This is a genomic window from Tabrizicola flagellatus, assembly GCF_008271465.1.
GTDB classification, from domain to species: domain Bacteria; phylum Pseudomonadota; class Alphaproteobacteria; order Rhodobacterales; family Rhodobacteraceae; genus Tabrizicola; species Tabrizicola flagellata.
In genome coordinates this window covers 56,143-164,503 of record NZ_VMDU01000001.1, presented here as the reverse complement: position 1 = coordinate 164,503, position 108,361 = coordinate 56,143, and the positions used below count along the sequence as shown (strand labels likewise).

Sequence of the window (108,361 nt, the reverse complement as noted above, 5' to 3'; positions counted from 1 at the left end):
GTTCGGCCTCGTGCAGAAGCGTGGCCCAGAGCCACAGGAAGGCCAGGCCGACGATCAGCCTGACCGCGTTAAGGGCCGGACCGGGGCCGATCATCCCCGCGACCAGCCCCTGCAACAGGATCAGCGGGCCAACGCAGGCCAGCGCCCAGAACAGCGCCACCCGCGCGCCATACCAGGAGCCCTGCCCGCCCATCGCGCGCGCGGCCAGATGGCCGAGTGCCGCGAGCCCGTAAAGGAAAGGGATCGCCGCCAGAAGGCCATAGGCCGTGGGCAGGATGCGCGGCCAGGCCGAGGGCTCGCCGGCCAGAAAGGCCGCGCGCGCGGCGCCGGGCCACTGGCCGATGAAGGCAAGGATCAGGAACACGAGGAGAAGCGACAGCGCGAACGGCTCTGACTGGCCCCGCGCCAGAAGCTGGCGCAGGACCTGGCGCGGGCGGGCCCAGGTGGCCACCAGATCGGTCGTGACCGCCATCCGCCGCCCTACCCCCTGGACCCGTGCCGCGCGAGCCAGCGTTCCAGCCGGGCTCGGATGTCCTCGGCGATGGTCTCGTCGGCCACCTCGTCGATCGCCTCGGCGAGGAAGGCCAGCACCAGCAGCGCCTGCGCCGTCCGCCGCGGCACGCCGCGCGACTGCAGGTAGAAGAGCGCGGTCTCGTCGATCGCGCCGCTGGTCGAGCCGTGGCTGCACTTCACGTCGTCGGCGTAGATTTCCAGCTCGGGCTTGGCGAGGAACTGGCTGTCCTCGTCCAGAAGGAGGCTCTGGCTGATCTGGTAGCCGTCGGTCTTCTGCGCGCCCGGCTTGACCAGGATCTTGCCCTGGAAGACGCCGACGGCCCCGTTCATCAGCACCTTCTTGAACACCTGCCGGCTTTCGCAAGCCTCGGCGGCATGGGTGATGAACACGGTGTCGTCGTGGTGGAAATCGCCATCCCCGACCGCCGCCCCGGCGACATGGGCGCGCGCCTCGGCGCCGGCGAGCTCCACCACCGCCTCGTTCCGCGTCAGCCGGCCGTTCGCCGTCAGCGTGAAGGACCGGAACTCCGCCCCCGCGCCCAGCCGGGCGAAGATGTGGGTCACCGCGCGGCGTTCGTGGTCGCGGCCCTGAAGGCGGATGTGGTGGAACCGGGCGCCCTCGGCGACCTCGACCTCCAGCACCTTGGAAAACCGCGCCGCCGCCGGGCCGTTTTCCAGAAGCGTCAGCTCGGCGCCCGGGTCGAGCTTCACGCAATGGTGCAGGATCGCGTCCGAAGTCTCTGCTTCATGGACATAAACCAGCGAAACAGGCTTGGCCGCCCGTCCGGTGACATGGATCAGCACCCCGTCGCTCGCGAACCCCGTGTTCAGCGCCGCGAAGGGGCGGGCGACCGGGGTCTGGCCCCGCGCCTCGAGCACGCCGTAAAGGCCCTGCGCCCAGTGGATGTCGCGCCTTCCCGCCTCGGCCAGCCGCTCGATGGTGACGCCGGCGAGCGCCGGGTCGTCCGAGGCCGCCGCATCGAACACGCCATCGACGAAGACCAGCCTCACCCGGTCGATCCCGTCGAAGGGCGCCGCCTCGTCCGAGGCATCGAAGCGCCGCGCCACCGGGGCCTCGGGCGCGTTCAGGCTGGCGGGGTCGGTATAGCGCCAGTATTCGTCGCGCCGCCCGGGCAAGCCCATCGCGGAAAGCCGCGCCAGCGCCTCGGAGCGCGCGGCGGCAAGCCAGCCCTTGCCCTCGACCGCCGGCAGGGCCGCCAGCCGCGCGGCCAGGGCATCTTCCTTCGCCTTCGGCAGCGCCATCAGCCCACCTCGTTCAGGATGTCGGCATAGCCGTTCTGTTCGACCTCGAGCGCCAGGTCCGGTCCTCCGGTCCTGACGATGCGACCGCCCGCCATGATGTGCACGACATCGGGTTTGATATGGTCCAGAAGCCGCTGGTAATGCGTGATGACGAGGAAGGACCGTTTGCCGTCGCGCAGCGCGTTCACCCCGTCCGAGACCAGCTTCATCGCATCCACGTCGAGGCCAGAGTCGGTTTCGTCCAGGATGCACATGCGGGGTTCCAGCATGGCCATCTGCAGGATCTCGTTGCGCTTCTTCTCGCCACCGGAAAAGCCCACGTTGACCGGGCGCTTCAGCATCTCGGCGTCGATCTTCAGGGTCTTGGCCTTCTCGCGCACGATCTTCAGGAAATCACCCGCGCTCAGTTCCTCTTCCCCGCGCGCCTTCCTCTGCGCGTTCACTGCCGTGCGCAGGAAGGTCATGTTGCCGACGCCGGGAATTTCCACCGGATACTGGAAGGCCAGGAACAGGCCCGCCGCGGCGCGCTCCTCGGGCTCCATCTCCAAGAGTTCCTGCCCGTCGAGCGTGGCCGAGCCCTCGGTCACCTCATAGCCGTCGCGGCCCGACAGGACATAGGACAGGGTGGACTTGCCCGAGCCGTTCGGCCCCATGATCGCGTGCACCTCTCCCGGGCCAATCTTCAGATCGACCCCGCGCAGGATCACCTTGTCCTCTTCCTCAAGTTTGACGTGCAGGTTCTTGATTTCAAGCATCTTTCTATCCTTCTGCCTCAGCGCGGATCGGTGAACCAGCCGATGGCCTCTGTGACCATCTCGGACGGGATCGCGCCGGGGGTGACGGTGAAGCGGGCCATGCGGCCCACCAGTTCCTCCAGCCGCGCCAGCCGTTCCACGCCGTGGTAGTAGCGGCGGCGCGCATAGTCGTCGAAAAGCACGCTGACGGGCCGGGTCGTGCGCAGCATCACCGCCACGAGGCAGGCGCAGCGGAAACGGCCGTCGATCAGCACGAGGTCGGGCTGCACGAAATCCGGCCGGTCCCAGACCGACAGCGCATAGCCATGAAACTTGCGGTGCTCGCGCGATTTCAGCGGCGCGCCCCAGTCCCCGGTCGGGCCGATGTCGGCCCAATGCACCTGCACCCGGTCCGAGATCGGCGCGACATGCCCGGCCAGCCGCGCCGCCCAGTCGCGGTCGCTTTCCACCGAAAAGACCCGGGCGCCAAGCTCGGCCGCAAGCACGGTGGACCCGCCGCTGCCGTATTCCAGGATCGTCCCGGCACCGGCATAGGCGCGGGCGAGGAATTCGGCCTCGGCATCGTCGAAGGTCAGCTCGAAACCCGGTGCGCCCTCGTCCCCATCGGCATCCTGCATGCGCGCGTCCCCCGCAAGGATCGTCCCGTCCCCGGCCCGGCAGACCTGCGGCGGGCGGCCCTCGCTCCGGCCGATATGTGGTGCAGCCCGTTCCATGCGCCGGTCAGCCGACCGAGCCTTCCAGGCTGATCGCGACCAGGCTCTGCGCCTCCATCGCGAATTCCATCGGCAGGGCTTGCAGGACCTCCTTGCAGAAGCCGTTCACCACCAGCGCCACGGCCTCTTCCTCGTCCATCCCGCGCGAGCGGCAGTAGAACAGCTGGTCGTCATCCACCTTCGAGGTGGTCGCCTCATGCTCGACGCGCGAGGAATTGTTGCGCACTTCGATGTAAGGCACGGTATGCGCCCCGCATTTGTCGCCGATCAGGAGACTGTCGCACTGGGTATAGTTGCGGCTGTCCCTGGCCTTGGGGTGCATGCTGACCAGCCCCCGATAGGTGTTCTGCGCCCGACCCGCCGAGATGCCCTTGGACACGATCCGCGACTTCGTCCGCTTGCCGAGGTGGACCATCTTGGTCCCGGTATCGGCCTGCTGGGCGTTGTTGGCGATGGCGATGGAGTAGAATTCGCCCTGGCTGTCATCCCCGCGCAGGATGCAGGAGGGGTATTTCCAGGTGATCGCCGATCCGGTCTCGACCTGAGTCCACATCACCTTGGCCCGGTCGCCCCGGCAATCGGCGCGCTTGGTGACGAAGTTGTAGATACCCCCCACCCCGTTCTCGTCGCCCGGATACCAGTTCTGGACGGTGGAATATTTCACCTCGGCATCCTTCAGGATGACGATTTCCACCACGGCGGCATGCAGCTGGTTGGTGTCGCGCTTGGGCGCGGTGCAGCCTTCGAGGTAGCTGACGTAGGAGCCCTCGTCCGCCACGATCAGGGTGCGCTCGAACTGGCCGGTGTTTTCCGCGTTGATGCGGAAATAGGTGGACAGTTCCATCGGGCAGCGGACGCCCTTCGGGATATAGACGAAGGAGCCATCGGAGAAGACAGCGCTGTTCAGCGTGGCGAAGAAGTTGTCGGTGGGCGGGACCACGCTGCCGAGATACTGCTTCACCAGCTCCGGGTGTTCGCGCACGGCTTCCGAGATCGAGCAGAAGATCACCCCGGCCTTGGCCAGTTCCGCCTTGAAGGTGGTGCCGACCGACACCGAGTCGAAGACGGCATCGACAGCCACCTTGCGGGGTTCCGCCTCGCCTTCGACTCCGGCCAGAAGCATCTGTTCCTTCAGCGGAATCCCCAGCTTGGCATAGGTCGCCAGCAGCTTCGGATCGACCTCGTCCAGCGACTTCGGCTTCTGCGCCATGCTCTTCGGCTTGGCGTAGTAGTACTGGTCCTGGTAGTCGATTTCCGGGTAGTTCAGCATCGCCCAGCGGGGCTCTTCCATCCGGACCCAGCGCCGGTAGGCGGCAAGCCGCCAGTCCAGAAGCCAGTCCGGCTCGCCGTTCTTTTCGCTGATGAGCCGCACGATGTCCTCGTTCAGCCCCTTCGGCGCATATTCCGTCTCGATCTCGGTTTCCCAGCCGTACTTGTACTTGCCGGCCATCGCCTGGACGGTCTCGATCGTCTCGCGGTCCACGCCTTCGCGGATCTCGACGGCTTCGGAAGTGTCCAGTGCGGCGGTCATCGGCATCATCCCCTCAGGCGGCCCGCGCGCGGGCCTTGGCATAGGCCTTGGTCCAGGCATCGCCGAACCGCAGCACCTCGTCTTGTGTCACCCCCGGGCCGATCGAGACCCGGATCGCCTGGCCCGCAAGGGCCGCATCAAAGCCCATCGCGGTCAGGACGCGGCTGGCGCGCACCTTGCCGCTGGAACAGGCCGAGCCCGCGGAAACCGCGAATCCGGCCAGGTCCATCGCCATCACCTGCGTCTCGCCCTTCCAGCCCGGAGCGATCAGGCAGAGGGTGTTCGGCAGGCGGGGCACACCATTCCCGACAGAAATAGTCTCATTTGCCGCGGCCGACAACTGCGATTCTAGAATATTTCTAAGTTCGGCGACCTCGTCCCAGACCCCGCCGGCAAGGTCCCGCGCAGCAGCTTCGGCGGCGGCGGCGAAACCGGCGATGCCGATCAGGTTCTCGGTCCCGGCGCGGCGGCCCATCTCCTGCCCGCCGCCTTTCAACTGGGCGGGCACCTCGATGCCCTGCCGGACGACCAGCGCGCCGATGCCCTTCGGCCCGCCGAGCTTGTGCGCCGAGATCAGCCCCATGTCGCAACCCAGCCAGTTGAAGGCCAGCGGCAGCTTGCCGAAGGCTTGCGTCAGGTCGCTGACCGCCAGACCCTGCGGCAGGTCCTGAAGCACCCCGGTCTCGCTGTTGGCCAGTTGCAGCGCCGTCCGCGCCGGGTCGGCCACCGTCACCCTGCCCTGCCCGTCCACCGGCAGGCTGGCGTCGCACCAGGCGGCGACCGCATCATGTTCCACCTGCGCGCAGACCAGCCCCCGGCCCGCACAGGCCAGCGCCGCCGCCTCGGTCGCCCCGCTCGTGAAGACGATGTCCGCCCCGTCCGCCCCGAGCGCCGCCGCGATCCTTGCGCGGCTCTTCTCCATCAGCGCCTTGGCCGCCCGGCCTTCGGCATGGACCGACGAGGGGTTCCCCACCAGGTCCATCGCCGCGATCATCGCTGCCTTCGCCTCGGGCCGCAGGGGGGCGGTGGCGTTCCAGTCGAGGTAGACCCGCGTCATTCCTCGTCCACCACGCGGAACAGCGAGGGGACGGCGGGACAGGGTGTCAGATCGTTCTGCACCACATCCGAAAGCCGGACCTGGTGCAGGAAGACATAGACATTGGCCGACAGGCTTTCCCACAGCCGATTGGTCAGCGACTGCGCCCGGGTGCCGGACAGGGCCCCGCTGGCCCCGGCGCCGGTATGCATGGCATCGACGGTTTCCTCCACCGCCTGCATCACCTCGGAAATGCGGATCTCGTTGGGGCTGCGCGCCAGCTTGTAGCCGCCGCCGGGCCCGCGCACCGCCTCGACCAGGCCCGCGCGGCGCAGCTTGACGAAGAGCTGCTCGAGATAGGGCAGGCTGATGTCCTGCCGCCGGGAAATCGCTGCCAGCGAGACCAGATCGTCGCCCTGCGCCAGCGCCAGGTCGGCCAGCGCCACCATCGCATAGCGCCCCTTGGTCGAAAGCTTCATCCCGTGCCTCCCGTTCCGCCCCGGGGAACCGCAACCGCATTGACGCCGCGCCTGACGCGCATTACCTCAGTCAGGCCCCGAAAAGCCGGGCCGCGGCACTTGGTGACCGGGGCCCGCTTTAGAACGGTTCTAGTTTAGCCGAGCGAAAGCGTCAAGAAATCGCGCGCTCCCGCATGAGAAGAGTGCAATGCCCGAAGTGATCTTTGCCGGCCCCGACGGACGTCTGGAAGGCCGCTACCATCCGCAGAAGGACCGCGACGCGCCGATCGCCATCGTGCTGCATCCGCATCCCGCCTATGGCGGAACGATGAACAACAAGGTCGTCTACAACCTGCACTACGCATTCTACAACCTGGGCTTCACCGTCCTGCGGTTCAACTTCCGGGGCGTGGGGCGCAGCCAGGGCGAGTACGACCAGGGCATCGGCGAGCTTTCCGATGCGGCATCGGCGCTCGACTACCTTCAGGCCATGAACCAGAACTCCAAGCAGTGCTGGGTGGCCGGGTTTTCCTTCGGCGCCTGGATCGGCATGCAGCTTCTGATGCGTCGCCCCGAAATCACCGGCTTCGTCTCGGTCGCGCCGCCCGCGAATCTCTACGACTTCTCCTTCCTCGCCCCCTGCCCGTCTTCGGGGCTCATCATCAACGGCACCGCCGACAAGGTGGCCCCTCCCAAGGACATCCGGACGCTGGTATCCAAGCTGCACGAGCAGAAGGGCATCACCATCACCCATGCCGAGATCGAGGGCGCGGATCACTTCTTCAAGGACGAAGAGGCGCACATGAAGCCGATGATCCAGACGGTCTCCGACTATGTCCGCCGGAGGATGACGGAGGCGACCCGCTGATGGCCAGCTTGCAGGAAATGGCCGACCAGCTGGCCGACGACGTGCTGGCCGCCGAGCAGGAGCTTGGCGACGACCGCTTCTACGAGAAGGTGGCCAAGGTGCTGATGGCGGCCTCGCCCACCTTCCAGGAGGCCTACATGACCGCGGTCCGCGTGCGGCTGGCCGAACGCCGGGGCCGCGAGTTCCTGGAGAAGGCGCTGGCCGCCAAGCGCGGCGAGATCGAGGAGGCCCCCGAGGCTCCGGTCGATTTCGGCGGCATGGGCCATTGAGCGACCGGCTGGAGCGCCAGTTCGCCTTTCTCAATGAGGCCGACCGGCTGAAGCACGTCATGCGCGCGACGACGCTTGTCGATGGCTCGCGGCCGGAGAATTCGGGCGAACATTCCTGGCACCTGGCGCTTTACGCGCTGGTGCTGGCCGACCAGGCCGGGCCGGGCGTGAACATCGACCGGGTCATCCGCATGCTGCTGATCCACGACCTGGTGGAAATCGACGTGGGCGACGTGCCGATCCATGCGCAGAACGGCCAGGCCCATGCCAGCGTCGAGACCCAGGCCGCCGAGGCCAGGGCCGCCGACCGGATCTTCGGCCTCCTGCCCGATGACCTGCGGCACGACCTGCGCGCGCTCTGGGAAGAGTTCGAGGCCGCCGATACCCCCGACGCCCGCTTTGCCAAGAGCCTCGACCGGGTGCAGCCGGTGATGGCGAACCTGATGTCGGGGGGTGGCACATGGGCGACCTACAATGTCACCTTCGACCAGCTTGAGACCCGCGTCGGAAGCAAGATCGCCAAGGGCGCGCCGGCGCTCTGGGAGTGGGTCAGGGAAAAGGCCCGGCCCTGGTTCGGCTGACCCCCTCGTGCGCCTTCGGCGTCTCGTCGGGGGGCACCCCAGCGAGGAGTGACGAAGTCATCGACGAGCGGCCTGCCCCATTTCGGTATACAATCGCATACCGCCCTTCCCAAGCCCGCGCTTTTCCGCTATGACCCCGGCAACCGAATCCACAGGAGGCCGCGCATGTCGAAGATCAAGGTAGAGAACCCCGTCGTCGAGCTCGACGGCGACGAGATGACCCGGATCATCTGGGACTTCATCAAGAAGAAGCTGATCCTGCCCTATCTCGACATCGATCTGAAATACTACGACCTCGGGATCGAGGAGCGCGACCGCACCGACGACCAGGTCACCATCGACGCGGCCAACGCCATCAAGCAGTACGGCGTCGGCGTGAAATGCGCGACCATCACCCCCGACGAGGCCCGGGTCGAGGAATTCGGCCTGAAGCAGATGTGGAAGTCCCCCAACGGCACGATCCGCAACATCCTGGGCGGCGTGATCTTCCGCGAGCCGATCATCTGCAAGAACGTCCCGCGCCTTGTCCCGCACTGGACGCAGCCCATCGTCGTCGGCCGCCACGCCTTCGGCGACCAGTACCGCGCGACCGACTTCAAGTTCCCGGGCAAGGGGAAGCTGACGATGAAGTATGTCGGCGACGACGGCACCGTGATCGAGAAGGAGGTCTATTCGGCCCCCTCGGCCGGGGTCTACATGGGGATGTACAACCTCGACGACTCGATCACCGACTTCGCCCGGGCCTCGCTGAACTATGGCCTGGTGCGCAACGTGCCGGTGTATCTCTCCACGAAGAACACCATCCTCAAAGCCTATGACGGCCGCTTCAAGGACATCTTCCAGAAGGTCTTCGACGAGGAATTCGCCGAGGAGTTCAAGAAGCGGGGCCTGCATTACGAACACCGGCTGATCGACGACATGGTGGCCTCGGCGCTGAAATGGTCGGGCGGCTATGTCTGGGCCTGCAAGAACTATGACGGCGACGTGCAATCCGACATCGTGGCGCAGGGCTTCGGCTCGCTCGGCCTGATGACCTCGGTCCTGATGACGCCCGATGGCAAGATCGTCGAGGCCGAAGCCGCCCACGGCACCGTGACCCGCCACTACCGCGAGCACCAGAAGGGCAAGCAGACCTCCACCAACTCCATCGCCTCGATCTACGCCTGGACCGGCGGCCTGAAGCACCGCGCGAAGCTCGACAACAACGAGGCGCTGATGCGCTTTGCCACGACGCTGGAGAAGGTGACGGTCCAGACCGTCGAGGACGGCTTCATGACCAAGGACCTGGCGCTTCTCGTGGGGCCGGACCAGAAGTGGCTGACCACCATGGGCTATCTGGAGAAGGTGGACGAATACCTGAACAAGGCGCTGAAGGGTTAAGCCTTCTTCGCTGGCTTGAGACGGGCGCGGGACTGGGTTCCGCGCTCTTCTATTTCATAGACCTCTGGCCGCTTCTTGAACCAGTCGCTCCAGGACGCCGACTTGCCGATCCCCGCAGCAGCTTTCGAAATCCCCATCGTCTTGGCACGTTGCTGACCCAGCGCTGAGAAGGAGAGCCAGCCGTCAGAATCCCCTTCGGACTTCAGGAACTGGCACATCCGATCATCGAAAGGCGGAGCCTTCGCGACATCGGCAGGATTGACCTTCACCGGGATCTTCACGAACTCTCGGCACGCCTTGCGGAATTCTTCAGGTGCCTTCTCCTCGCCAATCCCGGTGACGGCAAACCCCAACTCGGCAAGACGGAGCGCAACCAGCGTCATGTCCCTGTCCGAGGTCGCAAGGACGATCTTGTCCACTTGTCGGGTCAGGGCCAGTTCCAGTGCGTCCAGCGACAGGGCGATGTCGGCCGCATCCTTTCGCGCCGGGACATGCACTACCCGGAATCCCGGGGCCGAGGTCCAGCCATCCAGCCGCGTGACTGCGCCGTAGACCCGTTTGATACCCAGCACACCGGACTTTATGGCCGTCGTAATCAGGAACCCCGCATGCTCGACAGAGAGGTTCTCGCCATCCACAAGAAGCGCAACGCGCCGTTCGTCCATAATACCCTCGAACCAAAGCGATCATCGTCAGGGTGCCATAGCGGCGGCGCCGAGCGAAGCAGAAAGGATGATACTCTACAACTGCCACAGAAAGGTCAGTATTATTGACTTTGTAAAGGTCATGATATATGACCTATGTGACCCGCAGGATCCCCGCCATGCCCGACCGTCCCGACCAGATCGCCGACCGCCCCCGCCACAGCGCGGTGGATGACGCGCAAGGGATCGCCTTCGGCGTCACCATGGCCGCCCTCGGGATGCACATCCTGACCCACATGGGTTTTGTCACCGGGCAGACCACCGGCCTTGCGGTGCTGATCGCCCACTGGACCGGCCTGCCCTTCACCGCCGTCTATTTCGGCGTCACCCTGCCCTTCCTCGGCCTTGCGTGGAAACGCATGGGCGCGGCCTTCGCGCTGAAGACGCTGGTCACGACCGCCGCCCTTTCGGCCCTGGTCGCGGTCCTCCCGAACTGGGTCGAGCTGGGGCGGATCGAGCCCGCCGTGGCCGCCGTTCTCTTCGGCCTCCTGTTCGGCATCGCGGCGCTGGCGGCCATCCGGCACGGCGGCAGCTTCGGCGGGCTTTCCGTCCTGTGGATCGAGCTTCAGGACCGCGCCGGCTTTCCCGCCGGCCATGCGCAGCTTCTGTCCGACATGGTGATCTTCGGGCTGGCCGCGCTGGTGATGCCGTTCGATACCCTGGCCTACAGCTTTCTCGGCGCCGCGGTCTTTTCGCTGTTCCTCGCCGTGAACCACCGCCGCGACCGCTATATCGCCGCCTGACGGGCTCTGGCCAGCCGGCGCAAAACCCTGTAAGGCCGCCGCAACCCTACAGGACGGACCCCATGGAACTGCGCAACATCGCGATCATCGCCCACGTCGACCACGGCAAGACCACGCTGGTGGACGAGCTTCTGAAACAGTCCGGCGCCTTCCGCGCCAACGAGGCGGTTTCCGAACGCGCCATGGATTCCAACGACATCGAACGCGAGCGCGGGATCACCATCCTGGCCAAGGCGACCTCGGTCGAATGGCAGGGCACGCGGATCAACATCGTCGATACCCCCGGCCACGCCGATTTCGGCGGCGAGGTAGAGCGGATCCTCAGCATGGTGGACGGCGTGTGCCTGCTGGTCGATGCCGCCGAAGGCCCGATGCCGCAGACCAAGTTCGTGCTGACCAAGGCCCTCGCCCTGGGTCTGCGCCCGATCGTGGTGCTGAACAAGGTGGACAAGCCCGATGCCGAACCCGACCGCGCGCTGAACGAGGTGTTCGACCTCTTCGCCAACCTCGGCGCGACGGACGAGCAGCTGGATTTCCCGCATGTCTATGCCTCGGGCCGCTCGGGCTGGGCCGACATGGAGCTGGACGGCCCGCGCAAGGACCTTTCGGCGCTCTTCGACCTGATCGTGCGCCATGTCCCCGCACCGAAGCAGCTGGCCCGGCAGGACGAACCCTTCTCGATGCTGGCGACCACGCTGTCCGCCGACCCTTACCTCGGCCGCATCCTGACCGGCCGGGTGGAATCGGGCCGGATCACCACCGGCACCACGCTCAAGGCCCTGTCGCGCACCGGCGAGCGGCTGGAGCAGTTCCGCGTGACCAAGATCCTCGCCTTCCGCGGCCTGTCGCAGCAGCCCATCGACGAGGCGGTGGCGGGCGACATCGTGACGCTTGCCGGGATGACCAGGGCCACCGTCGCCGACACGCTCTGCGCGCTGGAGGTGGACACCGCGCTCCCCGCCCAGCCCATCGACCCGCCGACGATCACCGTGACCTTCGGCATCAACGACTCGCCCCTGGCGGGCCGCGACGGAACCAAGGTGCAAAGCCGCGTCATCCGCGACCGGCTGATGAAGGAAGCCGAACAGAACGTCGCGATCAAGGTCGCAGACACGCCCGGCGGCGAGGCCTTCGAGGTCTCGGGCCGGGGCGAATTGCAGATGGGCGTGCTGATCGAGAACATGCGGCGCGAAGGGTTCGAGCTGTCGATCTCGCGCCCGCGCGTGATCATGCGCGACATCGACGGCGTCCGGCATGAGCCGATCGAGGAAGTCATCATCGACGTGGACGACGAATACACCGGCGCCGTGATCGACAAGCTGACGGGCGAGCGCAAGGGCGACCTGGTCGAGATGAAACCCGCCGGAACCGGCAAGACCCGGATCGTGGCGCATGTGCCCTCGCGCGGGCTGATCGGCTATCAGGGCCAGTTCCTCACCGACACCCGCGGCACGGGCGTCTTGAACCGCATCTTCCACGGCTGGGCGCCGCACAAGGGCCCGATCCAGGGCCGCCGGCAGGGGGTGCTGATCTCGACCGAAAGCGGCGTCTCGGTCGCCTATGCGCTTTGGAACCTGGAAGAGCGCGGCCGCATGTTCATCGGCCCGCAGGAACAGGTCTATGTCGGCATGATCATCGGCGAGCACAGCCGCGACAACGACCTGGAAGTGAACCCGCTGAAGGGCAAGAAGCTGACCAACATCCGCGCCTCCGGCTCGGACGAGGCGGTGCGGCTGACCCCGCATGTGAAGATGAGCCTCGAGGAGGCCATCGCCTATATCGACGACGACGAACTGGTCGAGGTCACGCCCAAGATCATCCGCCTGCGCAAGCGCGAGCTTGACCCGAACGAACGCAAGCGGGCTGCGCGGAAAGAATGACCATCGGGTCGCAAGCCCAAGAATTTTCGACGAAAATTCTTGGGCCGGCGGATCCGGGCACTCAGTCGATCAACGGCAGGAGCGCATCGAGCGACTTCTTCGCGTCGCCGTAGAACATCCGCGTGTTCTCCTTGTAGAACAGCGGGTTCTCGATGCCGGAATAGCCCGTCCCCTGCCCGCGCTTGGACACGAAGACCTGCTTGGCCTTCCAGACCTCCAGCACCGGCATGCCGGCGATGGGGCTGTTCGGATCCTCCTGCGCGGCGGGGTTCACGATGTCGTTCGACCCGATGACGATGGCCACGTCGGTTTCGGGGAAGTCCTCGTTGATCTCGTCCATCTCCAGAACGATGTCGTAAGGCACCTTCGCCTCGGCCAGGAGCACGTTCATGTGCCCCGGCAGACGCCCCGCGACCGGGTGGATGGCGAAGCGGACGTTCTTGCCCTTGGCGCGCAGCTTGCGGGTCAGTTCCGAGACCGACTGCTGCGCCTGCGCCACCGCCATGCCGTAGCCCGGCACGATGATGATCGAGTCGGCATCGTTCAGCGCCGCGGCCACGCCCTCGGCGTCGATGGCGATCTGTTCCCCCGTGACCTCCATCGCCGGGCCGGTGGTGTTGCCGAAGCCGCCAAGGATCACGCTGATGAACGACCGGTTCATCGCCTTGCACATGATGTAGGACAGGATCGCCCCCGAAGAGCCCACCAGCGCGCCGACGACGATCAGCAGGTCGTTCGACAGCGAAAAGCCGATCGCCGCCGCCGCCCAGCCCGAATAGCTGTTCAGCATCGAGACGACGACCGGCATGTCCGCCCCGCCGATCCCCATGATCAGGTGGTAGCCGATGAAGAAGGCCGCCAGCGTCATCACGATCAGCGCCAGCGTCGAGCCGGATTGCAGATAGACGACCAGCAGGACCAGCGACAAGAGCGCCGCGCCCGCGTTCAGCAGGTGCCCGCCCGGCAGCTTCACCGCCTTGCTATCCACCTTGCCCGCCAGCTTGCCGAAGGCAATGACCGATCCGGTGAAGGTGACGGCGCCGATGAAGACGCCGAGGAAGGTCTCGATCCTGAGGATCGTCACCTCGGCCCCGGTCTTGTGCGCGATCGTCCCGGCAAAGCCGGTCAGCGCAGCGCGGGCGGCCTCGTCCATGGCCCCGATGCGGATCAGCTCGATATGGGTGTTGAAGCCGATGAACACCGCCGCAAGGCCCACGAGACTGTGCATCGCGGCGACAAGCTGCGGCATCTCGGTCATCTGCACGCGCTGCGCCACGACCCAGCCGATGGCGCCACCGCCCAGGATCAGGACGACCGACAGCCACCAGAGGCCCGCGCCGGGGCCGTAGAGCGTGGCCGCAACCGCCAGCGCCATGCCGAAGATGCCGTACCAGACCGCGCGCTTGGCGCTTTCCTGACCCGAAAGCCCGCCCAGCGAGAGGATGAAGAGGACAGCGGCGACGACATAGGCCGCAGTGGTGAATCCGTAAGCCATGTCTGCCCCCTTACGATTTCTGGAACATGGCGAGCATGCGCCGGGTGACCATGAAGCCACCGAAGATGTTGATCCCGGCCATGAAGACCGACAGCGCGGCGAGAAGGATCACGAGGAAGGACCCCGACCCGATCTGCATCAGCGCGCCCAGGATGATGATCGACGAAATCGCATTCGTCACCGCCATCAGCGGCGTGTGAAGCGAATGCGAGACGTTCCAGATCACCTGGAAGCCCACGAAGACCGCCAGAACGAAGACGATGAAATGGCTCATGAAGCTGGCCGGAGCATAGAGCCCCGCCAAGAGCATCAGTCCGCCGCCGAGGACCAGCATCCCCACCTGGCTGCGGGTCTGCGCCCTGAAGGCGGCGACCTCCTGCGCGCGGCGTTCCTCGGGCGTGAGTTCCTTCGGCTTTTCCTTGGGCTTGGCCGCGGCAATTGCCTGCACCTTGGGCGGCGGCGGCGGATAGGTCACCGCCCCCATGTGCGCCGCCGTGGCGCCCCGGATCACGTCATCCTCCATGTTGTGCAGGATGACCCCGTCCTTCTTGGGCGTCAGGTCGGCCAGCATGTGGCGGATGTTGGTGGCATAAAGCGTCGAGGCCTGCGTCGCCATCCGGCTGGGGAAGTCGGTGTAGCCGATGATGGTGACGCCGTTGTCGGTGACGATCTTCTGGTCCGGCACCGTCAGGTCGCAGTTGCCGCCGCGTTCGGCCGCGAGGTCCACGATCACGGACCCGGGCTTCATCATCTTCACCATGTCCTCGGTCCACAGCTTCGGCGCGGGCCGGCCGGGGATCAGGGCGGTGGTGATGACGATGTCCATCTCGGGCGCCAGCTCACGGAACTTGGCCAGCTGCTTTTCGCGGAACTCGGGGCTGGAGGGGGCCGCATAGCCACCCGTGGCCGCCCCGTCCTGGGTCGGCTCGAATTCCAGGAACACGAAGTTCGCGCCCATCGATTCGATCTGCTCGGCCACTTCGGGGCGCACGTCGAAGGCATGGACGATCGCGCCGAGGCTGACCGAGGTCCCGATCGCCGCCAGACCCGCCACGCCCGCACCCACGACCAGCACCTTGGCCGGGGGCACCTTGCCCGCCGCCGTCACCTGCCCGGTGAAGAAGCGGCCGAAGTTGTTCCCGGCCTCGATCACCGCGCGGTAGCCGGCGATATTGGCCATCGAGGACAGCGCGTCCATCTTCTGCGCGCGGCTGATCCGCGGCACCATGTCCATCGCCACGATGGTCAGGTTCTTCTTCGCCGCCGCCTCCAAGAGCTCGGGGTTCTGCGCGGGCCAGAAGAAGCTGATCAGCGTCTGCCCGTCCTGCAGCGAGGCCAGTTCCTTCGCATCCGGCCCGCGCACCTTCACGATCACGTCGGCCGCCTTGATCACCGAGGCCGCATCCGGCAGCACCTCGACGCCGGCCGCCGCATAGGCCGCGTCCGAGAAACCGGCCCTGGCGCCCGCGCCCGCCTGGATGCAGGCGGTGTGACCCAGCTTGGCCAGCTGCGTGGCCGACTCCGGCGTCATCGCCACCCGGTTCTCGCCCGGGAACACCTCTGTCAAAGCGCCTATCTTCACCCTCGTCCCCCGTTCTGGCTTGCGCGGTCAGAATCTGACCCGACGCACATAACATTGCGCAACATTATTTCAAACCCCACTTTTCCGCCCGAACCAGCGACCTGTCCGCGCAGCCCAGCGGTCGAACTCCGGCCCGAATCCGGCGGCCAGCCGGGCCTCCTCGTCGCGGATGAAGCGGGTCTGGATCAGCCAGACGAACACCGCGACCAGCGGCAGCGCCAGCACCGCGTCCAGCCACAGGATCGCGCCCAGAAGGATCAGCGCGTCGGCCAGGTAGATCGGATTGCGCGATACGGAAAAGACCCCTCCGGTCACCAGGGCCGAGGGGTTGCGGCGCGGGATCACCGTGGTCCGGGCCAGCGCCATCTGCAGGACCGCCGCCGCCATGAGAAGCAGGCCGAGGCCGACCAGCGCCGGCCCCAGCACGCGGCCCGCAGCACCGAAAGACAGGGGCAAGACGCGCGCAATGGCCCAGGCCGCCGCGATGTGCAGCGCGAGCCAGCTGGGCGGAATGTCGATGGCCTGCAGGATCGGACGCAAGGAGACCTCCCTTGCGCCCGAGATAGACCAGAGCCGCGCGCGGGGTGCAAGCCTAACGGGCGTAGGTCACGGTCAGCTCTGCCCGCTCCAGCGCCATGGCATTGGCGAGGAAACCCACCATCGCGCCCGAGGTCTCGCCGTCCACCGACAGCGCGGCCTCGGGCATGGCGTAAAGCGTGAAGACATAGCGGTGCGCGCCCGCGCCTTCCGGCGGGCAGGCTCCGCCATAGCCCGGCGTGCCGAAATCGGTGCGGCCCTCGACCGCACCCGCAGGCAGACCCGCGGGGCTCGCGCCGGCGGCAAGGCCGGTCGCCTCGGCCGGGATGTTGGCCACCGTCCAGTGCCACCAGCCCGATCCGGTCGGCGCGTCCGGGTCGAACAGCGTCAGGACATAGCTCTTCGTGTCCTCCGGCGCGCCCGACCAGGCCAGGGCGGGCGAAAGGTTGGCGCCCGAACAGCCGAAGCCGTTCAGCACCTGCGCTTCGGGCAGGCTGCCGCCCTCGGCGAAATCGGGCGAGGTCAGCACCAGTTCGGCATGGGCAGGGGCGGCCATCAGGGCCAGGATCAGGGTCAGGCGAGGGGTCATGTCGGTTCTCCTTTCAGGTTCCGACAGCCTGCCCCGCCTTCGCACCCGCGTCCGTGCCGGGCCGATCAGAGTCGGTGCCGATCCGCTCATCCCCCCGGATCGCGCGTGGCGCCAGGCCGAACCGCGCGCGGAACCGCACCGCGAAGCGCGAGGCCGAGGCATAGCCGACCTCGGCGGCGATCACGCCCACCGGCAGGTCGGTCGCCTGCAACAGCCCCAGCGCCCGGTTCATCCGCAAGCCGGTCAGGATCGCGGCCAGACCCGTCCCCTCCTCGGCCAGCCGGCGGCGGAGCGTCGCCGGGCTCATCCCCAGCGACCGGGCGACCTCGGCCGCCGTCCAGTCCCGCGCCAGCGCCCCGGCGACCAGACGGCCCACCCGCGCGGCTACCGTCTCGGCGGCCAGGGGCGGCAGCCGCAGCCCCAGCGTGTCCAGCCACAACAGCACCTCGGCAACCGCGTGATCGCGGATCGCCTCGGGCACCGCCGGACGCCGCGCCAGGTCGAGCGCGCGGTCGAAGGCCGCCAGGGCGCGCGGATCGCGGGTCTGCCAGCGCACGCCCTCGCCGCGCGGGACCGCAACGCCCGGCCCGACCAGCAGCCCCGTCGCCCGATAGGGTCCATCCGGTGCGGGGTGGTTCTCGACATCCAGCGCCAGCCCCGCCGGGATCAGCACCAGCGCGCCCGCCTCGGCCTCGACCGCGATCCCGCCGCGGATCACCTTGCGGCCTCGGTCCACGCGCAGGATCATCGCCTCTTCGCCGACGACCGCGCGGAACAGCGCCCGCACCGCCTGGCGCAGGCGCACGATCCCCGGCGCGCGCGGGTCGGGCCGCGGCCCGGCATCTTCCTCCATGATCGACGCGATGTTCATGGCCGGACTCTCCTGCCGGGCGGGTCCGAGTGCAACCCCGATCATTTCAAGCTTGAAATTTTTCCGCCTCTGCGCCAATACGGGGCATATCTCCCGAAGGAACCCGCCATGCCCATCGACTTCGCCGCGACCAAGGCCCGTTTCCACCTGCCCGAGGGCGTCGTCTATCTGGACGGCAACTCGCTGGGCCCGATGGTCCGCGACGTGCCCGGGCGGATGGAGCAGGTGCTGCGCGAGGAATGGGCCGAGATGCTGATCCGCGGCTGGAACAGGGCGGGCTGGATGGCGCAGCCTTCGCGTGTCGGCGACCGGATCGCCCGGCTGATCGGCGCGGCCCCCGGCACCGTGGTGATGGGCGACACGCTGTCGATCAAGGTCTATCAGGCGCTCGCCTCTGCGCTGGATATGAACCCCAAGCGGCGGGTGATCCTGTCCGACACCGGCAACTTCCCCTCCGACCTCTACATGGCCGAGGGGCTGTGCCGCACGCTCGGCGGGCAATACCGGCTGAAGTCCGTCGCGCCCGAAGAGGTGCTGGCCGCCATCGACGAGACCGTTGCCGTCACGATGATCACCGAGGTCGATTACCGCACCGGCCGACGGCACGACATGGCCGAGATCACCCGCCGCGCGCACGAGATGGGGGCGCTGACCGTCTGGGACCTGGCCCACAGCGCCGGCGCGATCCCGGTGGACCTGACCGCCGCGAAGGCCGATTTCGCGGTGGGCTGCACCTACAAGTACCTGAACTCCGGCCCCGGCGGCCCGGCCTTCATCTACGTCGCGCCCCGCCACGCGGATACCGCCCGGCCCGCGCTGTCCGGCTGGCTCGGCCACGAGGCACCCTTCGCCTTCGACCTGTCCTACCGCCCCGGCGCGGGGATCGAGCGGATGCGCGTCGGCACCCCGCCCGTCCTGCAACTCGCCGCGCTCGAGGCCGCGCTGGATGTCTGGGAGGGCATCGACCTGCGCGAGGTCCATTCGCAATCGCTGCGCCTGCAGGACCAGTTCATCAAGGGGGTGGAGGCGCGCGCGCCCATGCTGCAACTGGCCACGCCCCGATCACATCTGATGCGGGGATCGCAGGTCAGCTTCCGTCATCCCGAAGGCTATGCCATCATGCAGGCGCTGATTGCCGAGGGCGTGATCGGCGACTTCCGCGCCCCCGACATCCTGCGCTTCGGCTTCACGCCGCTCTACATCGACGAGGACGACGTGGCCCGCGCGGTCTCGGTGCTGGCGCGGATCATGGACTACGGCACCTGGGACAAACCCGAATTCAAGACCCGCGCCCGGGTCACCTGAAGGAAGAATGCGATGCGCCTGCCCCTCGCCCTTGCCCTGACGATGATTGCAGGCCTCGCGGGGGCGGAGCCCGTCTCGCTGAAGCGCGGACTCAACGGCGACCTCTGGAACAACTGGGGCTCGATCGCCGAGCTTCGGGCCGATCCCGAGGCGCTGGCGGTCTTTCCCGACTGGCGGCGCAACGTCACCCCGGAGATGCTCGCGGCGCTTTCCGAACAGGGGTTCGATTTCATCCGCATGCCCACCGACCCCGGACCCGCCCTGGCTGCCGGTCCGGGGGCGGAACAGGACCGGCTGATCGACGGCATGATCGCGGCGGTGCAGATGGGGCTGGATGCCGACCTGAAGGTGATCCTCGATCTCCACCCCCTGCAACGGGGCGATGAGGTCGGCGGCATGAACAGCATCTTGCGCAGCCATTTCCCGGACTACGTCGCGCTGGTGGGCCGCATCGCCGCGCGGCTCTCCGATCTGCCGCAGGACCGCGTGGCACTGGAACTTCTGAACGAACCGACGCTGGATTGTGCGGCGGTCTATTCCAATGCCCCTGCGCTCTGGCCCGCAATGCAGGCGAGGCTTCACGCCGCTGCCCGCGCCGCGGCGCCTGACCTCACCATCATCCTGACCGGCGCCTGCTGGGGCCAGGCCAATGCGCTGGCCAGCCTCGACCCCGGTCTGATCGCCGACGACAATGTCCTGTGGACCTTCCACAGCTATACCCCCTTCGCCTACAGCCACCAGGGCGCGGTCTGGACCGGGCCGCCGGTGCGCTATCTCCGCGACCTGCCCTATCCGCCCTCGCTGATGACGCCCGAGATCGCCCGACGGGTGATCGAGGAGTCCGCCGCCCGCATGGCCGAGGCCGAGGGCCAGGCCGACCTTCAGGCCATCACGCAGGAGGTCGAGGCTTATGCCCGGACCGCCGACAGCGACGCGATCCATGAAATCTCGGTTGCCGCCGACTGGGCCGATCGCCATGGCATCCCGCGCGACCGCATTTTCATGGGCGAGTTCGGCGCGCTGCACACCGCGGGCGGCGTGACCCAGCCGATGGACTGGTATCACGCCTTCCTTGCCGACAAGCGCCGCGCCGCAGAGGCCGCGGGCATGAGCTGGGCCGTGCTCAGCTGGGCCGGCGACATGGGCGTGGCCGACCCCGCCGATCCCGAGCGTCGGATGTCCCCCGCCACCTGCCGCGCCCTGGGCCTGCCATGCGGCAACTGATCCTTCCCCCCGTCTGCCGCCCCGCCGGCTGGATCGCGCTCTGGCGCCGGATGGGAACGCTGTCGATCCTGAACAGAAAGCGCGCTCTCCAGGCCTGAAAATTCTTTTCACAGCGGAGACCGAGATGACCACCTGCCCCTTCAACCCCGCCGAGGATGGCGCCCAGATGGCCTTCGACGGCCGCATGTCCTATGGCGACTACCTGCAGATCGACCGCATCCTTTCTGCGCAGCATCCGCTGTCGGACGCGCATGACGAGATGCTGTTCATCATCCAGCATCAGACCTCGGAACTCTGGATGCGCCTCGCCCTGCACGAGCTGGACGCCGCGCGGGCCATGATCGCGGCGGATCGCGTTCAGGAAGCCTTCAAGATGCTGGCCCGCGTGGCGCGGATCTTCGAGCAGCTGAACTCCGCCTGGGACGTGCTGCGCACCATGACGCCCTCGGATTACACCACCTTCCGCGCAAGCCTCGGCCAGTCCTCGGGCTTCCAGTCCTGGCAGTACCGGCTGATCGAATATGCGGTGGGCAACCGCAACCTCGCCATGCTGCGCCCCCATGCCCACCGCCCCGACCTGACCGCCCGGCTCGAGGCCGAGCTTGCCCGCCCGACGCTTTACGACGAGGCGCTGCGCCATCTCGCCCGCGCGGGCCACCCTGTCCCGGCCGAGGTGCTGACCCGCGACCTGCGCCAGCCCTGGACCCCGCACGCGGGCGTCGAGGCAGTGTGGGAGGCGGTCTACCGCGATCCGGCCCGGCACTGGCAGGCCTACGAGCTGGCCGAGAAGCTGGTCGATTTCGAGGACTACTTCCGCCGTTGGCGCTTCAACCATCTGACCACGGTCGAGCGGGTCATCGGCATCAAGCGCGGCACCGGTGGCACCTCGGGGGTGGCCTACCTGCGGCGGATGCTGGCGGTGCAGCTTTTCCCCGAGCTCTGGTCGCTGCGAACCGCCTTGTGAGCCGGGCCGCGGAAGGCGCGTCCGAATCTGCGGCGACTCGGCAACTATGCGGGAAAAATCAGCAATTTTCACGCCGCCGTGATCGGATTACGGCATGGGCCCGGTTTGACCTGTGAAAAACGCTCGTCTAGCGTTGACGCCACGACGCCGGCGACATCTGGTCGGCGGGAAATTGCCTATGGATCGGTTCATGCCCATGACTTCGCGCCTTGCCCTTCGCCGTGCTGCCCTGGCCCCCGCCGTCCTGTCCCTTCTGGTCATGGCTGCCTGCGTCGACCCTGCCGCGGGTCCGACCGCCGGCACCCAGCCGTTGCCCAAGGCGGACGAGAATGTCTATGTCGCCACCATGGACTCTGGCATCGAGATCCCCGCGCTTCCCGTCGAGAAGATCCCCGAGACGCATCGTCGCCAGGTCGTCGCCTACAAGACGGACCAGGCGCCCGGCACGATCATCATCAACCCCAAGACGAAGCTGCTCTATTACGTCCTCGGCAACGGCAAGGCGATCCGCTACGGGATCGCGGTCGGCAAGGCCGGCTTCGAATGGTCGGGCGAGGCGATCGTCGCCGACAAGAAGCCCTGGCCGCGCTGGATCCCGCCGAAGGAGATGATCGCCCGCCGGCCCGAACTGGCCAAGTTCGACGAGGTCGGCCAGCCCGGCGGCCCCACCAACCCGCTCGGCGCGCGCGCGATCTACCTGACCTCGGGCGGGCGCGACTACGGCTACCGCATCCATGGCACACCGGAATGGCAGTCGATCGGGCGCAACGCCTCGTCGGGCTGCATCCGCATGATCAACCAGGATGTGCTCGACCTCTACGCCCGCGTGAAGGGGGGCGAGAAGGTGATCGTGCTGACGGCGAACGGAGAGATGCCGAAGGGTCTCTACATTCCCAAGCCGCCGGCCCCGAAGGTTGCCGCGAAACCCGCGGTGGCGAAGAAACCCGCTGCACCCGCCATTCCTGCCGGCGCGATCCCTGCGCTGACGGTCCTGCCGCCGCCCAGCATCGCCGGCGGAGCCGCCGCGACCCCGGCGGCGACACCCCCTGCGGCGCCCCCCGCCACCCCGGCGGCGACCTGCCCGCGCCCGCTGGTCAATGGCCTCTGCCCGCCGGCGACGGACGGCAACTGACACTCAGGGCGGATCGGGATGACAAGGGGGGCGCCTCGCGCCCCCCTTTTCTCATTTCAGCCAGCGGTCGTAGTCGCTGACCAGAAGGTGCCAGGGCGCCTCGTCCTCCTCGATCTCGGCAAAGCGACCGATCGGCTCGCGGAAGATGTTGTCGGTCAGGTCGTCGTTCACGGTCGAGACCTCGCCGATCAGCACGTCGCCCCCCTCGCCCCAGAAGGCGTGCCAGTCGCCCGGCATCAGCGTCACGCTTTCGCCGGGCGCGAACTTCAGCTTTTCGCCAGGCTTGTAGACCCGCTCGATCCCGTCGCAGCGGACCACGCCCCCCCGGTCCCAGGCAAAGTTGCCCTGGTCGTCGCTGCCGTAGAGCTCGACCACCAGCGTCGCCCCGCCGCGGTTGATGATGTCCTCGGCCTTGATGACATGGGTGTGCATCGGCGACAGCTGGTCCTGCCGGCTGATCAGCAGTTTCTCGGCATAGCACATGCCCCCGCCGCGCTTCAGGTCGGCCAGGCGGCCGTTGCGCAGCGTGAACAGGAACAGGCCCATCTCGTCGAACCGGCCCTGACCGTAATCGGTGATGTCCCAGCCGCAGCGGGCCTCGATGATCGCCCCCGCGTCCTTGCGCGCCTTGAACTCCTCGGGAGACCAGTTGGCGAAGGGTGGCAGCACAAAGCCATGGCGGCGGATCAGATCGTCCGCCGCGCGCATGATGTCGTTGATGCGAGACCGTTTCATCGTTCGTCCTCCCGATTTCGGGCGACTATAACGATTGCGGACCCCGGCTCAACGCCTGTTCGTCACTTGCGTCCGAAGATCGACCCCAGGATTCCCCGCACAAGGGCCTGACCGGACTTGGTGCCCAGCTGACGCGCAAAACTCTTGGCAAAGGCCTCGCCCACCGAATCCGACCGGCTGGAGGTTTTCGTCGACCGCGGCTTGGGATCGGCATAGCCCTGCCCGTCATAGCGCCGGGCGCGCTCGAACTCGCGCCTTTCCTCGGCCTGACGCGCCTCCAGCTCGGCCGCCTCGCGCGCCGCGGACTCGGCCCGGGCGCGCAGCTTCTCGAAGGCGCTTTCCCGGTCGAGCGGCTGGTCATACTTGCCCCGGACCGGCGAGGCCGCCATCACCGCCGCGCGGGCCGCGTCGTCGATCGGCCCCAGCTGGCTGGACGGCGGGCGGATCAGGGTGCGCTCGGCGATGCCGGGAATGCCCTTGGCCTCCAGCAGGGAGGTCACCGCCTCGCCGGTGCCGACATCGCGGATCGCCTCGTCGATCTTGAAGCGCGGGTTCGGCCGGTAGGTCTCGGCCGCCTTGGCCAGATCCTTCTGGTCCTTGGCGGTGAAGGCGCGCAGCGCGTGCTGCACCCGGTTGCCCAGCTGGCCGAGGATGTTGTCCGGCACGTCCGCCGGATTCTGGGTGATGAAATAGACCCCGACGCCCTTCGACCGGATCAGCCGGGCGACCTGTTCCACCTTTGAAATCAGCGCCTTGGGGGCGTCGGTGAACAGAAGATGCGCCTCGTCGAAGAAGAACACCAGCTTCGGCTTGTCCGGGTCGCCCACCTCGGGCAGGGCCTCGAACAGTTCGGACAGCAGCCACAACAGGAAGGTCGCGTAGAGCCTGGGCGAATGCATCAGCCGGTCGGCCGCCAGGATGCTGATCCGCCCCGCCCCCGAGGCGTCCACCGTCATCAGGTCGGCGAGGTCCAGCGCCGGCTCGCCGAACAGCCCCGCGCCGCCCTCGTTCTCGAGCACCAGCAGCCGCCGCTGGATCGCCCCGACAGAGTCCTTCGAGACCAGACCATAGCGCGCCGAGATCGCCTGCGCGTTCTCGGCCACGAAGGTCAGAAGCGCCTGCAGATCCTTCAGATCCAGAAGCGGCAGTTCCTCTTCGTCCGAAAGCCGGAAGGCAACGTTCAACACGCCTTCCTGCGGTTCGGTCAGCTCCAGCAGGCGCGACAGCAAGAGCGGCCCCATCTCGGCCACGGTCGCGCGCACCGGATGGCCCTTTTCGCCGAACAGATCCCAGAAGATCACCGGAAAGCTGCGGTAGTGCAGATCCAGACCGATCTGCGCCGCGCGCTTCATGAAGGGCTCATGCAGCTTGCCCTCGGCAGAACCCGAAGCCGCGAGTCCGGCCAGATCGCCCTTCACATCCGCCATGAAGACCGGAACACCCGCCGCCGAAAAGCCCTCGGCCAGGACCTGGAGCGTGACGGTCTTGCCGGTCCCGGTGGCGCCCGCGATCAGCCCGTGACGGTTGCCGTATTTCAGCAGCAGGCGCTGCGGCAGGCTGTAGTTCTCGCCGCCGCCGCCCAGGAAGATGCTGTCCATTCCGCTCGCCTGATCCGTCACCATCGCCTCTTGCAACCTCTGGTTGAACCGCCCACCTGACCGGGCCCACCTCGCCCGTCGGGCCAAACATACATTGTTAACTTCATTCTGCCAGACTCAACTCGCCGGACCTGGGGCACTGTCCCGGTCCGGCGGTGACTTCCTCCCTGTCGACTGGCCGCGCCCTTGAAAAGGCGCGGTTTTTTTTCTGGCCTGTTCCGCAAAAGAACCCGTTGACGGGCCGGATTTTCCGCCGTAGCGTCCCTATCCATGAAGTCGGCCAGTCCGACAGGGAGCAAAAACAGATACGAAAAGGGCCGGTCTTTCCGGCCCTTTTCCATTTTCTCTGCCGGATCGCGCAGAACCCCGCCGGGGCATGCTTTTCGCACCTGACTCGGCTTGGCCGCCATGTTAGAGACCGCGCTGAAAATCGATCGACCAAAGGAAATGTCGAAGATGGCAAAGACCACGAGCATTGCGTTCGCCCTCATGCTTGCCCTCGCGGCGGCCCCGCTTTCCGCGCAGACCACCGAAGCCCCGGCGGCAGGCGAAGGCACCGTTGCGGCGGACGCCCCGACCGCCGACAACCTGTCCCTCGGCCAGGAAGTGGGCGCTGCCGACGGACCGGGCAGCACCTATTCCGCGGCCACCTTCGAGGCCTGGGAACAGCGTTGCGTCCGCAGCGAAACCGGCAAGGACCCCTGCCAGCTGTACCTTCTCCTGAAGGACAAGGACGGCAACTCGGTGGCCGAGTTCACGATGTTCAACCTGCCGAAGGGCTCGGAGGGCCCGGCCGTCGCCGGTGCGACCTTCATCGCGCCGCTGGAAACGCTGCTGACCGCCGGCATGTTGCTGCAGATCGACGCAGGCAAGCCCAAGGCCTATCCCTTCACCTTCTGCACCCAGATCGGCTGCGTCGCCCGGATCGGCTTTACCGCCGAAGAGGTCGCCCAGATGAAGAAGGGCGCGAATGCCAAGATCACCATCGTCCCCTTCGTCGCTCCGGACGAGAAGGTGGAACTGACCATCTCGCTCAAGGGCTTCACCGCCGGCTATGACGCTGTCGCCGCCGCCAACGATGCCGCGGACGAGGCCGCGAAGGCAGCGGGCGCGGCGGCTCCGGCTCCGGCTCCCAGCCCCTGAGACCCGGAGGCAAGCAATCGGCGGCGGCCGGCCCTCGGGCCGGCCGTTGTCATTCCGCCCGGCGGAAGGCCAGAACCGCGTTGAGGCCGCCGAAGGCAAAGGCGTTGGACAGGATCGCCTGCACCCTCACCTGGCGCGCCCTGCCGGCAATGATGTCCAGCGGACATTCCGGGTCGGGCCCGAGGAACCCGAGCGTCGGCGGCAGTCGGTCCTCGATCAGGGCCTGGACGCAGGCGATCGCCTCCAGGGCCCCGGTCGCGCCGATCGCGTGGCCATGCATCGCCTTGGTCGAGGAGACCGGCGGCGCCTGCCGTCCGAACACCTCGAGGATCGCCGCACTCTCCGCGCGGTCATTGGCCAGCGTGCCGGTGCCATGCGCGTTGATGTAGCCGATGTCCCGCGGCTCGAGCCCCGCATCCGCCAGCGCCGCCCGCATCGCGCGGACGGCCCCATCGCCGCCAGGCGCCACGATGTCGGCCGCGTCCGCCGTCATCCCGAACCCCGCCAGTTCCGCCAGGACCCGCGCCCCGCGTGCCCGCGCGTGGTCCTCGGCCTCCAGCACCAGCACCCCGGCCCCGTCGCCGATGACCAGCCCTTTGCGCCCCCTGCTGAACGGGCGGCAGGCGTCCGGCGCCAGGACCCGCAGGCCTTCCCAGGCCTTGACCCCGCCAAAACACAGCATTGCCTCACTTCCGCCGGCCAGCATCACCTCCGCCGCGCCGGCGCGGATCAGTTGCATGGCCAGCCCCAGCGCGTGATTGGCGCTGGCGCAGGCCGAGGACACCGCAAGCACCGGCCCGGTCAGCCCGTGGCGGATCGACAGGTGCGAGGCGGGCGCGTTGTGCATCAGCCGCGGCACCACCAGCGGCGAAACTCGGGTCTTCCCCTCGGCATGGACGGCGCGATAGCTGTCCTCCCAGGTCCGTATGCCACCCCCGGCCGTGCCGAGGATCACCCCGCCGCGCGGCCCCAGATCGCCGGTCAACCCCGCCATCGCCACCGCCTCGGCGCCTGCGGCCAGCGCAAATTGAGTGACCGGGTCGAGCAGCGGCAGGTCCTTCGCCGGGAAACGGTCCTCGGGCCGCCAGTCGCGGACCTCGGCCCCGATGCGCATGGTCAGCCGCTCGGCCTCGCGGAACGTCAGCGGCTCGATCCCGCAACGCGCCTCGCGGAAGGCGGCAAAGGTGCCCGGAACGTCATGGGCCAGCGCGTTCACCGTGCCAAGGCCGGTGACGACGACGCGCCTCATCCCGCCTTCCGGGCGATCAGCTCCTCGACGCCCCGGACGATGCGGTCCACGGTCGAGAAGTCGAAATCCGGCTGGTCGGGTTCGTTCGCGTTGAAGGGCACGCTGATGTCAAAGCGTTCCTCCAGCGCGAAGATCGCCTCGGCCTTGCCCAGGCTGTCCAGCCCCAGCGCCTCGATGCCCGCATCCGGCGCGATCTCGGAAACGGGCAGCAGCAGTTGCCGCGCCAGGATCTCGATCACCGCCGCCTCGATCTCCGCCCGTGTCATGGCTGCTCCGCCCCCGTGTCGCCGGGGCCGCCCCGCTCCAGCGCCGCCACGCGCGCGGCAAGGCGCGGCAGCCGGCGCAGGGCCTTCTGGATCTCGACATGGGTTTCCATCTTCACCGCCGGATAGCCCAAGAGCACCCGGCCTGCCGGCGCATTGGTGAAGATCTTGGTGGCGCCGCCGCAGATCACGTCGTCGCCGACGAAGATGTTGTCGTTGACGCCGCACTGCCCGCCCATCACCACCCGGTCGCCGATCCGGGCCGACCCTGCGATGCCGACTTGCCCGCACAGAAGGCAGTCGCGGCCCACCTGCACGTTGTGGCCGATGTGGACGAGGTTATCCAGCTTGGTGCCCGACCCGACCTGCGTATCGCGGATCGTGCCCCGGTCGATGCAGACATTGGCGCCGATCTCGACATCGTCGCCGATGGTGACGGCGCCCAGCGAATGGATGCGCGTCCAGCTCTGCTCGCGGATTTCGGCGCGGCTGCCCAGCGTCTCGCGGATCTCTTCGACGCCGGATTTCTCGGGCGTGACGAAGCTGAACCCGTCCGCGCCGATCACCGCGCCGGGCTGGCAGATGAAGCGGTCGCCGATGCTGACCCGTGCGCCGATCCGCGCACCCTGCAGGATCAGCGCATCGGCCCCGATCCGCGCGCCCTCGGCGATGGAGACATGGCTCGCGATGCGCGCGCGCGGCCCGATCGCCACGCCCGCGCCGATCACCACGAAGGGGCCGATCGCGGCGCCCTCGCCCAGTTCTGCCGTCGGATCGACCAGCGCCATCGGATGCACCCCCGGCGCAATCGCCGGACCGGGGTCCATCAGCCGGGTCAGGCCCGCCATGGCCAGCCGTCCGCGCGGCGCGAAGATCGCGGCCTTCAGCCCCATGGCCCGCCAGTCCGCGCCCGGCCAGACCACTGCCGCCTGCGCCCGGCCCTTGGCGATACCCTCGCCGTAGCGCGGGTCCATCGCGAGCGCGAGCTGGTCCGGCCCCGCCGCCGCTGGCTCGGCCGCGCCGCGCACGGTCAGGTCAAGCGCGCCCTCCGCCTCGGCGCCAAGCGCGGCTGCGATGTCACGGATCGTGTGGCCCATGGTTCCCCCGGCTTTTCAGCGCAAGGTCTATCCCTGAACGCCGGCCAGTTCCACCCCGGCCGCCCGCAACGCCTCCCACAGCGCCGCATCCCGCCCATAGACATCCCGGCGATAGGTCATCCTGCCCTTCGCGTCGGGATAGGCGGTGAAATAGACCAGATGAACCGGAAGGTGCTGCTTCAGCTTGACCACCGTCTCGTTGCCGGTCTTGAGCGCCGCCTCGAACTCTGCCTCGGCATCGTCGGTCTGCCACGACAGAAGCTCGTGTGCCAGGTCGAAGGGATCGGCCACCCGGATGCAGCCGTGGCTGTAGGCGCGGACCTCGTGGTCGAAGAGCGACTTCGACGGCGTGTCGTGCAGGTAGATGTTGTAGGGGTTGGGGAACATGAACTTCACCTTCCCCAGGGCGTTCCCGTCCGAGGGCGGCTGGCGCAGGCCGAAGGGAAAGGTCTTGCCGGAATAGGCGGCAAAGTTCACCGACCCGCGCGGCACGACGCGGCCGCGGCCGTCGATCACCTGCAGGTGGCTGACGGCGTTCGGGTTGCGCTGCAACAGCGGCAGGTATTCCTTCACGATGATCGACCGCGGCACCCCCCAGGACGGGTTGATGACCATGTGCTCCATCTCGTCCGAGAACTCGGGGCTGCGCTGGTCGGGGACGTTCTTGCCGATCACGACGCGGGTCTCGAAGATGGTCTTGCCGCCGTCGATGATCCTGGCGCGGAAGTCGGGCAGGTTCACCCAGACGTGCTTGGTGTCGCGATCGATATGCATCCACCGCTCGCGCTCCATCGCGACGATCACCGATTTCAGCCGTGCTTCGGGCGGTTGATTTATCTCCTCCAGCGTGGCGGCATTGGCCACCCCGTCCGGCGTAAGGCCATGGGCCATCTGGAAGGCGCTGACCGCCGCCTGCAGGCTGCGGTCGTAACTTGCGACCGAAGTCGGGGCGAGAAAGCCCATCCGCACCAGCCGGTCGCGCAGCGCGACCACGCCCGGCCCGCTGTCCCCCGGCCCCAGAAGCTTGCCCGGCACCGTCTCGCCCCAGCCGCCCGCGGCGATCTGCGCCTCCAGCCCCAGCTTGGCCTTCATCAGTTGCAGATAGACCGGCGATTTCGGCTCCAGCCACTTCAGGACAGCCTCGGGGTTGCCGTTGGCGATCCGCGTCAGCAGGATCTTGGGATCGATCCGGTCGATTTCGCGCAGGATGCCGGCGTCCACCTGTTTCGGGTCCAGCGCTCCGGAGGTCAGGTCGCGCGCCCAGGCCAGGTAGGCCTGCGTCATCTCCACCTCGATCCGGCCGCGATCGCCTTCCGTCTCGGCCGCGCGCAGGCGGGCCATGAGGGCGGCCGCGTCGTAACGGGAAACTGGCAGGCCGTGATCCTGCGCAGCCTGGATAGCCGTCAGGAAGGCCGCTCTCCGGCCAGCGTCGGCCGGACCGGTCCACAGCGTCCGGTAGCCGGTTTCCCGATACCATTCGGCCACAACCTCGTCGGACGAGGCGGTGGCGGCCAGCGACTGCGTGAAGGCGGCGGTCTGGGCGGCGCCGACCGGGGAGAGGCTCTGGGAAAGGACAAGGGCAAGAGGCACAAGCCAGAAGCGGCGGGCGGGCCTGTGCAGGGAAAGGAAGGGCATTCTATCCTCGTTCTCAAAGACTTGAGCCTTGCGCCCATGTTCCCCGGAACCGCAGGGCTTGTCCATTCACAAAGCGCGCGCCGGCCCGTCTGGCCGCAGGATTGTGTCGCACGCGGCTCCAGTCCGCAGCGAAAGCGATGCAGTTCCATCACACCGGCCATATTTTGCACACGTTAAGCAGAAATTTGCCGATTGAGGTTGTGCTTGCCCCCATCGGAACAATCGGCACTTGGGCTTCGATTCGACTTGTGCGATAACGTCGCTGCACTTGGGGAAGAAGTGGCACGAGAGCTGCGTAACGGCAGTCGAAGACAGTACGGGGACAGACGTTAGAATGACGGACATCAAGCTCAACAGCGTCTCTCGGCGCGGCCTTCTTGGTGCGTTCGCGGCGACGGCTCTGGTGGCGGCGCCGACCTATACCAATGCCTTCGGCCTTCTCAAGGGCGCCGGCGACATCCGCAGGATCCGCATGTACTCGGGCCGCACCGGCGAAAGCATCGACACGATCTACTGGATCGAGGGCGAGTACATCCCCGAGGTCGTCAAGGAAATCAATCACTTCATGCGCGACTGGCGGACCGACGAGGTCGTCAAGATCGACATGCGCACCATCGACATCATGGCCGCCTCGCACCGGCTGATGGACGTGTCGGAACCCTACATGCTGCTGTCGGGCTATCGTTCGCCCAAGACGAACGCGATGCTGCGCTCGCGTTCGCGCGGCGTGGCGAAGAACTCGCTGCACATGGTAGGCAAGGCGGCCGACCTGCGGCTGCAATCGCGCTCGGTGGCGCAAATGGCCAGGGCGGCCGCTGCCTGCGCCTCGGGCGGGGTCGGAAAGTATTCGCGCTCGAACTTCGTCCACATGGATTGCGGCCCGGTCCGCAGCTGGGGCGGCTGACATCCGCCGATACCGCGAAGCAGGCGCCTTCGGGCGCCTTTCCCGTTTGCATTTTCTCGAACTGCCCGTCGGCGGTCTGCGACCGCTGCTCGCCCCCGCGACGAGCAGCCAAAGACGCACGAGAAGCGCGCTCGGGCCATGCCTGCTACGCCGCCCCCGCCCCTTCCGCGATCTCGCGGCCGCGGTAGCCCATCGCCACCACGAACTTCTCGGAACTGTCGGACCGGCTGGCCGGAGGCTTGACGTTCGCCACCTTGCGGAAGTTGCGCTTCAGCATCGCCTGCATCTCGTTCTCGGCCCCGCCCGCAAGCACCTTGGCGACGAAGGTCCCGCCGTCTTCCAGCACGTCGAAGGCGAAGGCCAGCGCCGCCTCGACCAGAGCCACGATCCGCAAATGGTCCGTGGCCTTGTGCCCGCTGGCCGCTGCGGCCATGTCCGACATCACCACATCGGCGCGACCGCCAAGCCAGCCCTTCACCTTTTCGTCCGCGCCGTCGGCCAGGAAATCCAGCTGATGGATCTCGGCGCCCGAGATCGGCTCGACCTCCTGAAGATCCACTCCCAGCACCGTGCCCCGCGGCTTCCTCGGGTTCTGGCCGAGGGCATTCACCCGCGCCACCGCCACCTGGCACCAGCCGCCGGGCGCGCAGCCCAGGTCCACCACCCGCGCCCCGGGCTTCAGGAATCCGTACTTGTCGTCCAGCTCGATGATCTTGTAGGCGGCCCGGCCCCGGTAGCCCTCGCGCTTGGCGCGCTGGACGTAGGGGTCGTTCAGCTGCCGCTCCAGCCACAGGGTCGAGGACAGCTTGCGTCCCTTGGCGGTCTTGACCCGCACCCGCAGCTCACGCTGGCCGCGACCGGAGGTCGGCTTTCCCGAGGTCGGTTTCTCGCTCATGTGTAGGGCCCGTCCTCCAAGACACCGTCCGCGCTCATCTGCGCGTAGAGAAGCCCCTCCCTAAGCCCCCGGTCTGCCACCGACAAGCGGTCGGTGGGCCAGATCCGCATCAGCGCCTGCAGGATCGCCGCGCCCGACATGATCAGCGCGTGGCGGTCGCGCCCGATGCGGGGATCCGTCCGCCGCCCCTCCGGCCCCAGCGCCAGGTATTCCCGGATGACGAGGTCGATCTGGTCCGAGGTCATCTGCAACCCGTCCACCTTGGTCCGGTCATAGCGCTTGAGGTTCAGGAAACTTGCCGCGACCGTGGTCACGGTGCCCGAGGTGCCGATGATCTGGAACCCCTCGCGCGGGTTCTCGGAGTTGTAGGGGCTGAAGCTGGCCAGGTTCTCCTCGAAGAACCAGCTCATCAGCGCGAAGCGCGCGGCATCGTCGTCGACATCGCCGAACTGGTCCTTCAGCGTTGCCACCCCGAGCGGCACGCTGATCCAGTCCACCACCCGCGCCACTGCCCCTTCTCCTTGCGCGTTGAAGCCCATGTGCAGCCGCATGATCGCCCGCGGACGGTCGGCGGGCGGCACCGAGCTCAGGTCGATCCACACCAGTTCCGTGGACCCCCCGCCGATGTCCACGACCAGCAACTGTTCGGTCGAGGGGTTGACCAGCGGCGCGCAGGAAATCACCGCCAGCCGCGCCTCTTCCTCCGGCGCGATGATTTCCAGCGCGAGGCCCGTCTCGCGCCGCACCTGGCGGATGAAGTCGCGGGCGTTGCGGGCCCGGCGGCAGGCCTCGGTCGCCACCAGCCGCATGCGGCGCACGCCATGCTTCTCGATCTTCTTCTCGCAGATCCGCAAGGCCTGGATCGTCCGCCCCATCGAGGCACGCGACAGCCGGCCGGACGCCTCCAGCCCGACGCCAAGCTGCACCGACTTCGAGAAGCTGTCCACGACCGCGAACTGACTGCCCTGGGGCTGGGCAATCAGCATCCGGCAACTGTTTGTCCCGAGGTCCAGCGCCGCGTAGAGCGGCGCGGCCCCGGGCCGGTATAGGGCTGACGGCTCGTCAGCGCGGGAAACGACCGTCGGCGTCTCGACCTGCGCTTCAGTCGCGTCCGCCCTACGGGGACGCTCGGGCGTCATGACCGCCCTCCATCTGTGGTTGGCCTGAAGGTAGTCGCCTTCCCCCACCCTTGCAAGCATGCATCGCACCTGCGTCATTGTGGCAGTTCTGCCAGACCTTCGGCCCGACATCTGGCCGAAGACCGCGTCGAAGTTGACGCAGGTGATGCCCCGGCCGCACCCTGAAGGAAAAAGTCGAGGCAGACATGACCCATCGATCCAGCTGTATCCTTGCAGTTGCCCTTGCCTGCTGCTCTGGTGGCAGCTTGCAGGCTGAAGCTCCTTCTGCGCTGGCGCCCGACGCATCGTCGGGGCTGACGGGCTGGAGCGGAACGAAGTTCAGTTTCCTGGTTGCCGCACCGCGCGGCGGGAACGCCTGGCGGGAAGAGTCTAGCGGCCTCGAACTCGTGCCCGACGGCTGGCGCAACCTGACCCCGGTATTCAGCATCGGCCATGACTGGCAGAGCGGCCGCCTGACCTATGGGGCGCACCTGTCCTACGCGCCGACGGCGCACCTCGCCTATCCGCAGGATGCGGACTTCATCAACTGCGCCGACTGCACGACGGAAGTCGGCGATGTTGTCACGCTGTCCGCACGGCTTGGCCTCGATGCCGGAAAGTTCCTCCTTTTCGCCGACGCCGGCCGGGCCCGCGGAACGGTGGTTGCCACGAACCTTTTCGGCCTGCTCACCTATGCGGATACAAGCCTGTCCGGCTGGACCATCGGCATCGGGGCGGAAAGGCAGCTCGGCGATGGCGTGAGCCTGACCGTCCGCTACGATCACGTCGACCTCGGAACCCTTCCGCTTCCGGACTACCTTCCCACCGGCAGCACGAAGGTGGAGCTCGACAGGATGCAGGCCGGGCTATCCGTCCGCTGGTGACTGTCCGGCCAGCCGCCTCATCGTGATTTCCCGCTGAATGGGCCGCGCGGCGCCCGTCCTGCGCCCGTCCTGCGCCCGTCACGCGCGGTTCCCGGGCGCTTCCGTGGCACGGCCTGTTGGACAAGCCCTACTCCAGGGAATACCTTCGCCTGGCCGGGTCGCATCCCGCCTCCGCCATGTCGAAAACCGACACCGGCTGTCGGGGAACGGCAAGTATCAACAGGGTCAACACCGCGGGAGGAATCATCGCATCATGGCCGAAGTCACCATCGTCTACTGGCGCGATATCCCGGCCCAGGTCATCGTCGGCAAGGGCCGGCGCGGGTCGAAGGTGCAGCTGTCGGAGCGCTTCGAACAGGCCATCGACCGCTGCGCCATGAAGGTCGGTGCACGCGACACCGACAGCTACCTCGCCGAATGGCGCAAGGCCGTCGTCGCCGACCTCGAGGGCGAGCCCGAAGCGATCGCCGCCGACTATGCCGCCAGGCTTGAAGCCGAATACGACACCGCCCGCATCAAGACCCTGATCGACGCCGAAGGCTGGGCCAAGGCCTGAAGCAGATGACCCTGCCCCCGACCATCAAGGAGACCGTCATGGCCCTGTTCAATTTCCGCCGCAAGGAAGATGCTGCCGCCCCCGCCGGCAACGCGCTCGAAGCCTTCCTCAAGGGCTACTCCATCGAGGTCATGCCCCGCACCGCCGAGAAGGTGGAAAGCTTCCGCGACATCCTGCCCACCGGCACGCGGGTCTACATCGCCCATATCGAGACGCCGATCGAGGACATGGTCGCCACCGCCGCACGCCTCAAGCGCGAGGGCTACGAGCCGATGCCGCATTTCCCCGCGCGCATCATCAAGGACAAGGCGACGCTGTTCGACTGGGTCGCCCGCTACAAGGATGCGGGCGTCAAGCAGGGCCTGATCCTCGCCGGCAACCCGGCGGCCCAGGTCGGCGACTTCAGCAATTCGATGGAACTCCTTGACTCCGGGGCCTTTACCGGGTTCGAGCGTCTCCATGTCGCAGGCCATCCCGAGGGGAACAAGGACATCGATCCCGACGGCTCGGACCGCATGGTCATGGAAGCTGCCCGCTGGAAGTCCGCCTTCGCGGAACGCACCGATGCCAAGATGGCGATGGTCACCCAGTTCTGCTTCGAGGCGCAACCCGTGATCGACTGGGTCAACCGTATGCAGGCCGAGGGCATCAAGCTGCCGGTCCACATCGGCATCGCCGGTCCCGCCAAGCTGCAAACGCTCATCAAGTTCGCCATCGCCTGCGGCGTCGGCCCAAGCTTGCGCGTGTTGCAGAAACGCGCGATGGATGTGACCAAGCTGCTCCTGCCCTACGAGCCGACCGAGATCCTGAACGACCTCGCCGCCCACAAGGCCGCGAACCCGGATTTCGGGATCGAGCAGGTCCACTTCTTCCCCCTCGGCGGCATCAAGACCAATGCCACCTGGGTCACCGAACACGGCGGCGCCTCGGGCGTGCCCGCCTCCGCCACCGCTTGATACAAAGGCTCAAGAATGACCCGCACCATCGTTGAATCCAAAACGAAAACCGTCGTCATCGGTTTCGATGAACCCTTCTGCGTGATCGGCGAACGCATCAACCCCACGGGCCGCAAGAAGCTGGCCGCCGAGCTTGAGGCCGGCAATTTCGAGACCGTCATCAAGGACGCCCTCGAACAGGTCGCCTGCGGCGCGACCGTCCTCGACATCAACTCGGGCGCCGTCTTCACCAACAAGATGGCCGAGGATCCGCGCTACGCCGACAACAACTTCGTCGAACCGCCGCTGATGAAGCAGCTGATCGAGGTGGTCCAGGGCGTCACCGACGTGCCGCTCTGCATCGACAGCTCGGTCCCCGGCGCGCTCGAGGCGGGTCTCATGGCCTGCGAAGGCCGCCCGCTCCTGAACTCGGTCACGGGCGAGGAGGAACGCCTCGAACTCGTCCTGCCGCTCGTCAAGAAATACAACGTCCCCGTCGTCGCCATCTCGAACGACGACACCGGCATCTCGCCCGACCCCGATGTCCGCTTCGCCGTGGCGAAGAAGATCGTCCAGCGCGCCGCCGACCACGGCATCCCCGCGCATGACATCGTGGTCGATCCGCTGGTGATGCCGGTGGGCGCGATGGCCAGCGCGGGCCAGCAGGTCTTCACCCTCGTCCGCCGCCTGCGCGAGGAACTGGGCGTCAACACCACCTGCGGCGCCTCGAACATCTCCTTCGGCCTGCCGCACCGCCACGGCATCAACGGCGCCTTCCTGCCCATGGCGATCGGCGCGGGCATGACCTCGGCGATCATGAACCCCGTCCGCCAGCAGGAGATGGAGGCGATCCGCGCCGCCAACTTCCTGATGAACCACGACCCGAACGGAGGCGAATGGATCCGCTTCGCCAAGGTGCTGGAAGCCGTCGAGGGCGGCATGACCTTCGCCGAGGCCTCCGCCGCCGCCTCCCAGGCCGCCGGGGGGCGCCGCGGCGGACGTCGCGGCCGCGCGTAAGGCAAGGGGACTGCCCGCCCCACCGGGCAGTGCTCCGGCCCTTTCATCTGTCCGCAAATATCCCCGCCGGAGGCACGCCCGAGCGGTCTTGCGTCCCCGACGCAAGACCGCGAGACAAAGCGGCTTCGCGCGGCACTTGCTCCTTCTGACTGCCGCCCCGACCGGCGCCGGCCTTCACCTTTGCGGCACCGCGCGTCCGCCCCGGTTGCGCCCGGCAGCAGGGCTTGGCACCCTCGACCCATGCCGGCCCGCCTCGCCCTCGTCCTCTCCCTCCTCCTCGCCCCCGCCGCCCAGGCGCAGGGCCTGACCTTTCCCTTGGATGCAACCGGCAGGGCGGCGCTCGAAACCGGCCTCGACATGGCCGCCGCGGCGCTGGCCAATGCCCTCGTCCTGTCGCGCGACGCGGCGTGGCAGGCAGGCACCATCCCCATGCCGCCCCACATCCGCCAGGCGCTCCTCGCCTGGTATCCGGCCGACCTCCTCGACAGCATCGAATACCGCGTCGGCATCGCCGAGGATTCGACCCTGCAATCCCTCGCCATCCGCTATGGCGAGGCCAATGCCGTGACCCTGATCGACACCATCGTCTTCGCCGACCCGAAGGAAGCCGAGACCGACATCGCCCTCTGGGCGCACGAGGTGAAGCACGTCGAACAGGTGCGCCGCTGGGGCCTGATAGGCTTTGCTCAGGCCTATGTCCGCGACCATGAGGCAGTCGAGGCCGAGGCCTATGCGATCGGCGCCGAGGTCAAGGCGCGGCTCGGCGGCAACTGATCGGCCGGCGCAACGGTTAACGCCGGGTGAACACCCACGCGCAACCCATTGAAATCGTTTTCCCCACACTCCTGTCCACCGTGGACAGCTAGCCCGCCACCGCCCGCAGGCTTGCCGCCCGAGCCTCCGGAACCCGGTCCACTTCGACGCAGGTGAAGACGTGGAGCGTATCAAGCTCCCGGTCCGCGACCGCGTGATCCGAGACCCAGCCCCCCATCCCAAGATATGTCCGCAAGAGGGGCGGCAGCCCCGCCAGCGCCGCCCTCCGCTCGCCGACCGGCCCGGCCTCGGCCAGCGCCACCACCTCGGCCGCCTTCCGCCCCGGCCGATGCTCCGCCGGCCCCACGAACTCGGCCGCCAGCAGCGCCAGCCCCGCGCGGTGCCGCGTCCAGTCCGCCCCCCGGAACGAGGTGCACCCGACCAGCAGCCCCGCCTGCCCCTCGTCCACGATCCGCGTCATCGCCCCCCAGGCCAGCCGCAGCACGTCGGGATGCACGCCCCCCGGCCTGACGCAGAACCGCCCCATCTCGGCGATCGGCCGCGCATAGCCCGACAGCGGCCCCACATCGTAGAACCGCGCCGTATAGCCCTGCGCCAGCCCCGCCCCCCAGCCGAACAGCATCACCCGGAAATAGGCGAGCATCCCGCCCTCGCCTTCGACGACGACATGCGCCGACAGCGCATCCTGCGCGTCCTCCTCCCGGCCCGAGACGCGCGGAAAGGCGGCGGACCGGAAGGCCATGACCCGCGCCATGTCGGCCCGCCCCCCGGCCAGCCGCGCGATCAACTTGCCTTTCCGGATCGGCTCCATGACTTTTCTCCCGGCCCCTGGCGGACTACATGGATCGGACAAAGGAGACCCGCATGGACAAGATCGTCAAGACCGACGCCGAATGGCAGGCCCAGCTTTCCGACCTCGCCTACAGGGTGACGCGCAAGCATGCCACCGAACGCGCCTTCACCCATGACGATTTCCCGAAGACCCCCGGCACCTTCCGCTGCGTCTGCTGCGGCGCGCCGCTGTTCGACCAGGCGACCAAGTTCGACAGCGGCACCGGCTGGCCCAGCTTCTACGCCCCCATCGACCCCGAGATGGTGGGCGAACAGGAAGACCGCAGCTGGTTCATGCGCCGGACCGAGGTGCACTGCAACCGCTGCGACGCGCATCTCGGCCACGTCTTCCCGGACGGCCCCGCCCCCACGGGCCTGCGCTACTGCATCAACGGCGTGGCGCTGACCTTCGACCCGGCGGACTGAGTACCGCGACCGCCGCCCTACCGGGTCAGCACGTCGCTCGCCTGGATCCGGCCGAAGCTGCCCAGAAGCTGCTGGATGAAGGACAGGCCCTTCACGTTCGGCTGGGTCACGCGGCGCGACAGTTCCACGACGCGGCCGTCCTCCAGCCCGTAGCGGGCAATGTTCTCCACTACCCCCTTGTCCGAGAAGGTCACCGCCACCACCTGGCGGTCGATCTCCTGCGGCTCGCGCGGGCCGACCGTCTTGAAGCGGCTCTGCACATAGAACCAGCCGACATCGTTCAGCAGGCCCGAGGTCGAGGGGCGGCCGATCTTCTGGCCCAGGGTCTCGCGCGTGTCCTTGCCGATCTCGACCTGCGCAAGATCCTCCTCGGAGGGCACATAGCCGTGATTGCGATATACCGGCGAGCAGGCCGCCACCACCGCGGAGAGCACCAGCACCAGCCCCTGCCTGCGCACAAGCTGGCAGGCCGCAAGGACCGACCGCGCCAACCGGAAATCTGCCATCCCTGCCCTCATGCCCATTGCGACGCCGGCGCCCGACGCGGGTTCTTCAAAACCCTTGGCCTTCGGGATAACAGACTAAGTGCCCCGAGTTCAAGAATGGAACGCCGCACCCGTGAAGGTGCCGCCCAGCCGGAAAGGCCCCGCGATGTCCGATCCCGCCCCCACCTCCCCCGTCCGGTTCCGTACCGGCGGCCTCAGCCCGCGCAAGCCGACCCGGTTCCGCTTTCTGCCCGATGCCCCGGCCCGGGCGGCGCTGGCCGCGGATCTCGACCTGCTGGCGCTGCACGCGCTGGAACTCGTGGGCGAGATCCGCCCCGCGGGCCGCGACGAACTGGTGCTCGAGGCGCGCCTGACTGCCCGCGCCGAGCAGGCCTGCGTCGTGACGCTGGCCCCGGTCCCCTCCGTCATCGACGAACCCGTCCGCCGCCGCTATGTGGCGGGCCTTTCGACGCCCGAGGGCGACGAGGTCGAGATGCCCGAGGACGACACGACCGAGCCGATGCCCGAAGTGATCGACCTTGCCGAGATCGCAGCCGAGGCGCTGGCCCTCGCCCTGCCGCTCTATCCCCGGGCGCCGGGCGCCGAATTCGGCCAGACGCTCCACGCCGCAGACGGCGTGACGCCCCTGTCGGATGCGGACCTGAGGCCCTTCGCGGGCCTTCAGGACCTGGCCGCGAAGCTTGCGGCGAGGGACCGGACGGGGGGCGACCCGGGGCCGGAGGAAGGTTGAGCCGCCCCCCGCGCAACCGTTGCCGCGGGGCTGCGAAAAGGGGCTTGCGCCGCCCCGAAATCCGAGTATGTTCCGCGCCTCGTTCAAGCTGCGCAGCAGCATCTGCTTCCTGTTGCCGAATCCGGCCGGATGGTGCTGATGCGCAAAGGAAATCCGGGGCGCATGTCCCCACTACCCGAGGTTGAGACATGGCTGTTCCGCAGAACCGCACCACCCGTTCCCGCCGCAACATGCGCCGTGCGCATGACGCCCTGGTTGCCGCCAACCCGAACGAATGCCCGAATTGCGGCGAGCTGAAGCGTCCGCACCATGTGTGCAGCGCCTGCGGCCACTACGATTCGCGCGAAGTCGTCTCGATGGCGCGGGAAGTCGATCTGGACGAAGACGCGGCGTAAGCCGCGCATCGCGCGCCTGACCCGATGGCACTCGGACCCGAGTCTGCGTCTGCCCCGGCCACCGAGCGCGTCGTCATTTCAGTTGACGCCATGGGTGGCGATCGCGGGCCGGCAGCCGTCGTTGCCGGCCTTGCCGATTCCGTCAGAAGCTTTCCCCGCCTCGACGCGATCCTCCACGGCGACGAGACGACGCTGCGCCCGCTCGTGGCCAGGCATCCCGGCCTTGCCGGCCGGGTGACCATCCGCCATGCCGAGCGCGTGGTGAAGATGGAGGACAAGCCCGCCCAGGTCATGCGCCACGGCCAGGGCACCTCGATGTTCGCCACCATCGACGCGGTGAAGGACGGCGAGGCGGCGGCGGCGGTCTCCTGCGGCAACACCGGCGCGCTGATGGCGGTGTCGATGCTGCGGCTGCGCAAGCTGCCCGGCCTGAACCGCCCGGCCATCGCCAGCCTCTTTCCTACCCCCACCCCCGGCAAGATGAACGTGATGCTGGACATGGGGGCGGATGTGAAGGCCGATCCGGCGGACCTGCTGCAATACGCCTTCATGGGCGCCTCCTATGCCCGCAACGGCCTTGCCATCGTCAAGCCGCGGGTGGGCCTCCTGAATGTCGGGACCGAGGATCACAAGGGCCGCGCCGAGCTGCACGAGGCGCATGCGCTGCTCGCCCGCAGCGCCGAGGCCGGCAGTTTCAGCTACATCGGTTTCGTCGAGGGCACCGACATCCTGTCCGACCGGGTGGACGTGATCGTCACCGACGGCTTCACCGGCAACGTGGCGCTGAAGGCGATCGAGGGCACGGCGCGGCTGGTGGGCGACCTCCTGCGCCAGACGCTGACCTCGACCCTGATGGCCAAGCTGGGCGCGGTGCTCGCCTCGGGCGCCTTCCGGCGGCTCCAGATGCGCATCGACCCGCGCCGGGTGAACGGGGGCGTCTTCCTCGGCCTGAACGGCACCGTGGTCAAGTCGCACGGCTCCGCCGATGCCACCGGCATCGCCGCCGCCATCGGATTGGCCTACCAGCTGGCACAGGTGCGTTTCCTCGAACGGCTCGCCGCGCGGGTTGCATCCGCCGAAGCCGCGGGGCAGGATGCCGCGCGCAAGGAGGCCGACCGCGACGCCGCGGGGCCAGCGACCGGAGGCAATCCGACCGAATGACGATACGCGCCGCAGTCAGGGGCGTCGGGCATTACCTGCCCGAACGTGTCGTCCCCAACGCCGAATTCGAAGCCATCGTCGATACCTCGGACGAATGGATCCGCACCCGCTCCGGGATCGAACGGCGGCATTTCGCGGCCGACGGCCAGATGACCAGCGACCTCGCAACCCGCGCCGCGACCGCCGCGCTGGCCGATGCCGGCATCAGTGCCGACCGGGTGGACGCGATCATCGTCGCCACCTCGACCCCCGACCTCACCTTCCCCTCGGTCGCCACCATGGTGCAGGCGGCGCTGGGGATCACCCGCGGCTTCGCCTTCGACATCCAGGCCGTCTGCGCCGGGTTCGTCTATGCCATGGCCAATGCCAATGCGCTGATCCTCTCGGGCCAGGCCTCCTGCGTTCTCGTCATCGGGGCCGAGACCTTCTCGCGCCTGATGAACTGGCAGGACCGCAGCACCTGCGTCCTGTTCGGCGACGGGGCGGGCGCGGTCGTGGTCGAGGCCAGCGAGGGCACCGGCACAACCGCCGACCGCGGCGTGCTGGCCACCGACCTGCACTCGGACGGGCGCTACAGGGACATCCTCTATGTCGATGGCGGCACCTCGACCGGCACCACCGGGCACCTGGTGATGGAAGGCAAGGAAGTCTTCCGCCATGCCATTGAAAAGCTGGCGGAAACCGCCCATGCCGCGCTGGACAGGGCCGGGCTGACCAGCGCCGATGTGGACTGGATCGTGCCGCACCAGGCCAATATCCGCATCATCGAGGGCACGGCCAAGCGCATGCAGGTGCCGATGGACCGGGTCGTCGTCACCGTGCAGGACCACGGCAACACCTCGGCCGCCTCGATCCCGCTGGCGCTGTCGGTCGGCAAGGCACGCGGCCAGATCAAGCCCGGCGACCTGCTGGTGATGGAGGCGATCGGCGGCGGTCTCGCCTGGGGCTCGGTGGTGCTGCGCTGGTAGGCGCCTTTAAGCACGCGGCACAAGTGGTTGATATTGACTCGGAAATCCATCCGCCGCATCCTCATGCGACAAAGACGTGGGGGGATGAGATGAGCGAGAAGACACTGACCCGGATGGACCTCAGCGAAGCCGTCTTTCGCGAAGTCGGTCTCAGCCGCAACGAATCCGCACAGCTGGTCGAATCCGTGCTGCAGCACATGTCCGACGCGCTGGCCAAGGGCGAGACGGTGAAGATCTCGTCCTTCGGCACCTTCTCGGTCCGCTCCAAGACCGCGCGGATCGGCCGCAACCCGAAAACCGGCGAGGAGGTCCCGATCTCGCCCCGCCGCGTCCTGACCTTCCGCCCCTCGCACCTCATGAAGGACCGCGTGGCGGCCGGAAAGAAGCGCTGAAAGGGGCCTGAGGCTTGGACAAGTCGCCCGAGGCCTTCCGCACCATCAGCGAGGTGGCCGAACAGCTCGACACGCCCGCGCATGTGCTGCGCTTCTGGGAAAGCCGCTTTCCGCAGATCAAGCCGGTCAAGCGCGCGGGCGGGCGGCGCTACTACCGGCCCTCGGACGTGGCTCTGCTCACCGGGATCAAGCGGCTTCTGCACGACGAGGGTCTGACGATTCGCGGCGTGCAGAAGATCCTGCGCGACCATGGCGTGCGCCAGGTCGCCGGGCTGACCGACGACAGCGTGACGCTGGACGATCTGGCGGTGATTCCGGCTCCGCCCGCGCCCGCACCGGTGACGGCCCCGGTTCCCGAGTCAGGTTTCATCCACATCGACGACAGCACGGAGGCGTCGGCAGGGACGGCCGAGCCTCCCCGTTCGGCAGCGGCCCGGCCGGCCACCTCTGCGCAGACCGGCCTGCCGCTCTTCGACGCGCCGCCCGCCTTCGGCACGGCCACGGCAGCCCCCCCCGCACCCGCCGCACCGCGCAAGCCCACCCGGCGCGACGACGTGACATTCGCCAGCCTGATCAGGGCCTTGCCGCCCGGCGCCCTGCGCCCCCGCACGCCCGAGATCGCCGGCATCGCCCAGCGGCTGCGCGCCTTGCGCGACCGGCTCGCCGTCCGTGCCGAAGGTGGCAACGACTGAGCCCCTCATGCGCTTTCCCGCTTGCACCGGCCCGGAATACCGGTATGTATCCCCCCGTGTCGGGCCGTAGCGCAGCCTGGTTAGCGCGTCCGTCTGGGGGGCGGGAGGTCGAGAGTTCGAATCTCTCCGGCCCGACCATCGAAAACCCGCCCGCCTGCCTTCCGGCAGCGCGGGCGGTTTCACATCCGGCCTGCGGGAGGGCGACATGACATCCGGTGTGCTTCCCGCCCAGACCTTGCGCCGGCTGATCGCCGAAGGCGCGCTGTCCGCCGCCCCTGCGATCCGCGACGACCAGATCCAGCCCGCCAGCCTCGACCTGCGGCTTGGCCCGGTGGCCTACCGGGTGCGGGCCTCGTTCCTCGCCGGCCACGGCCGCCGGGTGCAGGACCGGCTGGAGGAATTCACCATGCACCGGGTGAACCTCGCCGATGGCGCGGTGCTGGAAAAGAACTGCGTCTATGTCATCCCGCTCACCGAGCGTCTGGCCCTGCCCCCCGGCGTGACCGCCGTCGCCAATGCGAAAAGCTCTTCGGGCCGTCTCGACCTCCTGACCCGCACGATCACCGATGGCGGCAGCGAATTCGACCGCATCCCCGAGGGCTACACTGGCCCCCTCTATGCCGAGGTCTGCCCGCGCAGCTTTTCGGTCCTGGTGCGCGAGGGCCAGCGGCTGAACCAGATCCGCTTCCGCCAGGGTCAGGCGGTGCTGTCGGACGCGGACCTTGCCGCGCTCCACGCCGCCGACCCGCTGGTGACGGGCGAGGCGGTGATTTCCGAGGGCCTCGGCTTTTCCGTCGATCTGAAGCCCGCGCAGGGCACGCTGGTCGGCTACCGCGCCAAGCCGCATACCGGGGTCGTCGATCTCGACCGCATCGGCCATTACCCGGCGCAGGACTTCTGGGAAGAGCTGCACACGACCGACGGCCGCATCATCCTCGACCCCGGCGCCTTCTACATCCTCGTCAGCCGCGAGGCGGTGACGATTCCGCCCGACTACGCCGCCGAGATGGCGCCCTACCTCGCCATGGTCGGCGAATTCCGGGTGCATTATGCGGGCTTCTTCGACCCCGGCTTCGGCCATGCCGCCGCGGGCGGCGCAGGCTCGCGCGGGGTGCTGGAGGTGCGCTGCCACGAGGCGCCCTTCGTCCTGGAACACGGGCAGGTGGTGGGCCGGCTGGTCTATGAACGCATGGCCGAACGGCCCGAGACGCTTTATGGTGCGGGGATCGCCTCGAACTACCAGGGCCAGGGCCTGAAACTCGCCAAGCAATTCCGGTCGGGTTGACCGGGCCGGACGCGCAGCGCCGCTAGCGCCACAACCGGCGCGCGATGTTCTGGAACTTCCGCGCCCGTGCCGCAAGATCGCGCGCCTGTTTCGCCTGCTGCCGCTCTTCCGGGGTCATCTCGGCCTCGGGCTTGCCCTTGCGCGCGGCGTAATCGACGCCGGCGTCCACCGCGCTGCGGAAAAGCATCCGGGTCAGTGTATTCCATAGCCCGTTCAGGTCCATCCTGACCTCCGTTCAGTCCTCGAACAGCTCGCTCTGGCCGGTCGTGGCCTCGTCCTCGTCGTCAGATGCCAAAGCCTGCCCGGGCGCGGGGCGGTTGTCCAGCAGGCCAGCCGCCCGCAATTCCTTCAGCCCCGGCAGGTCGCGGGCGGATTCGAGGCCGAAATGGTCGAGGAAGGTTTCCGTCACCACGAAGGTCACCGGCCGCCCCGGCGTCATCCGGCGGCGGCCGAGGCGGATCCAGTCCAGCTCCAGAAGCTGGTCAATCGTGCCCCGGCTCACGGCAACGCCACGGATTTCCTCGATTTCGGCGCGTGTCACCGGCTGGTGGTAGGCGATGATCGCCAGCGTCTCGATCGCCGCGCGCGACAGTTTCCGCGTCTCGACCGTCTCGCGCCGCATCAGGAATCCCAGGTCCGGCGCCGTGCGGAAGGCCCAGGCATCGCCCACCCGCACCAGATGCACCCCCCGCCCCTCGTAGCGTTTGCGCAGATGCACCAGCGCCTCGGCCGGGTCCGAGCCATGCGGCATCCGCGCCACCAGTTCGGCCACCGAAACCGGCTCGGCGCTGGCGAAGAGGATGGCCTCGACCATCCGCTCCTGCTCGCCCATGGGGGGCGCGTCGAACAGGCTGCCTTCGTCCTCGTGCTCCTCGCGCATCATCCGTCCTTCAACCGCAACTCGATGGGCGCGAAGGTCTCGCCCTGGCGCAGGCTGATCTGCCCTCGCTTGGCCAGTTCCAGCACCGCCGCGAAATGCGCCGCCAGCGCCGAGCGGCGGGCCATGGGGCTCACATCCCAGCCCTCGGGCAGGAAGCTGACCAGCGTCGCCCAGTCCCCGGCATAGCCGATCAGCCCGCGCATCCGCTCCAGCGCCTGTTCCATCGTGAACACATGTTCGCGATCCATGACGAAGGGGCGGAACTCGTCCTTCGTGCGGATCCGCGCATAGGCGCGCATCAGATCCAGCAGCGAGGCGGTCCAGACCACCTTGCGATGATGCGTCATGTCCTCGGGCACGCCGCGGGCGAAGAAGTCGCGCCCCAGCTGGTCGCGCCCCATCAGCCGAGCCGCCGCGTCGCGCATCGCCTGCAACCGTTCCAGCTGGAAGGCGAGATGCGCCGCCAGGTCCTCGGCGCTCGGCCCCTCGTCGCCCGGTTCCGGCGGCAACAGGAGGCGCGATTTCAGGAAGGCCAGCCAGGCCGCCATCACCAGGTAATCCGCCGCCAGTTCGATCCGCAGGGACCGCGCGCGTTCGACAAAGCCCAGATACTGCTCGGCCAGCTTCAGGACCGAGATCCTGCGCAGATCCACCTTCTGCGTGCGGCTCAGCGTCAGGAGAAGGTCGAGCGGACCCTCGAAGCCATCGACATCGACGATCAGCGCCTCGGCCGCCAGCCGGTCCTCGGGCGAGATGCGCTCGGGCTGATCCCAGTCTTCCGCCTCAGCCATGCGCCAGCTCGGCCAGAGCCGCCTTCACATCCACCTGCCCCTCCCGTCGCGCCGCAATCGCCGCCTCGGCCCGGGCGCGGGTCTCGGAGCCCATGGTTCCGGCCGCGCCCGCAACCTCCTCCATCTCGGCGAGGTCGCCCTTGCAGTGCAGCGCGATGTCCACCCCCGCCGCGATGGTCCGCGCCGTGCGCTCGGCGAGCGTTCCCGACAGGGCCTGCATGTTCAGGTCGTCCGACATCAAGAGGCCCCGGAACCCGATTTCCTCGCGGATCAGCCGGATCACATCGGGCGATTGCGTCGCCGGGCGGTCGGGGTCGATCGCGGCAAAGACCAGATGCGCGGTCATCGCCATCGGCAGGTCGGCCAGCGCCCGGAACGGCGCGAAATCCACGGCTTGCAACTCCTCCCGCGACACGGTGACCGTGGGCAGGTCTTGATGCGTGTCCACATGGCTAAGGCCATGGCCCGGCATGTGCTTCATCACCGGCAGCACGCCGCCCGCCATCAGCCCCTCGGCCACCGCCCGCCCGATCTGCGCCACCGTCTCCGGGTCGCGGCCATAGCAGCGGTTCAGAAGGAAGGGATGCGTCGCGGGTCGCGCCACGTCCAGCGTCGGGATGCAGTCGGCGTCGATCCCCACCGCCGCCAGTTCCGCCGCGATCACCATGGCGCGCAGCCGCATCTGCCGCTCGGCCGCCGCGACCGACCCGGCGGCATCGACCGTGTCGAGCGGCGGCGTCCATTCCCGCCAGTGCGGCGCGCGCAGGCGCTGGACCCGGCCACCCTCCTGATCGACCAGAACAGGGGCCTCGCGCCCCACCGCCGCGCGCAGGTCGGCCGTCAGGCGACGCAGCTGGGCCGGGTCCTCGACATTGCGGGCAAAGAGGATGAAGCCGAACGGATCGGCCTCGCGGAAGAAGGCGCGCTCCTCGGGCAGAAGCACCGGCCCGGCACAGCCGAAGATCGCGGCGCACGTTCCCACCGTCATTTGTGCGGGACCGGAATACAGGTCGCGCCTTCCGTGACGAAGGCCGAGCAGAAGCGGCGCGCATCGTCCTCGCCGTCGAAACCGTGCCCGCGCAGCCGGTAGAAGGTCCGACCGCCGCTCTCGGCCGGCTGGACGACCATCCCCTTGCCCGCCATCAGTTCCCCGAACCGCACCTGCAACTGTGCCCAGGCCGCGCGCGCCTCGTCGGCGGTGTCATAGGTCCCGAACTGCACCAGCCGCGTGCCGGGCGCGATCGTCGCCGGATCGACCTCGTTCGCCGCGGGCAGCGCAGCCGGGGCCGCCGGGGCCGGAGCCCGGCTGCCTGGCCGGGCCTTGGGCCGGATCGACGCGAGAATGGCCCCCTCGGGCACGGGCTCGGTCTCCTCCAGGTCCGGGATCGGCGTGTCCGCGGGCTCGAACAGCGCAGCATCGGGGATCTCGCCCAGAGCCTCGGCCAGGGCGGCGTCGATGGCGATCTCGGTCGGGTCTGCGCTCTCGGTCGGGGGCGCCGCGGCAAGGGCCAGGTCCCGGTCGGCGGGCAGGGCCCCGGTCGGGGCCGAGGCCTCGGTCAGCCCCGGTTGCAGCATCCCGGCAAGGCCGGCGGCATCCTCGGGCTGAAGCTCCATCGGGCGCGGCGCCAGCACCAGCCTTTCGGGCGGGGGCGAGGCGGCCCCGGTCTCGGCCAGTTCGTTCACCGCAAGCCCCTGGTGATCGGCGATGGCTCCGCCGGGATCGGCCGGGGCGATGCGCATCGGCCCCTCCATCGCCTGGATCACCGGAACGCCGTTCACGTCTCGCACCGCCAGCCTGTAGCCCCAGACGCCAAGACCGATCACCAGCGCCAGCGAGGTGACGGCGCCAGCGATGTTCAGGACGCGCTGCACCCGCGCCGCGCGGTTGACATCACGGACGCCATGCAGCGCCCGGGCCCCATCAAGAGGAAAGCCGCCGCCGAAGTCATGATCCGCGTCCGCCATCTGCTGCCCCTGCCTGCGGGACGGTTGGTCCGTCCCTGCACTCGCGCCTATCGCCGACCGGGGCGCCTGTCGTCAGCGCATTTCCTCGACCGGAGTGACGCCAAGGATACCAAGGCCTGCGCAAATAACAACGCCCACGGCCCGGGCAAGGGCGATTTTCGCCGCAGAAATTGCGGTATCCTCCTGGATGAACCGCAAGCTGTCGTCGTCGTTGCCCTTGTTCCACAGCCCGTGGAAGTCCGAGGCGAGTTCGTAAAGGTAGAAGGCCACCCGGTGCGGCTCGTGCGCCTTGGCAGCGATTTCCACCAGCCGCGGCCATTCGCCCAGCTTGCGGATCACCGCCAGTTCCGCCTCGTGGCCGAGATGCGCCAGATGCGCCGACGAAAGCGAGGCATCGCTCACATCCAGCCCCGCGTCGCGTGCCTTGCGCAGGATCGAGTTCACCCGGGCATTGGCATACTGGACGTAGAAGACCGGGTTGTCCTTCGACTGTTCGGTCACCTTGTCGAAGTCGAAGTCCAGCGGCACGTCGTTCTTGCGGGTCAGCATGACGAAGCGGACGACATCCGGCCCCACCTCGTCGATCAGGTCGCGCAGCGTGACGAAGGTCCCGGCGCGCTTCGACATCTTGACGACCTGGCCGCCCTTCAGAAGCTTGACCAGCTGGATCAGCTTGATGTCCAGGTTGACCTTGTTCTCCGACAGGGCGCTGACCACGGCCTTCAGCCGCTTGACATAGCCCGAATGGTCCGCGCCGAAGATGTTGATCAGCTCGTCGAAGCCGCGGGTCACCTTGTCGTAGTGATAGGCGATGTCCGGGGCGAAATAGGTCCAGCTGCCGTCCGACTTCTTCACCGGGCGGTCCAAATCGTCGCCGAAGGCGGTCGAGCGGAACAGGGTCTGCTCGCGCGGCTCCCAGTCCTCGGGCGTCTTGCCCTTGGGCGGCTCCAGCACGCCCTCGTAGATCAGACCGAGGCCCCGCAGCCGTTCGATCGCCGCCTCGATCCTGCCCGTGCCATATAGCGCCTTTTCCGACGAATAGACATCCATCGTCACGCCCAGCGCCTTCAGGTCGTCGCGGATCGTGGCCATCATCATGTCGGTGGCAAAGGTCCGGACATCGGCCAGCCATTCGCCCTCCGGCCGGCCAAGCAGGCTGTCGCCGTACTTGTCCTTCAGTGCCTGGCCCACCGGAATCAGGTAGTCGCCGGGATATAGGCCCTCGGCGATCTCGGGCGACAGCCCATGCGCCTCGCGGTAGCGTTCATAGGCCGACCGGGCCAGCACATCGACCTGCCCGCCCCCGTCGTTGATGTAATACTCGCGCGTGACCGCATGGCCCGCGAAGTCCAGCAGCGAGGCCAGCGCATCGCCCACCACCGCGCCGCGCGCATGGGCCACATGCATCGGCCCGGTGGGGTTGGCGCTGACGAACTCGACGTTGACCTTGCGGCCCCCGCCCATGGCCGACCGCCCGAAATCCGTCCCCTTGACCAGCACCTCGCGCACCAGCCCCTGCCAGGCCGCCGGATGAAGCCGCAGGTTCAGGAAGCCCGGACCCGCCACATCGGCGCCCGCGACGCGCGGGTCCTCCATCAGCCTCACCGCCAGTTCATCGGCAATCGCGCGCGGCTGCATCCCGGCGGGCTTGGCCAGCACCATCGCCGCATTGGTCGCCATCTCGCCATGCCCCGCATCCCGCGGCGGCTCCACCGCGACCTGCGACAGGTCCAGCCCCGAGGGCAGCACGCCCGACGCCATCAGCGCCTGCAACTCGGCCACCACAAGTTCACGGATATCGGCGAACAGGTTCATTTGATCACATCCTCTGATCCGCAAGGCCATGCCAGAGGCCCGATCAGAGGTCAAGGATCGGCAGCCTCACTCCCGCCGCCAGTCCTCCAGCGCCGCGTTCTCCTCTGCCATGGCCGCCGTCGCCGATGCATAGGGCGAGACAACCGCCCGGTTGCGGAAGTAATGCGTCTCCCGCGCGCCGAAGTAGAAGGCGACGATCGCCCCCAGAAGCCACCACAGGGGCTCGGGCACCGCGTTCAGCCCCACCATCCGATAGGCAAAGGCCTGCGGATCCACCATGGCATAGACGAACAGCCCGATGGTCCCGAAGGCCAGGAACGGCCGCGGCAGCCGGTTCAACCCGTTCACCATCCGGTCGAACCACGACAGCGCGGGATGCTGGTATTCCTCCCCCAGCTGCCGCAGCGCCGCCATCTGCGCCTCGGCCGAATATTCCATCCGCTTGGTGGCCGAGGGCACGAAGACTTCGGCCACCCCCTTCGCGGCCTCGCCCAGCGCCGTGACCGCCCCGGGCGCGCCAACCAGCTTCCCGATCACCCCCATGCTGCCACCCGTGCCCGGTGCTGCGCCTCGGTCAGGTGGTATCTCGGGCTGATGAATTCCTCCGCCCGCGTGATCCAGCCGCCCTTGCCTCCATCCTTGCGGCGGGCGAACTTGCGGCTCGCCGGGCGCTTGTCGGCCAGCGCATAATAGTAGTTGCGCCGCGCGATCCCGTAGGCATCGGCCAGATGCGCCGGCGCGGCCTCATACGCCATCTGCGCCGCGCGGATCGTCTGCGGCCCGATCGCCCCGTCCGGGTCGCAGGGAAAGCCCATGTCGGTCAGAAGCCGCTGCAGGATCTTCACCGCATTGCCGCCCGCGTTGACATACATGTCGAAGACGCTCGCCTGAAGCGGCTCCGGCAAGGCCGCGATCCCGGGGCGCTTGTAATAATGCTCCAGATAGATCTCGACCGCCTCGGCGCGCGTCAGCGCCCTCACGTCGGCCAGGTCGATCCGCGTGTCGCGGTTCACGTCGATCCCCAGCCGCCGCAGCGTCCCGATGGTCACTCCGTGATTGGTCGCGCCTCCCGGATCGTCCGGGTCGTTCACGAACCCGCCCTCGCGGGCGACGATCTCTTCGGCAATCTGTCGGACATCCGGCATGGGCACCCCCCTTCACACGGGGGGGAAGCCTGCCGCAGCGGCGTTAACGCCGCCCTGCCCGACCGCGCGCCGCGCAAGCGCAAGAATTTTCGCCGAAAATTCTTGCGTTCCGGGTCGCTCAGCTTCCGGGCTTGGCCTTGGGATCGACATAGACGCCCTGCTCCTTCAGCGCGTCCACCACTTCCTTCGGCATGTAGGTCTCGTCATGCTTGGCCAGCACCTCGGTCGCCACGAAGGTGTCGCCCTCCATCCGCCCCAGCGCCACCATGCCCTGACCTTCGCCGAACAGGTCAGGCAGGATGCCGGTATAGCGCACCGGCACCGTCGCGTTGGTATCGGTCACGGCGAAGGAGACCTCCGTCCCCTGGCCGCGCCGAATCGACCCCTCGACCACCAGCCCACCGATGCGGAAGGTCTCACCCGGGCCGGGCGGCGCCTCCAGAACCTGCGAGGGTGATCGGAAGTAGTTGATCCCGTCGCGCATGGCATAGCCGACCAGCCCCGTCGCGCCGATCAGCGCCACCGCTGCAAGCGCGACGATCTGGATGCGCCGCTGCTTCTTCAGCCCCTTCAGGCCCCGGATTTCCGTCTTCCCGTTCATCGCATCCGCCCCTGCCGCCGGCCAGATCATGCTCTGCCCAAGGTGGGGATACCTTGACCCGCGTCAAGCCCCGCTCCTCGGTGCCTTCGGCCCTCGTCGCAGACCCGCGAGGAGAAGTCGAAGACGCACGACGAGCCGCTTACGGGAAAACGGGCGCCAGCATCAAGCCTTCCGTCTCCGGCAACCCCAGCATCAGGTTCGCGTTCTGGATCGCCTGGCCCGAGGACCCCTTGGTCAGGTTGTCCAGGACCGAGACCACCACTGCCCGCCCCGGGATGCGATCGCCGATCACCCCCAGGTGGCAAAAGTTCGACCCCGCGATGTCGCGGGTCGAGGGCAGCGACCCGAAGGGCAGGACCTTCAGGAAAGGCTCGGTTTCATACGCCTTTTCAAGCACCTGATGCACGATCTTCGCGTCGCCCTTGACATAGACCGTGGCGAGGATCCCCCGGTTCATCGGCAGAAGGTGCGGCGTGAACTGCACCCGGACCGGACGTCCGGCGACCTTCGAGAATTCCTGGTCGAACTCGCCCAGATGCCGGTGCTTGCCGCCCGCCGAATAGGTATGGGTGCCGCCGGACAATTCCGCGTGAAGCAGGTTCTCCTTCAGGCTGCGCCCGGCCCCCGAGACTCCGGCCTTCAGGTCGATCAGGATATCGTCCAGGTCGATGCAGCCCGCCGCGATCAATGGCCGCAGCGCGAATTGTCCCGTGGCCGCGTTGCAGCCCGTGCCCGCCACCAGCCGCGCGGACCTGATCTCGTCGCGGTAGAACTCGGTCAGGCCATAGACCGCTTCCTTCTGGATCTCCACCGCCGCATGCGGCTGGCCATACCACTTCTCGTATTCCGCTGGATCGCGCAGCCGGAAGTCCGCCGACAGGTCCACGATCCGCAGGGTCTTCGGCAGTTTCGCGATCACTTCCTGCGTCGTCGCATGCGGCAGCGCGCAGAAGCACAGGTCCACCCCGGAAAAGTCGATCTCGTCGATCTTCGTGAGCTTCGGCAGGTCCAGGTGCCGCAGGAAGGGGAAGACCTCCGCCATGCTCATCCCCGCCTTGCGGTCGGCCGACAGCGCGACGATGCGCATGGCGGGATGCGTCGCGATCAGGCGCACCAGTTCCGCACCCGTATAGCCCGAGGCCCCGAGGATGGCGATGCGATGGGTCATGGCGCGGCTCCCGCAGAAGAAACGCGCCTTCTTTGCGCCCCTTGCGCCCCCAATGCAAGACCGCCGAATGTCACCGGCACAATTCCGGCCAATGGCTTGCCCTTTCCGGAAATACTCCCGCCGGAGGCATGCAACGGCGGAGACAAGAAAAGGCCGATCCCTGTCGCGCCCCCCTTGCAGCCAGCGCCTCCCCTCCCCCTTCGTGGGGAGGGGCCGGGGGTGGGGGGCCGCCGCCGAACATCCTTTCCAGACGGTTTACGTCCACGGCCATCCTTATGATTCCGAATTGAAATCGGAAAATGTCCACCGTGGACAGATCACGGCACCGGGGTCCACATCACGTCGTCGATCCGGGGGGCGCCCGTGGCCAGCATCACCACCCGGTCGAACCCCATCGCGATGCCCGCCGCCGGGGGCATCCCCTCCAGCGCCGCCAGGAAATCCTCGTCCAGGGGATAGCTTTCCCCGTAGACCCGAGCCTTCTCGGCCATCTCGGCCTCGAACCGCCGCCGCTGCTCGCCCGCGTCGGTCAGCTCGCCGAACCCGTTCGCCAGCTCCACCCCGCAGGCATAGACCTCGAACCGCTCCGCCACCCGCGCATCCCCCGGCACCTTCCTTGCCAGGGCAGCCTCTGCCGAGGGATACCGGTCCAGGATCGTCACCCGCCCCTGCCCCAGTTTCGATTCCACCTTCTCCGACAGGACCCGGCTCAGCATGTCCGACCAGGTGTCGTCCGAGGCCCGCCGCAGCCCGATCCGGTCCAGTTCGCGGCCGAGGGTCTCGGCATCCGTCGCCCCGTCCGCCCGGATCGAGGCCATCAGGTCCACCCCGGCATGGACCAGGAAGGCCTCGGCCACCGACAGCCGCTCCGGTTCGACGAACGGATCGCAGACCCGATCCCGGAACCGCAGCACCCCGGCTCCCGCCTCGCGCGCGGCCAGCCGCAGGAAGGCCATCACGTCCGCCATCAGGACCTCGTAGCCCTCGCCCACCCGGTACCACTCCAGCATCGTGAACTCCGGGCTGTGCAGCGCCCCCCGCTCGCGGTTCCGCCAGACGTGGGAGAAGGCATGGATCCGGGTCTCGCCCGCCGCGAGCAGCTTCTTCATCGCGAACTCGGGCGAGGTGTGAAGATACATCGTCCGCCCCGCCCCGTCGGTCCCGATGGCCTGGGTCGAGAAGCCGTGCAGGTGCGCCTCGTTTCCCGGGGAGATCGCCAGCGCGGCCGGGTCCACCTCGGTGAACCCTTCCCCCGCCAGCCAGCCCCGGATCGCGGCCTGGATCCGGTTGCGGGTCATCAGGACCGGCCGGCGGTCGGCGTGGCGCGAGGGGTTCCACCATGGGGTGGACGGGGAGGATGCGGGATTCATCTGGAAATTCCGGTTCGGATCGGTTAGGGGCGCGGGCAGATGCCGGTCGCTCGAGGACCGGTCCCCCGATATAACAAGGACCCGACCTTTGAAAGTCATCGCCTCCTCGCTCCGCAAGGGCAACGTCGTCGAGATGGACGGCAAGCTCTACGTCGTGCTCACCGCCTCGAACTTCCACCCCGGCAAGGGCACCCCCACGACCAGCGTCGACATGCGCCGGATCTCGGACGGCGTGAAGGTCTCGGAACGCTGGCGGACGACGGAGATGGTCGAGAAGGCCACCGTGGACGAACGGGAGTACGACTACCTCTACGAGGACAGCGAAGGCTTCCATTTCATGGAGCCCAACACCTACGAACAGGTCGTGGTGACCGAGGACGTGATGGGCGGAAACAAGCCCTACCTGCAGGAAGGCATGCGCTGCTACCTGAAGACCTTCGAGGGCGTGCCGATCGCCATCGAGGTGCCGCAGAAGATCACCGTCGAGATCACCGAGACCGAGCCGGTGGTTAAGGGGCAGACCGCCTCGTCCAGCTACAAGCCCGCGATGACCTCGAACGGGCTTCGGGTGATGGTTCCCCCCCATATCGACGTCGGCACCCGCATCGTGATCAACACCGACGACGACTCCTACGTCGAACGCGCAAAGGACTGATCTGTCCACAGTGGAAAATCTGCGGTTTCGATGCATTATCAACATCTTGGCCGTGGACGTTAGAGAAACGCAAAGCTTGGGAAAGGCATGTCGCGGGGCATGCCTTTTCGCTTTTCCGGGGGCCGCAAGCGGCTATTCTGGCAGCCGAAGGAGAGGTTCGGGATGCCCAGCGACAGCCATGACGCCTACAGACCGGCCGAGATCGCGGCGCTGATCGAGACGGCAGGCGTGGCCAAGGCCGCGCTGCCCCTGCACCGGATGGCCACGCTTGCGCTTCTGGCCGGGGCCTTCATCGGCTTTGGCGCGGCCTTCTGGTGCGTGGCCATGGCGGGCGCCGACCCCGGCTTCGGGCCGCACCGGGTGCTGGGCGGCGCGGTCTTCGCGCTGGGGCTGATCCTGGTCGTCGTGGGCGGGGCGGAACTCTTCACCGGCAATGCGCTGATGGTCATGGCGGCGGTGGACCGCCGGATCACCCCCGGAGCCCTGATGCGCAACTGGGGCATTGTCTATGTCGGCAACCTGCTGGGCGCTGCGGGGCTGGCGCTGGCCTTCGGCCTCTCGGGCCTACTGGACGGCCCGATGGGCGCCACGGCGGCCAAGGCGGCGACGGCGAAGGCCGCCCTGCCCCCGCTGGAAGCCTTTGTCCGCGGCGCGCTGTGCAATGCGCTGGTCTGCCTCGCGGTCTGGCTGAGCTTTGCGGCGCGCTCGGCCACGGACAAGATCCTGGGCGTCCTCTGGCCGGTCACCGCCTTCGTGGCGCTGGGGCTGGAACATTCGGTGGCGAACATGTTCCTGTTTCCGGCGGGCGTCTGGGCGGGATCCGAGGCCGCGCCGGCCGGGATGCTGGGAAACCTTCTGTGGGTCAGCCTGGGCAATGTGGTCGGCGGCGCGGGCGGCGTGGCGCTGGCCTACCGCTTTGCCTACGGCGCAATGCGGGCGTGAGGGCGGTGGGCGGATCGCCCACCCTGCTACTCCCGCGCGAGGCAACAGAGGCTGCCAGGGATGGGCGCGCCGGAAGGTGCGCTGTAGCGCACCCTACGATCTCACGGCGCGAGTTCCCCGGCCTCGATGCGGAACGGCAGGATGTTGCCGGGCGGCGGCAGGGGGCAGATCGCGAAATCGGTGAAGGCGCAGGGCGGCGATATGGCACGGTTGAAGTCGAGGGTGATCTCGGTCCCGGATGGATCCTCGCCGAAGAGGAAGCGGCAGGCCGGGTAGGTCTCGCCCGCCGTCGCGTCCCGGAAGACGAACATCGGCTTGCCCATCTTCCAGTGCGTCGGCGTCAGGGTGATGGTCTGCCCAAGGTGCCGGAAGGTCGCCCGATGCGTGATGGTCACGGCGGCGGTCGAGCCGTCCTTCATCGCCACCTCGGCGGCTTGCGGGGCGAGGCTTTCCCACCCGGCCCGGATCGTCCAGGCCGGATCCTCGGGGTAGTGGCGCAGGGCGACCTGCGGCGCCAGCGTCAGATCGCGCACCCGCAGCGCCGGAACGCCATCAACCGTGTGGATTTCCAGCAGGAAGGGATCCACGCGCAGCTGCGGAAAGGCATCGGGGACCGGCAGGAAGGGCCGCGGCGCCTCTCCCGGCCGGGCGAAGCTGGCGCCCGCCTCGGTCAGCTCCAGCGTGCCGAGGAGGTCGGGGCCGGAGGGAAGCCGCAGTCCCTGCGCCGCCCCGACCGGGTGGCGGCCGGGGGCGAGCTCGATCCGGGCGACCAGGTTCAGCCAGCCGTCCGGCGCGGCCAGGGCGGCAAGCCGCTCCGCCCGCCAGGCGGCCAGCGGCAGCATCAGGCCGCCTCGAAGGTGATCTTGCGACGCAGGAACTGGGTGGCCTTGTTCGAGACATAGGCCGGATCGCCGGTGGTCAGGAACCTGGACCGGGTGCCGGTGCCGAGGAACTGCGGGCGGCGGGTCAGGTAGTCGGCGAGGCTTTCTGCCACCAGATTCGCCTGGGAATAGACCTTGACCCCCGGTCCGAGCGCATCCTGGAAGGCCTTTTCCATCAGGGGATAGTGCGTGCAGCCCAGGATCGCCGCCTCGGGTGCGGGCATCCGGCGTTTCAGCGCCTCGACATGGCTGCGCACCAGGGCCTCGGCCAGGATCTCGTCGCCCTGCTCGATCGCGTCCACCACACCGCCGCAGGGCTGGGCCTCGACATCGACGCCGATGGCGCGGAAGGCAAGCTCGCGCTGGAAGGCGCGGCTGGCCACCGTGGCAGGGGTGGCGAAGAGGGCCACATGCTTCACCGCGACCTCGCGCGGGGGCGAGTTGTCGCCCCACTGCCGTTCGGTCAACGCCTCGATCAGCGGCACGAAGACGCCGAGGACGCGCTTTTCGGGGGGCACCCAGGTTTCCTGCATCCGTTTCAGCGCGGCGGCGGAAGCGGTGTTGCAGGCAAGGATCACCAGGTCGCAGCCCTCGGCCCAGAGCCGTTCGGTCGCGGCACAGGTCAGGTTGAAGATGTCATCGGCGGTGCGCACACCATAGGGGGCGTGGGCATTGTCGCCGAAATAGACAAAGGGAACCTCGGGAAGCCGCTTTGTCAAAGCATCGAGGACAGTCAACCCGCCGAGGCCCGAATCGAATACGCCAACTGCCATGCCTGCCGCTTTCCACTGCGCGCGATTGTGCCGCGCCTGCCCTTTCCGCGATCATAAGATGGACCGTGGCGGTGCGAAAGGTCAAAGCAAAGCCGTCAAGATGGGGACATGCGGGGTTTACATCCACGCGCGATTCCCTATCTGCCACGGGTCGTGCTAGGGTTCCGAGTGGATTTTGGAGAATGGTCATGGATTGGGACAAGCTGAGGATCTTTCACGCGGTCGCGGAGAAGGGCAGCCTGACCCATGCCGGCGACGTCTTGCACCTGTCGCAATCCGCCGTGAGCCGCCAGATCCGCGCGCTGGAGGAGAGCCTGTCGGTGACGCTGTTCCACCGCCACGCGCGGGGGCTGATCCTGACTGAACAGGGCGAACTCCTGTTCGACGCGACGCAGCAGATGGTGCGGCGGCTGGACGCGACGGCGGCGCGGATCCGCGACAGCGAGGACGAGGTCTTCGGCGAGTTGCGGGTGACGACGACCACGGGGTTCGGGACGTTGTGGCTGGCGCCGCGGCTGGCGCGGCTTTACGAGAAATACCCGGCGCTGAAGATCGACCTGATGCTGGAAGAGCGCGTCCTCGACCTGCCGATGCGCGAGGCCGACGTGGCGATCCGGATGAAGGAGCCGAGCCAGGCCGACCTGATCCGCAAGCGGCTGATGCAGATCCGGATGCAGCTCTTCGCCACGCCGGAATACCTTGCCGCGCATGGCACGCCCGAGTCGATGGACGATTTCTCGAGCCACCGGCTGATCTGCCAGCACGCCGGCACGCCGCAGGTGGCCGCAGGTGCGCTGCTGGTGGCCGACCTGATGACGCATGACATCCCCTCGACCCTGACGGTGAACAACTATTTCGGGGTGTTGCAGGCGGTCCTGAACCATCTTGGGATCGGGGTCCTGCCCGATTACCTGACCGAGGATTTCCCGAACCTCGTCCGCGTCCTGCCGGACGTGCAAAGTGCCGAGGTGCCGGTGTTCCTGGCCTATCCCGAGGAACTGCGCCATTCCAAGCGCGTGGCGGCCTTCCGCGACTTCGTGACCGAAGAGATCGTGGCCTTCCGCCGCCGCCAGGCCGAGGATGCCGCCGCCTGATTGCTGCCATGCAGCATCTGCATAGCGGCCTTGCCCAAACGTCGGGCATTCCGGACTTGTTTGCGCAAGCATGCGGCACTATTTGAACTCTCGAAGCGGCGATGAGCATGCTCTCGTCCCTTCGTACCTCCCTGTTGGACTAGGCCGGGCGTAATGCCCGGCTTTTTTTTCGCCTCGGTCGTCACGGGGCGGTTTGCCCTTCCCCGGGCGATCGCATATGAGGCGGCGAGGTTGCCGAATTGCCTGTCCAAGGGGATGCCATGCAAGAGCCCGCCATCACGCCGGAACTGGTCGCTGCCCACGGGATCAAACCCGACGAATGGGAGCGTCTTCTCGGCATCATGGGGCGGGAGCCGACCTTCACCGAGCTTGGCATCTTCTCGGCGATGTGGAACGAGCATTGTTCCTACAAGTCGTCGAAGATCCATCTGAAGAAGCTGCCGACCACCGGCCCTCAGGTGATCTGCGGACCGGGCGAAAATGCGGGCGTGGTGGATATCGGCGACGGGCAGGCGGTGATCTTCAAGATGGAGAGCCACAACCACCCCTCCTACATCGAGCCGCACCAGGGCGCGGCGACCGGCGTGGGCGGCATCCTGCGCGATGTCTTCACCATGGGCGCGCGGCCCATCGCGGCGATGAACGCGCTGTCCTTCGGCCTGCCGAGCCACCCCAAGACCGCGCATCTGGTCAAGGGCGTGGTGGAAGGGATCGGCGCCTATGGCAATGCCTTCGGCGTGCCCACCGTGGGCGGCGAGGTGCGGTTCCATCGCGCCTACAACGGCAACTGCCTGGTGAACGCCTTTGCCGCGGGCCTCGCGGATGCGGACAAGATCTTCTACTCGGCCGCCTCGGGCGTGGGCATGCCGGTCGTCTATCTGGGCGCCAAGACCGGCCGCGACGGCGTGGGCGGGGCGACGATGGCCTCGGCCGAGTTCGACGACACGATCGAGGAGAAGCGCCCCACGGTGCAGGTGGGCGACCCGTTCACCGAAAAGCGGCTGCTGGAGGCGTGCCTTGAACTTATGGCCTCCGGCGCCGTCATTTCCATCCAGGACATGGGCGCCGCCGGGCTGACCTGTTCGGCGGTCGAGATGGGCGACAAGGGGGGCCTCGGCATCAAGCTGCAACTCGACGACGTGCCGCAGCGCGAGACGGGGATGACCGCCTACGAGATGATGCTGTCGGAGTCTCAGGAGCGGATGCTCATGGTGCTGAAGCCCGAGAAGGAGGCCGAGGCGCGGGCGATCTTCGAGAAGTGGGATCTGGACTTCGCCATCGTGGGCGAGACCATCCCCGAGGACCGCTTCCTGATCCTGCATGGCAACGAGGTGAAGGCCGACATTCCGCTGTCGAAGCTGTCGTCCAGTGCGCCGGAATACGACCGGCCCTGGCTCCCGACGCCCGCCGCCGCGCCGCTGGGCGAGGTGCCGCAGATCGGTGCCATCGCGGGCCTCAAGGCGCTGATCGGCAGCCCGACCTATGCGCACAAGGCCTGGGTTTACGAGCAGTATGACAGCCAGGTCGGCGCCGACACGCTGGTCACGCCGGGCCTGCCGGCGGGCGTGGTGCGGGTGCACGGGACCGGCAAGGCGCTGGCTTTCACCAGCGACGTGACGCCGCGCTACGTCAAGGCGAACCCGGTCCAGGGCGGCCGGCAGGCCGTGGCCGAGGCCTACCGCAACCTGACCGCGGTGGGCGCGCGGCCCCTGGCCACCACCGACAACCTCAACTTCGGCAACCCGGAAAAGCCCGAGATCATGGGCCAGTTCGTCGGCGCCCTGCAGGGCATCGGCGAGGCCTGCCGGGCGCTCGACATGCCGATCGTGTCGGGCAACGTGTCGCTCTACAACGAGACCGACGGTCAGCCGATCCTGCCCACGCCGACCATCGGCGCGGTGGGGCTGTTGCAATCCATGGACGAGCTGATCGCGGGCCGCCCGGAAGAGGGCGATCTGGCGGTCCTGGTGGGCGAGACCAAGGGGCACATGGGACAGTCGGCGCTTCTGGCCGAGGCCTTCGGGATCGAGGCGGGCGATGCGCCCCCCGTAGATCTGGAGGCAGAGCGGCGGCATGGCGAGTTCATCCGCGCGCACCGCCGCCTGATCCGTGCCTGCACCGACCTGGGCGACGGGGGGCTGGCGCTGGCCGCCTTCGAGATGGCCGAAGGCGCTGGCCTGGGCGTGACGCTGGAGGCGGGGGACACCCCTGCCCTCTTCGGCGAGGATCAGGCGCGCTATCTGGTCGCGGCCCCGGCCGAGGATGCCGAGGCGCTCGTCGCGGCGGGCAAGGCGGCGGGCGTGCCGGTCGCGGTGGTGGGGCGCTTCGGCGGTGAGGCGGTCGATTTCGGCGGCGACAGCGCGCCGCTGGCGGACCTCTCGCGGCTTTACCGCACGGCCTTTGCCGCGACGGTCGGGCTGTGACGCTGCGCCCGGCGACGCCGGCGGATTTCCCGCTTGTGCGGTCTCTGGCGCAGCGGCCCGACTATGCGCCCTTCATCACCGACGAGGACGAGGCGGCGCTTGCCGCCTACCTGGCCGCGCCCGACTGCCGGTTCCTGATCTGGGAGCCGGAGGGCCAGCCCGCCGGCTTTGCCATCTTCTGCGAGATCGGCAACCCCTCGGGCCGGGTGGAACTGATGCGGCTGGCGCTGGTCGAGGCCGGGCGGGGACTGGGCGGCCGGTTCCTGCGCGTGCTTCTGGACCACGCATTCGGCACGCTTGACGCCGCCCGGGTCTGGCTGGATTGCAGCGCCGAGAACCTTCGCGGCCAGAAGGTCTATGAACGTGCGGGCTTTACCCTGGAAGGCCGCTTCCGCGCGCACCACCGGGTTCCGGTGACCGGGCGGATCATCGACATCCTCTATTACGGCATGCTGCGGTCGGAATGGCAGGCCCTTGAACCGCCGGCGCGGCGGGCCTAGGTTCCAAGGCAAAGGAGACGCCCGATGCCCATCGAAGCCCGCGACATCGAAGCCCTGATCCGGGAGGCCTTCCCGAACGCGAAGATCAGCGTGCAGGGCGATGACGGCGCGCATTTCGCGGCCGAAGTGATCGACGAGTCGTTCCGCGGCATGAACCGGGTCCAGCAGCAGCGCGCGGTCTATGCGGCGCTGAAGGGCAAGATGGACGGGCCGAACGGCGCGCTGCACGCGCTGGCCCTGACGACAAAGGCGCCGGATTGAGATGGTGACAGGCAGCGGCCTTGGCGGTCTGCTTCCGGTCGCGATGACGCTGGTCGGCGTCGTCACGATGCTGCGGGCGCGGTCCCGGCGGAGGACGGGCGAGAGGCCTTTGGACGAAGGCTCCGAGCGCAGGCAGGCGGAAGCCGCCGAGATGGAACGGCGCATGGCCTCTTATCTGGCCGCGCGCGATGCAGGGCGGCACGATGCCGCCGGGGATGACGCATAGGAGAACGGGCGATGAGCGCGGAGGCAACGATCAGGGACCTGATCGAGAAGAACGACGTGGTGCTGTTCATGAAGGGCACCAAGATGATGCCGCAATGCGGGTTCTCGTCCCGCGTCGCGGGGGTCCTGAACTTCATCGGCGTGGACTACCAGGACGTGAACGTGCTGGCGGACCCGGAAATCCGGCAGGGGATCAAGGATTTCAGCGACTGGCCGACGATCCCGCAGCTTTACGTCAAGGGCGAATTCGTCGGCGGCTGCGACATCGTCACCGAGATGACGCTGTCGGGCGAGCTGGACCAGCTTCTGGAAGCCAAGGGTGTGGCCTTCGACAAGGCGGCCGCCGACAAGATCCGTGAAGCCAACGCCTGACGGGCAACCCTACCCTGCGTTGCAGGTCAGGATCGGCGTCTCGCCCTCGGGCGTCTTCCAGTAGAGCGTGGCCTCCTGCCCCTTGGTCCACCAGACATAGTTGGACCCGTCCGAGGGCCAGCCGTAGCGCGCGCCCGAGGCCGCCTCTTCGCCGAGCAGCGTGATCTGCCGGCCGTCCACCATCAGCACCACGAGGCTGCCCTCGGGCGTGTTGACATAGGTCGCGGGCACCTGCACCCCTCGGTCGCACTGGTAGGTTGCGGCTTCGAACTGCGGCGCGGCCGTGGCGGCCGCGGGCATAAGCGACAGAAGCAGGACGGTCCGTTTCATCCGCGCACCTGTTCCTCGATCCGGGCCGCCATGGCCTCGGCCCGGGCGGCGATCTCGGCCAGGGTGTCCGAGACCTGCTTCGGCACCACCGCCACATCGCGCGTGGCCACGGGCCGCGCCTCCAGTTCGGCGACACGGGCGCGCAGGGCGCGAAGCTCGTCCTCGACGGCCGCAGTCTTGTCGGCCAGCATCAGCCCCGCCATCAGCAGCATCTTCGCCTCGGGCAGGCGGCCCAGCTGCGAGACGATCGGTTGCGCCTCGGCGTCCAGCATAGCCGCGGCCGCGCGCAGGAAATGCTCCTCCCCCGGCTGGCAGGCGACCTGGAACGAGCGCCCGCCGATGATGACTTCCAGATCAGGCATGGCTGGCCTCCGTCAGATGGGGTTCGAGCGCGGCAAGGATTTCGTCCATTTCGGCGATCTCGGTCAAGCGCAGGGCGCGGAGCGCCTCCAGCTCGGCCAGCATCGCCTTGTTGATCTGGCCGGGGTCGGCCACGCCAGAGGCCTGTGCGGTGCGCAGCGCCTCGAGCTGTTCGCGCAGCGACGCATTGACCCGGCGCATACGCTGCAATTCCAGACCCTGCACGTCCAGTTCCTGCGTCAGACGGTCGATCTTGTCCTGAAGGTCACCCTTCGCCTCACGCGCCGAGGCGGCACGCAGGCGGGCCTGCAACTGGGCGTTCAGCGCCTTCTCCTCTTCGAGCTGGGCGCGCAGCTGTGCCTCGGTCGCGCCAGCCGCCGCGGCAGGGCCGGACGGCGCGGCGCGTGACAGTGACGGCAGACGGTCCAGACCCTTGCCGATCCGCTCCAGCGCCGCGGCGATCCGCTTTTCCAGTTCGGTGATTTCCTGCATCCCTACCCCCTGCACCCGGGCGCGAAGCGGCGCCCGCACCCCCGGATGACCCTGTCCCGAATCGCCCGGCCGATACTTCCGGCGATCTTAGCGCGAAACCCGGGAAAGGCGACCGGCCTTTCTTCCCAAGGCCTTGGGCTCCAAGCTTGATCTTGCCGGTTGCGCTGGTTAGGACGGCGCGAAATCCCCGCGACCCGTTCAGCCTGAAGGAATCCTGCCCGTGGACATCCAGACTCTCCGCCAGAAGCACCCCGACCACTGGATGCGCGCCACCGCGATCCGCGCCCTGGCGCTGGATGCCGTGGCCGCGGCGAACTCGGGCCATTCGGGGATGCCGATGGGCATGGCCGACGTGGCGACGGTCCTGTTCGAGAAGCATCTGAAGTTCGACCCCAAGGTCCCGCGCTGGCCGGACCGCGACCGGTTCATCCTGTCGGCGGGGCATGGTTCGATGCTGATCTACGCGCTGCTCTACCTCACCGGCTACGAGGACATGACGCTGGACCAGATCAAGGCGTTCCGCCAGTGGGGCGCGATCACGGCGGGGCACCCGGAATACGGCCATGTCGCGGGGGTGGAGACGACGACGGGGCCGCTGGGTCAGGGCATCTCGAACGCCGTCGGCTTCGCGATGGCGGAAGAGAACCTCCGCGCGCGCTGGGGGGCGAAGATCCAGGACCACTACACCTGGGTCATCGCCGGTGACGGCTGCCTGATGGAGGGTGTCAGCCAGGAAGCCATCGGCCTTGCGGGCAAGCAGCAGTTGTCGCGGCTGATCGTGCTGTGGGACAACAACGGCATCACCATCGACGGCAAGGTGTCGATCGCCGACATCACCGACCAGAAGGCGCGCTTCGCGGCGAGCGGCTGGGACGTGTTCGAATGCGACGGGCATGATCCGGTGGATATCGACCGTGCGCTGACGGCGGCCAAGGCCAGCCCCCGCCCCGCGATGGTCGCCTGCAAGACGCATATCGCCCTCGGCCATGCGGCGCAGGACACCTCGAAGGGCCACGGCGCCTTGACCGACAAGGCGCAGTTGCAGGCGGCCAAGGACGCCTATGGCTGGCCGGGCGGGCCGTTCGAGGTTCCCGCCGAGATCAAGGCCTGGTGGGAATCGCTTGGCGCCCGTGGCGCCAAGGCGCGCGCCGAGTGGGAGGCGCGGCTGGCGGCCCTGTCGCCCGCGAAACAGGCCGAGTTCGCCCGCATCTTCGCGCGGGAGGCGCCGGCCAAGCTGGCCTCGGTCATTCGCGGCGTGAAGAAGCAGGCGGTGGCCGATGCGCCGAAGCTGGCGACCCGCGCGGCCTCGGAAAAGGTGCTGGCGGCGGTGAACCCGGTCGTGACCGAAACCATCGGCGGCTCGGCCGACCTGACGGGATCGAACAACACCAAGACGCCGGACCTGGGCGTCTTCACCCCCGAGGACCGCAAGGGGCGTTACGTCTATTACGGCATCCGCGAACACGGCATGGCGGCAGCGATGAACGGCCTTGCGCTGCATGGTGGTGTGCGCCCCTATGGCGGCACGTTCATGTGCTTCACCGACTATGCGCGCCCGTCGATGCGGCTTTCCGCGCTGATGGGGGTGCCGGTGGTCTATGTCATGACGCATGACTCGATCGGCCTCGGCGAGGACGGCCCGACTCACCAGCCGGTCGAGCATCTGGCGATCAGCCGCGCCACGCCCAACACGCTGGTCATCCGCCCCGCCGACCTGGTCGAGGTGGCCGAGGCCTGGGAGATCGCCCTGACCGAGAAGACCCGGCCCACGGTCCTGGCGCTGAGCCGCCAGAACCTGCCGGCTGTGCGCAAGACGCACACCAACGCCAACATGGTGGCGAAGGGCGCCTATGTGCTGGCCGAGGCCACGGGCAAGCGCCAGGCGATCCTGATCGCCACGGGGTCGGAGGTGGAAATCGCGCTGAAGGCCCGCGCCGCTCTCGAGGCCGAGGGGATCGGCACGCGCGTCGTCTCGATGCCCTCGATGGAGCTTTTCGCCGAACAGGACGAGGCCTGGCGCCGCAAGATCCTGCCGCCCGGCCCGGTGCGCGTGGCCATCGAGGCCGGCGTCCGGCAAGGCTGGGACCGCTGGCTTCTGGGCGAGCGGGGCCGCGAGGCCAAGGCCGGCTTCGTCGGCATGTCCTCCTTCGGCGCCTCGGCCCCGATGGAGCGGCTTTATGCCGAGTTCGGCATCACCGCCGAGGCGACCGTGGCCAGGGTCAAGGCGCTGCTCTGAGCCTTTGGTTCAGGATCGGCGATTAAGCGGCGGCTTATGGCCGCCGCTGTTTTTTTGGCTGACCTTGGGGGTCCTGCTGGCTAGGGTCCGACCCGCAGGGAGGGTCGCCGGATGCGATTGCTGAAAACCGTTCATGGGTGGCTCGGGGTGCTCGTTCTGCCCTGGGTCATCGTCATCGGCCTTACCGGCCTGTTCCTGAACCACGAAAGGCTGGTCATGGGCTGGCTGGAGGGCGAGGGCTACGACGAGGCCCAGTTCGACAACTGGCCCGGGGCTCGGGCGCTGACGATCGGCGAGGCGCAGGCCCTGGCCGAGGCGGTCGTTCCGGGCACGGACCTGACGCTCAACCAGGACAGGACCTATCACGGGCGCGAGGTGGCGACCTTCGTGGCGGGCGAAACCCGGGTGATCGTGGCGCTGGGGACCGGGCATTACTGGGTCAAGACCGACTTCTCGCGCACGACCCATGCCCCGGACGGAACGGTGCTGGAAACCAAGACCTACTGGGAAGGCATCTTCAAGCGCCTGCATGTGCGGGGCTGGCTGACCTCGACCTTCGGCACCTGGCTGGCCGACATCACCGCGGCGGCGATGGTGGTCTTCGGGCTTACCGGAATCGTGCTGTTCATCCTGCCTCGCATCCGGCGCTGGCGGAACCGGCGGCAGATGCAGAAGGGACCGGCGCCGGTCAGTGCGCCGCGGCCTTCCGCCCGGTAAGTGCCGCCCAGAGCGGCCCGATCACCCGGGTTGCCACCGGGATCAGGATCACGCCGAGGACCAGACCGAACACCCCGTCGAGGGCCGCGGTGACGACCCATTGCACAAAGCCCTGCGCGGCCGGCACGGCATGGGCGGCGGCCTCGGCGATGTGGTGGATGGTCTCGTAGGGCCAGGGCCAGAGATGGGTGACCTCCAGCCCGTGGATCACGATGTTGCCGCCGACCCAGAGCATCGCGGCAGTGCCCACGGTGGACAGGAAGGCCATCAGCTTCGGCATCCCCAGCACCAGCCCCCGCCCCAGCGCCCTGCCCGCCCCGGTGCGGCCCGTGGCGGCCATGTGCAGGCCCACGTCGTCCATCTTCACGATCAGCGCCACCGCGCCATAGACCGCGACCGTGATCAGCGTGCCGACCACCGCCAGCGTCACCGCCTGAAGCCAGAAGCTTGGACTCTCGATCGTGGCAAGCGCGATGGTCATGATCTCGGCCGACAGGATGAAGTCGGTCTTGATCGCGCCGGCGACCTTTTCCTCTTCCAGATGGCCGGGGTCCTGCGTGTCGTAATCGGCCTCGACCTCGTGATCCGCATGGGGGGCAAGGGCATGGAATACCTTCTCGGCACCTTCGAAGCACAGATAGGCGCCCCCCAGCATGAGGAGCGGCGTGATCACCCATGGCGCGAAATGATCCAGCGCCAGAAGGCCGGGCAGCAGGACCACCAGCTTGTTGCGCAAGGATCCGAGCGCGATGCGCCAGATGATCGGGAGTTCCCGGTCGGCGGAAAAGCCGTGGACGTATTTCGGCGTCACCGCGGCGTCGTCGATCACCACGCCCGCGGCCTTGGTCCCCGCCTTGGCGGCCGCGGCGGCGATGTCGTCCACCGAGGCCGCCGCCACCTTGGCGATGGCCGCCACGTCGTCAAGAAGTGCGAGAAGTCCGCTCATGCCCTGCCCCGGATTGCGCTCAACCGATGATGTAGCGGGAAACGCGGGATTCGGCAAAGCGGTGCAGAGAGTTAGCGCAAACAGGCCAAGATTGCGCTAACATCATGAAAAGATGTCGTTTTCTGCCTTGCATACCATAGTGGACCGGCTAGGGCAGGACCAGCGCATCCAGAGGGGAATTTTCGCATGACCGTGACTGTCGGCATCAACGGCTTCGGCCGCATCGGGCGCTGCACGCTGGCCCATATCGCGGAATCGAACCGCAACGACGTGCAGGTGGTGGCGATCAACGCGACCGGGCCGGTGGAGACGAACGCGCATCTTCTGCGCTACGACAGCGTGCATGGCCGCTTTCCCGGCGTCGTGAAGGTGACGGAGGACGGAATTGACCTCGGTCGCGGCCCCATCCGCATGATGTCCACCTACAACCCCGAGGAGCTGGACTGGCAGGGCGTGGACGTGGTGCTGGAATGCACCGGCAAGTTCAACGACCGCGACAAGGCGGCGGTGCATCTGGGGCGCGGGGCGAAGCGGGTCCTGGTCTCGGCCCCGGCCAGGCGGGCGGACCTGACGGTGGTCTATGGCGTGAACCACCGGAGCCTCCTGCCCGAACATCTGGTCGTCTCGAACGCCTCCTGCACCACGAACTGCCTGGCGCCGCTGGCCAAGGTGCTGAACGACGCCATCGGGATCGAGTCGGGCATCATGACCACGATCCACAGCTACACGGGCGACCAGCCGACGCTGGACCGGCGACACAAGGACCTCTACCGCGCACGGTCGGCGGCAATGGCGATGATCCCGACCTCGACCGGGGCGGGCAAGGCCATCGGCGAGGTGCTGCCGGAACTGGCGGGAAAGCTGGAAGGCAGCGCGATCCGGGTGCCGACGCCGAACGTCAGCGCGGTGGACCTGACCTTTATTGCGCAGAAGTCGGTCACGGTGGCCGAAGTCAACGAAATCGTAAGGGAGGCCTGCGCAGGCTACATGGGCATGGTCATGGCCTATGATCCCGAACCGAAGGTGTCGATCGACTTCAACCACACGCCGCAGTCCTCGATCTTCGCGCCGGACCAGACCAAGGTCGCGGGGCGTTCCGTTCGCGTCCTGGCATGGTATGACAACGAATGGGGCTTCTCCTGCCGGATGGCCGATGTGGCCGGGGTAATGGGGCGGCTCGCGCAGTAAGCGGGGCCCGGCACAGGCCCCATCGGAGGGGCCTTGACCAATCGCATCGCGCTCTGGCTGGGAGTGATCCTGCTTGCCGGCGCCACGGCCGACCTGCTCCTGAACGGCGGCGCGGCGCTGGCTTTCCTTGCGCGCAGGTTCCTGGACCTGCTGGATTGGGTGGTATTCTGGGCCTGACCGCGTCAAACTGCGGTTGCATTTCCCGGCGATATGTCTTTGTTAGCGCTATCGGGACGCAAAGTCAGCTTCGGAGGAAGAGTCATGGCGGTCAAGGTCGGCATCAACGGATTTGGGCGCATCGGGCGCAACGTCTTGCGCGCGATCATCGAGTCGGGCCGCACCGATATCGAGGTCATCGCGATCAACGATTTGGGGCCGGTGGAAACCAACGCCCATCTGCTGCGCCATGATTCGGTGCACGGCAGGTTCCCCGTCGAGGTCAGGACCGGCCCCGACTCGATCGATGTCGGCCGCGGGCCGATCCGGGTGACGGCGCTGAAGAACCCCGCCGACCTGCCCTGGGGCGACGTGGACATCGTGATGGAATGCACCGGCATATTCACCTCGAAGGAGAAGTGCCAGGCCCATCTCGAAAACGGGTCGAAGCGCGTGCTGATCTCGGCCCCCGGCGACGGGGCGGACAAGACCATCGTCTATGGCGTGAACCACCACATGCTGACGAAAGATGACATCGTCGTCTCCAACGCCTCCTGCACCACGAACTGCCTGTCGCCCGTGGCCTATGTGCTGAACAACGCCATAGGGATCGAGAAGGGCATGATGACCACGATCCACAGCTACACCGGCGACCAGCCGACGCTGGACACGATGCACAAGGACCTCTATCGCGCCCGCGCGGCGGCTCTGTCGATGATCCCGACCTCGACGGGCGCGGCCAAGGCGGTGGGGCTGGTCCTGCCCGAGTTGAAAGGCAAGCTCGACGGCTTCGCCATGCGCGTGCCGACGCCGAACGTGTCGGTCGTGGACCTGAAGTTCATCGGCAAGCGCGCGACCACGGTCGAGGAAGTGAACGCCGCGATCAAGGCGGCCGCGGATGGCCCGCTCAAGGGCATCCTTGGCTATACCTACGAGAAACTGGTCTCGTCGGACTTCAATCACGACCCGCATTCCTCGGTGTTCCATATGGACCAGACCAAGGTGATGGACGGGACCTTCGTGTCGATCCTGTCCTGGTATGATAACGAGTGGGGCTTCTCGAACCGCATGGCTGATACAGCCGTGGCGATGGGCAAGCTGATCTGAACCCCTTGAAATTATAGCGAAAGGGCGCCCCGGGGCGCCCTTTATTTTTTCAAGAGCCATGCAAAAAACGCATAGCCGCACCGCAGCAATGTCCGTTGTTTGCGCTAACGGGGCACTTATCTTCCGCTTAGCGAGAAGGAAAAGCAGACCTCTCGCGGATATAGAAGGACGACGAAGATGATTTCCGTGTATGAAATGCTGAAGACCGCAGCCGCCAATTACTCGCTGTACCGCAAGACCCGCGACGAGATCGCGAACCTGCCTGCCGACATCGCGCTTGACCTGGGCCTGTTCCCCGGCGACGCTGACAAGATCGCGCGCGAAGCCGTCTATGGCAAGGCGGCCTGACCGAAACGGTCAGTAGTCGAATTCCAGGCGGGCCTCGGTCCCGCCCTCAGGGCGGCGCTCCATCACCAGTGTGCCGCCCAACTGTTTGGCGAACTGCCGCGCGATCGACAGGCCGAGGCTGCGCGCCTTCTCGATGTCGAAGCCCTCGGGCAGGCCCTGCCCGCTGTCCCGGATCTGCAACAGCGCCTTGCCCTCGTCCGGCCTGGCCCCCAGCGTCACGCCGATCCTGCCGGCGCTGTCCCCCGGAAAGCCGTGTTCCAGCGTGTTCGCGACCAGTTCGGTCGCGATCAGCCCCAGCGGCACCGAGACATCCGGCCCTACCAGCAGCGGATCGGCCTCAACCTCCAGCGACACGCGCCCTGCGGCGCCCGAGCATTCCACGATGTCGCGTCCGGTGTCGGCAAGGAAGCGCGCCATGTCCACGGTCTGACCCGAGGGATCGGGCAGGTTGCGCATGATCCAGGCGACAAGATCGATGCGGCTAACCGAATCCTCCAGCGCAAGGCCGGCAGACTCGTAGGTGACGGCACGGCGCTGCAACTTCATCAGCCCCGCAATCCTGGCCAGGTTGTTCGACACCCGGTGCTGCAACTCGTAGGCATCAGCCGGCGCTGCTCGGCAAGGGTCGCGTTGGCTTGCCGGTCGCCCAGGAGCGCACGCATCGCCTTGTGGACCCCATGGATCAGCAGGATGATCGTTTCGGCAATGAGGACGAAGAACGCAAGCGCGAGTACGCTCGCCCCGTCCAGCGCAAGGCTGTTGAAGGGGGCGATGAAGAAATACCAGGTGGCAAGCAGGCTGGCGGTTGCAAGCGCGAGTCCGGGGAGCGTGCCGAAGAAATAGGCGCCCAGGATGATGGCCGGAAAGTAGGTGAGCTAGGGAAAGCCGGGCGGCAGCGTCCCTTCCGGCTCGTAGCGCAGCACGAAGGCCAGGATGAATGCGAGACCGCACCGATCCAGCGCAGGCCCGCCGGAAGGCTGCGGGAATCCCAGAGACTGATCCTGTCGGCAAGCGTCACGCGCGTCCTCCTCGCGACAGGGCACCCGCGCCGCTCATGACACGGGCCTGCGCTTTGGCAAGTCCTTGCAAGGTAATGCATTCTCAGGGCTTTCGCCGGGCGGTCAGCGCCCGCGTCACCGCCGGCGTCACGAAGCTGGATACGTCACCGCCCAGTCGCGCGATCTCCTTGACCAGCTTCGAGGCAATCGCCTGCCGGCGGGCATCGGCCATCATGAACACCGTCTCGATGCTGGCATCCAGAGCGCGGTTCATCCCGACCATCTGGAACTCGTATTCGAAATCCGCCACCGCCCTGAGGCCGCGGATGATGATCCCAGCACCCACGTCGCGGGCGCAGTCGATCAGGAGGTTCTCGAAGGGATGGACGACGATCTCTCCGCCCGTCCTGGCCTGGATCGCGCGGCATTCGGCCTCGACCATGGCCACCCGCTCTTCCAGGGTGAACATCGGCCCCTTGTCGCGGTTGATCGCCACCCCGATGACGAGACGGTCCACCAGCGCCATCGCACGTTGGATGATGTCGATATGGCCGAGCGTGATCGGATCGAAGGTACCCGGATACAGACCGATGCGCATGGCTCTCCCCGCCGCCCCAAGACCAGCGCACGCAACAATATTGCGCGCGCCGGCGCAAGCGCTTTCCCGACGTCAGAAGCCCTTGATCATGCCTTCCAGCGCATCCTTTTCCGCCGCAAGCTCCATCAGCCGGGCCTTGACCACATCGCCGATGGAGATCAGGCCGACCATCTCGTCGCCCTCGACCACCGGCATGTGACGGAAGCGGCCATCGGTCATCCGGCCCAGCACGCTGTCGGTGCCTTCGGTCCGGGTGCACGAAACGATCTTCGCGGTCATCAGCGATTCCACTGGATCGGTCAGGCAGGCCGCGCCGCGCTTGCCGAGCTCCCGCACGATGTCGCGTTCCGACACGATGCCGCGCGCCTTCTTGCCGTCGGCCGAGACAACCACCGCACCGATGCGGCGGGACGAAAGGATGCCGGCGACTTCCTGCACCGTGGTGCCCGGAGCCACCGTGACCACCTTGAAATCACCCTTGGATGCGAGGATCTGCTGAACGAGCATGGGACGGCCCCTCCCTCTGACCGGAGGTCAAGCCTCGGACCGGACAGGGGATTCTGTCAAGCGCGGCTTTCGTCCTCCCGCAGGGCCGTCTCCAGCCGCGCCATCTCGGCCCGCACCTCCCGGGTCAGCTGGTCGGCAAAGCGGCTCAACCGGTCGAGCCGCGCATCGCTTTCGTGCCGGATCAGCCAGAAGGCCCTGGTCAGGCTGATCCGGTCGGTCAGGATCCGCGCCAGGTTCGGCGCGGCGGGCAGCGCGAAATCGTGCACGACCCCCACCCCTGCCCCGGCCCGCAGCCAGTTCAGCTGCACCGAGACCGAGTTGGAGCTGAGCGTGGCCGGCCCGATCCCGATCTCGGCCAGGTAGTCCAGTTCCTTGTCGAAGATCATGTCGGGGATGTAGCCGACGATCCGGTGGCCGCTCAGGTCGGCTGGCGTCCGGATCGGCGGGGCGCCGGCCAGATAGTCGCGGCTGGCCGCCAGGTGCAGGCGGTAGTCGGTCAGCTTCTGCACCGTCAGACGCCCCGCCTCTGGGCGGCTGACGCCGATCGCCATGTCCGCCTCGCGCTTGGACAGGTTGAAGACCCGCGGCAGGGCGACGATCTGCACCTCGAGCCCCGGATTTGCGTCGCAGATCCGCGCCAGGACCTGCGGCAAGAGGTAGTTCGCGCAGCCGTCCGGCGCGCCGAGGCGGATGAGGCCGGTAAGACCGCCAGGGCCGGAGAGGCTCTCCTCCGCCCCCAGCGCCGCGCGTTCGGCCGCCTCGGCATGCGGGATCAGCCGCGCGCCTTCCTCGGTCAGCGCATAGCCTTGGGGGGATTTGGTGAAAAGCCGCGCCTTCGTCGCCTCTTCCAGCCGCGAGATGCGGCGCCCAACGGTAGCCGGGTCGATCTTCAGCCGCCTGCCCGCCGCCGACAGGCTTTCGGTCCGCGCCACGGCAAGGAACACGCGCAGATCATCCCAGTCCAAGGAAAACTCCTCGTGCGCTGCGATTTTCGTCGTCAGCCCCGACGAGACGCCGAAGGCGGTCGAGGAGGCATGCATTCCTGCAAAACCCTTTTGGCATATTGCCGCTTTGTCTGGCGATTGTGCAAGGATAAAAGGCCACGAGCATATACGGGAGGAGTCCATGCAAGAGATCGGTCACTGGATCAACGGCAAGCGCGTCGCGGGCATGTCGGGCCGCTACGCCGATATCTACAACCCGGCCACCGGCGAGGTGCAGGCGCGCGTCGCGCTGGCCACGCTGGCCGAACTGGACCACGCCATCCAGGAGGCCGCCAAGGCCCAGGTCGGCTGGGCCGCGACCAACCCGCAGCGCCGGGCGCGGGTGATGATGGCCTTTGGCCAGCTCATCAACCAGAACATGGACAAGCTGGCAGAGATGGTCGCCCGCGAACATGGCAAGACCATCCCTGACGCGAAGGGCGACGTGCAGCGCGGCCTCGAGGTGATCGAGGTCTGCATGGGCGCGCCTGCCATGCTGAAGGGCGAGATGATGGATTCGGCCGGCCCCGGCATCGACCTCTATGCCATGCGCCAACCCCTTGGCGTCGTTGCCGGAATCACGCCGTTCAACTTCCCGGCCATGATCCCCCTGTGGAAGATCGGCCCCGCGCTGTCCTCGGGCAACGCGATGATCCTTAAGCCTTCGGAACGGGTGCCCTCGACCTCGCTGTTCCTCGCCGAACTCCTGCAGCAGGCCGGCCTGCCGGACGGCGTCCTTCAGGTCGTCAACGGCGACAAGGAAGTGGTGGACGGCATCCTCGACCATCCCGTCATCCAGGGCGTGGGCTTCGTCGGTTCCACCCCGATCGCGCAATACATCTACGGCCGCGCCGCGACCAACGGCAAGCGCGCCCAGTGCTTCGGCGGGGCGAAGAACCACATGATCATCATGCCGGACGCAGACCTGGACAAGGCGGCCGACGCGCTGGTCGGCGCGGGCTATGGCGCGGCGGGCGAACGCTGCATGGCGGTTTCGGTCGCGGTTCCGGTGGGCGACCGGACCGCAGACGCGCTGATCGAACGGCTGATCCCGCGGATCGAGAAGCTGAAGGTCGGCCCCTACACGGCCGGACACGATGTCGATTTCGGCCCGCTGATCACCGCCCAGGCGCAGGAGCGGGTGAAGGGCCTGATCACCTCGGGCGTCGAGCAGGGCGCGAAGCTGGTGGTCGATGGCCGGGGCCTGAAGATCCAGGGCTACGAAAAGGGCTTCTTCGTCGGCCCGACGCTGTTCGACCATGTGACCCCCGAGATGGAGATCTACAGGCAGGAGATCTTCGGCCCGGTCCTGTCCACCGTGCGTCGGCAGTCCTATGAAGACGCGCTGAAGCTGGTGATGGACAACGAATACGGCAACGGCACCGCGATCTTCACTGCCGACGGCGACACCGCGCGCGACTTCGCGAGCCGGGTGAACGTGGGGATGGTCGGCATCAACTTCCCGATCCCGGTGCCCTTGTCCTATTTCAGCTTCGGCGGCTGGAAGAAGTCGGCCTTCGGCGACCTGAACCAGTACGGGCCGGACGCATTCCGCTTCTACACCAGGACCAAGACGGTCACGGCGCGCTGGTTTTCGGGCATCAAGGAAGGCGCGAGCCTGAACTTCAAGGCGCTGGACTGACGGCGCCGCAATCGCCGCGAGGGGGGCCTTCGGGCCCCCTTTCCGCTTGTGCCGGGCCGCGCAACCGGCATGATCGCCGCATGTGGACCCTGCCCCCCGACCTTGCCCGCGATCTGGCCCCCGAAAGCCGCAAGCTGCTGACCGACCTGCCGAATCGGGTGGTCCCGAAAGGTCAGGTCCTGTTCCGCGCGGGCGATCTGGCGCAGGGCTTCGTCATCGTGCTCTCGGGCCGGATCGAGGTGCGCCTGACCGCCGCATCGGGGCGTGAGATCCTCCTGTATGCGGTGGAACCCGGCGAAAGCTGCGTGCAGACGACGCTTGGCCTGATGGGGGACGAACCCTATTCCGGCGAGGCGATGACGGCCTCCGAGGTCGAACTGGTGCTGATCCCCCGGCCGATCTTTGCCCGGCTTCTGGACAGCGATCCGGGCTTCCGTGCCTTTGTCCTGCGTGCCTTCGGGCAGCGCATGGCGGAACTGACGCAACTGCTGGAGCGGGTCGCCTTCGGTCGGGTCGAGGTGCGGCTGGCCGAGGCGCTTCTGGACCTGGCGGAGGGAGAGCTGGTCCAGGCCACCCAGGCGGAACTGGCCGCCCGGATCGGCTCGGCGCGCGAGGTGGTCTCGCGCCGGCTGGAGGCCTTCGCCCGCCAGGGCTGGGTCAGCGTCGAGCGCGGCCATGTCCGCCTGCACGATCCCGAGGAAATTCGCCGCCTCGCCGCGCAGGCAATGTGATCTGGTCACAGACGACTCGGTGGCACTGTGCCAGTCTCTGCGCATGGCCATGACGGCCGCAAGGAGGCTGAAATGTTCAAGACCAATGTCGGCGGCGTGGACCGCGTGCTGCGCATCGTGGTGGGCATTGCCCTGCTGGTCTGGTTCTTCGTCGATCGAGGAGAAGGCTTCTGGCATTATGCCAAGCTGATCGGCGTCGTGCCACTGGCCACGGGTCTCTTCGGCACCTGCCCGCTCTATTCCATTCTCGGGATCTCCACCTGCCCGATGAAGAAGGCGTAACGAGTGCGGCGGCGGATCACTCCGCCGCCATTTTCCCCTTGCGCAGCAGGGGTCTGAGGTAACGGCCGGTGTGGCTTGCCTCGACCTTGGCGATGTCCTCGGGCGTGCCGGTGGCCACGATCTCGCCGCCGCCGTCGCCGCCTTCGGGTCCGATGTCGATCACCCAGTCGGCGGTCTTGACCACATCCAGGTTGTGCTCGATCACCACCACCGTGTTCCCCTGGTCCACCAGGGAATGCAGCACTTCCAGAAGCTTGCGCACATCCTCGAAGTGCAGGCCGGTGGTCGGCTCGTCCAGGATATACAGCGTCCGCCCTGTCGCCCGGCGGGAAAGTTCCTTCGACAGCTTGACGCGCTGCGCCTCGCCGCCTGACAGGGTCGTCGCCTGCTGGCCTACCTTGATATAGCCCAAGCCCACCTCGCAGAGCGCCTCCATCTTCTCGCGGATCGCGGGGACCGCCTGGAAGAAGTCGCACGCATCTTCGCAAGTCATCTCAAGAACGTCGGCTATGCTCTTGTTCTTGAACTTGATTTCCAGAGTCTCGCGGTTGTAGCGGTGTCCCTTGCAGGTCTCGCAGGTGACATAGACATCGGGCAGGAAGTTCATCTCGATCTTCAGGACGCCGTCGCCCTGGCAGGCCTCGCAGCGGCCGCCCTTGACGTTGAAGCTGAACCGCCCCGGTCCGTAGCCGCGCGCCTTCGACTCGGGCAGTCCGGCGAACCAGTCGCGGATCGGGGTGAAGGCGCCGGTATAGGTCGCCGGGTTCGAGCGCGGCGTGCGCCCGATCGGTCGCTGGTCGATGTCGATGACCTTGTCGAGGTGTTCGAACCCCCTGATCGTCTCGCAGGGCGCGGGCGTCTCATGCGCTCCGTTCAGGCGCATGGCGGCGGTCTTGAACAGGGTCTCGATGGTCAGCGAGGACTTGCCGCCGCCCGACACTCCGGTAACGCAGACGAACTTGCCCAGCGGAAACTCGGCGGTGACGTTCTTCAGGTTGTTGCCCGTGGCGCCGACCACGGTCAGCGTCTTGCCGTTCCCTTTCCGCCGGGTCTTCGGCACCGAAATCTCCCGCGCGCCGGAAAGATACTGACCGGTCAGGCTGGCCGGATCGGCGGCTACCTCTTGCGGCGTGCCATGGCTGACCACCATTCCGCCATGCACCCCGGCCCCCGGCCCCATGTCGAAAACGTAATCTGCCTCGCGGATCGCGTCCTCGTCATGTTCCACCACCAGCACCGTGTTCCCCGCATCGCGCAGGTTCTTGAGCGTGGTCAGCAGCCGGTCGTTGTCGCGCTGATGCAGGCCGATGGAGGGTTCGTCCAGCACATAGAGGACCCCCGTCAGCCCCGAGCCGATCTGGCTGGCGAGCCGGATGCGCTGAGATTCCCCGCCCGACAGGGTGCCGGCGGCGCGGCTCATCGTCAGGTAGTTCAGGCCGACATTCACAAGGAATCCAAGGCGTTCGCGGATTTCCTTCAGGATCGCCCGGGCGATCTCGTTCTGCTGTTTCGTCAGCGTCGCGGCCACGCCCTCGACCCAGGCGAAGGCCTCGGTGATCGACATCTCGACCACCTGGCCGATGTGCAGCCCGGCGATCTTGACCGCCAGCGCCTCGGGCTTGAGCCGGTAGCCGCCGCAGGCCCCGCAGGCGCGGTTCGACTGGAAACGCTCCATCTCCTCGCGGGACCAGGCGCTGTCGGTCTCGCGGTAGCGGCGTTCCATGTTGGGGATGATCCCCTCGTAGACCCGCTTGACCTGATAGACCCGCCCGCCCTCGTCATAGCGGAACTCGATCTCCTCGCCCTTCGAGCCGCGCAGAAACAACTCCTTGATGTTCTCCGGCAGGTCCTTCCACTTGGCCTTGAGGTTGAAGCCGTAATGCTTGGCCAGGGCCTCCATCGTCTGCGTGAGATAGGGCGACTTCGACTTGGCCCAGGGCGCGATGGCGCCTTGCAGCAGCGTCAGGTTCTGGTCGGGGACGATCAGCCGTTCGTCGAAGAACAGCTCCACTCCCAGCCCGTCGCAGACCGGGCAGGCGCCGAAGGGGGCGTTGAAGCTGAACAGGCGCGGCTCGATCTCGGCGATGGTGAAGCCGCTGACGGGGCAGGCGAATTTCTCGGAATAGGTGATGCGGGTAGGCTCTTCGCCCTCCTTCACATCGGCGAGTTCGATGACCGCGATCCCGTCGGCCAGGTTCAGCGCGGTGCGGAAACTGTCGGCCAGCCGGGTCTCGATCCCCTCGCGGACGACGATCCGGTCCACCACCACGTCGATGTTGTGGCGGAACTTCTTGTCGAGCGTCGGCGGCTCCTCCAGGTCGTGGAAGGCGCCGTTGACCTTGACGCGCTGGAAGCCCTGCTTGCGCAGTTCCAGGAACTCCTTCTTGTATTCCCCCTTCCGGTCCCGGACGATCGGGGCGAGGAGATAGGCGCGCGTCCCCTCTTCCATCGCCATCACGGCATCAACCATGTCCTGCACCTGCATCGCGGTGATCGGCAGGCCGGTGGCGGGGGAATATGGCGTGCCGACGCGGGCAAACAGCAGACGCAGGTAGTCGTAGATTTCCGTCACCGTGCCGACGGTCGAGCGCGGGTTCTTCGAGGTCGTCTTCTGCTCGATGGAAATGGCCGGCGACAGGCCCGAGATATGGTCCACGTCCGGCTTGCCCATCATGTCGAGGAATTGCCGGGCATAGGCCGACAGGCTTTCGACATAGCGCCGCTGGCCCTCGGCATAGATCGTGTCGAAGGCGAGGCTCGACTTGCCCGACCCCGACAGCCCGGTGATGACCACCAGCTTGTCGCGCGGAATATCGACATCCACGCCCTTGAGGTTGTGCTCGCGCGCGCCGCGCACTTCGATGAACTTCTGTTCCGCCATGGCCGACCCCAAAGGTGCAGGCGCAAGACATAGGACGGTTTCGCCGAGTCTCCAACCGGAAAAAGTGAACGTAGCATGAACATGCCGCCAGCGCGAAATAGGGGCTTCACATTTTCATCTAGCAAGCTATATAGGTGAAAATCCACAACCGAGGTGCTCCATGTTCTCCTTTCTCCGTCCGGGCCAGACCGCTGCACGTCCCAGCATCGCCGAAGTCGCCGATCTGGTCGCGCAGGAAAGAATGGTCCTGCTCGACGTGCGCGAAGTCGCCGAGGCCAAGGCCTCGGGCATCGCCAAGGGCGCGCGGCTGATCCCGCTGTCGGTTCTGGGCCTCAAGGCCGACCCGAAGCACCCGGACTGCGAACTGCCGCACGGGCTGCCCATCGCGGTCTATTGCGCCTCGGGCGGGCGGTCGGGGATGGCGGCGGATGCGCTGACCCGGCTCGGCTATGGTCCGGTCTACAACCTTGGCGGCCTGCGCGACTGGGCGGCAGGCGGCGGCCAGGTCGTCGCCTACTAGAGCCGCAAGCGGCGGCCCTTCTGGACCGCGTGAACGGCGATTCCCAGCGCTGAAAGCGTGACGGCAGCGATGGTCAGCCCGGCCGGCCCGGCGCTGGCCATGAGCGCGGCCAGAACCGGCGTGCCGGTCGTGGTGCCCAGATTGCCCAGTTGGGCCACCGCCCCGGCTGCGCGGGCGCGGTCCTCGGCGCTGGCGTTCAGCTCGGGGATCGCGGCAAAGCTCGCCCCCTGCACGATGCCGAGCGCGGCCGAAAGCAGGAAGCCCCCCGCCACCATCCCGGCCCCCTGCCCCCAGAAGACCCAGAGCATCAGGAAGCCGGGAATCGCCACGGCATAGCCGGTCTGCACCAGCGCGACCGCGCTCATCCGGCCCAGCAGCCAGACCCCCAGCGTCAGCGAGACGGCGATGGAAACGAGCGGCATCCCCGCCGCGATCAGCGCGCGGTGGGTCGCGGGGGTTTCGGGCGGCAGCAGTGTCAGGACGGCGACGTAGAGGAAGGTATAGCAGCAGAACCCCATCGCCGGGGCCGCGAGGCGGGGCGAAGCGTAGATCCGGGCGTGCTGGGCCAGGAGGTTGTCCATCGGCAGCGCCTGGCCCCGGGGGTCGGGCGGCAGGGTCAGGGCGAGGATCGCGGACAGGGCGGCCATCCAGGCGGCATGGCCGAGGAAGAGGCCGGTCGGCGTTGCCATGGGTCCGATCAGCGCGAGGATCGTGTAGGTCACGCCAAAGAACGACGACCACAGCGTCATCGCCAGCGGCCGGCGGTGTTCTGGGGCAAGCGCGGCGATCATCGTAGGCCCGACGACAACGATGGCAAGGTGGCTTGCTCCTTCCACGATGCGGCTGGCGAGCATCAGGGGGTAGGCGGGCAGCAGGCTTTGCAGCGCCGACATCGCCGCCCCTGCCGCCAGCGCCGCGACGATGGCCCGGCGCGGGCCAATCCGGGCGACCAGCAGGCCGGCGGTGGTGCCGAAGATCAGCCCGACCATGCCGACGATCGACACGACGAGGCCAAGCGCGACCTCTCCCCCGCCGCCGTAGGTGGCGCGCAGGGTCTCGTAGAGGATCGAGATCTTGCCGAACTGGGCCGCGGCGCCGAGGCCGGCGGCCCAGAGGAGGAGGACGAGAACCATGGGGGGAAGCGGGCGCATGGGGCAGTCGTAGCTGGAACGGCAGCGGGATGCCAGAGCCTGTCCAGCCCGGACAGATCCGGATAATCCTTCCGGGTCAGGTGGTTGACTGCGGGCCTCAGGGATTTCGCGAGAGTCTTCGCACGGCGACTCGGCCCATCGCGGCGTTGTCGCAAAACGTGACTTCACAGCTTCATGTCAAGCTTGCAAAGTTTTCATGAAAGTTCAGCATGGCTTTCATGACGCCCCTTGCCGCCGCCCTGCTTGCCACCGCCCTTCTCCTGGCCCCCGCGGCCCGGGCGGGCGAGCACTGCGCGCTGGTCGCCGGACTGAACCGGGTCCTGACCGACAGCACCGCCTACGCGCCGGTCCCCTGCCCCGAGATCGGCTTCTCGGCGCTGGAGGGCGCGGCGGGCCTGCGCTCGCAGGCCGGGGCCTATTTCCCCGAGACCGGGCGGATCGAGCTGGCGCCGGATCTCGACCTGACCACCGCCTACGGGCAGAGCTTCCTCCTGCACGAGATGGTCCATGCCGCGCAGTTCGCGGAAGGTGCGGACGCCCGCGCGCCCTGCCCCGCGGCGCTGGAGGCCGAGGCCTACCGGGTGCAGGCCGATTTCCTGCATCGCTCCGGGCTGACCCGCGAAGCGCTGCTGACCCGGATGCTGGGCGACCAGCTGGGCACCTGCGGGGCCGGGCCGGACTACTGACCGGCGGCTCCTCGTCGGCTTCGCCGCTCGTCGCTGTAGGTTCCCCACCGACGAGGAGCCGAAGGCGAACGAGGAGGCGCAGGCGTCAGTCCTTTTGCGCCATGGCCCAGGTGACGACCGGAAAATCGGGATCGTCGGTCAGGTCGTCGTCGTCGCGCAGTTCCGGCGGCCAGGGGGTTTCGAGGTTCCGCCGCGCGACATGGCGGTTGCCCCATTGGTGCGCCTGGATCCGGTCCGCGGCGAACCCGGCCTCGATCAGCAGGTTCTTCAGCCCCCGCGCCGTCCAGCGCGAACAGTCCACCGGGGCGGCGTGGTAGGGGATGAAGAAGGGCACCGCGAGCCAGAACCAGCCGCCCCTGCGCAGCATCCGGTAGATGTTGCGGGTCGCGGCATGGGGGCGGTCCAAATGTTCCCAGACCTGATCCGCCATGATGAGGTCGAAGCGGACCACCTTGCCCGCCTCGTCCAGCATCGGCGCCTTGCAGGGGTCGAATTTCCAGCGGTTCAGCGCAAGATAGCTGCGGAACGGGAAGCTCTGGCCCCATTTTCCCGACAGTTCCAGCACATCCAGCCGCTCGGGGCCGAGACTGGTGATCCAGTCCCGGCTGGCCTTCTGCACCACGACCCGGTTCAGCGATCGCATCTTCCTGCCCGATTGTTCGGGTCCACAATAGCTGCCCTGCGCCCCTGGGCCAATGCGCATGCCGGCCCTGGGGTCGGATATTCCCGACTTGGCATCGGCCGGGCCTTGCCTCAGCCTTGCCGGTATTGAACCTCTCGCCTTTTGCCCAAGTCATTCAGGAGTTTGCCATGCCTGTTACCCTGCGTTTCTAGGAAACCCATCGCTATGCCTATCCCGTCGCCACCGCCGGCAACGGCACGGCGCTGACCGTGGCCCGCGTCTCGGGCGACCCCTACCTTGCCTTCCTCACCCAGACCGGCTTTGACGACGAGATCGTCTATCTCGCCCTGGGCTTCGACCACGAATACTTCCGCAACCCGAACCCGATCGGCCGCGACGTGATCACCGGCATGGCCTTCGACGAGACCAGCGGCAACATCTACTGCTGCAACGAGACGGTGCATGCGACACAGGTCTTTGCCTTCGATCCCGCGACGAACCTGGAAACCTCGATGCAGGACCTGGTGGCCGACACCACGCTGACCTCTCCGCACGGGATCGCGATCAAGCCCAATCTCTACCTGCGCAGTTCCGAGTCCCGGCTGGAGATGCGCGCCCGCGACGGCACCCTGCTGGGAACGCGCGACTATCCGGTGCGCGACATCCGGGGCATCACGGCCACGCCCTGGAGCTGGACCTTCGTCGATCGGATCGCCAACGAGATCGTGGTGATCGGCCCCTTCGGCAACGAGATCGCCACCGCCCCGGCCCCCGGTGCCGCGGGGGGCGTGGACGACATCGCCCATGACATGCTGTCGGTGATGAGCGAGGAGCCGCAGGTCTGGCTGGAGCCGGGCGTGATCGGCGACCCGGGCACGATCCACCACCCCGACACGCCCTGGTCCCCCGCACCCTGGCTGGGGCGGCATCGGCTCTATGTTGCCAATGTCGCCGACCAGACCATTTACGCGGGTTACCTGACCGCCGAGCCCTAGATGTGCAGCGCGCGGCCGTAGGCGTCGAGCACGGCCTCGTGCATCATCTCGGACAGGGTCGGGTGCGGGAAGACCGTGTTCATCAGCTCGGCCTCGGTCGTCTCCAGCGTGCGGCCGACGACATAGCCCTGGATCAGTTCCGTCACTTCCGCGCCGACCATGTGGGCGCCGAGAAGTTCGCCCGTCTTCGCGTCGAAAACGGTTTTCACCATGCCTTCCTGTTCGCCAAGCGCAATGGCCTTGCCGTTGCCGATGAAGGGGAAGCGGCCGACCTTGACGGTGTAGCCCGCGTCCTTCGCCTTCTGCTCGGTCAGGCCGACCGAGGCCACCTGCGGATGGCAATAGGTGCAGCCGGCGATGGAGTTCGGCTTGATCGGATGCGGATGGCCGCCCGCGATCAGTTCGGCAACCATCACGCCCTCGTGGCTCGCCTTGTGCGCCAGCCAGGGCGCGCCGGCGATGTCGCCGATGGCGTAAAGCCCGGGAACCCCGGTCCGGCAATATTCGTCGGTCACGACATGGGTGCGGTCGATCTTCACCCCCAGCGCCTCGAGCCCGAGGTTTTCCACGTTGCCGACGATGCCCACGGCCGAGATGACGGTGTCGAAGTCCTGCGTGGTGACTTTCCCGTCCTGTTCGATATGCGCGGTGACGCCCTTGCCGGGATGCCGGTCGAGCTTCTTGACCGCAGCCTTTTCCAGGATCTTCATGCCCTGCTTGACGAACTGCTTCCTGGCGAAGGCGCTGATCTCGGCGTCTTCCACCGGCAGGATGCGGTCCATCACCTCGACCACGGTGGTATCGGCGCCGAGCGTGTTGAAGAAGCTGGCGAATTCGATCCCGATGGCGCCCGAGCCGATGACCAGCAGCTTCTTCGGCATCCGGCTGGCGACCAGCGCGTGCTTGTAGGACCAGACCAGATCGCCGTCGGCCTCAAGCCCCGGCAACTCGCGCGCCCGCGCGCCGGTGGCGAGGATGATCGACTTGGCGGTCAGTTCCTCCGTCCCCTTGTCGGTCTTGACGCTGACCGTGCCCTGCTTCGGCAGCGTAGCGGTGCCCATGAACACGGTGACCTTGTTCTTCTTCATCAGGTGGCCGATGCCGCCCGACAGCTGCTTGGCCACCGCGCGGCTGCGCGCGACGACGGCGGGCAGGTCGTAGCCGATGCCCTGAGCCGAAAGCCCGAATTCCTTGGCGCGGTGCATCAGGTGGAAGACCTCGGCGCTGCGCAGAAGCGCCTTCGTCGGGATGCAGCCCCAGTTCAGGCAGATGCCACCCAGGTGTTCGCGTTCGACGATGGCGACCTTCAGGCCCAGCTGGCTGGCGCGGATGGCGGCGACATAGCCCCCCGGTCCGGCACCGATCACGATCACGTCGAAGCTTTGGGCAGCCATCTTTCCCTCCTCCAGAAAAAGTAGTTTGCCATTAAACTATCCGGAAACTCCAAGCAACGCTGGGGTTGCCGTGGCCCTATGCATCGGGCGCATGGCTTTTCAGCCGATTTACAACGGCCATGTAGCCGCCCTCGTCGAGATATTTCTGCTCTTCCGGGCTGCTGATCCGTCCCAGCGCGGCATTGCGGGTGGGAAAGCGACCGAAGCGGGCGATAACCTCCTGGTGCGCGCGGGCATGCAGCGCCATCTCGGGGTCCGAGGCAACGCGTTCGGACAGAAGCCGCACCGACAGGGCCTGGTCCTCGGCATCTTCGGAATGCTCGAAGGGCATGTAGAAGAACTGCCGTTCGGGTTCCGGGGCGCCAAGGTCCCAGCCGGCCTGCAGCGCCTTGCGCGCGGCGGCGCGGGCCTGCGGGTCGGTCGCAAAGGCCAGCGCCGTGCCGCGATGGATGTTGCGCGGGATCTGGTCGGTCAGGATCAGGTAGGCGAGCGTGCCGACCGTGCCCTCGGCCCAGTGCTCCAGCCCGCCGTCACGGGCCGCCTGCCACAGATCGGCAAAGCGGGCGCGGCAGAGGCCGTCGATCTCGTCGCCCCCGGCATACCAGCCCTCGGGGCCGATCTCGTGCAGCCAGAAGTCCAGAAGCTCGACCGGATCGGACATGGCAGCCCCCCTTTCCCGGCAAAGACTTGCAGGGAAAGCGCGGCGGCGCAACCGCAGATGTCAGGCGGCCTTGTCGGCGGGCGGTTCGTCCTTGACGGCTTCCTCCAGCACCGCCTCGACCGCCAGTGGCGAGGCGCCCGGCGAGACGCTGCGGAAGGCGCCGGTGACGGTCGGCGCGGCGCGGCGGGTCATGCGGTAGAGCGCGTAGGCGGCAAGCGCGACGTAGAGCAGCCCGATGAACAGGAAGAAGCCCGAGGGGCCGACCTCCTCCATCATCCAGCCGGTGGCGGTGGGGCCGAAGATCGCGCCGAAGCCGTTGAGGAAGATCAGCCCGGCCGAGGCTCCAGCCATCTGCTCGCGCGGGAGGAAGTCGTTGGTATAGGCGATCAGCAACGCATAGACCGGGTTGGTGATCCCGCCCAGCACCATGCCGACCGCGACCAGCGCCGGAAAGGGCAAGGCCACGAAGGCCGCCAGCGCCATGGCCAGCGCCGCCACCGCCGACAGGCCCATGATCAGCGTGCGGCGGTCCATCCGGTCCGAGGCCCAGCCGACGGGATATTGCAGCACCAGCCCGCCCACATAGATCGCGCCGACAAAGACCGAGATCTGCCCGACCGTCAGCCCCTGCTGCGCGCCCCAGACCGCGGCCATCCCGAACATGGCCGAGAAGATGCCCCCCGTCAGCAGCATGCCGACGCAGCCCAGGGGAGAGATGCGGAAGAGCCGTGCGAAGGACACCCGCCGCGATCCGTCGAAGGCAGGGGCCGGCGTGGGGGCCAGCAGGATCGGCAGGAAGGCCAGCGAGACCAGGACCGAGGGCAGGATGAAAAGGGTGAACCCGCTCGGGTCGGGCAGGTTCAGGATCACCTGGCTGGCGATGATGCCGATCATCTGCACGATCATGTAGGCCGACAGCGCCTGGCCCCGCGTCTCGTTCGAGGCGGTGTTGTTGATCCAGCTTTCGGCGGTGATGTAGATGCCCGAAAAGCAGAACCCCGCCAGCACGCGCAGCGCCGTCCAGGCCATCCAGTCGGGATAGACCGGGTAGATCACCAGCACGGCCGAAATCAGCGAGCCGAGCGCGGCAAAGACCCGCACATGCCCCACCCGCCGGATCAGCTGTGGCGCGGCCCAGGAGCCGAAGAGGAAGCCCAGGAAATAGGCCGCCATCACATAGGACAGCTGATAGGTGGTGAAACCTTCCAGGTTGCCGCGGATTCCCAGCAGCGTGCCCTGCACGCCATTGCCGACCATCAGGAGCATCACCCCCATCAAGAGCGGCCAGGAATGGCTCAGAACCTTCAGCATCGCCCCTTGCGCCCCCGCGGACTGCCCGCCGCCTTCTGCCTGCCCGAACTTCGCCCGCATGGCAAGCCGCCCCCGAACCGCTCCGGCAGGATTGTTTCGGGTACAGCCGGTTGAATCCCGGCGCCAAGACCCCATCTGCTACGCAACCCATCGATTCCAGCCGCAGGAGAACCGCCATGGCGCGACCGGACGATCTCACCTCCAGAAAGCGTTTCGATGGCGTACTGACGGGGCCTGAGCTGGCCACGGCGCGGGCGGCGGGCCTGGACCTCGCCTATTGCCCGCTGCAACAGGGCTGGGTCGCCCTTGGCGCGGCCGAGGACGGAGAGACGGGACCGCCGCTGTCCTGGCATGTGGGCCGGCTGCCGCTGTTCAAGCAGATGCCGGGCTGGCCGGTGCATCCCCAGCCCGAGAGCCTCACGCTGCGGGTCTGGGTCGAGGACGACCTGCCCGCCTATCGCGCGCTGCTGTCGGACCCCTCGCTCTGGACCTGGATGCTCGAGGACCGGCCACGGCAGCTGGACGACGACACCTGCCGCGCGCTGATCGCGCTGTCCACCGAAGGCACGCACCACAAGGTGCGCGTGGCGACGCTGGCCGGTCAGCCGGTCGGTCAGGTGCGGCTGGAATACGGGGCAGATCCCGGCACGGGGGAGTTGAGCTACTGGCTGGGGGCGCCCGCGCGCGGCAAGGGGCTGGGGCGGCAGATGGTTGCGCGCTTCCTTGACCGGCTGGCGGCCCGCCGGCCGGACATCCGCCGGATCACGGCGCGGGTCCATCCCGAGAACCGCGCCTCGATCCGCCTGCTCCAGGCCTGCGGCTTCACCCCCTGCGACCGCGACAGGCTGGGTCTGGCGCCGCGGGGGCGCGACGACGGCAGCTGGCTGGGCTTCCTTCGGCAGTCGGGCTGAGCCCGGAGTGGCTCAGATCGGCAGGCCGAGGCGCGGCGCAAGCCACAGCAGCAGAAAGTACAGCCCGACGGTAACGGCACAGCCGATGCCGAGCGCCAGCCAGAACCCGAGGCCCTGACGCATCAGCCAGGGCAGGATCAGGAACATCGGCAGCGAGGGCAGCACATACCAGAAGGTCGCTTCGGCATGGCTGGCGATCCGGGTCCCGTCGCCGGTATCCCGCCAGAGCCAGATCATGCCCAGAATCGACACCAGCGGCAGCGAGGCGACCAGCGCCGCAAAGCCCGGACTGCGCCGCGCGATCTCGGAGATGGCCGCGATCAGGATGCCGGACAGGATGGCCTTCAGCGCGAAGTAGCTCATGTCGTCCCCTCGGGGATCAGGAGCGAACTGTCGCCGTAGGAGAAGAAGCGGTAGCCCTCCCGGATCGCGTGGTCGTAGATGCGGCGGATGCGGTCGTGACCCATCAGGGCCGCCACCAGCATCATCAGCGTCGATTTCGGCAGGTGGAAGTTGGTCATCAGCGCGTCGGTGACGCGGAAACGGTAGCCGGGATAGATGAAGATGTCGGTCTCGGCCTCGAAGGGCTGGACCGTGCCCGAGGCATCCGCCGAGCTTTCGATCAGGCGCAGCGCGGTGGTGCCGACCGGGATCACCCGCCCGCCCGCGCGTTTCGTCGTGTTGATCTCGGCCGCCGCCGCCGCCGAGACCCGGCCCCATTCGGCATGCATCCGGTGGGTGGTCACGTCCTCGACCTTCACCGGCAGGAAGGTGCCCGCGCCGACATGCAGCGTGACCTCGGTGAACTCCACCCCCTTGTCGGCCAGCCTCCGCAGGAGATTCTCGTCGAAGTGGAGCGAGGCTGTGGGTGCCGCCACGGCGCCCGCGTGGCGGGCAAAGACCGTCTGGTAATCGGTGCGGTCCTGGTCGTCGGCCGCGCGCTTGGCCGCGATGTAGGGCGGCAGGGGCATCACCCCGGCTTCGGCAAGGGCTGTGTCGAAATCCTCGCCGGTCAGGTCGAAAGAAAGGGTCAGGTCGGTTTCCGACTTCTCCGCGACCCTGGCCGAGAGACGGTCGGAAAAACGGATCGTCTCGCCCGGTTGCACCTTGCGCAGGGGCTTGGCCAAGGCCCGCCAGCCGCCCCCGGCGCGGGGCTCCAGCAGCGTCACCTCGACCTTGGCCACCGCCTCGCCGCGCTGGCGGGTGCCGAAGAGGCGCGCGGGCAGGACCTTGGTGTTGTTCAGCACCAGCCGGTCGCCGGGGCGCAGGATGTCCACCAGGTCGAAGACATGCCGGTCGGCGATCCCGTCCCCCTCGGCCAGCAGAAGCCGCGCATGGGTTCGGGGCCGGGCCGGCCGGGTGGCGATCAGCCGCTCGGGCAGGTCGAAGTCGAAATCGGAAAGCTTCATCCGCCCGAGCCCCCCTCGGCAGCGGGCAACTTCGGCGGGCGCTGGCGGAAGATTTCGCGGAACATGCCCGGCGTCAGCACCGACAATGGGTTGACCGAGACGTTCGGCGCCTCGGCCGTGCCGGTCAGCCGGTAGTTGAAGCCGAAAAGCCCCTCGCCGCGCCGTGTCAGGATCTGTCCCACCCCGTTGACCAGATAGATCGGCGAGATCACGCCCTGAAGGTCGATCCGGCCCGAGCCGCTGAGATAGAGCCCGGCGAAGGAAATGCCAAGCGAGGCGCCGACGGCCGAGCCTTGCGTGATCTCCACGCCCGCCGGCGTCATCACGAAGGTCACCTCCCCATTGTTGAACGCGAGGCCCGACCCGTTCATCTGTTCCAGAAGCCCCACGACCGAGATCGCCGAGAGGAGTTCGGCCAGCGCCGGGGCGCCCTGCACGCGCAGACGCTCGAAGGTGGCCTTGCCGTTGTATTCGCCCTTCGGCCCGCGCGGGACCAACGACAGGTCCAGCGACCCGCCGCGTCCCTTGTCGAAGATCCCCGCCGCCGCCATCACCGCGCCGGCGTTCTCCGAGGTGATGCGGACGGCGGTGCCGCCCTTGACCGGCCCGACCATCCCCCGGATTTCGGCTGCGCCGTTGACCCCGGCAACGAAGCTGCCGTTCAGGCCTCCCCTGGATCCGAATTCGCCGCGGAAGCCGGTCAGCCGGATCCCGTCCGAGATCCGCAAGGCGTCCAGCCGCACCTGCACAGGTCCTCCGGTCCCGCTGCCGCCCTCCGGCATCCGCCGCAGGTCCAGCGTGCCCCCGGTGATCGCCACGTCGGGCGCGAATTTGCGGCCGCGTCCGGTCAGCGTGACGGCCGCGTTCAGCCAGTCTCCGGCCACGACCTTGTCGAACACCGCCTTGTCCAGCCCGCCGCCGTCGCGCGTCGTGACCTTGCCCCGCGCTTCCAGCCCGGGGCCCTTCAGCGTCATGCGCTCCACCACCGGGTTCCGCGACAGAGTCGCCTCGAGGTCGAGCGAGGCCCGCGTCCCGGCCGCCTTCGACCAGCCCAGGGCATCCAGCCGCAGCGCGATCCCGCTGAGGTTCGAGGTCAGCGTCAGCTCCGGCGGCCGGTCCTTGACCAGCGCCAGGTCGATGGCAGCAGGCCCCTCGCCCCGGACCGACCCGGCCGGCAGTTCCACCCCGAAATCGCGCAGGACCGCGTCGGACAGCATCACCGTGCCGTTGACCCGCGCCCGGCCCTTCTGCTCGGGGCCGAAGCCTTGCAGGTAGGTCAGGTCCACCGGCATCCGGTCCAGCCGCCCCGCGGCCGAAAGCCTCAGGCCCTCGGTATCCACCGCGACCTCGACCTCGGGCGCCGACAGGATGCGTCCCGGCACCAGGGCGGGAGAGATGAAGTCGCGGATCCTTCCGGCGACTGTGAAGCTGACCTCCTCGAAGGGGATCTTCGGCTTCAGGGGCATGATGACCGTGGCCCGAAGCTCGGCCCGGCCGTCGCCCAGGTTGAAGGGCTGGCCGGCCTTGGAAAAGAAGCTGAAGGGTTCCTGGTCCAGAAGCGACAGCGTCGCGGTCAGGCTGGCCGAGGTCACCAGATCGACCTTTGCCGTCGCGGGCCGCTGGGTGATGTCGGGGATGTTGAACACTGTGCCGTCCGCCTCGATCCGCCCGCCTTCTGGCGCGATGACATGGCCCTGGTGCAGCGCGATGACATAGCTGCGGTTGTCCAGCAGGGCATGGCCGCTTGCGTTCAGGATCGGCGGCAGGGTGCGGACGAAGCGGACATCGGTATCGGAGAACTCGTAGGCGAGGTTGAAGACCGGCTGTGTGCCCGGCTTCAGCCGCAGCGCGGCCTGGACATCGGTCAGCTGCCCCTGGCCGACGTTCGCGGCGAACCACTCCCGCGTCCGGGGCACGACCGATACCGGCCAGACCTTCAGCAGCCGGTCGGTCTCGATCCGGTTCAGATGCAGGTCCAGCGCCCCGATCCACCCGGCGGCATCGGCCGACACCGAGCCGGACAGGAGCAGATGCTCGGTCCCCTCGACCAGCGCCAGCTGGCCGATGTCGGCGCGGAACGGATCCAGCTTCAGCCGCAGGTCGAGCGCCCCCTTGCCAAAGCGGACCGGCGCCTCGAACAGGCCCTCGGGATCGACCATGACCTCCTCGAAGGCAATCTGCGCCTCGATGCTTTCCGGCAAGGCTCCGGCGGCAAGCCGCTGACCGCCGGGGCCCAGCAGATCGCCATGCCCGGTGGCCTTCAGTCTCAGCGAGGCACTTTCCACCGTCAGCCCGTCCAGCCGGATGCGGGCGGTCGCCGGATCGTAACCAAGCGACAGCGCCGCGCGGTCGAAGGCGACGGGGCGCGCGCCCTGCCCAGGAGACAGGCTGCCCGAAGCCAGACCAAGCCGTCCCGAAAGCCCTGCGAAGCGCCCGCCCTCGTCAAGCCGCGCCTCGAGCTGGCCCGAGATCGGCGCGTCGACGAAACCGAGGAAGGCCAGGGGCGGCGCCATGGCTGCAAGGTCGGTCGCGGCGATGTTGCTGACCTTGGCGCTCAGCCTCGCGGTTTCGGCGGACTTGTCGGACACCAGCGTCAGCACCACCTGCGCCGGATCGGTACCGTCCAGCAGCGTGAGCCCGAGTTCCGCCGAAAGCGTGGCCTGCCCGTTCTCGATAACCAGGCGACCGTCGCCGACCTGCCAGCTGCGGCCCGCGCGTTCGTCGGTCAGCGACAGGCTCAGGCCCTCGACCTCGATCACCCGCAACGAGGATAACGCCGGGCTGGAGAACACCTGCTCGGCAGCATCCAGAATCTCGGACGCGTCGCGCGCCCCCGCCTCCGGCATGCGATCGTCGAGTTGCAGGTCGATCGCCCCGGTCACGTCGCGCCGCACCGACAGCCGGGCACCGGTCAGCCGCACATGGCTGGGCCGGACCTTGCCGGACAGAAGCGCGCCGGGATCGAAGGCCACCGTCGCCTCGGGCAGGGTCAGGAGCGACCGGCCGTTGCCGCCGATCAGGCGGATGTCCTGCAACCGGAAGCGCGGGAAGAAATCGCCCCCCACCGCCAGTTCCACACCGCCCAGCGACAGCGCTGTCCCCGGCGGCAGGCGCGCAACGGCGAGGTTTTCGTTCAGCCGCGCCTCGATCTCGGCCACGCCCCAGGTCGGCACCTGCAATGTGCGGCCGGTATGGGCCAGCGTGAGGTAGCCCAGCGTCAGCGCGATCAGGATCAGGGTCAGGATCAGGGTCAGACTCAGCCGTCCCCGTCCTCGCGTCGGGCGACGGGAGGGCCGGACTGCCCGTTTCTGGCGCTCGGGCTCGGCAACGGCCATGGTCCCGCCGTCCGCTCCCGCCCTCTGGTCATCCATCTGAGCTGGCGCCTCGCTGCCCGTGGTGCGCGCCCCGCGTCGGGGCTTGTTGATTGCTGCTCTGCTGCCTTTATCTTTGCGCGAAGACAACTAGATGGGAAGTCACATTCCCTTTTCGGCAAGGAGCCGCGCATGATTTCCGCAGGACAGACCGCCCCCGATTTCACCCTTCCCCGCGATGGCGGCGGCACGGTCACGCTCTCGGCCCTGCGGCCGGGCAAGGTGGTCCTGTACTTCTACCCCAAGGACGACACGCCGGGCTGCACACTGGAAGCCCAGGACTTCAACGCCCGCCTGGCCGAGTTCACCGCCGCCGGGACGACGGTGATCGGCGTGTCGAAGGACAGCGTGAAAAGCCACGACAAGTTTTGCAAGAAGCACGGGCTGTCGATCATCCTGGCCTCCGACGAGTCGGGCCACACCTGCGAGGACTACGGTGTCTGGCTGGAGAAGAGCATGTATGGCAAGACCTACATGGGGATCGAGCGGACGACCGTGCTGATCGACGGCGATGGGAAAGTGGCGCGGGTCTGGAACAAGGTCAGCGTCAAGGGCCATGCCGACGAGGTGCTGGCGGCGGCCAAGTCGCTGTAAACCGGGCGCAGCCCAGGAATTTTCGTCGAAAATTCTTGAGCTTGGTTGCCATTTCCGCAAGGCTTCGGTCAGATTGGCCCGAAGGGGCAGAGGGCGGGGATGACGCAAAGCCTGGCAGAGATGGCGGTCGAGGTCCTGACCACCGCCGACGGACGCGCCAAGACCGCGCTTGGCCGCGCACATGCCGCGCGTTGGTTCGCCGCGCGCGAGGCCGGCACGCCCCTGCCCATCGGTCAGGCCACCCCGCCCCTGCGCCCCGCCCGCCCCGACCGGCCCGCGCTTCTGGCGCCGAAGGACGTGCCCCGCCGCCGCCCCGGCACCCGCGAAGGGCGCATCGCGCTTCTGCACGCCGTCGCGCATATCGAGCTGAACGCGGTCGATCTGCACTGGGACATCATCGCCCGCTTCACCGACCATCCGATGCCGCCGGGCTTCTACGACGACTGGGTGAAGGCCGCCGACGAGGAAGCCAAGCATTTCAACCTGATCTGCGACTGTCTCGAGACCATGGGCAGCCATTACGGCGCCCTGCCCGCCCATGCCGGCATGTGGCGCGCGGCCGAGGACACCGCGGGCGACCTCCAGGCCCGACTGGCCGTGGTGCCCATGGTGCTGGAGGCGCGCGGCCTCGACGTGACGCCGGGCATGATCGAGGTCTTCCGCAAGCATGGCGAGACGCAGGCGCTGGCCGCGCTCGAGGTGATCTATGCCGAGGAGGTCGGCCATGTCGCCTACGGGTCGAAATGGTTCAACTGGCTCTGCGGTCGGGCGGGCACGGACCCCAAGGAGGTGTTCCACGCGCTTGTCCGCAAGCACTTCCACGGTGCGCTGAAACCCCCGTTCAACGAGGAAAAGCGCGCCGATGCCGGACTGCCGCCCGACTTCTACTGGCCCCTTGCCGAAGAGACTGCCTGATCGGCGGTTTCTTGCCGATGAAAAGTCCGTCCCGCGCGGAAAGTCCCTGAATATGGTCAAAATTGTTGCGGGCCTGAAATGCGGTGGATAATCAGGGCCGAACCCGGGGTGCAGACCTTGAGGTAACGTAGCGAAGCCTCTGCCAAGGCTATGAACGGATGACCCCAACGTGCTGAATCGCCTCGCCTATCGCTTTCACCAGAGCCTTGAGCGGCACTTTCCCGAGCAACGGCTGTTCCTGAAGTCCGATACCGAGACCCGCTTCATCCGCCTCCGTCCCGGGACGCAGATCATCGCGTTGGTCGGCGGGACACTTGCGCTGGCCTGGACCATCGTCGCCACCGCCCTGATCATGATGGACTCGATCGGCGCGGGTTCGGCGCGCGAACAGTCGGCGCGCCAGCAGGCGCTTTATGAACAACGGCTGAACGCCCTGTCCTCGGACCGCGACCTGCGCGCCGAAGAGGCGGCGCGTGCCCAGGAGCGTTTCAACATCGCCCTGGCCCAGGTTTCGGAAATGCAGGAGAAGCTCCTCGCCTCCGAAGACCGCCGGCGCGAGCTGGAAACCGGAATCGAGGCGATCCAGGCCACGCTGCGCGAGGTCATCAGAGAACGCGATATCGCCCGCGGCGAGGTCGAGCGGGTGACGCTGGCCCTGAACGAGCAGTCGGGCGTGGTAACCGAGGCCGGGCGCATCTCGGATGCGATGGCGACCCTGGAGTTCCTCACCGCTGCCCTGGGTGACGCGGCCGAAGAGCGCAACGAGGAGCGCGCCGAGGCCGAGGCCGCGCGCGAGGAGGCCCGCCTGATCGCCGAGGCGAAAGAGGCGCTGGAACAGCGCAATGACGCGATCTTCACCAAGCTCGAAGAGGCACTGACCGTCTCGGTCGAACCGCTGGACAAGATGTTCCGCGAGGCCGGCATGTCGCCCGACGACCTGATCGGCGCCGTGCGCGAGGGCTATTCCGGCCAGGGCGGCCCGCTGACGCCGATCTCGTTCTCGACCTCGGGCGGCATCGTCACCCCCGAGGAAGTGCGCGCGAACGCGATCCTCGGCGGGCTGGACCGGATGAACATGTATCGCATCGCCGCCTTCAAGCTGCCCTTCGCCATGCCGGTCAAGGACGCCTTCCGCTGGACCTCCGGGTTCGGCTATCGCCGCGATCCGAAGGGCGCGGGCACTCGGATGCACGAGGGTACCGACATGGCCGGCAGCTACGGCACGCCGATCTATGCAACGGCGGACGGGGTGGTGATCCATGCCGGCTGGGACAATGGCTACGGCCGGCTGGTGAAGATCCGCCACGACTTCGGGGTCGAGACGCGGTATGCCCATCTCAGCCAGATCCGGGTCGAGGTCGGCCAAAGGGTCTCGCGCGGCGACCGGATCGGTGATATGGGCAATTCAGGCCGGTCCACCGGGACGCATCTTCACTACGAGATCCGTCTCAGCGGGGCACCGATCAACCCGATGACCTTCATAAAGGCAGCGAAGAATGTTTTCTAAGAGCCGCATCAACGAGCCCGGCCCCAAGGCTGACGCCGACAAGCCCAAAGCCCCGGAGGCCCCGATGACCAAACCCGCGATGGACTTCACCCCCTCGGCGCCGAAGGGCAAGGCGGGGGCCTCGGTCCTGTCGTCCGACCTGACCGTGGTCGGCAACCTGCGCACCACGGGCGACATCCAGGTCGAGGGCACGGTCGAGGGCGACATCCGGGCGCATCTCCTGACCGTGGGCGAAAGCGCCACCATCCGCGGCGAGATCGTGGCCGACGACATCGTCGTGAACGGCCGGGTGATCGGTCGGGTCCGTGGCCTGAAGGTCCGCCTGACCTCGACTGCACGGGTCGAGGGCGACATCATCCACAAGACCATCGCCATCGAATCCGGCGCCCATTTCGAGGGCTCGGTGCAGCGGCAGGAAGACCCGCTGCAGAACGGACGCCCGGCGGCGGCAGCGCGCCCCGATGTCCCCACCACCGCTGGTGAGGCCGGATAAGCAAAACGGGCATGAGCATCGCCGCACGGGCATCGGAGGGCGCTCCGGTGCCCGTTTCCTTCTGTGCCGAGGCCGATCGGCCCGTCATTCTCTGGGCCGCAATCCTGGCCTCGTCGATGGGGTTCATCGACAGTTCGGTCACCTCGATCGCCATGCCGGCGATGCGCGTCGCGCTGGAGGCCAGCCTGCCCCAGGCGCAGTGGATGAACGCGGCCTACCTGCTGACCCTGTCCTCACTGGTGCTGGTCGGTGGCGCCATGGGAGACCGTTTCGGCATCGCGCGGGTGTTCTCGCTGGGGATCCTGGTCTTTGTCGCCGCCTCGCTGGCCTGCGCCGCCGCGCTGACCCCGGACCAGATGATTGCCGCCCGCGCGGTCAAGGGTGTCGGCGCGGCAATGATGGTGCCGGGATCCATGGCGATGGTGGCGCGCGCCTATCCGCGCGACCAGCGGGGCCGAGCGCTGGGTCTCTGGGCCGCGGCCTCGACGCTCACAACCGCACTCGGGCCGGTGCTGGGCGGCGCGGTCATCACCTTGGGGGGCGAGATCGGCTGGCGGCTGATCTTCGCGCTGAACCTGCCGCTGGGCCTGCTTGCCCTCTGGCTGGTCCGGGGCCGAACGCCGGGCGACATCGGCAAGCCGGGGGTGCGGGTGGACCTCACCGGAGCCGCCCTGGCCTCGCTGGGCCTCGGCCTGATGGCCTGGGCGCTGACCGAACCCGGGGCATCGCCCCTGATCGCGCTTGCCGCCGCGGCAAGCCTCGCGGCCTTCCTGGCCTGGGAAAGGGTCGCCCCGGCCCCGATGCTGCGGCTGGGACTGTTGCGCAACCGGACGCTGGCCATGACCAACATCGTGACCTTCGCGCTCTACTTCGCGCTGAACGGCGTGATGTTCTACCTGCCGATGACCGCCGTCTCGGCCTGGGGCGTCTCGGCGCTGGACGTGACGGCCGCCTTCCTGCCGATCTCGGTGCTGATCGGGATCCTGTCGGCCCCGGCAGGACGGATGGCCGACCGCTGGGGCGCGGGGCGGCTGATGGCGGCGGGATCGGGCCTGGTTGCCTGCGCCTATGCCGGGTTGTGGCTCGCCGCGCCCCTTGGCCAGTTCTGGGCCCATGTGGTTCCGATGGCCGTCCTGGCTGGCCTCGGTCTCGGCCTGACCGTCGCGCCCCTGACCGCGGCGGCGATGCAGGGGGCGGAGGACGGCGAACAGGGTGCGGCCTCGGGGATCAACAACGCGGTGGCACGGGTAGCCGGGCTGGTCGCGGTGGCGCTGCTGGGCCGGGTGGCGGCGGCGGCCTACGGGCCGGGCGCACCCGGGTTCGGAGTAAGGGGCACGGGGCCGGCGCACCTGGCCGCAACGGGCGCGGCCTTCGGCACGGTGGCACTGACCGCCAGCCTGATGGCCGCGCTTGCCGCCCTGCTGGCCCTTCTGGTCGCCCGTCCCGTCAGGTGATGGCGCGGCGGTAGAGGTGCCAACTCGCGTGGCCAAACAGCGGCAGCACGACGAACAGCCCCAGGAACGCCGGCAGCATGCCGAGGAACAGGCAGACCGCGATCAGCGCGCCCCAGGACAGCATCACGCGGGGGTTCTCCCGCACCAGCGCGAAACTGGTCAGCATGGCGGTGACGAAATCCACCTCGCGGTCCAAGAGCATCGGCAGGCTGACCACGGTCAGGCAGAACAGAAGCGTCGCGAAGGCCGCGCCCACCGCCGTGCCGAAGGCCAGCATCGCCAGCCCCTGCGGCGACAGGAACACCGCCAGCGAGGACGAGACATTGGTCATCGTCGCGTTCCCCAGGAACAGCGCGAAGATCATGTGGGCGAGAAAGTTCCAGAACAGGAAATAGACCACGATCACCGCCGCCATGGCGGGGATCTGGCGATCCTTCTGGCGGAAGATCACGCCGAAGATTTCCGAGGCGACCAGCGGCTCGCCCTTCTCCAGCCGCCGCGAGATCTCGTAGAAGCCGCAGGCGATGAAGGGGCCGAGGATCGGGAACCCGGCGCTGGCCGGCAGAGTCCACCAGACCTGGCCCTTCGTGGTCATCGCCCAGGTGATCAGCCAGCCGCCCAGCACATAGACTGCCGCGAAGACCAGCCCCAGAAGCGGCGCGCGCCGGAAGTCGCGCCAGCCGGCGGCAAGGCTGATCCGCAGGTCGGAGCTCTCGACCAGGTTGATCTCGGGTGCTGCGGGCGGATGCGTGACGCTCATGCCCGAAGATTAAGCGCGGGCCGAAGCCTCGGGCAAGGATTTTGGCAAGGGTGCGCCCGTCCCGGGCGGGACCCCATACCTCCCGCAACACACGCCGCCCCGGATCAGGTCCGGGGCGCCGGCGCGCGTCAGTCCACGTCCGCGATCTCGCCCCGCTTCTTGCCTGAGGCGTTCAGTGCGAGGGTCGCCTGCATGAACCCGTCCAGATCGCCGTCCAGAACGCCCTGCGTGTCCGAGGTCTCGTAGCCCGTCCGCAGGTCTTTCACCATCTGGTAGGGCTGCAGGACGTAAGAGCGGATCTGGTTGCCCCAGCCCGCGTCGCCCTTGTTCTCGTAGGCCTCGTTGATCGCGGCGTTCCGCTTGTCGAGTTCCATCTGGTAAAGGCGGCTCTTCAGCGCCTTCATCGCGATGTCGCGGTTCTGGTGCTGGGATTTCAGCGAGGAGGTCACCACGATCCCGGTGGGGAAGTGGGTGATCCGCACGGCCGAGTCGGTCTTGTTGACGTGCTGGCCGCCCGCGCCCGAGGACCGGAAGGTGTCGATGCGGATATCCTTGTCCTGCACCTCGATCTCGATGTTGTCGTCCACCACCGGATAGACCCAGACCGAGCAGAACGAGGTATGCCGCCGCGCCGCCGAGTCGTAGGGCGAGATGCGGACCAGCCGGTGCACCCCGGCCTCGGTCTTCAGCCAGCCATAGGCGTTCTTGCCGCTGATCTTGTAGGACGCCGACTTGATCCCCGCCCCTTCGCCTTCGGTCTCCGATTGCAGTTCGACGGTGTAGCCATGCGCCTCGGCCCAGCGGACATACATCCGCGCCAGCATCGCCGCCCAGTCGCAGCTTTCCGTTCCGCCCGCGCCCGCGTTGATTTCCAGGAAGGTGTCGTTGGCGTCGGCCTCGCCGTCCAGGAGCGCCTCGAGCTCCTTCGCCTGGGCGACCTTCACCAGCTCGGCCAGCGCCTTTTCCGCCTCGGCGACGATCTCGGTATCGCCCTCGGCCTCGCCCAGTTCGATCAGTTCGACGTTTTCCTTCAGGCCGCTCTCGATCAGCTTGTAGGAGGCCACCGCATCCATCAGCGCCTGGCGGTCGCGCATCAGCTTCTGCGCCTTGGCCGGGTCGTTCCACAGGTCCGGCGCCTCGATCATGGCGTCGAACTCCTCCAGCCGGTGCGGCGCGGTCTCCCAGTCCATCCGCTGGGCCAGAAGTTTCAGCGTCTTCTCGATCGCTTCGACATTCGCTTGGGTTTCGGCACGCATCGGTCGGGTCCAGTCCTTGATCTCGCGGGCGGTCATAAGGGTTTGACCGCGCCCCGGCAAGGGCGCGGCCGGAAGGCGGCGTCGGTGTCAGTAAAGCCCGCCGGACGAGACGGTGCCGAAATCGGCCTTTTTCGGCACCAAGACCTGCTTGCCCTGGGAATTGGTCACCGTCTTGCCCTGGTCCACCTGGCCCTCGCCCTCGCCATAGGCGAAGAGCGGCAGGTTCTCGCCCATGGCGAAACCGCCATCCACCACGTTGCCAAGGCCGATCAGCGCCTCCTCGCCCTCGCGGAAGTATTCCGAGACCACGTTGTCGCCGGTGGCATCGTCGGGCAGCGGCATGCCGGTATAGCGGTCGATCTTGCGGAAATAGCCGCCCGGCGGCACCTTGAACTCGCCGCCGCCGTATTTCTTGATGGCGGTGCGCATGAAGCGTTCGAAGACCGGGCCGCAGAACCCGCCGCCCGAGGCACTGTCCCCCAGCGAACGCGGCTGGTCGTAGCCGATGTAGCAGCCGGCCGCGATGTTCGAGGTATAGCCGATGAACCAGACATCCTTTGCATCATTGGTCGTCCCGGTCTTTCCCGCCACCGGCACCGGCAGGTTGATGCCGCGCGCGGTGCCGCGCTGGACGACGCCCTGCATCATGCTGGTCAGCTGATAGGCGGTGATCGCGTTCATCACCCGCTCGCGGTTGGTGGTGATCCTCACGCCTTGCCCGGGCGGCAGATCGGGGGCGGCGCAATTCTCGCAGACTCGCTGGTCGTGGCGATAGATCGTCTTGCCGAACCGGTCCTGCACCCGGTCGACCAGCGTCGGCTCCACCCGTTCGCCGCCGTTGGCGAACATGGCATAGGCCGCCACCATCTTGAACAGCGTCGTCTCCTGGCTGCCAAGCGCGTTCGCCAGATAGGGGCCCATCCGGTCATAGACCCCGAAGCGTTCGGCATAGCCGGCGACGGTCTGCATGCCGATCTCCTGCGCGATGCGGACCGTCATCAGGTTGCGCGACTGCTCGATCCCGGTGCGCAGCGGCGTCGGGCCGTAGTACTTGCCCGAGGCGTTCTTCGGCGTCCACAGGCCCTGCGGCGTGTCCACCTCGATCGGCGCGTCCACCACGATCGTCGCGGGGGTGAAGCCCGAATCCAGCGCCGCGGCATAGACGAAGGGCTTGAAGCTCGACCCCGGCTGGCGCGTCGCCTGCGTGGTGCGGTTGAACACCGAATCCTGGTAGGAGAAACCGCCCTGCATCGCCAGGACGCGGCCCGAGTTCACATCCATCGCCATGAAGGCACCCTGCACCTCGGGAACCTGGCGCAGCGACCAGCGGTTGAAGGTGCCGTCCTTGTTGGTGACGGTGCGGACCAGCACCACATCGCCGACCGAGACCAGGTCGCCCGCGACCTTCGCCCTGGGGCCAAGCTTGCCGTCCGGCAACCGCTTGCGCGCCCATGTGACATCCTCGGCCGGGATGAAATGGCCGTCCTCGTCGTCGATCACGCCCTCGATGCCGATCCGGGCACTGGTCTCGCCCACCTCCAGCACCACGGCCGGGAACCAGGCGTCCACGTCGCGCGGCACATCGACCTTGGCCAGAGCCTCGCGCCAGGCCGCTTCCGAGCCCAGCACCTCGGCCGGCAGGGTCTTGCCGGTGCCGCGCCAGACGCCCTGGCTGCGGTCATAGTTTTCCAGCCCCTCGCGCAGCGCGGCGGCAGCGGCCTCCTGCAGCTCGGGGTCGACCGTGGCACGGATGGTCAGACCGCCGGAAAAGAACTCCTCCTCGCCGAAGACGCCGGACAACTGGCGGCGGATCTCGTCGGTGAAATAGTCGCGAGGGGGAAGCGCATCGCGGAAGGCCTCGAAATCGCCGTTCTGCACCGATCGCAGCGGCATCTCCTTTTCCGCAAGATAGGTCGCCTCGTCGATATAGCCGTTCTGCCACATCTCGCGCAGCACGTAGTTGCGCCGTTCGGTCACCCGCTCCTTCGCAGTCACGGGATGATACTTGCCCGGCGCCTGCGGCATGGCGGCCAGCATCGCGGCCTCATGTGGGGCCAGGTCGGACAGCGGCTTGTTGAAATAGGTCTGCGCCGCCGCCGCCACCCCGTAGGAGTTCTGGCCGAGGAAGATCTCGTTCAGATAAAGTTCCAGGATCTTGTCCTTGGACAGCGTCTGCTCCAGCCGGGTGGCCAGGATGATCTCCTTGATCTTCCTCTCGACGCTGCGCGAGCCGTCGAGCAGGAAGTTCTTCATCACCTGCTGGGTGATGGTCGAGGCGCCCCGCATGCTTTCGCCCCGGCTCTTCACCGCCTCGATCAGGGCAGCGACCATGCCGCGCGTGTCATAGCCGTGGTGCTTGTAGAAGTTCTTGTCCTCGGCCGAGATGAAGGCCTGCTTCACCAGGTCGGGGATGTCCTCGCTGGCCACGAACAGACGGCGTTCCTGGGCGAATTCGTCTATGATCCGACCCTCGCCGGAATAGATCCGGCTGATCGTCGCGGGGGTATATTGCGCCAGGTTCTCGTGGCTCGGCAGGTCGCGGGAATACATGTAGAAGATGCCGCCCAGCGTCAGCGCGGCAAAGATCAGCCCCAGCGTGACCGTGGTGAAGATACCGCCCAAGAAATTGCCGACGAAACGAAGCACCCGGAACTCCCGCTGATTTCGGACCCCAGTATAGCAGACGCGCCCCCGCGTCAAAACCTTGGCCGGTCACAAGTGGCGGCGCGGGCGGGGTTTCGCAAGGGTCAGGGCGCGGCCAGCGCCCGCAGCGTCCGGTCCTCCTCGGACCAGGCGACGATGCCCTGCACCACCGCCTCGGCCAGCCGCGCGCGCCAGGCGGGATCGGACAGCCGCTTGAAGTCGCGGTCAGAAGAGAGAAATCCCACTTCCAGCAGCGCCGAGGGGATGTCGGGCGACTTCAGCACCGAGAAGCCGCCGGTCTGCCGCGGATGGCGGTGCATGCGGATCTCGGCCGCCTTCAGCGCGCCGACCACCGCCTCGGCCAGCCGGTCGTTGCGCGGCCGCGTCTCGGTCCGGGCCATGTCCATCAGCACCTCGGCGACCTGATCGTCCTGGTCCGACAGGTCCACCCCGGCCAAAAGGTCGTCGCGGTCGTGCCGTTCGGCGAGTGCAGCCGAGGCCGCGTCTGACGCCTCGGGGGCAAGCGTGTAGATCGTCGCGCCCTGCGCGTCGCCTTCGGCCAGCGCATCGGCATGGAGCGACAGGAAGAGGTCCGCCTCGGCCTCGCGCGCGATCGAGGTGCGGGTCTCCAGCGGCACGAAGACATCCTCGTCGCGCGTCATGACCACGCGGAAGCGCCCGTCGCGCAGAAGCGCCTCCTTGAGCTCGCGGGCGAAGGTCAGCATCAGCGCCGCCTCGCTGATCCCGTCGCGTTCGGCCCCCGGGTCGATGCCGCCATGCCCCGGATCCAGCACCACCGTGATCGGTCCGGCGCCTGCAACCGGCGGCGGCTCCAGCCGCGCGGCATCCGGCAGGCCCCATTCCGGCAGGTCCGGCCGCGAGACCTCGGCCGCGAAACTCGCCGCGTCGGTCGGCTCAAGCAGGATGTCGATGCGCGGGACGCCGGTCGTCGTCATCTCGGCCCGCGCCAGCCGGTGCGGCCCGTCCAGTTCCAGCACCAGTCGCGACCAGCCCGGCCGGAACGACCCCGCCCGCATCGCCAGCGCCGGGCGCACCATGGCCAGGACCTGCGCCCCTGCCCAGTCCACCTCGCGCGTGTCGATCACCAGCCGCGGCGGGCCGTCCAGCATCCGCACCCGCCAGGGCACCGGCTGGCTCAGGGTCAGCTTCAGTTCCAGCCCCTGCCCCGTCGCCACCAGCGCCGAGCGCATCGGATCGACCCGCGCCAGCGCCGACAGGCCCTCGGCCCCCGCCGGCAGCGGCAGGAGCAGCAGTAGGACGACGCAAAGCGGTCGGATCAGGCGCATGGCCGCCTTATCCCCGCTCGGCCGCGGGATGTAAATTGCGCCCCGCGCCGCTCTGGGGCCGGCGTTGCCGCCGGATCACAAAGCGGCGAGTGGCTTGCCTCGGCGCGGACCCGCCCCTATCCTGCCCGCCGCCGGATCCGGCCACTGCAGGAGACCTCATGACCCGCCTCGCCCTTGGCCTGATCCTCGGCCTTGCCAGCCTGCCCGCTCTGGCCGAGACCCAGCCCTCCGTCCCCGCGATGACCGATGCCGAACGCGCCGCCTTCCGCGAGGAGGTGCGCGCCTATCTGCTGGAAAACCCCGAGGTCCTGATCGAGGCGATGGATGTGCTCCAGGCGCGTCAGGAAGAGGCCGATGCCCTGCGCGACGTGCAGATGGTCGCCTCGCTGAACGACGAGATCTTCAACAACCCCAACGACTGGGTCGGCGGCAATCCGGAGGGGGACATCACCCTGGTCGAATTCATGGACTACCGCTGCGGCTATTGCCGCAAGGCCTATGAGGAAGTGGACCAGCTTATCCAGACCGACGGCAAGATCCGCTTTGTGGTCAAGGAGTTCCCGATCCTGGGCGAGGCCTCGCTGATGTCCGCTCAGTTCGCGATCGCGGTCCGGCAACTGCATGGGGATGAGGCCTATGCCAAAGTGCACGACGCGCTGATGACCCTGCGCGGCGAGCCTTCGCCCGAGGTGCTGGGCCGGCTGGCCGGCGACCTCGGCCTTGAGGCGCAGCCGATCCTCGACCGCATGTCGGCGCCCGAGGTGATGCAGGTCATCAAGGACAATCACGCGCTGGCCGACAAGATGCAGATCACCGGCACGCCGGCCTTCGTGCTGAAGGACATGGTGATGCGCGGCTATGCGCCGCTGGACGTGATGCGCGACTTCGTGGCCGACGCCCGCTCCGACGGCTGAGCAAGGGCCGGAGGGTCGGCCGGTGGCTGTCCACTGTCCGTTCCGGCGGTGCAAGGGTCGCAGTTGAACGCGACCGTCGCCGCCGTCTCGCACAGGGTAGCGGGCAATGTCACCTTTCGAGCAGGCGCATGACCCGGACCTATCTCATCCTTCTGGCAGCCATTCTGGCCGAGGTCGTCGCCACGACCGCCCTTGCCCGCTCGGAAAGCTTTACCCGGCTTGTGCCGTCGCTTCTGGCGTTCTGCGGCTATGCGCTCGCCTTCTGGCTCTTGTCCTATCCGCTGCGGGTCATGCCGACCGGCGTCGTCTATGCGATCTGGTCGGGCATGGGGATCGTGCTGATCAGCGCCGTGGCCTGGATCTGGTATCGCCAGTCGCTGGACCTGGCGGCGATCCTGGGCCTCGGGCTGATCCTCGCCGGAGTGCTGATCGTCAACCTGTTCTCGAAGTCGATCCCGCACTAGACCGGCACGCGGCTCAGGCCTCGACCGGGACAGGCTCGGGCCGCACCGCCTGCGCGACCCAGAGTCCCAGACCCAGCACCACCAGCCCCATGCCCACCGCCGCGAAGGTGCCCGCCAGCCCAAGCCAGGCCACCAGCGGCGCCGAGACCAGGGGCGAGGCGAACTGGCCGAGGAAGAAGGCCGTGGTCAAGAGGCCCGAGGCTCGCCCGCGCATGCTGGCCGGCACCCGCGCCATGAACCAGGTGGTGTAATTGGGCATCGAGATCCCCATCCCCAGCCCCGCGATCAGCGAGCCCAGCAGCACTCCGTGCCAGTCGCTTGCCGTGGCATGGGCCAGAAAGCCCAGCCCGATCAGGACGAAGGACAAGCCGAAGATGGTCATGGCGCTCAGCCTGGCGCGGATCCGGCCGTACATCAGCGACACCGGGGCCGAGACCGTCACCAGGGCCGCCATCAGCGCGCCGACGACCAGCGGGCTGTGCACCCCCAGCGCCTCGAGGTGGAAGGGCAGCCGGGTCGGCGTGACGTAGAACGCGACCTGGAACAGGAAGGCGAGCGGCGCGATGAAGGCATAGGCCGCCCAGGGGAAACGGTCGGTCGTGGCGGCAAGGGCCTGCGGGCGGGCGCGCTCGGCCGCGATGCGGCGGGCATGGGGGCCAAGCGCCAGGAAGGCCAGCGCGGCGATGGGCAGGATCAGGCCATAGACCGCGAAGGCCCCGCGCCAGTGCCAGCTGGCCAGAAACCCGCCAAGCAGCATGAAGACGATGCCCGCCAGCGAAATCGCCGCGCCCTGCATCCCCAGGAACCGCGCCCGCGCGGGCCCCTGCCAGAGGTCCGAGGCCCAGGTCATGCCGAGGTTCATCGTGCCGGCCACCCCCAGCCCCAGCGCCAGCCGCCCGATCAGCATGCCCCAGAGGCTCTCGGCCCAAAGGCCGGAGGTCCCCCCGATGGCATAGAGACCCGCCGTCAGGAGAAGCAGCTTCTGCCGGTCCCAGCGGTCGATCAGAAGGCCCATCCCCCCGGCCGACAGCACGATGGCCAGCGAGGGCAAGGTCACGATCAGCCCCGCCAGCGTGTCGATATGGGGAATGTCGGCATAATGCGCGCGCAGGCCCGGCAGCGAGGACGCGACGGTCGCGTTCGCCATGATCGTCATCGAGGCCAGGCCCAGAACGGCAAGGGTCACCGCGCGCGAGGGCGGTGCTTCGGAAGTCGGTTGCATGCGGAATCCCTGGAACGTGTCTTGCGCACTCTGCCAAAATCCACGATCATGGACCAGATGGCCATTATTGCAAGGTGTGTTCCGAATTATGGACAATGATCTTGACCTCACCGCGCTCCGCGGCTTTCGCACCGTGCTGCGCGAAGGCTCGTTCTCTGCCGCCGCGCTGGCGTTGAGGGTGCCGAAATCCACCCTTTCGAAGCGCGTCGCCGATCTCGAGGCCGACCTCGGCGTCCGGCTGATCGAACGCTCCACCCGCACGCTGCGGCCCACGCAGGAAGGCGAGGTGCTGGCCGCCCGCGCCGAGCGGCTTCTGGGCGAGGCCGAGGACATCCGCCGGGCGCTCGGCGAATCCGGCGGCACCCCGCGTGGGCATCTGCGGCTGGCGGTGCCGCAAAGCTTCGGCAATCTCCTGATCGGCGCCATTGCCGCCCGGTTCCGCAAGCTCCATCCCGAGGTGACGCTGGAAATCCATTTCCTCGACCGCGCGCCCGACCTCCTGGAGGAAGGCTTCGACGGCTGCCTCCGCTTCGGCCCGCTGGAGGATTCCAGCCAGGTCGCCCGCCGCCTGACCCATGGCCAGGCGATGATGGTGGCCGCGCCCGACCTGCCCGGTCTCGACAGCCTGCGCCGGCCCGAGGATCTGTCCCGCTTCGACCTGGTCGGCCTTGCCATGCCCTGGCCGGGCGGTCTGCCCTTGCAGAACGGAGAGGAAGAGGTCGTCCTGCCCTTCGAGCCGCCCTTGCGGCTCGGCTCGCACCTGGCGGTGCGCGACGCGGTGGTGGCGGGGGCGGGCATCGGCGCCCTGCCCGGCATCGTCTGCCGCCCCGACCTCGCCGCCGGGCGCCTCGTGCGCGTGTTGCCAGACTGGTCCACGCCGCGGAAGGCGATCTATTTCGTCTATCCCTCGGCCCAGTCCGTCACGGCGCGCCTGCGCGCCTTCATCGACCATCTGGTGCGCGAAATGGGCGAGGACTGAAGCGCTGGGTCCAAAATTCTTCGACGAAGAATTCTGGGCACTATTCCGCAGCCAGCTTCTCCGCCGCCTCGATCTCGGCGGCCTTCTTCTCGACCAGCTCGACGATGTGGTCGATCATCCGCTCGTTCGACAGGGTGTGATCCTGCTTGCCGGCCAGATAGACCATCCCCTTCCCCGCGCCGCCGCCGGTAAAGCCGATGTCGGTCATCAGGGCCTCGCCCGGGCCGTTCACCACGCAGCCGATGATCGACAGGGACATCGAGGTCGTGACATGCGCCAGCCGTTCCTCCAGCGCCGCCACCGTCTTGATGACATCGAACCCCTGCCGCGCGCAGGACGGGCACGAGATGATCGTCACCCCCCGGTGCCGCAGGCCCAGCGACTTCAGGATCTCGTAGCCGACCTTGACCTCCTCGACCGGGTCGGCAGACAGGCTGACCCGGATCGTGTCGCCGATCCCCATCCACAACAGGTTGCCCAGACCGATGGCCGATTTCACCGTGCCGGACACCAGCCCCCCCGCCTCGGTGATCCCCAGATGGATCGGCGCGTCGGTGGCATCGGCCAGCTGCTGGTAGGCGGCGGCGGCCAGGAACACGTCCGACGCCTTCACGCTGATCTTGAACTCGTGGAAATCGTTGTCCTGCAACAGCCGGATGTGGTCGAGACCGGATTCCACCATCGCCTCGGGGCAAGGCTCGCCGTATTTCTCCAGCAGGTGCTTTTCCAGGCTGCCCGCGTTCACTCCGATGCGGATGGAACAGCCGTGGTCCTTGGCCGCGCGCACCACCTCGGCCACGCGCTTCGCATCGCCGATGTTGCCGGGGTTGATCCGCAGGCAGGCCGCCCCCGCCTCGGCCGCCTCGATGGCGCGGCGATAGTGGAAATGGATGTCGGCGACGATCGGCACCGGGCTTTCGGCGACGATCTCCTTCAGCGCCTTCGTCGAGGCCTCGTCCGGCGTCGAGACGCGCACGATGTCCGCACCCGCCACGGCGCAGCGCTGGATCTGCTCGATGGTCGCGGCCACGTCGGTGGTCAGCGTGTTGGTCATCGTCTGCACGCTGATCGGAGCATCGCCACCGACCAGCACCTTGCCCACGCGGATCTGCCGCGACGCCCGTCGCGCGATGTTGCGCCAGGGGCGGACGGGGTTGTGAGTCATGGGTCGGGCTTCCCTTGCAATGCCCGCGCAGCATAAGGCGCGCGACGGCCTGCGGCAATGGGCGGCGGGGCCTACTCGCTGACGGTGGGCGCCTGCAGGACCGGCGTCGCATCCGCCGTGGCGAAATTGGCCAGATCCTGATCCTTGCTCAGATCGGCCCGGGCATAGGTCTGGGTCAGCGCCTCGGGCGACAGCTTGATATCCTTGGCGACATTGGCGCCAGGGGCGGCGGGACCATAGGGCACGCCATCCACCAGGAAGTAGATCGACCCCGAATTTCCGGTGCGGAACACGGCGGCCGTTTCGAGCGGCGGCACGACATAGCGTTCGCCGGCATCCAGGATCTTCTCGAACAGCACGGTGCCGTCCGCGGCATTGACCCGCACCCAGGAGGGGCGAACCGCCAGGACCTCGATACCCTGCTTTGCCTCGGCGATGACCTGGACATCGCTGCCCAGCGCCTCGTCGATCGCGGCATCGACGACATCGGCCGCGGCCACTTCCGACAGGACGCCGGTCTGGCGCGGGTTGATCGCAGCAATGGGCCCGTCGCGCGAAGTCAGGACCGGCACGTCCAGCGCCTGCGGGCGATAGAGGCGGTCCATCACATCCCGGGCGGCGGCGCCTTCGGCGCTGGCCACCGCCTGTGCTGCAGGTTCGGTCGGGCGGCTGGCTACCATCTGCGGCGCAGCTGTGCCGGCCTCCGACAGCG

At 67.8% G+C, this 108,361-nt stretch carries 115 protein-coding genes and 1 tRNA gene (2 of these 116 running past the window's edge); 55 read left to right on the top strand and 61 right to left on the bottom strand.

Annotated elements, in window-relative coordinates; genetic code table 11:
* The 7 genes from FL625_RS00835 to iscR all read right to left on the bottom strand — a co-directional run.
* On the bottom strand, positions 1 to 472 hold the 5' portion of the coding sequence (locus tag FL625_RS00835) for a YIP1 family protein (RefSeq protein WP_149586739.1). 8 nt of this gene lie to the left of the window's left edge; the window shows 472 of its 480 coding nt (coding positions 1-472); it begins with the start codon at positions 470 to 472; its stop codon lies off the left edge, out of view.
* An 8-nt stretch (positions 473 to 480) separates the two neighbouring features.
* Positions 481 to 1,776 carry a Fe-S cluster assembly protein SufD gene (gene sufD, locus FL625_RS00830; protein ID WP_149586738.1) on the bottom strand — a complete coding sequence of 432 codons (1,296 nt, stop codon included), beginning with the start codon at positions 1,774 to 1,776 and terminating at the stop codon, positions 481 to 483.
* Positions 1,776 to 2,531 (bottom strand): Fe-S cluster assembly ATPase SufC, encoded by a 756-nt coding sequence (gene sufC, locus FL625_RS00825; protein ID WP_149586737.1) that lies wholly within the window; start codon positions 2,529 to 2,531, stop codon positions 1,776 to 1,778. Before sufC ends, sufD begins: the two co-directional genes overlap by 1 nt.
* Positions 2,532 to 2,548: 17 nt before the next feature.
* On the bottom strand, positions 2,549 to 3,148 hold the full coding sequence (locus FL625_RS00820) for a hypothetical protein (protein ID WP_149587136.1): 600 nt from the start codon (positions 3,146 to 3,148) through the stop codon (positions 2,549 to 2,551).
* Positions 3,149 to 3,251: 103 nt separating this feature from the next.
* Positions 3,252 to 4,775: a Fe-S cluster assembly protein SufB gene (gene sufB / locus FL625_RS00815; RefSeq protein WP_149586736.1), complete on the bottom strand. Its 1,524-nt coding sequence runs from the start codon at positions 4,773 to 4,775 to the stop codon at positions 3,252 to 3,254.
* Positions 4,776 to 4,788: 13 nt separating this feature from the next.
* A complete protein-coding gene (locus FL625_RS00810) occupies positions 4,789 to 5,832 on the bottom strand; it encodes a cysteine desulfurase family protein (protein WP_149586735.1) in 1,044 nt (347 codons plus the stop codon).
* The gene (gene iscR / locus FL625_RS00805; protein WP_149586734.1) at positions 5,829 to 6,290 is read right to left on the bottom strand and encodes a Fe-S cluster assembly transcriptional regulator IscR; all 462 of its coding nucleotides are present in this window, start codon (positions 6,288 to 6,290) and stop codon (positions 5,829 to 5,831) included. Before iscR ends, FL625_RS00810 begins: the two co-directional genes overlap by 4 nt.
* Before the next feature lie 187 nt (positions 6,291 to 6,477).
* On the opposite strand from iscR, the gene FL625_RS00800 reads away from it, so the two are divergent.
* From FL625_RS00800 to FL625_RS00785, 4 genes are all read left to right on the top strand, one after another.
* Positions 6,478 to 7,137, top strand: coding sequence for an alpha/beta hydrolase (locus FL625_RS00800; RefSeq protein WP_149586733.1), 660 nt, complete (start codon positions 6,478 to 6,480; stop codon positions 7,135 to 7,137).
* Positions 7,137 to 7,406 (top strand): hypothetical protein, encoded by a 270-nt coding sequence (locus tag FL625_RS00795; protein ID WP_149586732.1) that lies wholly within the window; start codon positions 7,137 to 7,139, stop codon positions 7,404 to 7,406. The genes FL625_RS00800 and FL625_RS00795 overlap by 1 nt, the downstream gene beginning before the upstream one ends.
* Positions 7,403 to 7,987 carry an HD domain-containing protein gene (locus FL625_RS00790; RefSeq protein WP_149586731.1) on the top strand — a complete coding sequence of 195 codons (585 nt, stop codon included), beginning with the start codon at positions 7,403 to 7,405 and terminating at the stop codon, positions 7,985 to 7,987. Before FL625_RS00795 ends, FL625_RS00790 begins: the two co-directional genes overlap by 4 nt.
* Positions 7,988 to 8,152: 165 nt before the next feature.
* On the top strand, positions 8,153 to 9,367 hold the full coding sequence (locus FL625_RS00785; RefSeq protein WP_149586730.1) for an NADP-dependent isocitrate dehydrogenase: 1,215 nt from the start codon (positions 8,153 to 8,155) through the stop codon (positions 9,365 to 9,367).
* On the opposite strand, the gene FL625_RS00780 is transcribed toward FL625_RS00785, so the two are convergent.
* Positions 9,364 to 10,032: an NYN domain-containing protein gene (locus tag FL625_RS00780; RefSeq protein ID WP_149586729.1), complete on the bottom strand. Its 669-nt coding sequence runs from the start codon at positions 10,030 to 10,032 to the stop codon at positions 9,364 to 9,366. The genes FL625_RS00785 and FL625_RS00780 overlap by 4 nt on opposite strands.
* Positions 10,033 to 10,160: 128 nt before the next feature.
* Here FL625_RS00780 and FL625_RS00775 point away from each other — a divergent pair, with 128 nt between their 5' ends.
* Together FL625_RS00775 and typA are read left to right on the top strand one after the other, a co-directional pair.
* On the top strand, positions 10,161 to 10,814 hold the full coding sequence (locus FL625_RS00775) for a YitT family protein (RefSeq protein ID WP_235019270.1): 654 nt from the start codon (positions 10,161 to 10,163) through the stop codon (positions 10,812 to 10,814).
* A gap of 62 nt (positions 10,815 to 10,876) precedes the next feature.
* On the top strand, positions 10,877 to 12,694 hold the full coding sequence (gene typA, locus FL625_RS00770; RefSeq protein WP_149586728.1) for a translational GTPase TypA: 1,818 nt from the start codon (positions 10,877 to 10,879) through the stop codon (positions 12,692 to 12,694).
* 61 nt (positions 12,695 to 12,755) lie between these two features.
* Here typA and FL625_RS00765 read toward each other — a convergent pair whose 3' ends face one another.
* From FL625_RS00765 to FL625_RS00745, 5 genes are all read right to left on the bottom strand, one after another.
* Positions 12,756 to 14,189 carry an NAD(P)(+) transhydrogenase (Re/Si-specific) subunit beta gene (locus FL625_RS00765; RefSeq protein WP_149586727.1) on the bottom strand — a complete coding sequence of 478 codons (1,434 nt, stop codon included), beginning with the start codon at positions 14,187 to 14,189 and terminating at the stop codon, positions 12,756 to 12,758.
* Positions 14,190 to 14,199: 10 nt separating this feature from the next.
* Positions 14,200 to 15,771 (bottom strand): Re/Si-specific NAD(P)(+) transhydrogenase subunit alpha, encoded by a 1,572-nt coding sequence (locus FL625_RS00760; protein WP_149586726.1) that lies wholly within the window; start codon positions 15,769 to 15,771, stop codon positions 14,200 to 14,202.
* A gap of 69 nt (positions 15,772 to 15,840) precedes the next feature.
* Positions 15,841 to 16,311: a methyltransferase family protein gene (locus FL625_RS00755; protein WP_354001239.1), complete on the bottom strand. Its 471-nt coding sequence runs from the start codon at positions 16,309 to 16,311 to the stop codon at positions 15,841 to 15,843.
* Positions 16,312 to 16,363: 52 nt separating this feature from the next.
* Positions 16,364 to 16,897, bottom strand: coding sequence for a YbhB/YbcL family Raf kinase inhibitor-like protein (locus FL625_RS00750; RefSeq protein ID WP_149586725.1), 534 nt, complete (start codon positions 16,895 to 16,897; stop codon positions 16,364 to 16,366).
* 13 nt (positions 16,898 to 16,910) lie between these two features.
* Positions 16,911 to 17,768 (bottom strand): helix-turn-helix transcriptional regulator, encoded by an 858-nt coding sequence (locus tag FL625_RS00745; protein WP_160147706.1) that lies wholly within the window; start codon positions 17,766 to 17,768, stop codon positions 16,911 to 16,913.
* 108 nt (positions 17,769 to 17,876) lie between these two features.
* Between FL625_RS00745 and kynU the strand changes: the two genes are divergently transcribed.
* The 4 genes from kynU (at position 17,877) to FL625_RS00725 (ending at position 22,393) form a co-directional block, all read left to right on the top strand.
* Positions 17,877 to 19,073 carry a kynureninase gene (kynU, locus tag FL625_RS00740; RefSeq protein ID WP_149586723.1) on the top strand — a complete coding sequence of 399 codons (1,197 nt, stop codon included), beginning with the start codon at positions 17,877 to 17,879 and terminating at the stop codon, positions 19,071 to 19,073.
* Between the two features lie 12 nt (positions 19,074 to 19,085).
* Positions 19,086 to 20,297, top strand: a complete 1,212-nt coding sequence (locus tag FL625_RS00735) for a cellulase family glycosylhydrolase (RefSeq protein ID WP_149586722.1) — start codon at positions 19,086 to 19,088, stop codon at positions 20,295 to 20,297.
* Between the two features lie 124 nt (positions 20,298 to 20,421).
* The gene (gene kynA, locus FL625_RS00730; RefSeq protein WP_149586721.1) at positions 20,422 to 21,261 is read left to right on the top strand and encodes a tryptophan 2,3-dioxygenase; all 840 of its coding nucleotides are present in this window, start codon (positions 20,422 to 20,424) and stop codon (positions 21,259 to 21,261) included.
* Between the two features lie 190 nt (positions 21,262 to 21,451).
* Positions 21,452 to 22,393, top strand: coding sequence for a L,D-transpeptidase (locus tag FL625_RS00725; protein ID WP_235019269.1), 942 nt, complete (start codon positions 21,452 to 21,454; stop codon positions 22,391 to 22,393).
* Positions 22,394 to 22,444: 51 nt separating this feature from the next.
* Here FL625_RS00725 and FL625_RS00720 read toward each other — a convergent pair whose 3' ends face one another.
* Positions 22,445 to 23,128 (bottom strand): D-lyxose/D-mannose family sugar isomerase, encoded by a 684-nt coding sequence (locus FL625_RS00720; RefSeq protein WP_149586720.1) that lies wholly within the window; start codon positions 23,126 to 23,128, stop codon positions 22,445 to 22,447.
* 62 nt (positions 23,129 to 23,190) lie between these two features.
* The gene (locus FL625_RS00715; protein ID WP_149586719.1) at positions 23,191 to 24,726 is read right to left on the bottom strand and encodes a helicase HerA-like domain-containing protein; all 1,536 of its coding nucleotides are present in this window, start codon (positions 24,724 to 24,726) and stop codon (positions 23,191 to 23,193) included.
* Between the two features lie 447 nt (positions 24,727 to 25,173).
* On the opposite strand from FL625_RS00715, the gene FL625_RS00710 reads away from it, so the two are divergent.
* Complete coding sequence (locus FL625_RS00710) at positions 25,174 to 25,869, top strand: invasion associated locus B family protein (protein WP_149586718.1); 696 nt, start codon at positions 25,174 to 25,176, stop codon at positions 25,867 to 25,869.
* Positions 25,870 to 25,918: 49 nt separating this feature from the next.
* Here FL625_RS00710 and FL625_RS00705 read toward each other — a convergent pair whose 3' ends face one another.
* From FL625_RS00705 to FL625_RS00690, 4 genes are read right to left on the bottom strand one after another with little or no spacing between them, the layout of a single operon-like run.
* A complete protein-coding gene (locus tag FL625_RS00705) occupies positions 25,919 to 27,118 on the bottom strand; it encodes a beta-ketoacyl-[acyl-carrier-protein] synthase family protein (protein WP_149586717.1) in 1,200 nt (399 codons plus the stop codon).
* Complete coding sequence (locus FL625_RS00700; protein WP_149586716.1) at positions 27,115 to 27,384, bottom strand: acyl carrier protein; 270 nt, start codon at positions 27,382 to 27,384, stop codon at positions 27,115 to 27,117. The genes FL625_RS00705 and FL625_RS00700 overlap by 4 nt, the downstream gene beginning before the upstream one ends.
* Positions 27,381 to 28,478: a UDP-3-O-(3-hydroxymyristoyl)glucosamine N-acyltransferase gene (locus FL625_RS00695; RefSeq protein ID WP_149586715.1), complete on the bottom strand. Its 1,098-nt coding sequence runs from the start codon at positions 28,476 to 28,478 to the stop codon at positions 27,381 to 27,383. Before FL625_RS00695 ends, FL625_RS00700 begins: the two co-directional genes overlap by 4 nt.
* A gap of 27 nt (positions 28,479 to 28,505) precedes the next feature.
* Positions 28,506 to 30,113: a L,D-transpeptidase family protein gene (locus FL625_RS00690; RefSeq protein ID WP_149586714.1), complete on the bottom strand. Its 1,608-nt coding sequence runs from the start codon at positions 30,111 to 30,113 to the stop codon at positions 28,506 to 28,508.
* Between the two features lie 334 nt (positions 30,114 to 30,447).
* Between FL625_RS00690 and mepK the strand changes: the two genes are divergently transcribed.
* Positions 30,448 to 31,017 (top strand): peptidoglycan L,D-endopeptidase MepK, encoded by a 570-nt coding sequence (gene mepK, locus FL625_RS00685; RefSeq protein ID WP_149586713.1) that lies wholly within the window; start codon positions 30,448 to 30,450, stop codon positions 31,015 to 31,017.
* Between the two features lie 145 nt (positions 31,018 to 31,162).
* On the opposite strand, the gene FL625_RS00680 is transcribed toward mepK, so the two are convergent.
* Both FL625_RS00680 and FL625_RS00675 read right to left on the bottom strand, forming a co-directional pair.
* Positions 31,163 to 31,912, bottom strand: coding sequence for an RlmE family RNA methyltransferase (locus FL625_RS00680; RefSeq protein WP_149586712.1), 750 nt, complete (start codon positions 31,910 to 31,912; stop codon positions 31,163 to 31,165).
* On the bottom strand, positions 31,909 to 33,051 hold the full coding sequence (locus FL625_RS00675) for a Ppx/GppA phosphatase family protein (RefSeq protein WP_149586711.1): 1,143 nt from the start codon (positions 33,049 to 33,051) through the stop codon (positions 31,909 to 31,911). The genes FL625_RS00680 and FL625_RS00675 overlap by 4 nt, the downstream gene beginning before the upstream one ends.
* Positions 33,052 to 33,296: 245 nt before the next feature.
* On the opposite strand from FL625_RS00675, the gene FL625_RS00670 reads away from it, so the two are divergent.
* From FL625_RS00670 to FL625_RS00650, 5 genes are all read left to right on the top strand, one after another.
* A complete protein-coding gene (locus tag FL625_RS00670; protein ID WP_160147705.1) occupies positions 33,297 to 33,914 on the top strand; it encodes an outer membrane protein in 618 nt (205 codons plus the stop codon).
* Positions 33,915 to 34,167: 253 nt separating this feature from the next.
* A complete protein-coding gene (locus FL625_RS00665) occupies positions 34,168 to 34,470 on the top strand; it encodes a virulence factor (protein ID WP_149586709.1) in 303 nt (100 codons plus the stop codon).
* 38 nt (positions 34,471 to 34,508) lie between these two features.
* Entirely contained in the window at positions 34,509 to 35,426 is a 918-nt protein-coding gene (locus FL625_RS00660) for a methylenetetrahydrofolate reductase (RefSeq protein ID WP_149587133.1), read from the top strand.
* A gap of 15 nt (positions 35,427 to 35,441) precedes the next feature.
* Complete coding sequence (locus tag FL625_RS00655) at positions 35,442 to 36,422, top strand: methyltetrahydrofolate cobalamin methyltransferase (protein ID WP_149586708.1); 981 nt, start codon at positions 35,442 to 35,444, stop codon at positions 36,420 to 36,422.
* Positions 36,423 to 36,662: 240 nt separating this feature from the next.
* Positions 36,663 to 37,196, top strand: a complete 534-nt coding sequence (locus FL625_RS00650) for an eCIS core domain-containing protein (protein ID WP_149586707.1) — start codon at positions 36,663 to 36,665, stop codon at positions 37,194 to 37,196.
* Between the two features lie 88 nt (positions 37,197 to 37,284).
* Here FL625_RS00650 and FL625_RS00645 read toward each other — a convergent pair whose 3' ends face one another.
* The gene (locus FL625_RS00645; RefSeq protein WP_149586706.1) at positions 37,285 to 38,007 is read right to left on the bottom strand and encodes a GNAT family N-acyltransferase; all 723 of its coding nucleotides are present in this window, start codon (positions 38,005 to 38,007) and stop codon (positions 37,285 to 37,287) included.
* A gap of 53 nt (positions 38,008 to 38,060) precedes the next feature.
* Here FL625_RS00645 and msrB point away from each other — a divergent pair, with 53 nt between their 5' ends.
* On the top strand, positions 38,061 to 38,453 hold the full coding sequence (gene msrB, locus FL625_RS00640; protein ID WP_149586705.1) for a peptide-methionine (R)-S-oxide reductase MsrB: 393 nt from the start codon (positions 38,061 to 38,063) through the stop codon (positions 38,451 to 38,453).
* Between the two features lie 17 nt (positions 38,454 to 38,470).
* Here the strand turns inward: msrB and FL625_RS00635 are convergent, their stop codons facing one another.
* On the bottom strand, positions 38,471 to 38,959 hold the full coding sequence (locus FL625_RS00635; RefSeq protein ID WP_149586704.1) for an outer membrane protein assembly factor BamE: 489 nt from the start codon (positions 38,957 to 38,959) through the stop codon (positions 38,471 to 38,473).
* A gap of 145 nt (positions 38,960 to 39,104) precedes the next feature.
* Between FL625_RS00635 and FL625_RS00630 the strand changes: the two genes are divergently transcribed.
* The 8 genes from FL625_RS00630 (at position 39,105) to FL625_RS00595 (ending at position 44,582) form a co-directional block, all read left to right on the top strand.
* The gene (locus tag FL625_RS00630; protein WP_149586703.1) at positions 39,105 to 39,689 is read left to right on the top strand and encodes a YceD family protein; all 585 of its coding nucleotides are present in this window, start codon (positions 39,105 to 39,107) and stop codon (positions 39,687 to 39,689) included.
* 188 nt (positions 39,690 to 39,877) lie between these two features.
* Entirely contained in the window at positions 39,878 to 40,084 is a 207-nt protein-coding gene (rpmF, locus tag FL625_RS00625) for a 50S ribosomal protein L32 (protein ID WP_149586702.1), read from the top strand.
* Positions 40,085 to 40,108: 24 nt separating this feature from the next.
* A complete protein-coding gene (gene plsX, locus FL625_RS00620) occupies positions 40,109 to 41,245 on the top strand; it encodes a phosphate acyltransferase PlsX (RefSeq protein ID WP_149586701.1) in 1,137 nt (378 codons plus the stop codon).
* The gene (locus FL625_RS00615) at positions 41,242 to 42,213 is read left to right on the top strand and encodes a beta-ketoacyl-ACP synthase III (RefSeq protein ID WP_149586700.1); all 972 of its coding nucleotides are present in this window, start codon (positions 41,242 to 41,244) and stop codon (positions 42,211 to 42,213) included. Before plsX ends, FL625_RS00615 begins: the two co-directional genes overlap by 4 nt.
* Before the next feature lie 89 nt (positions 42,214 to 42,302).
* Positions 42,303 to 42,605 carry an integration host factor subunit alpha gene (ihfA, locus tag FL625_RS00610; protein ID WP_149586699.1) on the top strand — a complete coding sequence of 101 codons (303 nt, stop codon included), beginning with the start codon at positions 42,303 to 42,305 and terminating at the stop codon, positions 42,603 to 42,605.
* Between the two features lie 14 nt (positions 42,606 to 42,619).
* On the top strand, positions 42,620 to 43,297 hold the full coding sequence (locus FL625_RS00605; RefSeq protein WP_149586698.1) for a MerR family transcriptional regulator: 678 nt from the start codon (positions 42,620 to 42,622) through the stop codon (positions 43,295 to 43,297).
* 60 nt (positions 43,298 to 43,357) lie between these two features.
* Positions 43,358 to 43,435: transfer RNA gene (locus FL625_RS00600), tRNA-Pro, on the top strand.
* Between the two features lie 67 nt (positions 43,436 to 43,502).
* The gene (locus FL625_RS00595; RefSeq protein ID WP_149586697.1) at positions 43,503 to 44,582 is read left to right on the top strand and encodes a 2'-deoxycytidine 5'-triphosphate deaminase; all 1,080 of its coding nucleotides are present in this window, start codon (positions 43,503 to 43,505) and stop codon (positions 44,580 to 44,582) included.
* A gap of 22 nt (positions 44,583 to 44,604) precedes the next feature.
* Here FL625_RS00595 and FL625_RS00590 read toward each other — a convergent pair whose 3' ends face one another.
* The 11 genes from FL625_RS00590 to epmA form a co-directional block, all read right to left on the bottom strand.
* Positions 44,605 to 44,805, bottom strand: coding sequence for a hypothetical protein (locus FL625_RS00590; protein WP_149586696.1), 201 nt, complete (start codon positions 44,803 to 44,805; stop codon positions 44,605 to 44,607).
* A gap of 12 nt (positions 44,806 to 44,817) precedes the next feature.
* Positions 44,818 to 45,462 (bottom strand): SMC-Scp complex subunit ScpB, encoded by a 645-nt coding sequence (gene scpB / locus FL625_RS00585; RefSeq protein ID WP_149586695.1) that lies wholly within the window; start codon positions 45,460 to 45,462, stop codon positions 44,818 to 44,820.
* Positions 45,462 to 46,253, bottom strand: a complete 792-nt coding sequence (locus tag FL625_RS00580) for a segregation and condensation protein A (protein ID WP_149586694.1) — start codon at positions 46,251 to 46,253, stop codon at positions 45,462 to 45,464. The genes scpB and FL625_RS00580 overlap by 1 nt, the downstream gene beginning before the upstream one ends.
* Entirely contained in the window at positions 46,246 to 47,241 is a 996-nt protein-coding gene (locus tag FL625_RS00575; protein ID WP_149586693.1) for a glycoside hydrolase family 3 N-terminal domain-containing protein, read from the bottom strand. Before FL625_RS00575 ends, FL625_RS00580 begins: the two co-directional genes overlap by 8 nt.
* Complete coding sequence (locus FL625_RS00570; RefSeq protein WP_149586692.1) at positions 47,238 to 48,218, bottom strand: SPOR domain-containing protein; 981 nt, start codon at positions 48,216 to 48,218, stop codon at positions 47,238 to 47,240. The genes FL625_RS00575 and FL625_RS00570 overlap by 4 nt, the downstream gene beginning before the upstream one ends.
* A gap of 72 nt (positions 48,219 to 48,290) precedes the next feature.
* Complete coding sequence (argS, locus tag FL625_RS00565) at positions 48,291 to 50,033, bottom strand: arginine--tRNA ligase (protein WP_149586691.1); 1,743 nt, start codon at positions 50,031 to 50,033, stop codon at positions 48,291 to 48,293.
* A gap of 66 nt (positions 50,034 to 50,099) precedes the next feature.
* Positions 50,100 to 50,576 carry a holin family protein gene (locus FL625_RS00560; protein WP_149586690.1) on the bottom strand — a complete coding sequence of 159 codons (477 nt, stop codon included), beginning with the start codon at positions 50,574 to 50,576 and terminating at the stop codon, positions 50,100 to 50,102.
* Positions 50,567 to 51,178, bottom strand: coding sequence for a holin-associated N-acetylmuramidase (locus FL625_RS00555; protein ID WP_149586689.1), 612 nt, complete (start codon positions 51,176 to 51,178; stop codon positions 50,567 to 50,569). The genes FL625_RS00560 and FL625_RS00555 overlap by 10 nt, the downstream gene beginning before the upstream one ends.
* Positions 51,179 to 51,296: 118 nt before the next feature.
* Positions 51,297 to 51,752: a cytochrome c maturation protein CcmE gene (ccmE, locus tag FL625_RS00550; protein ID WP_149587132.1), complete on the bottom strand. Its 456-nt coding sequence runs from the start codon at positions 51,750 to 51,752 to the stop codon at positions 51,297 to 51,299.
* Between the two features lie 166 nt (positions 51,753 to 51,918).
* Positions 51,919 to 52,947: an N-acetyl-gamma-glutamyl-phosphate reductase gene (gene argC, locus FL625_RS00545; protein ID WP_149586688.1), complete on the bottom strand. Its 1,029-nt coding sequence runs from the start codon at positions 52,945 to 52,947 to the stop codon at positions 51,919 to 51,921.
* Between the two features lie 317 nt (positions 52,948 to 53,264).
* Entirely contained in the window at positions 53,265 to 54,317 is a 1,053-nt protein-coding gene (gene epmA / locus FL625_RS00540; RefSeq protein WP_149586687.1) for an EF-P lysine aminoacylase EpmA, read from the bottom strand.
* 88 nt (positions 54,318 to 54,405) lie between these two features.
* Here epmA and efp point away from each other — a divergent pair, with 88 nt between their 5' ends.
* Together efp and FL625_RS00530 are read left to right on the top strand one after the other, a co-directional pair.
* Complete coding sequence (gene efp / locus FL625_RS00535; protein WP_149586686.1) at positions 54,406 to 54,972, top strand: elongation factor P; 567 nt, start codon at positions 54,406 to 54,408, stop codon at positions 54,970 to 54,972.
* A gap of 162 nt (positions 54,973 to 55,134) precedes the next feature.
* Positions 55,135 to 55,914, top strand: coding sequence for a formate/nitrite transporter family protein (locus FL625_RS00530; protein WP_149586685.1), 780 nt, complete (start codon positions 55,135 to 55,137; stop codon positions 55,912 to 55,914).
* A 101-nt stretch (positions 55,915 to 56,015) separates the two neighbouring features.
* Here the strand turns inward: FL625_RS00530 and FL625_RS00525 are convergent, their stop codons facing one another.
* Positions 56,016 to 56,756, bottom strand: coding sequence for a DUF1684 domain-containing protein (locus tag FL625_RS00525; RefSeq protein WP_149586684.1), 741 nt, complete (start codon positions 56,754 to 56,756; stop codon positions 56,016 to 56,018).
* Positions 56,756 to 57,568 carry a glutamate racemase gene (gene murI / locus FL625_RS00520; protein WP_149586683.1) on the bottom strand — a complete coding sequence of 271 codons (813 nt, stop codon included), beginning with the start codon at positions 57,566 to 57,568 and terminating at the stop codon, positions 56,756 to 56,758. Before murI ends, FL625_RS00525 begins: the two co-directional genes overlap by 1 nt.
* A gap of 188 nt (positions 57,569 to 57,756) precedes the next feature.
* Here murI and FL625_RS00515 point away from each other — a divergent pair, with 188 nt between their 5' ends.
* From FL625_RS00515 to grxD, 6 genes are all read left to right on the top strand, one after another.
* Complete coding sequence (locus FL625_RS00515) at positions 57,757 to 58,662, top strand: LysR family transcriptional regulator (protein WP_149586682.1); 906 nt, start codon at positions 57,757 to 57,759, stop codon at positions 58,660 to 58,662.
* 260 nt (positions 58,663 to 58,922) lie between these two features.
* On the top strand, positions 58,923 to 61,085 hold the full coding sequence (gene purL / locus FL625_RS00510; RefSeq protein WP_149586681.1) for a phosphoribosylformylglycinamidine synthase subunit PurL: 2,163 nt from the start codon (positions 58,923 to 58,925) through the stop codon (positions 61,083 to 61,085).
* A complete protein-coding gene (locus FL625_RS00505; protein ID WP_149586680.1) occupies positions 61,082 to 61,585 on the top strand; it encodes a GNAT family N-acetyltransferase in 504 nt (167 codons plus the stop codon). The genes purL and FL625_RS00505 overlap by 4 nt, the downstream gene beginning before the upstream one ends.
* 24 nt (positions 61,586 to 61,609) lie before the next feature.
* Complete coding sequence (locus FL625_RS00500; RefSeq protein ID WP_149586679.1) at positions 61,610 to 61,846, top strand: BolA/IbaG family iron-sulfur metabolism protein; 237 nt, start codon at positions 61,610 to 61,612, stop codon at positions 61,844 to 61,846.
* 1 nt (position 61,847) lies between these two features.
* Positions 61,848 to 62,072: a hypothetical protein gene (locus tag FL625_RS00495; protein ID WP_149586678.1), complete on the top strand. Its 225-nt coding sequence runs from the start codon at positions 61,848 to 61,850 to the stop codon at positions 62,070 to 62,072.
* 11 nt (positions 62,073 to 62,083) lie between these two features.
* Entirely contained in the window at positions 62,084 to 62,443 is a 360-nt protein-coding gene (grxD, locus tag FL625_RS00490) for a Grx4 family monothiol glutaredoxin (protein ID WP_149586677.1), read from the top strand.
* A 9-nt stretch (positions 62,444 to 62,452) separates the two neighbouring features.
* On the opposite strand, the gene FL625_RS00485 is transcribed toward grxD, so the two are convergent.
* Genes FL625_RS00485 through FL625_RS00475 form a run of 3 tightly spaced genes read right to left on the bottom strand, consistent with a single transcriptional unit; the run spans position 62,453 to position 63,625 of the window.
* Entirely contained in the window at positions 62,453 to 62,773 is a 321-nt protein-coding gene (locus tag FL625_RS00485) for an MliC family protein (RefSeq protein ID WP_149586676.1), read from the bottom strand.
* Complete coding sequence (locus FL625_RS00480) at positions 62,770 to 63,135, bottom strand: cell division protein ZapA (RefSeq protein ID WP_149586675.1); 366 nt, start codon at positions 63,133 to 63,135, stop codon at positions 62,770 to 62,772. Before FL625_RS00480 ends, FL625_RS00485 begins: the two co-directional genes overlap by 4 nt.
* On the bottom strand, positions 63,128 to 63,625 hold the full coding sequence (locus FL625_RS00475; RefSeq protein ID WP_149586674.1) for a hypothetical protein: 498 nt from the start codon (positions 63,623 to 63,625) through the stop codon (positions 63,128 to 63,130). The genes FL625_RS00480 and FL625_RS00475 overlap by 8 nt, the downstream gene beginning before the upstream one ends.
* 220 nt (positions 63,626 to 63,845) lie before the next feature.
* Here FL625_RS00475 and tkt point away from each other — a divergent pair, with 220 nt between their 5' ends.
* Complete coding sequence (gene tkt, locus FL625_RS00470; protein ID WP_149586673.1) at positions 63,846 to 65,861, top strand: transketolase; 2,016 nt, start codon at positions 63,846 to 63,848, stop codon at positions 65,859 to 65,861.
* 111 nt (positions 65,862 to 65,972) lie between these two features.
* Complete coding sequence (locus FL625_RS00465; protein ID WP_149586672.1) at positions 65,973 to 66,578, top strand: PepSY-associated TM helix domain-containing protein; 606 nt, start codon at positions 65,973 to 65,975, stop codon at positions 66,576 to 66,578.
* Here FL625_RS00465 and FL625_RS00460 read toward each other — a convergent pair.
* On the bottom strand, positions 66,550 to 67,524 hold the full coding sequence (locus FL625_RS00460; protein ID WP_149586671.1) for a DUF808 domain-containing protein: 975 nt from the start codon (positions 67,522 to 67,524) through the stop codon (positions 66,550 to 66,552). The two genes, FL625_RS00465 and FL625_RS00460, sit on opposite strands and share 29 nt — an antisense overlap.
* A gap of 186 nt (positions 67,525 to 67,710) precedes the next feature.
* On the opposite strand from FL625_RS00460, the gene gap (FL625_RS00455) reads away from it, so the two are divergent.
* The 4 genes from gap (FL625_RS00455) (at position 67,711) to FL625_RS18180 (ending at position 70,323) form a co-directional block, all read left to right on the top strand.
* Complete coding sequence (gene gap / locus FL625_RS00455; protein WP_149586670.1) at positions 67,711 to 68,712, top strand: type I glyceraldehyde-3-phosphate dehydrogenase; 1,002 nt, start codon at positions 67,711 to 67,713, stop codon at positions 68,710 to 68,712.
* Positions 68,713 to 68,745: 33 nt separating this feature from the next.
* Positions 68,746 to 68,889, top strand: a complete 144-nt coding sequence (locus FL625_RS18185; RefSeq protein ID WP_200833843.1) for a hypothetical protein — start codon at positions 68,746 to 68,748, stop codon at positions 68,887 to 68,889.
* Positions 68,890 to 68,973: 84 nt separating this feature from the next.
* Positions 68,974 to 69,975, top strand: coding sequence for a type I glyceraldehyde-3-phosphate dehydrogenase (gene gap / locus FL625_RS00450; RefSeq protein ID WP_149586669.1), 1,002 nt, complete (start codon positions 68,974 to 68,976; stop codon positions 69,973 to 69,975).
* Between the two features lie 195 nt (positions 69,976 to 70,170).
* Entirely contained in the window at positions 70,171 to 70,323 is a 153-nt protein-coding gene (locus tag FL625_RS18180; RefSeq protein ID WP_200833866.1) for a hypothetical protein, read from the top strand.
* A 9-nt stretch (positions 70,324 to 70,332) separates the two neighbouring features.
* Here FL625_RS18180 and FL625_RS00445 read toward each other — a convergent pair whose 3' ends face one another.
* From FL625_RS00445 to FL625_RS00425, 5 genes are all read right to left on the bottom strand, one after another.
* Positions 70,333 to 70,914 (bottom strand): sensor histidine kinase, encoded by a 582-nt coding sequence (locus FL625_RS00445; RefSeq protein ID WP_149586668.1) that lies wholly within the window; start codon positions 70,912 to 70,914, stop codon positions 70,333 to 70,335.
* On the bottom strand, positions 70,869 to 71,174 hold the full coding sequence (locus FL625_RS18550) for a DUF4118 domain-containing protein (RefSeq protein WP_354001243.1): 306 nt from the start codon (positions 71,172 to 71,174) through the stop codon (positions 70,869 to 70,871). Before FL625_RS18550 ends, FL625_RS00445 begins: the two co-directional genes overlap by 46 nt.
* A 250-nt stretch (positions 71,175 to 71,424) precedes the next feature.
* Positions 71,425 to 71,919: a pantetheine-phosphate adenylyltransferase gene (coaD, locus tag FL625_RS00435; protein WP_149586667.1), complete on the bottom strand. Its 495-nt coding sequence runs from the start codon at positions 71,917 to 71,919 to the stop codon at positions 71,425 to 71,427.
* Between the two features lie 72 nt (positions 71,920 to 71,991).
* Positions 71,992 to 72,426: a CBS domain-containing protein gene (locus tag FL625_RS00430; protein ID WP_149586666.1), complete on the bottom strand. Its 435-nt coding sequence runs from the start codon at positions 72,424 to 72,426 to the stop codon at positions 71,992 to 71,994.
* A gap of 56 nt (positions 72,427 to 72,482) precedes the next feature.
* Positions 72,483 to 73,391, bottom strand: a complete 909-nt coding sequence (locus tag FL625_RS00425; RefSeq protein ID WP_149587130.1) for a LysR family transcriptional regulator — start codon at positions 73,389 to 73,391, stop codon at positions 72,483 to 72,485.
* 160 nt (positions 73,392 to 73,551) lie between these two features.
* Here FL625_RS00425 and FL625_RS00420 point away from each other — a divergent pair, with 160 nt between their 5' ends.
* The 3 genes from FL625_RS00420 (at position 73,552) to FL625_RS00410 (ending at position 76,064) form a co-directional block, all read left to right on the top strand.
* Positions 73,552 to 75,051 (top strand): CoA-acylating methylmalonate-semialdehyde dehydrogenase, encoded by a 1,500-nt coding sequence (locus FL625_RS00420; RefSeq protein WP_149586665.1) that lies wholly within the window; start codon positions 73,552 to 73,554, stop codon positions 75,049 to 75,051.
* 80 nt (positions 75,052 to 75,131) lie between these two features.
* Complete coding sequence (locus FL625_RS00415) at positions 75,132 to 75,782, top strand: Crp/Fnr family transcriptional regulator (RefSeq protein ID WP_149586664.1); 651 nt, start codon at positions 75,132 to 75,134, stop codon at positions 75,780 to 75,782.
* 72 nt (positions 75,783 to 75,854) lie between these two features.
* The gene (locus tag FL625_RS00410) at positions 75,855 to 76,064 is read left to right on the top strand and encodes a YgaP family membrane protein (RefSeq protein ID WP_149586663.1); all 210 of its coding nucleotides are present in this window, start codon (positions 75,855 to 75,857) and stop codon (positions 76,062 to 76,064) included.
* 16 nt (positions 76,065 to 76,080) lie between these two features.
* Here the strand turns inward: FL625_RS00410 and uvrA are convergent, their stop codons facing one another.
* Positions 76,081 to 78,945, bottom strand: a complete 2,865-nt coding sequence (gene uvrA / locus FL625_RS00405; protein ID WP_149586662.1) for an excinuclease ABC subunit UvrA — start codon at positions 78,943 to 78,945, stop codon at positions 76,081 to 76,083.
* A 160-nt stretch (positions 78,946 to 79,105) separates the two neighbouring features.
* On the opposite strand from uvrA, the gene FL625_RS00400 reads away from it, so the two are divergent.
* Positions 79,106 to 79,465 (top strand): rhodanese-like domain-containing protein, encoded by a 360-nt coding sequence (locus FL625_RS00400; protein WP_149586661.1) that lies wholly within the window; start codon positions 79,106 to 79,108, stop codon positions 79,463 to 79,465.
* Here the strand turns inward: FL625_RS00400 and FL625_RS00395 are convergent.
* Entirely contained in the window at positions 79,462 to 80,598 is a 1,137-nt protein-coding gene (locus FL625_RS00395; RefSeq protein ID WP_235019266.1) for an MFS transporter, read from the bottom strand. The two genes, FL625_RS00400 and FL625_RS00395, sit on opposite strands and share 4 nt — an antisense overlap.
* 236 nt (positions 80,599 to 80,834) lie before the next feature.
* Here FL625_RS00395 and FL625_RS00390 point away from each other — a divergent pair, with 236 nt between their 5' ends.
* Positions 80,835 to 81,302 carry a DUF6647 family protein gene (locus FL625_RS00390; RefSeq protein ID WP_149586659.1) on the top strand — a complete coding sequence of 156 codons (468 nt, stop codon included), beginning with the start codon at positions 80,835 to 80,837 and terminating at the stop codon, positions 81,300 to 81,302.
* An 85-nt stretch (positions 81,303 to 81,387) separates the two neighbouring features.
* On the opposite strand, the gene FL625_RS00385 is transcribed toward FL625_RS00390, so the two are convergent.
* Positions 81,388 to 81,945 carry a methyltransferase domain-containing protein gene (locus FL625_RS00385; RefSeq protein WP_149586658.1) on the bottom strand — a complete coding sequence of 186 codons (558 nt, stop codon included), beginning with the start codon at positions 81,943 to 81,945 and terminating at the stop codon, positions 81,388 to 81,390.
* Between the two features lie 248 nt (positions 81,946 to 82,193).
* On the opposite strand from FL625_RS00385, the gene FL625_RS00380 reads away from it, so the two are divergent.
* Positions 82,194 to 82,919, top strand: a complete 726-nt coding sequence (locus FL625_RS00380; protein WP_149586657.1) for a hypothetical protein — start codon at positions 82,194 to 82,196, stop codon at positions 82,917 to 82,919.
* Here the strand turns inward: FL625_RS00380 and lpdA are convergent.
* The 3 genes from lpdA to FL625_RS00365 form a co-directional block, all read right to left on the bottom strand.
* Positions 82,916 to 84,313, bottom strand: a complete 1,398-nt coding sequence (lpdA, locus tag FL625_RS00375; RefSeq protein ID WP_149586656.1) for a dihydrolipoyl dehydrogenase — start codon at positions 84,311 to 84,313, stop codon at positions 82,916 to 82,918. The genes FL625_RS00380 and lpdA overlap by 4 nt on opposite strands.
* A gap of 76 nt (positions 84,314 to 84,389) precedes the next feature.
* Positions 84,390 to 84,974 carry a DUF924 family protein gene (locus FL625_RS00370; protein ID WP_149586655.1) on the bottom strand — a complete coding sequence of 195 codons (585 nt, stop codon included), beginning with the start codon at positions 84,972 to 84,974 and terminating at the stop codon, positions 84,390 to 84,392.
* A gap of 60 nt (positions 84,975 to 85,034) precedes the next feature.
* The gene (locus FL625_RS00365; protein WP_149587129.1) at positions 85,035 to 86,285 is read right to left on the bottom strand and encodes an MFS transporter; all 1,251 of its coding nucleotides are present in this window, start codon (positions 86,283 to 86,285) and stop codon (positions 85,035 to 85,037) included.
* 176 nt (positions 86,286 to 86,461) lie between these two features.
* Here FL625_RS00365 and FL625_RS00360 point away from each other — a divergent pair, with 176 nt between their 5' ends.
* Complete coding sequence (locus FL625_RS00360; RefSeq protein WP_149586654.1) at positions 86,462 to 87,196, top strand: GNAT family N-acetyltransferase; 735 nt, start codon at positions 86,462 to 86,464, stop codon at positions 87,194 to 87,196.
* A 12-nt stretch (positions 87,197 to 87,208) separates the two neighbouring features.
* Here FL625_RS00360 and FL625_RS00355 read toward each other — a convergent pair whose 3' ends face one another.
* The 3 genes from FL625_RS00355 to FL625_RS00345 are packed head-to-tail and all read right to left on the bottom strand — an operon-like array spanning position 87,209 to position 91,976.
* On the bottom strand, positions 87,209 to 87,559 hold the full coding sequence (locus FL625_RS00355) for a DUF3147 family protein (RefSeq protein ID WP_149586653.1): 351 nt from the start codon (positions 87,557 to 87,559) through the stop codon (positions 87,209 to 87,211).
* Positions 87,556 to 88,605, bottom strand: a complete 1,050-nt coding sequence (gene queA, locus FL625_RS00350) for a tRNA preQ1(34) S-adenosylmethionine ribosyltransferase-isomerase QueA (protein ID WP_149586652.1) — start codon at positions 88,603 to 88,605, stop codon at positions 87,556 to 87,558. Before queA ends, FL625_RS00355 begins: the two co-directional genes overlap by 4 nt.
* A complete protein-coding gene (locus tag FL625_RS00345) occupies positions 88,602 to 91,976 on the bottom strand; it encodes an AsmA family protein (RefSeq protein ID WP_235019265.1) in 3,375 nt (1,124 codons plus the stop codon). Before FL625_RS00345 ends, queA begins: the two co-directional genes overlap by 4 nt.
* A 132-nt stretch (positions 91,977 to 92,108) precedes the next feature.
* Between FL625_RS00345 and FL625_RS00340 the strand changes: the two genes are divergently transcribed.
* The 5 genes from FL625_RS00340 to FL625_RS00320 all read left to right on the top strand — a co-directional run bounded on the left by FL625_RS00340 (position 92,109) and on the right by FL625_RS00320 (position 96,939).
* Positions 92,109 to 92,570 (top strand): peroxiredoxin, encoded by a 462-nt coding sequence (locus tag FL625_RS00340; RefSeq protein WP_149586651.1) that lies wholly within the window; start codon positions 92,109 to 92,111, stop codon positions 92,568 to 92,570.
* A gap of 99 nt (positions 92,571 to 92,669) precedes the next feature.
* Positions 92,670 to 93,485 (top strand): ferritin-like domain-containing protein, encoded by an 816-nt coding sequence (locus FL625_RS00335; RefSeq protein ID WP_149586650.1) that lies wholly within the window; start codon positions 92,670 to 92,672, stop codon positions 93,483 to 93,485.
* A gap of 169 nt (positions 93,486 to 93,654) precedes the next feature.
* Complete coding sequence (locus tag FL625_RS00330; protein ID WP_149586649.1) at positions 93,655 to 94,992, top strand: M23 family metallopeptidase; 1,338 nt, start codon at positions 93,655 to 93,657, stop codon at positions 94,990 to 94,992.
* Positions 94,982 to 95,485 (top strand): bactofilin family protein, encoded by a 504-nt coding sequence (locus FL625_RS00325; RefSeq protein WP_149586648.1) that lies wholly within the window; start codon positions 94,982 to 94,984, stop codon positions 95,483 to 95,485. The genes FL625_RS00330 and FL625_RS00325 overlap by 11 nt, the downstream gene beginning before the upstream one ends.
* Positions 95,486 to 95,532: 47 nt before the next feature.
* Positions 95,533 to 96,939: an MFS transporter gene (locus FL625_RS00320; RefSeq protein ID WP_235019264.1), complete on the top strand. Its 1,407-nt coding sequence runs from the start codon at positions 95,533 to 95,535 to the stop codon at positions 96,937 to 96,939.
* On the opposite strand, the gene FL625_RS00315 is transcribed toward FL625_RS00320, so the two are convergent.
* The 4 genes from FL625_RS00315 to FL625_RS00300 all read right to left on the bottom strand — a co-directional run bounded on the left by FL625_RS00315 (position 96,932) and on the right by FL625_RS00300 (position 102,905).
* Entirely contained in the window at positions 96,932 to 97,699 is a 768-nt protein-coding gene (locus tag FL625_RS00315; RefSeq protein ID WP_149586646.1) for a DUF2189 domain-containing protein, read from the bottom strand. The two genes, FL625_RS00320 and FL625_RS00315, sit on opposite strands and share 8 nt — an antisense overlap.
* 128 nt (positions 97,700 to 97,827) lie before the next feature.
* Positions 97,828 to 98,955 carry a peptide chain release factor 2 gene (prfB, locus tag FL625_RS00310; RefSeq protein ID WP_149587127.1) on the bottom strand — a complete coding sequence of 376 codons (1,128 nt, stop codon included), beginning with the start codon at positions 98,953 to 98,955 and terminating at the stop codon, positions 97,828 to 97,830.
* An 87-nt stretch (positions 98,956 to 99,042) separates the two neighbouring features.
* The gene (locus FL625_RS00305) at positions 99,043 to 101,601 is read right to left on the bottom strand and encodes a penicillin-binding protein 1A (protein WP_149586645.1); all 2,559 of its coding nucleotides are present in this window, start codon (positions 101,599 to 101,601) and stop codon (positions 99,043 to 99,045) included.
* Between the two features lie 101 nt (positions 101,602 to 101,702).
* Complete coding sequence (locus FL625_RS00300; protein ID WP_149586644.1) at positions 101,703 to 102,905, bottom strand: N-acetylmuramoyl-L-alanine amidase; 1,203 nt, start codon at positions 102,903 to 102,905, stop codon at positions 101,703 to 101,705.
* Positions 102,906 to 103,063: 158 nt separating this feature from the next.
* On the opposite strand from FL625_RS00300, the gene FL625_RS00295 reads away from it, so the two are divergent.
* Together FL625_RS00295 and FL625_RS00290 are read left to right on the top strand one after the other, a co-directional pair.
* Positions 103,064 to 103,819, top strand: coding sequence for a DsbA family protein (locus FL625_RS00295; protein ID WP_149586643.1), 756 nt, complete (start codon positions 103,064 to 103,066; stop codon positions 103,817 to 103,819).
* A gap of 128 nt (positions 103,820 to 103,947) precedes the next feature.
* The gene (locus FL625_RS00290; protein WP_149586642.1) at positions 103,948 to 104,283 is read left to right on the top strand and encodes a DMT family transporter; all 336 of its coding nucleotides are present in this window, start codon (positions 103,948 to 103,950) and stop codon (positions 104,281 to 104,283) included.
* A gap of 13 nt (positions 104,284 to 104,296) precedes the next feature.
* On the opposite strand, the gene FL625_RS00285 is transcribed toward FL625_RS00290, so the two are convergent.
* Positions 104,297 to 105,505: an MFS transporter gene (locus tag FL625_RS00285; RefSeq protein ID WP_149586641.1), complete on the bottom strand. Its 1,209-nt coding sequence runs from the start codon at positions 105,503 to 105,505 to the stop codon at positions 104,297 to 104,299.
* Between the two features lie 88 nt (positions 105,506 to 105,593).
* Between FL625_RS00285 and FL625_RS00280 the strand changes: the two genes are divergently transcribed.
* On the top strand, positions 105,594 to 106,484 hold the full coding sequence (locus FL625_RS00280; RefSeq protein ID WP_160147704.1) for a LysR family transcriptional regulator: 891 nt from the start codon (positions 105,594 to 105,596) through the stop codon (positions 106,482 to 106,484).
* A 40-nt stretch (positions 106,485 to 106,524) separates the two neighbouring features.
* Here FL625_RS00280 and ispG read toward each other — a convergent pair whose 3' ends face one another.
* Positions 106,525 to 107,649, bottom strand: a complete 1,125-nt coding sequence (gene ispG, locus FL625_RS00275) for a flavodoxin-dependent (E)-4-hydroxy-3-methylbut-2-enyl-diphosphate synthase (protein ID WP_149586639.1) — start codon at positions 107,647 to 107,649, stop codon at positions 106,525 to 106,527.
* A 71-nt stretch (positions 107,650 to 107,720) separates the two neighbouring features.
* A protein-coding gene (locus FL625_RS00270; RefSeq protein ID WP_149586638.1) for a helix-turn-helix domain-containing protein crosses the window boundary here: on the bottom strand, positions 107,721 to 108,361 show its 3' portion. Its footprint extends 583 nt past the window's final position; 641 of the gene's 1,224 nt are visible here — the last part of the coding sequence; its start codon lies beyond the right edge, outside the window; its stop codon occupies positions 107,721 to 107,723.

Excerpts from the sequence above, each read along its gene's own strand:
- FL625_RS00465 (WP_149586672.1), top strand. The coding sequence starts at position 65,973 with ATGCGATTGCTGAAAACCGTTCATGGGTGGCTCGGGGTGCTCGTTCTG.
- sufD (WP_149586738.1), bottom strand. The coding sequence starts at position 1,776 with ATGGCGCTGCCGAAGGCGAAGGAAGATGCCCTGGCCGCGCGGCTGGCG.
- FL625_RS00300 (WP_149586644.1), bottom strand. The coding sequence starts at position 102,905 with ATGCGCCTGATCCGACCGCTTTGCGTCGTCCTACTGCTGCTCCTGCCG.
- FL625_RS00500 (WP_149586679.1), top strand. The coding sequence starts at position 61,610 with ATGCCCATCGAAGCCCGCGACATCGAAGCCCTGATCCGGGAGGCCTTC.
- prfB (WP_149587127.1), bottom strand. The coding sequence starts at position 98,955 with ATGCGTGCCGAAACCCAAGCGAATGTCGAAGCGATCGAGAAGACGCTG.
- FL625_RS00430 (WP_149586666.1), bottom strand. The coding sequence starts at position 72,426 with ATGCTCGTTCAGCAGATCCTCGCATCCAAGGGTGATTTCAAGGTGGTC.
- FL625_RS00710 (WP_149586718.1), top strand. The coding sequence starts at position 25,174 with ATGTCGAAGATGGCAAAGACCACGAGCATTGCGTTCGCCCTCATGCTT.
- FL625_RS00460 (WP_149586671.1), bottom strand. The coding sequence starts at position 67,524 with ATGAGCGGACTTCTCGCACTTCTTGACGACGTGGCGGCCATCGCCAAG.
- FL625_RS00655 (WP_149586708.1), top strand. The coding sequence starts at position 35,442 with ATGACCCGCACCATCGTTGAATCCAAAACGAAAACCGTCGTCATCGGT.
- FL625_RS00495 (WP_149586678.1), top strand. The coding sequence starts at position 61,848 with ATGGTGACAGGCAGCGGCCTTGGCGGTCTGCTTCCGGTCGCGATGACG.
- msrB (WP_149586705.1), top strand. The coding sequence starts at position 38,061 with ATGGACAAGATCGTCAAGACCGACGCCGAATGGCAGGCCCAGCTTTCC.
- FL625_RS00410 (WP_149586663.1), top strand. The coding sequence starts at position 75,855 with ATGTTCAAGACCAATGTCGGCGGCGTGGACCGCGTGCTGCGCATCGTG.
- FL625_RS00800 (WP_149586733.1), top strand. The coding sequence starts at position 6,478 with ATGCCCGAAGTGATCTTTGCCGGCCCCGACGGACGTCTGGAAGGCCGC.
- kynA (WP_149586721.1), top strand. The coding sequence starts at position 20,422 with ATGACCACCTGCCCCTTCAACCCCGCCGAGGATGGCGCCCAGATGGCC.
- FL625_RS00365 (WP_149587129.1), bottom strand. The coding sequence starts at position 86,285 with ATGCTGAAGGTTCTGAGCCATTCCTGGCCGCTCTTGATGGGGGTGATG.
- lpdA (WP_149586656.1), bottom strand. The coding sequence starts at position 84,313 with ATGGCTGCCCAAAGCTTCGACGTGATCGTGATCGGTGCCGGACCGGGG.
- FL625_RS00595 (WP_149586697.1), top strand. The coding sequence starts at position 43,503 with ATGACATCCGGTGTGCTTCCCGCCCAGACCTTGCGCCGGCTGATCGCC.
- FL625_RS00570 (WP_149586692.1), bottom strand. The coding sequence starts at position 48,218 with ATGGCGGACGCGGATCATGACTTCGGCGGCGGCTTTCCTCTTGATGGG.
- FL625_RS00290 (WP_149586642.1), top strand. The coding sequence starts at position 103,948 with ATGACCCGGACCTATCTCATCCTTCTGGCAGCCATTCTGGCCGAGGTC.
- sufC (WP_149586737.1), bottom strand. The coding sequence starts at position 2,531 with ATGCTTGAAATCAAGAACCTGCACGTCAAACTTGAGGAAGAGGACAAG.
- FL625_RS00395 (WP_235019266.1), bottom strand. The coding sequence starts at position 80,598 with ATGGTTCTCGTCCTCCTCCTCTGGGCCGCCGGCCTCGGCGCCGCGGCC.
- FL625_RS00525 (WP_149586684.1), bottom strand. The coding sequence starts at position 56,756 with ATGCTGCCGCTGGCCGCCTGGCGGGCGGAGCGGCTTGCCGCCCTGGCC.
- FL625_RS00280 (WP_160147704.1), top strand. The coding sequence starts at position 105,594 with ATGGACAATGATCTTGACCTCACCGCGCTCCGCGGCTTTCGCACCGTG.
- FL625_RS00700 (WP_149586716.1), bottom strand. The coding sequence starts at position 27,384 with ATGACACGGGCGGAGATCGAGGCGGCGGTGATCGAGATCCTGGCGCGG.
- FL625_RS00785 (WP_149586730.1), top strand. The coding sequence starts at position 8,153 with ATGTCGAAGATCAAGGTAGAGAACCCCGTCGTCGAGCTCGACGGCGAC.
- FL625_RS00555 (WP_149586689.1), bottom strand. The coding sequence starts at position 51,178 with ATGCCGGATGTCCGACAGATTGCCGAAGAGATCGTCGCCCGCGAGGGC.
- argC (WP_149586688.1), bottom strand. The coding sequence starts at position 52,947 with ATGACCCATCGCATCGCCATCCTCGGGGCCTCGGGCTATACGGGTGCG.
- FL625_RS00590 (WP_149586696.1), bottom strand. The coding sequence starts at position 44,805 with ATGGACCTGAACGGGCTATGGAATACACTGACCCGGATGCTTTTCCGC.
- FL625_RS00315 (WP_149586646.1), bottom strand. The coding sequence starts at position 97,699 with ATGAGCGTCACGCATCCGCCCGCAGCACCCGAGATCAACCTGGTCGAG.
- mepK (WP_149586713.1), top strand. The coding sequence starts at position 30,448 with ATGACGGACATCAAGCTCAACAGCGTCTCTCGGCGCGGCCTTCTTGGT.
- FL625_RS00285 (WP_149586641.1), bottom strand. The coding sequence starts at position 105,505 with ATGCAACCGACTTCCGAAGCACCGCCCTCGCGCGCGGTGACCCTTGCC.
- iscR (WP_149586734.1), bottom strand. The coding sequence starts at position 6,290 with ATGAAGCTTTCGACCAAGGGGCGCTATGCGATGGTGGCGCTGGCCGAC.
- scpB (WP_149586695.1), bottom strand. The coding sequence starts at position 45,462 with ATGCGCGAGGAGCACGAGGACGAAGGCAGCCTGTTCGACGCGCCCCCC.
- FL625_RS00645 (WP_149586706.1), bottom strand. The coding sequence starts at position 38,007 with ATGGAGCCGATCCGGAAAGGCAAGTTGATCGCGCGGCTGGCCGGGGGG.
- FL625_RS00780 (WP_149586729.1), bottom strand. The coding sequence starts at position 10,032 with ATGGACGAACGGCGCGTTGCGCTTCTTGTGGATGGCGAGAACCTCTCT.
- FL625_RS00390 (WP_149586659.1), top strand. The coding sequence starts at position 80,835 with ATGACGCCCCTTGCCGCCGCCCTGCTTGCCACCGCCCTTCTCCTGGCC.
- FL625_RS00660 (WP_149587133.1), top strand. The coding sequence starts at position 34,509 with ATGGCCCTGTTCAATTTCCGCCGCAAGGAAGATGCTGCCGCCCCCGCC.
- ihfA (WP_149586699.1), top strand. The coding sequence starts at position 42,303 with ATGAGCGAGAAGACACTGACCCGGATGGACCTCAGCGAAGCCGTCTTT.
- grxD (WP_149586677.1), top strand. The coding sequence starts at position 62,084 with ATGAGCGCGGAGGCAACGATCAGGGACCTGATCGAGAAGAACGACGTG.
- FL625_RS00695 (WP_149586715.1), bottom strand. The coding sequence starts at position 28,478 with ATGGGCCACACGATCCGTGACATCGCAGCCGCGCTTGGCGCCGAGGCG.
- FL625_RS00650 (WP_149586707.1), top strand. The coding sequence starts at position 36,663 with ATGCCGGCCCGCCTCGCCCTCGTCCTCTCCCTCCTCCTCGCCCCCGCC.
- FL625_RS00515 (WP_149586682.1), top strand. The coding sequence starts at position 57,757 with ATGGATTGGGACAAGCTGAGGATCTTTCACGCGGTCGCGGAGAAGGGC.
- FL625_RS00575 (WP_149586693.1), bottom strand. The coding sequence starts at position 47,241 with ATGACGGTGGGAACGTGCGCCGCGATCTTCGGCTGTGCCGGGCCGGTG.
- FL625_RS00580 (WP_149586694.1), bottom strand. The coding sequence starts at position 46,253 with ATGGCTGAGGCGGAAGACTGGGATCAGCCCGAGCGCATCTCGCCCGAG.
- FL625_RS00485 (WP_149586676.1), bottom strand. The coding sequence starts at position 62,773 with ATGAAACGGACCGTCCTGCTTCTGTCGCTTATGCCCGCGGCCGCCACG.
- FL625_RS00415 (WP_149586664.1), top strand. The coding sequence starts at position 75,132 with ATGTGGACCCTGCCCCCCGACCTTGCCCGCGATCTGGCCCCCGAAAGC.
- FL625_RS18180 (WP_200833866.1), top strand. The coding sequence starts at position 70,171 with ATGCTGAAGACCGCAGCCGCCAATTACTCGCTGTACCGCAAGACCCGC.
- purL (WP_149586681.1), top strand. The coding sequence starts at position 58,923 with ATGCAAGAGCCCGCCATCACGCCGGAACTGGTCGCTGCCCACGGGATC.
- FL625_RS00340 (WP_149586651.1), top strand. The coding sequence starts at position 92,109 with ATGATTTCCGCAGGACAGACCGCCCCCGATTTCACCCTTCCCCGCGAT.
- epmA (WP_149586687.1), bottom strand. The coding sequence starts at position 54,317 with ATGAATCCCGCATCCTCCCCGTCCACCCCATGGTGGAACCCCTCGCGC.
- FL625_RS00795 (WP_149586732.1), top strand. The coding sequence starts at position 7,137 with ATGGCCAGCTTGCAGGAAATGGCCGACCAGCTGGCCGACGACGTGCTG.
- queA (WP_149586652.1), bottom strand. The coding sequence starts at position 88,605 with ATGAAGCTTTCCGATTTCGACTTCGACCTGCCCGAGCGGCTGATCGCC.
- FL625_RS00480 (WP_149586675.1), bottom strand. The coding sequence starts at position 63,135 with ATGCCTGATCTGGAAGTCATCATCGGCGGGCGCTCGTTCCAGGTCGCC.
- murI (WP_149586683.1), bottom strand. The coding sequence starts at position 57,568 with ATGGCAGTTGGCGTATTCGATTCGGGCCTCGGCGGGTTGACTGTCCTC.
- FL625_RS00335 (WP_149586650.1), top strand. The coding sequence starts at position 92,670 with ATGACGCAAAGCCTGGCAGAGATGGCGGTCGAGGTCCTGACCACCGCC.
- FL625_RS00630 (WP_149586703.1), top strand. The coding sequence starts at position 39,105 with ATGTCCGATCCCGCCCCCACCTCCCCCGTCCGGTTCCGTACCGGCGGC.
- ispG (WP_149586639.1), bottom strand. The coding sequence starts at position 107,649 with ATGACTCACAACCCCGTCCGCCCCTGGCGCAACATCGCGCGACGGGCG.
- FL625_RS00325 (WP_149586648.1), top strand. The coding sequence starts at position 94,982 with ATGTTTTCTAAGAGCCGCATCAACGAGCCCGGCCCCAAGGCTGACGCC.
- FL625_RS00360 (WP_149586654.1), top strand. The coding sequence starts at position 86,462 with ATGGCGCGACCGGACGATCTCACCTCCAGAAAGCGTTTCGATGGCGTA.
- FL625_RS00810 (WP_149586735.1), bottom strand. The coding sequence starts at position 5,832 with ATGACGCGGGTCTACCTCGACTGGAACGCCACCGCCCCCCTGCGGCCC.
- coaD (WP_149586667.1), bottom strand. The coding sequence starts at position 71,919 with ATGCGCATCGGTCTGTATCCGGGTACCTTCGATCCGATCACGCTCGGC.
- FL625_RS00385 (WP_149586658.1), bottom strand. The coding sequence starts at position 81,945 with ATGCGATCGCTGAACCGGGTCGTGGTGCAGAAGGCCAGCCGGGACTGG.
- FL625_RS00690 (WP_149586714.1), bottom strand. The coding sequence starts at position 30,113 with ATGCCCTTCCTTTCCCTGCACAGGCCCGCCCGCCGCTTCTGGCTTGTG.
- FL625_RS00530 (WP_149586685.1), top strand. The coding sequence starts at position 55,135 with ATGCCCAGCGACAGCCATGACGCCTACAGACCGGCCGAGATCGCGGCG.
- FL625_RS00665 (WP_149586709.1), top strand. The coding sequence starts at position 34,168 with ATGGCCGAAGTCACCATCGTCTACTGGCGCGATATCCCGGCCCAGGTC.
- FL625_RS00615 (WP_149586700.1), top strand. The coding sequence starts at position 41,242 with ATGACGATACGCGCCGCAGTCAGGGGCGTCGGGCATTACCTGCCCGAA.
- FL625_RS00775 (WP_235019270.1), top strand. The coding sequence starts at position 10,161 with ATGACCTATGTGACCCGCAGGATCCCCGCCATGCCCGACCGTCCCGAC.
- plsX (WP_149586701.1), top strand. The coding sequence starts at position 40,109 with ATGGCACTCGGACCCGAGTCTGCGTCTGCCCCGGCCACCGAGCGCGTC.
- FL625_RS00560 (WP_149586690.1), bottom strand. The coding sequence starts at position 50,576 with ATGGGGGTGATCGGGAAGCTGGTTGGCGCGCCCGGGGCGGTCACGGCG.
- FL625_RS00765 (WP_149586727.1), bottom strand. The coding sequence starts at position 14,189 with ATGGCTTACGGATTCACCACTGCGGCCTATGTCGTCGCCGCTGTCCTC.
- FL625_RS00635 (WP_149586704.1), bottom strand. The coding sequence starts at position 38,959 with ATGGCAGATTTCCGGTTGGCGCGGTCGGTCCTTGCGGCCTGCCAGCTT.
- uvrA (WP_149586662.1), bottom strand. The coding sequence starts at position 78,945 with ATGGCGGAACAGAAGTTCATCGAAGTGCGCGGCGCGCGCGAGCACAAC.
- FL625_RS00725 (WP_235019269.1), top strand. The coding sequence starts at position 21,452 with ATGCCCATGACTTCGCGCCTTGCCCTTCGCCGTGCTGCCCTGGCCCCC.
- FL625_RS00295 (WP_149586643.1), top strand. The coding sequence starts at position 103,064 with ATGACCCGCCTCGCCCTTGGCCTGATCCTCGGCCTTGCCAGCCTGCCC.
- FL625_RS00715 (WP_149586719.1), bottom strand. The coding sequence starts at position 24,726 with ATGGACAGCATCTTCCTGGGCGGCGGCGGCGAGAACTACAGCCTGCCG.
- FL625_RS00705 (WP_149586717.1), bottom strand. The coding sequence starts at position 27,118 with ATGAGGCGCGTCGTCGTCACCGGCCTTGGCACGGTGAACGCGCTGGCC.
- FL625_RS00370 (WP_149586655.1), bottom strand. The coding sequence starts at position 84,974 with ATGTCCGATCCGGTCGAGCTTCTGGACTTCTGGCTGCACGAGATCGGC.
- FL625_RS00720 (WP_149586720.1), bottom strand. The coding sequence starts at position 23,128 with ATGAAACGGTCTCGCATCAACGACATCATGCGCGCGGCGGACGATCTG.
- sufB (WP_149586736.1), bottom strand. The coding sequence starts at position 4,775 with ATGACCGCCGCACTGGACACTTCCGAAGCCGTCGAGATCCGCGAAGGC.
- gap (WP_149586669.1), top strand. The coding sequence starts at position 68,974 with ATGGCGGTCAAGGTCGGCATCAACGGATTTGGGCGCATCGGGCGCAAC.
- rpmF (WP_149586702.1), top strand. The coding sequence starts at position 39,878 with ATGGCTGTTCCGCAGAACCGCACCACCCGTTCCCGCCGCAACATGCGC.
- argS (WP_149586691.1), bottom strand. The coding sequence starts at position 50,033 with ATGAACCTGTTCGCCGATATCCGTGAACTTGTGGTGGCCGAGTTGCAG.
- FL625_RS00745 (WP_160147706.1), bottom strand. The coding sequence starts at position 17,768 with ATGAACATCGCGTCGATCATGGAGGAAGATGCCGGGCCGCGGCCCGAC.
- typA (WP_149586728.1), top strand. The coding sequence starts at position 10,877 with ATGGAACTGCGCAACATCGCGATCATCGCCCACGTCGACCACGGCAAG.
- FL625_RS00355 (WP_149586653.1), bottom strand. The coding sequence starts at position 87,559 with ATGAGCTACTTCGCGCTGAAGGCCATCCTGTCCGGCATCCTGATCGCG.
- FL625_RS00675 (WP_149586711.1), bottom strand. The coding sequence starts at position 33,051 with ATGACGCCCGAGCGTCCCCGTAGGGCGGACGCGACTGAAGCGCAGGTC.
- FL625_RS00475 (WP_149586674.1), bottom strand. The coding sequence starts at position 63,625 with ATGCAGGAAATCACCGAACTGGAAAAGCGGATCGCCGCGGCGCTGGAG.
- kynU (WP_149586723.1), top strand. The coding sequence starts at position 17,877 with ATGCCCATCGACTTCGCCGCGACCAAGGCCCGTTTCCACCTGCCCGAG.
- FL625_RS00400 (WP_149586661.1), top strand. The coding sequence starts at position 79,106 with ATGTTCTCCTTTCTCCGTCCGGGCCAGACCGCTGCACGTCCCAGCATC.
- FL625_RS00820 (WP_149587136.1), bottom strand. The coding sequence starts at position 3,148 with ATGCAGGATGCCGATGGGGACGAGGGCGCACCGGGTTTCGAGCTGACC.
- FL625_RS00345 (WP_235019265.1), bottom strand. The coding sequence starts at position 91,976 with ATGGATGACCAGAGGGCGGGAGCGGACGGCGGGACCATGGCCGTTGCC.
- FL625_RS00750 (WP_149586725.1), bottom strand. The coding sequence starts at position 16,897 with ATGACCCCTCGCCTGACCCTGATCCTGGCCCTGATGGCCGCCCCTGCC.
- FL625_RS00680 (WP_149586712.1), bottom strand. The coding sequence starts at position 31,912 with ATGAGCGAGAAACCGACCTCGGGAAAGCCGACCTCCGGTCGCGGCCAG.
- FL625_RS00735 (WP_149586722.1), top strand. The coding sequence starts at position 19,086 with ATGCGCCTGCCCCTCGCCCTTGCCCTGACGATGATTGCAGGCCTCGCG.
- FL625_RS00420 (WP_149586665.1), top strand. The coding sequence starts at position 73,552 with ATGCAAGAGATCGGTCACTGGATCAACGGCAAGCGCGTCGCGGGCATG.
- gap (WP_149586670.1), top strand. The coding sequence starts at position 67,711 with ATGACCGTGACTGTCGGCATCAACGGCTTCGGCCGCATCGGGCGCTGC.